The organism is Lysinibacillus parviboronicapiens, assembly GCF_003049575.1.
Classification (GTDB): Bacteria; Bacillota; Bacilli; order Bacillales_A; family Planococcaceae; genus Lysinibacillus; species Lysinibacillus parviboronicapiens.
Genome location: NZ_PYWI01000009.1, coordinates 57,672 through 158,047, shown reverse-complemented (window position 1 = coordinate 158,047; position 100,376 = coordinate 57,672). Strand labels below are relative to the sequence as shown.

The following is a 100,376-nucleotide window of genomic DNA, read 5'->3' as shown; positions in this document are numbered from 1 at the left end:
CATCCATGTTTCCACTTGTGTTTTATGCCTTATATTTAATTCAATTAAAACCTGCTTCGTAGGTATACCAGTCAATCGCATCTCAATAGCCTTCATTTTTACTTCGTATGGATAACTCACTCTTGTTCCCATAGAAAAAACACCTCCTAATTGAAGTTTAGGTATCTAAACCCGAATTCAATCGAAGATGCTTTTTTTATTTGTCTATACTTTTGGGGTCAGTTCCTTAAATCCATTTCGCACTTTTTACTATACAGTAACACACCCTAGTTTTTAAAATTGGCGTTATGATGTTTTCATTAGGGATCGAGCTGGACAAGATCATGTGTCATTGCTTTTTCAATGTCCCTGAAAAGTTTGTGCCTTCGTCATGCTCAGCTATACAATCTACTTCTGTAATTTTAAGGGCATTATTGAGTCGCTCGAATTCCAGTACGCAGCGATTGCCATTAGCGGATTTGTTCATAACGGCCTTCGAACTAGAGATAATTGTCGCGGTGCCATCTACAGTCCCTGATTCTTGTCCATCATTGGCCGTCAGTGAGATGTAGAAACTTTTACTTGTTGCATTGGAGATGATGGCATCACGGCGGTTGTAATCAGTTGCCCCCTTGCCCCATTTATAGTAATAAGTATATATGCCTTCCCAAGCACTTTTGGCAGGTGTTGTTTGTTGCATTGTTTTATCGAGCTGTTTTTGTCCATTGCTCGCAAGTGTATTTAAAGAAGCATTGCTTGCATTTAAATGAATTTCTTGCGCATCCTCAGAGATTTCATAATAATTTCTCGAAGCCATACGGTGTAATAGTGTCACGACTTGTGCACGGGTCATATTGTTGGATACACCGAAAAATTTCTGCAAGTTACGATTTTCATACTGAGGATTTTGCCCAGTTGAAATGTAAGAATCGATTAAAAATTGAATGGATGCATCTAAACTACGTTTACCATCTGCTAAATGAGTGATTGCTTGTGCGACAACGCCACGCTTTATAGCGGCTGCTCGCATAGTATTATCAAAATAACCATTAAGTGGCACACCATAGCTGGCAAGCCGATCGTAATATTCATCAGACCAGTTTGCAGATGGCGTCTGTTTTTTTAACTCATCATATGGTGTTTCTAATTCATAATAATTGGCAAGAAGCTTTGCAAATTGCTGCTCGGTAATTGTTAAATTAGGCTTGAATGTTCCATCCGCATAACCATCGATAATGTCATACTCCTGTGCCCAGATAACCGCTTCATAAGCAAAATGCTCTTCTGGCACATCATTGAAACCAGCTGCATCTACTGTATAACCGCCTCCTATAACAAGGACTGACAGCATTAACAGGCAAACTATTTGTTTCATTATCATACTTCCTCTCTAGCTATTATTATCCTTAGTTTGCAGGATGTGGGTAGAAACTGCAAATAAATATTCTCTCGTTTTAGGGTTAAAAAATTTTGCGTCAAAAGATTTATAAAAGGGGGGATCATGAAATTGGGCTATTCCATATTGAAAGAAGGGATTAAGCGTGTTGCATAGTTTTAATACACAGCTCCAAAAATGGATGCCTATTTTAACGCCGCTAAGTTTAGTAGTGGGTGTATTACTAGTAGATTTTGGGAGACAATTGCTATTTTTAGTGCCGTGGCTATTTGCCTTTATGACGTTTGCTGGCAGTTTAAGTATGAGCTTTGACGGTTTCAAAAGTCTTAAGAGGTATCCATGGGCTATTGTGATCACCATTGCATTTTTACATATATTGATGCCAATTGTGGCGTACTTTGTTCAACAGCAATCTTTCATGATCACTTGCTAACCATTGGTTTTGTTTTGGCTGTAGCTATTCCAACAGGGGTTACAAGCTTTATTTGGGTAAGTATTTGTACCTGTAATAATAGCGACTTTATTTTGTAATTTTCCCACGGAAATTACCCCCTTAGCATTAAATTTCACTTACACAACGTGCGAATCACTGTGTACTTTTATTGTAAGACGATACAATAAGGAAACAATCATTAATGTAACAGTAAGTGTCGAACTCTTAGACACTTCAATAGTATGTGTCTAAAAAGGGGGAGATTTTTTGACAAAATGGACACAAAGACAGGAACGAACGCGTAGACATTTTTTTGAAGCATTTGTTGAATTAGTAAAAAAACAAGGTTTTCAATCGATTACAGTAAAAGATATTGTGGAGCGTGCTGGCTACAATCGAAGTACGTTTTATGTTCATTTTCAAGATAAAATTGAACTTGCAAATACATTGCTAGAGACGATGCTATCTGGATTGGAAGCGGCAGTCGGAGAGCCGTATCTATATGGGGAAAAGGTCTATACAACGAAGCTCCATCCACCATCGTTTAATATCATTCATTATATTTATGAAAATCGACTGTTTTTTGAGCTGTTAAACTTCGAGGATACCATTCCTGGCTTTCATACGCGGATGCCTTTGACTATCACGAAAATTTATATGGAGCAATTTAAATTTGAAACAATTAACAATCAGCCCGTCAATATGGAGATGTTTAAACGCTATACTTCCTTTGGTTTTTATGGGCTAATGATTCAATGGATTGCCAGTAACTTTGAAAAATCAGAAGAGCAACTAATTCTTGACATTATTGAGCTGACTAAAACACATATTTATGCATTTGAATACATAGGGAAGCCCTAGTATAACTGGCACGCTATCTCATCTGGATAGTGAATAAAAATTTGCCCTATATACTTTGTGTCCCCGAATAAATGGTATAATTGTATGAAAAAAGGACGGTGGGTACATGGGCTTTTTAGATGGATTGATGGGGAATGCTTCTGAAACAAATGTAGGTGAGGTTGAAAATGAAATTAAAGATTTGTTAACGAATGCAGAACATGTGGAACACGCCTATAAATTAATTCGTGACTTATTTGTGTTCACCAATAAACGGCTAATTTTAATAGATAAACAGGGCGTTACGGGCAAGAAAGTTGAATATCATTCGATACCATATAGGAATATTGTACATTTCTCAGTTGAGACAGCCGGCAATTTTGATTTAGATGCAGAACTGAAAATTTGGCTTTCGGCTGGTGGCCTAATAGAAAAAAAATTTAATAAATCACTCAATATTTATAAAGTCCAAAGCGTTTTAGCTGAATATGTGCTGAAATAGAAAACTGTGTGCCCACTTGTTTTGAGAAAGTGGGTATTTTTGTCGAGTACTTCGAGATGCATGCAAATATTTGATAGACTAAATTTATGAAACTTGCTGTTACATATGAAGACTAAGAATATTAAGTAACGCTACATCACAATAAGGAGAAATAGTATAGTATGAGGGAGAAAAAAGCTCGTGGAATGAAACGTAAATCTAATAACATGATCAAACGAATTGAAGAAAACACAATGGTGTTTCCAACAGAGTTTTACAATGGTTATTGGCATATGCACCTACCAGTTGCTCAAGACTTTATAAACGCTAACAAGACACCTGAAAAAATTAAACGACTATGCATTCAAACACTATTGAATAGAGCAGAACACCTAATGGAACGGAAGCCAGATGACAAAGAAAAATATCGAGTAGTGGTTGCAGTTGAATTACCTGATTTGTGGGGTTCGCAGATTATTGTATTTAAAGGAGATTTCTATTTTAAAAATTTCTTTGATAGAAATGACGAATATCAAAAGTGGCTACTATTAACTGATGATAGAGACATTCAAAGTGAATGGGGACTAACTGTTACTAGTGATGGGCAAATATCAGGATTTAAAGAAGTGATTGCTGATGAAGATGGCTACCACTATGAAGGGGAAATTTGGTTTATAGGGGAATTAAAATAAGCGCTAGGGGACAACACAATATTTGTATGTCCCTTTTCTATGCGAGAAACTAACATTATTGTTTAACAGTGCCTATTGTTAAGACATAAAGACAACTGCATTGAGAATATATTGGAGTAAGAGCTTATTTTAGGGGGAGACTAACGGATGCAATGGAATGAAGAGTTACCGGACGCTCATAATCGTATTACACCATCCATGTTTGTTGCTCGTTCTTTAGAAGAAATTCGATTTTGGTCAAGGATTATGAAGGAACATTCGCTATTCCTTCGATTAGGGTTTAGATGTGAAGATACACAATTAATAAATGAAGCAAATCAATATTATTATTTGTTCGAAAAGATTGAACAGCAATCTTATAATTTGACCAACCAGACAGATCCAGAACAAATGAGAAGATTTAATACAGAAGTTCAAATAGCTGCGACAAATATATTTGCTTTTAAACGGAAAGTGTTAGGGTTAATACTCACTTGTCAGTTGCCAGGGGCAAATAATTTCCCCTTATTAGTGGATCATACTAGTCGTGAGGCCAATTATTTTAGAAAAAGACTAATTGAATTAAATGAAGGAAAACTGAAACCCCTTGCTGATGAAATCATCAAAGAGAACGTTTTTTATCTAAGAATCATGGCCGATCATGCAAAATTTATAGGCCACCTTCTTGATCCTTCTGAAAGAAAACTTGTTGATATGGCAAGAGAATTTAGCAATGATTTTGATGAATTATTGTTTCAAGCAAGAGATTTAGAAAGCATGAAACCACAATCGCAGACAGTGCCACTATTGGACCAATTCCTTGATCAAAATCGTGTTTCTGTAGTATCACTCCGTGATTTTAAGAAAACCGCGCGAGACCTGATCGAAGAATGCAAGATAAAAAGCATTATTCATCCGTTATTAGCAGACCATGTTTTCCGTGAGGCGGAACATTTTCTTGAAATTATCGACTTGTTTGAGGCTCATCTTACTGGGAAAAAGGAATTTCCGAGTTAAAGTTTTAGCATTTAATAATGTTAAAGAGATGGGACTGCTAAGTTTTTATTGAGACATAAGTAATGATAGGGTTGTATAATTATGCGTTTTGTTTTTAACTGAATGAACAATTATAAAAGGAAATTCTCTAGTCTGATTTCTCGAAATATTTACGAGAAGTTAGACTTTTTTATGTCGCCATTTCTTTGCTTGTCCTAACATGCAACATTCCCCAACCGTACTCTCGTATGCTCTTTCTTACTTCATAAGATTATTTTTTCATGTATCACTTACGCCCACCTTTTCTTATCCAGATTTGCCCGTTATGGGACAAGCCCTTACTTTTGAGCGCGACGTCATCTGGACAACACGTGAATAAAAATGTATATGAGCTAATGTTATATACGTTTATACAATACGGTTTGTATGTATATCACGATGAACATAAAAAATTAATTTTAGAAAAAGGTTGATTATTCTTTCGATTAAGCATATATTTTTCCTAAAGGAAACAAAATATCGTTCGAGAAAGAAGAGTGAGTGAATGAAAGACTTAGATGATGTCAAATCAACGTTCCTTCCGCTAGGGATACTAGTGATTTTAACGATATTGTGGAAAACGACTCATTCAGTCGGGGCTGGGATTTCTATAATGGTCTTTTGGATGAGCTGGCGCCAGCTTCTGAAGAAAGGCATTATTAAATAAATAGAGATAGAAAGAGGTAAAGCATGAAACGTTTTTTAGGTGTACTTGGTTTATCATTATTACTTTTCGGATGCAACGCACAAAGTGCTGCTACTGAAGAAGAAAAAGAAGGAGTTGTTGTTGCCACAACAGGGCAAATTGCGGATGCCATTAAAGAAATAAGCGGTGACCATTTAACAGTTTCAGCACTGATGGGGCCTGGAGTAGATCCACATTTATACAAGGCAACACAAAGTGACTTAACAAAATTAGATAAGGCCGAAGTCATTTTTTATAATGGTCTCCATTTAGAGGGGCAAATGCTCGATATTTTTGAGCAAATGGCAAAAGACAAAACGGTGCTTGCCGTTGGTGAGAAATTAGATGAGCAGCACCTACTTGCCAGTGACAATGATGCCATGCTTCATGATCCACATATTTGGTTTAACATTGAGTTATGGAAGCAAGTTGTCGCTGCGATAAGCGATACACTGGCAGAAGAATATCCAGCATACAAAGCAGACTTCGAAACCAACGAAGCAGCTTACTTAAAAAAATTAGAGGAATTACAAACTTACGCCAAAGATCGTGTCAGTGAAATTCCAGAGGATCAACGAATTTTAGTAACAGCCCATGATGCGTTCAATTATTTCGGTGCTAGTCAGGGATTTGACGTGCGTGGCTTGCAAGGACTTAGTACAGATTCTGAATATGGGGTGAAAGATGTGCAAGAAATGGTAGATTTTTTAGTAGAGAACAATATTAAGGCTATTTTTGTAGAGTCAAGTGTATCTGACAAAGCGATGAACGCTGTTATTGAGGGGGCCAAACAAAAAGGTCACAACATTGTGATTGGCGGGGAGTTATTCTCTGATGCAATGGGCGCTGAAGGTACAACAGAAGGTACATACATTGGCATGTACCATCATAACATCGACACAATTGTCGATGCACTGAAGTAGGTGATAATCATGAATGCATTAACAGTTGAAAATTTATCGGTCGCTTATGATAAGAAAACAGTTCTAGATAACGCAAATGTTACGGTACCAATAGGTCGCCTTTCAGCCATCATTGGCCCGAATGGAGCGGGGAAATCAACCTTTTTAAAGGCCATACTCAACCAATTACCAAATAAGGTTGGTAAAGTGGAAATTCTTGGGGAGATATTTGAGCCGAAAAATTTAGTGGTAGGGTATGTGCCTCAACGTAATGCAGTCGATTGGGATTTCCCAACGAATGCACTAGATATTGTGTTGATGGGACGTTACGGACATACGGGCTTGTTTAAAAGACCATCTAAACAAGATAAGTTACTCGCACAGCAAGCACTTGCCAGTGTAGGTATGCAAGATTTTGCTGAGCGTTCCATCGGTCAACTATCCGGTGGCCAGCAACAACGGGTCTTCTTAGCAAGAGCACTTGCTCAAAATGCTGATGTCTATTTTTTAGATGAGCCCTTTGCGGGAGTGGATGCGGCAACAGAGAAAACGATTATAGATATTTTGAAAAATTTAAAAGCACAGGGTAAAAGCATTTTCGTCGTACATCACGATTTACAGACTGTGAAAGAGTATTTTGATTATACAATTCTACTAAATAAAACAATTTTAGCATCAGGTGCAACTGAAGAGGTTTTCACACCACAACAACTACAAAAAACGTATGGTGGTAGGCTATTCATGATGCAAGGCATGTGAGGGGGAGAGTTATGTTAAGTGGTAACTTGCTTTGGGTACTAGTAGGTACAATGTTACTTGGAATTGCAGCAGGGATTACAGGCACCTTCTCCTTTCTTCAAAAACAAAGTTTAGTGGGCGATGCAGCAGCACATGCTGCATTGCCTGGTATTGCGCTCGCCTTTTTACTAACAGGACAAAAAGAGCTACCGATTTTGATGATCGGTGCAGCAATTACTTCTGCATTATCTGTTTATTGTATACAGTGGATTGTGTCATTTTCCAAAATGAAAGCAGATGCAGCCATTGGCTTAGTGTTAACTGTATTTTTTGGGATAGGTGTCGTATTTTTAACAATTGTCAATCGTAGCCCGATAGGAAATCAAAGTGGTCTAAATAATTTTATATTTGGTAAAGCAGCGACAATGACAAAATCTGATTTACTGTGGTTATTTTTAAGTGCCACAATTATTATACTGGTTAGCCTATTGCTCTATAAAGAATGGAAGCTCCTAATCTTTGATGCCGTCTATGCAAAAGGAATCGGACTACCGATTGAAGCGCTAAAAGCAACATTAACTGTGCTAATTGTCATGACGATTGTAACAGGCATTCAGGCTGTGGGCGTTATTTTAATGTCAGCGTTATTAATCATTCCGGCTGCTAGCGCGAAGCTGTGGACCAATAAATTGAGTTCAATGCTTATACTTAGTGCTGCTATTGGTGGTATTTCTGGGATTACAGGAACTTTTATAAGTGCCATTCGGACGGGTTTATCTACAGGGCCGATTATAGTATTAGTAGCATCCACCATCTTCTTTGTATCTTATTTCATCAGTCCAGCGGGTCAAATCAATAAATTTCGTAGAAAAATGCAGTTCCGAAAGCAAGGTGATGTAAGATGATTGAATTTTGGGTTGTATTAACAGGGCTTTTAGTCGGCATTACATGCGGCATAGCTGGCGTATTTCTAATATTGCGTAAAATGTCGATGATAGCAGATGCGATTAGTCATACCGTATTATTCGGTATTGTCATGGCATTTATCATTACACAGACATTAAATGGCTTTTGGATGCTTGTTGGCGCTGCAATAGCAGGGATATTAACAGCGTATCTCGTACAATTACTACATTCATCTGGTATCCAGGAAGACGCAGCGATTGGTGTGGTGTTCACGTCATTGTTTGCTGCTGGGGTACTACTCATCACCTTGTTTGCAGGAAATGTTCATTTAGATGTGGAGCATGTGCTAATGGGTGAAATTGCATTTGTTCCTTGGGATCGATGGACATTGTTTGCTGTAACAATGCCAAAAGCTGTTTGGATGTTGTTGCTCGTGTTACTGATAAATATCGCATTCTTGTTATTATTCTTTAAGGAAATGAAACTCGCCACCTTTGATCCGGTATATGCTGCATCTATAGGGATTCCGGTCGTATTCCTACATTATGGTTTTATGACCTCTATTTCGTTTACAACCGTTGCCGCCTTTGATAGCGTTGGAGCGATATTAGTTGTTGCGATGTTAATTGGACCTTCGGCAACCGCCTATTTATTTAGTAAAACGATTAAACAAATGTTCATTTTTAGTATGCTTTTTGGTGCTGCGGCGTCCATTGTTGGTTATTATTTAGCAAAGTATTGGGATACATCAATAGCGGGCATGATGGCGGCGACGGTCGGTCTACTATTTGTCGTCACGTTATGCAGTCAAAAAATCATCGAACATAGAAGAAAGACGCTTGTAAGTAAATTAGAAAATATGTAAAAACACGAAAAGAGGCTGAGACAAAACTTTAAATTTTAAGAAAGAGCAGCAAATGTATTATTAAATTTTTGTTATCTAAAATGAAGAAAAATTTAGAAGAGAGCACTAGTTGATGGTAGAGAAGGCGGCGACTTCTGGGGGATTAGCGTGACGCCTGAGACTACAGGCTCAGGCCACGCCCCCGGAAAGCGTCCGCCGTAGTGGACATCAACGTTCACAGCAAAAAAGTGTTAGATCGACATCAGTCAATCTAACACTTTTTCTCTTTTGTCTCAGCTTCTTTTTAATGATTAAAAATCATAAACAGTAACATGCTGCATATTCAAACTTTTGCATGATTACTATTTCCACCATGAATAGTATACTTTTAAAAAAATTAGAAAGAGGTATATCGAATGATTAAAGGTTTATATGAAGCACATTTGCCGGTAAGTGATTTACAAAAATCTATCGAGTTCTACAAAAAATTAGGACTTGAGCTTGCTTATGTCCAAGAAAAGCTGGCATTTTTGTGGATAGATAAAGGGGAAAGCTGGCTAGGTCTATGGGAAAGTGACAATGCACTCCTAGCGTACCATCCGTCTATTCGCCATATTGCTTTTAAAATGGATAAGGATGATTTTGAGCATGTGAAAGACTGGTTACAATCTATTGATATTGAAATTCGAACAGCATTTGGTTTTTCACCAGAGCAACAACCACTGGTATTGCCAAATCATCCACATGCACACGCAGCAATTTATTTTGCTGATCTGGATGGTAATTCCATTGAATTAATAACGCCTCTAAGACTAGATGAGGATGAAGTGTTTACGATGATGTCCTTAAAAAATTGGTATACGAACTAAATATATCTTGCTCATAATGCTTGTCATATGAATCTTCAAAATTTATACATAGTAAAATTGAGAGACATCTTGAATGGCTAATGTTTAACATTATGCCTGTCACTAGATGAAAAATATACAAGTATTAAGTATGTACGTATAATTAGAATTTTGATACGATGGGTGTTATTAAAATCGACTGTAGACAACAAGGAGAAATAGCATGTGGCGAAATCGCAATGTATGGATCATTTTATTAGGGGAATTTGTAGTAGGTCTTGGCTTGTGGGCTGGGATAATAGGGAATCTTGCTTTTATGCAGGAAGTTGTGCCATCTGACTTTCATAAGTCATTAATCATTTCTATCGGTGTATTAGCAGGCTTTATCGTAGGTCCACTTGCAGGACGTATTATTGACCAAACAAAGAAAAAAACAGTGATACAGTGGGCGAGTATAGGACGAATTGTCAGTGTACTCTTTATGTTTGCAGCACTTTATACGAATTCGGTCATGTGGATGGTAATTTTTCTAATCACCCTGCAAATAGCGGCGGCATTTTATATGCCTGCCTTACAATCGATTATTCCAATGGTTGTCAACAACAAAGATTTACTGACATTGAATGCATGGCAAATGAATGCTCGGACAGTTTCTAGAATTGTCGGAACGGCGGCAGCAGGATTAATGTTAAGTTACTTTGAATTGAAATGGCTCTATATCATTTCACTGATTGTCTATATCATCATGTTTTTCATTACCAATGGCTTGCAATTACATGAAACAGCCAATCAGTCTATCAAGGATAAGGAACAAGGTGGCTTTAAGGAAGTGTTGCCGATGCTAAAAGAGCACCCAGTTGTGTTAATGACACTTGTATTAATGTTAATACCCACTCTATTTTTAGGGTCCTTTAATTTAGTCATTATGAAAATATCGGAAATTCATCAGTCCACGACTATTTCTGGGTTATTGTATACAGTAGAAGGCATCGGCTTTATGTTAGGTGCGGCAGGACTGAGATTTATATCAGATCGAGTAAAAATTGCGACATTATTATTTTCGCTTGCTTTTGTGATTGGGGCAATGGAGCTAATGTTTTTATTTGCTGATGTGGCCTTCTTAGCTTTGCTGACTTTTGCCGTATTTGGTTTTTCTGTAGGCTGTTTTTTCCCAACGACAATGGTGATTTTTCAAAATCAAGTACCCAAAGAGTATCATGGACGGTTCTTTTCATTCCGCAATATGATTGATTCAGTAATCTTTCAAGTAGTTCTATTATCAACAGGGATGATGCTCGATTTAATTGGCTTAAGTGGAATGGGCCTTGTTTTCGGGATTATTAGTTTAAGTTTAACCATTTCTTTTTTACTATTTTCAAAGAAAAAGAATGTGATTATGCAAGTACAGTAAGTGATGTGTCCATAAGATTATAATAATGTTTGATTAAAAATCCTGTGTTGCGATGCAGGGTTTTTTTCTTATGCTACTATCAGGCCATTTCGTGGAAATTTATAGGGAGTTGTAGAATATTTTAATACACGCTATTGTGCTAGAAAAGACTACGATTTTAAAAAAACTTTTTAACAGATTTTTTTCTATACACGCAGGTTTGTGTTACAATAATCCCTGAATTGAACTTTACATATAATAACTTTTATGTTAGATTACTCGATAATAAATTTGGCAAATGGAGGTGCAAGCAATGTTAACCGTTTTTAGAATTCTGTTTGGTAAAAACGTAAAAATTGGAAATGTTTTAGCTGACAAAGGGAGTAGTCTGTCCTTTTTTATGCTAAACAACCGTATAAAAACAGTTATCGGCGCTTTGCCTCTACATCGTTTCATTGAAGTTTTGCACCGATAATTCTGTCGATGCTTTTTTGCGTTTATTTTTAACTTAAGGGATAGACAACTCCTTTCTATTTACTCCTATCAAACTAGAGAGTCATATGAAAGGATGAGAAAGGTGCATTTAAACCTAAACAATAAGTATAGAAGAATAAAAGAATTCTTAAGGGAACATCATTACCCTAATTTTAGAATGAAACAAATATTGAACGCCATTTTTAAAGAGAGAATAAATAAATTCAACGAAATGAATGTACTTCCAAATTCGTTAAGAGAAATTTTAGTTAAGGAATTTGGCGAGTCTATTTTAGAGGTGGCCCTTTTAAAGGAACAACATTCTGAGCAAGTCACTAAAGTTTTATTTGAAATTTCAGGAAACGAAAAAATAGAAACGGTCAATATGAAATATAAAGCTGGATGGGAATCATTTTGTATATCTTCTCAGTGCGGATGTAATTTTGGGTGTAAATTTTGTGCAACAGGGGACATTGGATTAAAAAGAAATTTGACATCAGATGAAATAACTGACCAAATCCTCCATTTTTACTTACAAGGTCACTCAATTGATAGTATTTCCTTTATGGGGATGGGTGAAGCGTTAGCTAATGTACAAGTTTTTGATGCCTTAGATGTCCTCACTGATCCTACGCTGTTTGCTTTAAGTCCCCGTAGGATATCTATTTCAACTATTGGTATTATTCCAAGTATAAAAAAAATGACTGTGAATTATCCGCAAGTCAATTTGACATTTTCGTTACATTCTCCTTTTAATGAACAACGAAGTAAGTTGATGCCGATTAATGATAGGTATCCATTATTAGATGTTATGGACACATTAGATAATCATATTCGAATAACATCCAGAAAAGTATATATTGCTTATATTATACTACCTGGTGTGAATGATTCTATTGACCATGCAAAAGAAGTCGTAAGTCTATTAAAAGGTCGATATAAAGAAGGACGTTTATATCATGTAAATTTAATTAGATATAACCCAACCGTCAGTTCTCCTTTAAGATTTGGTGAAGTTGATGAGGGTCATGTTGCTAATTTTTACAAAAAACTAAAATCATCGGGTATTAATGTGACCATTAGAAGTCAATTTGGCATTGATATAGATGCTGCTTGTGGTCAATTGTATGGTAATTATCAAATGAGCAACAAGCAGTAATTTAAGGTGAAGAGGATGCTGAATTGTATTCGAGAATAAAATTTGGTAATATAAAATTACAATTATGAGAGGACTGATGGATGGACAATGATTAACTAAACTATATTTTTATTTGAAATGAATAACTTCAAACGTCAAAATATAGGATTAGTCTGTCCATTTTTATAAATCAGTTTAAACTTTATTTGTCATGATTCCACTGGCAAAAAAAGAACTTATTTAATATAAGTGAAAGACTAATCCTTCCAATTACGAGAAATTGGGAGGATTTTTTATTCTCTCATGGTTAAGACCCATATTTTTCATTTGTAACTGTAATCTAATAAATAAAGGAGAGAGAGAAATGAGCGATTCAGACACTATTGTTACGCATGTAACACTCCGTATAAGTCGTTAATATCCATCAAACTTATACGGAGAAATTTACAATAGATGGATATGCCGACTTTGTATAAAAAGTAAAAAGCGTTGATATACAAAGGAGGAATTATCATGTCAATGATACAAGTTCAAAACTTAACTTTTTCTTATCCAGGTAGCTTTGATAATATTTTTGAAGATGTAGACTTTCAAATAGATACGGATTGGAAACTTGGATTTATCGGTAGAAATGGCCGAGGTAAAACAACATTTTTTAATTTATTATTAGGGAATTATGAGTATAGTGGGAAAATCAATTCGTCGGTAGAATTTAATTATTTCCCTTGTCCAGTTTCGGATAAAAATAAGTATACTCATGAAATCCTTGAAGAAATTTGTCCCCAAGCAGAAGATTGGGAATTTCTTCGTGAAATATCCTATCTAGATGTTGATGCCGAGGTCATGTACCGACCATTTAAAACATTATCAAATGGAGAACAAACAAAGGTGTTGCTTGCTGCACTTTTTTTGACTGAAGGTCAATTTCTTTTAATAGATGAGCCAACCAACCATCTAGACACTGATGCACGAAAGATGGTCTCTGAGTATCTAAGAAAGAAAAAAGGGTTTATTTTAATTTCACATGACAGAATCTTTTTAGATGGATGTGTTGACCATATCTTATCTATAAATAGGGCAAATATTGAAGTTCAAAGTGGAAACTATTCTTCTTGGAGGTTAAATTTTGATAGACAGCAGGAACACGAAGAGGCAACAAATCAACGTCTACAAAAAGACATAGGGAGATTAAAACAGTCTTCAAAGCGTTCAGCAAGTTGGTCTAATCAAGTGGAAGCTTCTAAAAATGGGACAACGAATTCGGGCTCTAAGTTAGACAAAGGATTTGTAGGCCATAAAGCGGCAAAGATGATGAAGAGAGCAAAGAACCTTGAATCAAGGCAACAAAAAGCTATTGAGGAAAAATCAAAACTGCTAAAAAATGTGGAAAAAGCGGAGTCATTAAAATTAGAACCATTGGATTTTCAGTCAAATGAATTGATTGTTTTGGCTGATGTGTCTGTTAAGTACGATGACCAAATAGTGAATAAACCAATAAGCTTTAAAGTTGAACAAGGTGACCGAATTGTATTGGATGGAAAGAATGGCAGCGGAAAAAGTAGTATCCTTAAACTAATTCTAGGAAGTCCGATTCAGCATACAGGCACAATGAATTTAGGTTCTGGCCTCATTATTTCCTATGTCCAACAAGATACTTCTCATTTGAAGGGACTATTATCAGACTTTATTGAAGAGCATGAGATTGATGAAACGCTATTTAAATCCATCTTACGTAAGTTGGATTTTGACCGAATTCAATTTGAGAAAGATATATCGCATTATTCTGGTGGCCAAAAGAAAAAGCTACTTATAGCCAAAAGTTTATGTGAAAAAGCTCATTTATATATTTGGGATGAACCATTAAATTTTATTGATATTTATTCGCGCATGCAGATTGAAGAGCTTATTCAAAGGTTTAATCCTACTATGGTTATTGTTGAGCATGATCAGGCATTTCAACAAACGGTTGCAACAAAAACTATATTTATGTAGTTCTATATGAAGAACTGAAATACTAGCAGTAAATCAGATATTAAACTATATGGTGCTTTAATTGAGGAACATCGCTAAAATCATCAAACTTTTTTATAAAGACTAACCATAATCTATTAGCAAAGAATCCATTTTGATTAAAAATTTTTTCAAAATGGATTCTTTTATTTATCGTAAAATACTGGTTTATGAGGGAGTCAACGGATACATATCTTTTATTTTATGTATTCCATACTTCGATAGAAGCTGTATTGTATGTCTTTTATAATAATTGTCATAGATTGTCAATGTTATAGATAGGAGCGTACAACATGAATATTTTTAAGTTTATTGCATTATTATTGTTAACAACCTTTTTAATGGGTTCTTCTTTTGCCATTGTAAAATTAGGATTACCTTATTCGTCCCCTTTGTTATTAGCAGCACTGCGCTTTATACTTGCAGGGGTTATCATGTCTATCATCGTTATACTATTAAAAAGGCCACACCCCACGACTAAAGAAAATTGGTTTAAAATTTTCACGATTGGCACATTTCAAACTGCAGGGGTAATGGGTTGTATTTTCTTGAGTTTACGAACAATTACAGCAAGTGAATCTTCTATACTGACTTTTACTAACCCATTGCTCGTAGTTGTATTGGCAACAGTGTTTTCACAAGCTCATTATCGCTTTTATCAATGGGGTGGTGTGATCTTAGGTTTAGTAGGAGTGGTCATTACTTTGGGTGCCCAAATTGAATTTAAAATTGGCATCATTTTTGGTATTCTGTCCGCAGTTTTTTGGGCAATTGCTACGCTATTAGCGAAAAAATGGGGTGTGCTGTTTGATACATGGGTGTTATCCGCCTATCAAATGCTTTTTGGCGGGTTGCTACTATTAGTTGGTAGTTTGCTACTTGAAGACCCATTTTTTATTGTTAATAGACATTCAATAATGATTTTATTATGGTTGTCCATCTTATCGTCTATCGTTCAATTTGCTGGTTGGTATTATCTTTTGCAAAAAAGCGACCCAGGAAAAACGAGTGCTTTTTTGTTTTTAGCGCCTTTTTTCGGTGTATTAACAGGTTGGTTATTATTAGATGAACCATTGAAGTTCTCATTATTAGTTGGTGGCCTCTTTATTATTGTTGGGATTTATCTCGTCAATCGTAATTTTACAACACACAAAATTATTACTAAACTCTAAACAAAATACCCTCGAATAGTCACTATGATGTCTATTCGGGGGTATTTCTTTATACATCTATATGAAAAATTTGTTTAAAGCCTTGTCTTCCTTTTTCAGTCACTTTAATCGCTCGAATTGACGGTACACGTGTAATCCATGCCAAATCAAAAAAACGTGTCAGTAGTCCCTGCCCAAGTGCACCAGCCAAATGATGACGACGCTCGCTCCAGTCTAGACATGCATGAGAAAATGAGCGGCGCTTTCTTGTGAGTGCCGTTAAATCAATACCAAATTCCGTAAAGAATAGTTGACCAGTAGGTGTTATTGTATATTGCTGTTCTTCTTTTTTTAAATAGCCGCTGCTGACCATCGATTCAGTTAACTGTACGCCTAATTTTCCAGCTAAATGATCGTAGCAAGTTCTAGCATCTTGTAGCAATTTTATTTGGCTCGATTGTTTTAATGAACGTACTTCTGGCGGAGGAGAGATTGTTAGAAAGGCTTCTAAAAACTGTGCGATTTCTACATTGGCTAGCTGAAAGTAGCGATGACGTCCTTGTTTTTCCACTTTAACGAGATTACCTTCTACTAACTTTGCGAGATGAAAACTTGCTGTTTGTGGTTTAATGGCAGCCATAAAGGCTAGTTCGCTAGCTGTATGAAAGCGCCCATCCATTAAACTGGCTAAAATGGTGGCTCTTGAAGCCTCACTAAGAAGAGAAGCGACTTCTGCCATATTTGGATTAATACTCATGTGTACCAGCCCTTTCTGCATTCCATATTTCGATTATAGTGAAAGTATGTATTGTTTACAATAGGTTCGGCATGAGCAATAGAGTTTGAGGAGGACTTATTTTTTCATTTCAAAACAACACATTGTAGTTGCCCAATTAGATCACAAAATGATATATTACTTGATGATATATCATTTTGTGATATATTGGAGGTGTAATTATGAAATCATTAGAACAGTTAACAGATTCTGTTTTTTATATACTGGCTGCATTAACAGAACCTAAGCATGGCTATGCAGTGATGAGTTTAATAGAGGAGACAACAAACAGCACTTTTGTTATTGGACCCGCATCACTTTACACAATTATTAAAAAACTAGTAGCTGAAAAGCTTATCCAGCTACATGATGAATCTGATTCTCGGCGAAAGATCTACGTCATAACTGATAAAGGGCGAGAAGTTTTACGCGCAGATATACAAAGAAGGAAAGTAATGATTAGTATGGCCGAGCATGGATTACAAAGGAGGAATAAGTAATGTTGCGAAAGAAATATATGAGTTCATATGGATTAGCCTTTTTCGAAGATCGTGATATGAAAAAACTAAGTAAAAAAGCGTCCCAAGGTTGGCATCTTAAAAAATTTCGCTTCGCTGGCTATGAGTTAGAGAAGGGCAGTAGTGACGATGTCATTTATAATATTGATTATCGTAAGTTACAACCTGATGAAGAACATGAATATTTTGAGTTATTTGCATACGGAGGTTGGACACATGTTTGTTCAAGTACAGATATGCATATTTTTAAAGCTAAACCTGGCACTACACCTATTTATAGTGATATAGATTCTTCTATCGATAAATTAGCGCGTCTAGCTAAGTCAGTGAATATGGTTTCGTCAATAGCACTCGCTGTAACACTAGTACTTTGGATGGTCATGATATTTACTACCGGATCAATACAAAAAATAGCACAAGCATGCATCGTGTATTCACTTATCATTTCTGTGCCGGCAATGATGACTTCTGGTGCTGTTTACTATCACATGTGGAAAAACATGCGCTTAAAATCAAATCATAGCTCATAATAGTTATTGACAAATTTAAAGAACAGCCGACTCATCAGCTGTTCTTTTGTTATTACTACTTAGTGGCTATGATAACACTATCTTCTCCGACTTCTTTAAAGGCACGGTGATCAATCGCACCGGCTACAGCTTCAAATGGAATAGCACGACGAATGCCCGCAGTGACAAATTTTTTAGCTTGAATTACTGCTTGTTCTACTGATAAACCTTGCGCTAAACCAGCTGTAATGGCAGCTGAATAGGAGCATCCTGCACCGTTTGTATGTATAGTATCAATTCTTGGTGCTTCAAGTGTCAGCATGCGCACACCATCGTACAAGACATCAAGTGCGGGACCATTTAAACGGCCACCTTTAACCAGTACATGTTGAGAGCCAAGTTTGTGTAAGTCATGTGCAGCATCTTGTAAATCTGTCACAGACTTCAACTGTCTGCCACCAAGTAAATACTCTGCCTCAGGCATATTCGGTGTAATGATAGTGGCTTGTGGTAACAGATAGTCTTTTAAGGAAGACATAGCCCCTTCCTCCATAAGTGCCGTTCCAACCTTACCAAACATGACAGGGTCTATGACGATGTTTTGGACATTAGCTGTAGGTAGCCAATCTGCTATTAGTTCTATAATCTCTTTTGTGAATAGCATACCTGTTTTTAAGGCATCAATACCAATTTGTGAGTGGATTGTATGAAGCTGTGCTTCAATGACTTCTAATGATTGTGTATAAATGCCTTGTTTTGTTTCAGGATGAGTCGCAACAAATGCGGTAATAGTCGATGTACCGTAAACACCTAGCTCCTGAAATGTTTTTATATCTGCTTGAATACCGGCGCCACCTCGAGCAGCAGAACCAGCAATAGTACATGCTTTCTTCATGTTAAATATACTTCCCTTCTTTTTGTGCTCTTAAAAGCACGGCTAGTGACAACAGCTAAATAACGAATAATTAATGAAACAACTAACACCTATAATGTATGACCGAGTGGCACTGTAAACCCTAGTGAAACATGATCAGGGATGCCCCCTAAAAGCTAAGCACCAAAGGAAATCTTTGTTGCATAGAGTGAGTTAAACGACGATTCGCACTTATCCTAGCTGCCAGTCATAAAATCATAGCCCCAATAACATGCCTAATCAAAAGGGCTTGCAAGTCCTTTGTCATGCTAGGTGTTGCGATTAGTGAGCCAGTTACGATTTCTGCTAAAGAAATGGAAGCACCAAACCACAGGAAAAACTGGCCGACTGTCGAAGTATTAGTATGTAGATTGCAAAATATACCTCCTGATGTAATTGAATATTTTATAATTCTAATAATAATTCTGGTTGTTTTGAAATAGTCAGAATGTGATGATTTTATAAGGTCAGTTATGAAAAGAAAGGGAATGATACAGAAAAAGATTATTTTTGTGTGAAGTATTGTTGTTGTAGTGGTTTTTCTAGCTGGCTTAATCACTACTTTACCATCAACAATTGTTGTCAAAACCCTGATTTAGTGGAGCATAAATCACTTTGATTCAGAGACACAAAGGATAAGTGAACAGTAAGATCATATGTCAGCTTTTTTGGGGTATTGCGATGTGTACGATGTTTCGCATTTTTTGTAAAGAAGAAGGTAACTACTGAAAATACACACCATATGATGCCAGGGGGGCAAAGAAATGAACATAAAAACGCTAAGAACGTGGCTACAATCATCAAAAAAGACTGTAATTTTAACTGGTGCTGGTATGTCAACTGAAAGTGGTATTCCTGATTTTCGCTCGACATCAGGCTGGTGGCAAAACATCGATCCGCGAACAGTGGCAACAGTGGAAGCACTTGAGCAAAATTATCCTTTATTTCATGCGTTTTATAAAATGCGCATTGAAAATTTAGCAAAGGTCGCACCACATGCGGGACATAAGAAGTTAGCGAAATGGGAGAAACAAGGAATGGTATCCCTTATTGCCACGCAAAATGTGGATGGCTTTCATCAGTTGGCTGGTAGTAATAAAGTGGAGGAGCTCCACGGTTCGATACGAACGATTCGGTGCCATGATTGTCAACGAGCTTCCACTATGCAAAGCTTTTTAGACAAAGAACACTGTGTCCATTGCGGGGGCAAGTTACGACCAAATGTCGTGCTTTTCGGGGAAAGTCTGCCACAAACGAGCTGGCAAACCGCAATGCGGGAAATTGAAAACGCAGAGCTTGTGCTTGTTATTGGCACAAGCCTTGAAGTTTATCCGGTAAACCAATTGCCAACGATGACACATGGAAAAACCGTGTATATTAACCTGGAAGTGACGCAAACAACAACGCAATTTGATGTAACCTTTCAAGGGAAAATAACAGAAGTGTTGCAACAGTTACAATTATAAATGAGGGCGCCTTTGACAGGGTAAAGGCGCCTAAAACATTTGTGGCAAAAACTCATTCATAAAACGCTGATTTTTACGCAACCAAACTTTCAAAATCATACGATGTGTTAAAAGTCGATGCCTTTTTTGCGGTCTAGTCTTTGCTGCAATCAAACTTTCAAGGAGAATGCGAGTTTCTGTGTCAAATGATGCAGGGTTAACAAGAACATCGAGCTTATAATCAATTAGGTGAGCGGCTTGTACCTCAGCTAAGAGCTGTGCAAAGCGTGAACTCATTTCCGAATAAGCTTCCTCTAATTCTAGTTCAATTAACATGTATAAAGTATGTTCAATTTCGGCTTCTAGTGCTTGCAGTTGTTCAATCGTTGGCTGTGTCAAAAAATCACCTCATAATTAATATCTGTATAGTTGGGATGCTCTTATGCAACTAAAAAACCAAGTGTTGCGAAGAGCAATCCAAATAAGAAGGTACTACAAATGTAGCCAATTGCTTGCAAACTTTTTTTCTTTTCTATGAGCTGTAGGGCTTCAAAGCCAAATGTTGAAAAAGTTGTGTAAGCACCTAAAAAACCGATACCACATAGTTGCCAAAGCCAATCACTTGGATGTAGAGCAAATAAAAGACCGAGGGCAAAAGCGCCTGTTATATTAATGAAAAAGGTGGCCCAGGGATATGTACTGACAATCCATTTTCCTATATAAAATCGCGTGAGGGCACCGAAAAACCCACCAATTCCTACAAGAATCATTTCATTCTTCTCCTCCTCCTTGCTAGCCAGGTCCCAATCATGGCACAAAATAAGCCACCCATAACACTCATTAAACTATAATTGATGGCTTTCATCCATTCGTTATTTTCTAAGAGTAAAAGCGTTTCGACAGAAAATGTTGAAAAGGTTGTAAATGCCCCTAAAAAGCCAGTACCTATGCCGAATACAAGAGGTGTACGATGTGCAAAAGTAGTAAAAAGCCAGGCTAAACAAAAACACCCAACTAGATTTATACTAAGTGTTGCTATTGGAAAGCTCCCTGTATTCGTTAATAAAAGACTAATACTATAACGAGAAACAGCTCCAAAAAATCCACCAATGCCAACTGCTAAAGTTGTTTTCAAAGTCAAAGTCTCCTTACAAGATTTATAAATAAGTGTATCATGCTACGAAATTTATGAATATTGTTCTAGATGTATATTTTTTCATGAATGAAGAAATGTAACTGCTACTCTAATCATTAATTATATTCTAATAACAACATAATTATAATAATAATGCGAAAAAATTATTAAAATATTACATTAAATATTTAATTTTCAGATTTTTCTATTAATTATATTGATTAGTATAAATAGGAAGGAGTAAGATGTATATATACTAATGACAAAAATTAAAGGAGGGATTTTAGTATGAAAAGAACAAAGTCAATAATAATATCATTATTTGCTGCAACGATGATATTAAATGCTTGTAACAATGATGAGAGTGGAAAAAAAGAAGCGGAAGAGAAAACAGTAGGTGCACTCGTTATAACAGGCGATACAGTAACGGAGCAAGGCGGTTGTGTATTAGCTAGTAGATTTTCACCGGGTGACAAAATTGTTTTTCGTAATAATGTGCTAGATGGAATTACGAATGAGCAAGTAGCAGATGCAAAAGTTCAGGTACATTTATCTACTGGCGAAAAACTTGATATGACATATGGCAAGCACGGTGATGATAATTTCTGGGTAGTAGCTTATCCTGTTACAGAAGATACACCAACAGGAACGCTTGGCTATACAGTAACAGCCGAATATAACGATCAAAAAGGGGAATTTAAACCATTTAACGTTGCACCGTCACTATTAACGATTGTGTCAGATGAAGTGGCGCAAGTACCAAAAGAAGAGCCCGTCTCAGCAGAAGCAGATTTATCGACTGTAGAAACGAATCAACATGTGGAAATTATTAGTAAAAATTTTGATTTTCATGGCCCTAACGGGGAGAAAACATTTTATGTAAAAGCGAGTGAGGAAGTAACACTATCTTTAAAATCTGAAGAAGGTATGCATGGGGTAAATGTGGAAGGCTTAAATGTAAATTTAGACAAGGATGGTTCAGTTAAATTCACACCTGAAAAATCAGGAGAATTTAATATAGTATGTAGTGTTTTCTGTGGTGCTGGTCATGGAGATATGACAGCTAAATTGGTTGTTGTTCAATAAAGGGGGGCACACTTTCATGAAATGGGCGATTATAAAGCCATGCCTTGCTATCCTCGCTTTAAGTGCTAGTCTTAGTTTAGCAGCTTGTTCTGAGCAAGAGGAACAAACTGCAACGGAGAAACAGCATACTACATCTAAAGCAGCTAGTGAGAAAAAAGAAACTGTAGAAGAAAAACTACTGAACAATATCACATTATCAGCACAACGTGGTTTTGTACGCGATGAAGTAACATTTAATGTGACGGATTTAAAAGGAAATGAGCCCGTAGAATTAGTGTGGAACGCTATTGATGGCGAATATATTGTCGAAGATTTATATGCCGTAATTGGTCCGAAATTTACAGAAAAAGAGATGATTTTACTTGAGGGAAAAGCAGGTGTGGATGGACAATGGTCTGGTAAGTTCAATGTACCAGAAGGGTTTGGCGGTGATTTTACATTATGGGTAAAACAAGGCGGTAAAAAAATTGGACAGGTCGGCTATACTGTAGATCCATCATTTAATATGGAGCCAAAATCTGGTCCCGTTGGTACGGAAATCACGATTAAAATGGAAGGTCTCGGTTGGAGTACATATATGCGGAATTGGCAATTAACTTATGACAATAAATATACTGGACTTGTCACGGGTATATCTACGAATGGAACAGCTGAGGCAAAAATTCGTGCTGCAGGTACTGTCGGTGACCATGCGATTCGTTTACGTACAGGCTACTTGGGTATGCAATATATTAACTATTTACAGTCACCTTATCCAGATAAGCCGGCACCAGATTTTATGTTTACGATAACAGAAGGTATCGCGCCTACAATTGCCAATCATGTGGAGAAGGCTCCTGTAGCTGCCTCTGGAGGTGTTGTGATGCCAGAGCTAAAGCAAAAGCAGGGCGTAAAAGTTGAACTAAGTGTAAAAGAGGGAATCGTAGATGCACCAGTTTCATTAACTTCATCTGGGCTACCAAAAGATACAGAAATTGAGCTTGTGTGGAACACGATGAAAGGCAGTCGTGTTAGCGGTAAAGGCTTTGGAGAGGACATATCCACGCTTGCTAAAGTCAAAACAGACAAAGAGGGTAATATAAATTATACTTTCAAAGTACCGGATGATTTAGGAGGCATTCCTCATCGAATTGATTTAGTGGACGATGGAGAGGTGTATGGCCAAACCTATCTACGCATTCTACCGTCCATCGTCGATTTTACACCGAAAGCAGGTCCAGTAGGCACGAAAATTGCCATTACAATAAAAGGTGGCGGTTGGACTGAGTACGATAACGCGTACTACTTAACATATGACAATGCTTATACGGGCTATTTATGTGCTTTTAACAGTCAAGGTAATTTAACGTTTGATGTCATCGCAACAGGGGAAGTTGGGCACCATTTAATCGACTTATACCCTGGAATTTATAAACAGCAGGAAAAGGATACTGATATGACGTTAATTCCACAATTAACATATTCAACAGATCATCCGGGTTCAGCTATGCCGGCTATTCGCTTAGCATTTGAAGTGACAAACTAATAATAGATTTAGTAACTTACCACTTTAAAGCGTTAATTATTTCCTGAAAAACATAAAAAATAACAATCAGATTGTTGACAATTATTTCAATAATATGATAATCTTCAAGAACACTATAACAAAACGAACAAAGGAGGACATGACAATGATGATTTTAACAGTACCATACAAAAGCACAGTTGCATACATTGTCCATGTCTAACATTGTAAATTTAAATTGCAATGAAAGGTATGGGTTACACCTCACCTTTTACTAGAGACACATACTCTTTTTAGGGGTATGTGTCTTTTTTTATTGCAAAAAAGTTGTAGTGAAAAAAACAAAAGGAGTGTATGTAGTATGAGAAACTCAACACGGAAAAAGATTTTCAAAAAGGATTTGCTAGATAGTGGGTAGCAAGGCTCAACAGCAACGGAAGAAAGAAGGTAATAACGTATGTTCGATGTTTTAAGTAAATTAAGTTGGTTTTTTAAGCAATACTGGAAACAATACACTGTGGCAATTGTGCTATTGATGGTTGCCAGTGGATTAGAAGTTATTCCGCCGTATTTACTAGGCTCAATTATTGATATTTTAACAGCCGGTGAAATGACGACTGCTATTTTAACAAAATATATATTGATTTTCATTGGCATTATTGTCGGAGGGTATGTGCTGAATTTTGTGTGGCAATTCCGACTATTTGAAGGTGCCATTAACTTAGAGAAAATTTTGAGACGCAATCTTATGCAACACTTTTTGCGTATGACGCCAACCTTTTATGAAAAAAATCGCACGGGTGATTTAATGGCACGTGCAACAAATGATTTAAATGCAGTGTCGCTTACAGCGGGCTTTGGTATTATGACGCTAATCGACTCGACGATTTATATGGGCTTTATTATTTTTGCGATGAGCTATATGATTTCGTGGAAACTAACGTTTTTTGCCATGTTGCCTGTACCCATTATGGCTATTCTTATTCAATATTTAGGGAAGATTGTCCATGAGCGTTATATGAAAGCACAGGATGCCTTTGGAGAGTTAAACGATAGTGTATTGGAATCGGTGGCAGGTGTTCGTGTAGTCCGTGCATATGTGCAAGAGAAAAAGGATGAAGCGGCTTTTGGCGCGATGAGTGAAATCGTTTATGAAAAAAATATGCATACAGCAAAAATAAATGCTTTATTCGGTCCAATTACAAAGATAGGAACTGGTATTAGTTATGTTGTTGCACTTGGCTATGGTGCGCACTTAGTGGCAACAGAGGCTATGACAGTTGGGCAGTTAGTGACGTTCAATGTTTATCTTGGGCTAGCGGTTTGGCCAATTTTCGCTATTGGCGAACTCATTAACGTCATGCAGCAAGGTAATGCTTCACTTGATCGAGTACAAGGCACATTAAGCTATGAAGCGGATGTGCAAAATACAGTGAATCCACAAGCAGTGACAACACCACATTCAATTGGCTTTGCTGATTTATCATTCCAGTACCCAATGAGTCAGGTGAAAAATCTTCAGCAAATTTCGCTGTCATTGAAAAAGGGCGAAACACTTGGCATTGTTGGTAAAACTGGCGCAGGGAAGACGACTTTCCTACGACAATTGCTGAGAGAGTATCCAATTGGAGAGGGACAATTGTCCATTGACGGTGTTGATATTACGGCACAAACAAAGGAACAATTACTCGATTGGATCGGCTATGTACCACAGGATCATGTGTTATTCTCACGTACGATTCGTGAAAATATATTATTTGGTAAAGAAGACGCAACAGAAGCGGAATTACAAAAAGCAATCTATGCGGCTTATTTTGAAAAAGATTTAGCGAACTTATCGATGGGTCTGGAAACGCTTGTTGGTGAAAAGGGCGTATCTCTTTCTGGTGGTCAAAAGCAACGGGTGTCCATCGCTCGTGCATTGATTAAGGACCCTGAAATTTTAATACTAGATGATTCGCTTTCTGCTGTAGACGCCAAAACAGAGGCGAAGATTATTGAAAACATTCAACGAGAACGACAAAATAAAACGACGATTATTACAACACATCGATTGTCAGGAATTCAGCACGCGGATCTTATCATTGTGCTTGATGAAGGGCAAGTTGTAGAGCAAGGTACACATGATCAACTCCTTTCACAACAAGGCTGGTATAGAGAACAATTCGATCGTCAGCAGCTTGAAGGAGGTGCCTCATGAGTACGAGTAAACGTTTAACCAACTATGCTATGTATTTTAAAAAACCAATACTGCTTGGGCTATTTTTCTTAACCATTGCCGTTTTTACTGAACTTGTTGGGCCATTTATAGCAAAGCATATAATTGATAATTATATGACAATCGGCCAACTTGAGATAAAACCTATTACTTGGTTGTTAATACTTTATTTTACATTGGCAGTAGCAACAGCTATTTTACGTTATTTTATGTATATTTACTTGCAGATGGGTGCCAACCGTGTCGTGCAAAAATTACGTAAGGACGTATTTGAACATATTCAAACATTACCAATTCAATATTTTGATAATTTGCCAGCAGGGAAAATTGTTGCCCGTGTTACGAATGATACGGAGGCCGTGCGTAATTTATATGTACAGGTGCTGTCAAATTTCGTGACAAGCTTAATATCAATTATTGGTGTGTATATTGCACTTTTCATTTTGAATTGGAAAATGGCATTAATCGCACTTATTATGGTGCCAATTATTTATGTATGGATGATTTTATATCGAAAGTTTGCTTCCAAATACAATGATGTTATTCGAACAAAAATTGCAGACATTAATGCCATGATCAATGAATCGATTCAGGGAATGACGATTATTCAAGCATTCCGCCGTGAACAGCAGATGACGAAGGAATTTGACGATATGAATAATGAGCATTATGCCTACGAGCGAAAACTGTTATTCCTTGACTCGGCGACTTCCTTTAATCTTGTTAATACGTTAAGGCTTATCATGTTCACTATTTTCATTTTCTACTTTGGCACGCAATCGATTACGACAATGGAAGTTATTTCTGCGGGTACATTGTATGCCTTTGTAGATTATTTAACAAAATTATTTAATCCGATTACGAATATCGTCAATCAATTTTCACAGCTTGAGCGCTCGCTAGTTGCAGGGAAGCGTGTGTTTGAGGTGTTGGATATTAACGGCGAGCCCGTTTCAGAAGAGCGTTTACCTAGATATAAAGGGAATGTGGTTTTTGAAGATGTTTCCTTTGCCTATAAAAATGATGAATATGTGTTGAAAAATTTATCGTTTGAGGCACATCAAGGGGAAACAATTGCCTTAGTTGGACATACGGGATCAGGTAAAAGCTCCATTATGAACCTATTATTCCGTTTCTACAATCCGTCTAAAGGCAAGATCACCATTGATGGTGTTGATATCACTGCAGTACCTCGTCAAACGATGCGTGAGCATATGGGAATCGTGCTACAGGATCCGTATTTATTCACCGGCACAATTGCTTCTAACGTGAGTTTAAACAATCCCAAAATTTCACAACAAAAAATTGAAGCTTCGTTAAATGCAGTTGGTGGAGAACGCGTATTAGCAAACTTACCAAAAGGCTACGATGAACCGGTGATTGAAAAGGGTAGTACATTATCTTCAGGGCAACGACAGTTAATTTCCTTTGCGCGTGCACTAGCCTTTGATCCTGCCATTTTAATATTAGATGAAGCTACTTCAAATATTGATACGGAAACAGAAGAAATCATTCAGCATGCCATGGATGTTTTGAAAAAAGGGCGTACCACGTTCATCATTGCGCATCGCCTTTCAACGATTAAAAATGCAGACCGCATTCTTGTGCTTAAGCGTGGAGAAATTGTTGAACGTGGCACACATGATGAACTATTAGCACATGGTGGTATTTACGAAAAAATGTATCAAATGCAAGCAAATTCATTGAATTCATAAAGAAAAGCTCCACATTGTGAGGCTTCCAGACTGAAGACAAACTCGGAACTTTAATCGGGTTTGCCTTCAGTCTTTTTCTTTCGGGTTCACAGGAGGGAGAACCGCTCTGCGACAAGCAACCATCGCTTTGGGACAAGAAAAGCTCCAACCAAACTATGTGACAAAACATTGTAAAATGCTAATTTTTTCCGTAGAATTAAAGCGTAAAAACTAGAAATTGCCGTTTACCTGCATGCTGCTATAAATAGACGAACGCAAAGGGACAGGCAAATATTTAAACTTTTAATTTAGGAGGGTTTATGAGGAAGAGAACAATTATTTTTAGCATACTTGTTATACTATGCTGCTACCAGATAACGTTTCTTGAAAAAGCATGGGCAAGTGAGCAAACAATGACCACAAAGATTAATCAAGTTATCTCAAAAAATTGGAAAACAAATGAATACAGTATTACAGTACGAGAAATGGAAAGTGGGCATGTATTATACAGTAACAACGGTGAAAAAATGATTCGTCCCGCATCCACACATAAATTATTAGTGAGTGCCGCGGCATTAGATTTACTTGGCCCTGACTACCGCTTTACAACAAGGGCCTATATAGACGGACCGATAGAAGGCGACGTATTACATGGAAATATTTACTTGCAAGGTGGAGGCGATCCTACACTATTGCCTGTCCATTTAGAATCCTTTGCCAATGGGTTAAAAAAAATGGGTATCACAAAGATTACAGGGAAGCTAATTGCAGATGATACATGGTTTGATGATGATCGTTTATCTAAGGGCATCGTGCCACAGGACGAACCTTTGTCCTACGCATCTCGTATTTCCGCATTAACGATTTCGCCAAACAGTCAATATGACATTGCCACAGTGCAAGTAAAAGTCACAGGCACAAAGGTTGGGAAGGCGGCGAGTGTTCAGCTTGCTCCGTATGCAAGTACGCTGCCCGTTGTTAATCAAACAAAAATTGTACAAAAGGGTTCAAAAAATACGCTAAAAATCACACGTGAATATGGGACAGACCGCATTATGGTCACAGGAAATTTACCAGCGGGTACAGAGAAAAGTACATATGTAACAGTTTATAATCCTACGTTGTATACCCTCGATGTATTTCGAGAAAAGTTAATGGCAAAAGGCATACAAAAGATGCCGCTCGAGGTTGGGCAGGTGCCAGATAGTGCGCAACGCGTGGGTGTTTCCTATTCAATACCATTACAAGATATTAACTTTCGATTTTTAAAACTTAGTATTAACGGTATGGGAGAAATGTTTACGAAGCAAATTGGCAGAGAAGTACTTAGCGAAGGTAGCTGGGGTGCGGGGATACAGGCTATTCGAGCATATGGCATTGACAGTGGTCTCAATATGGATCAATGGTATTTTGAAGATGGCTCTGGTTTAAACAGCCAAAACCGTGTAAGTAGTATGCAAGAAAGCTTACTATTATATAAAGTTCGTAGTAAATCATGGTACTTTTCGTATTTAGATGGGTTACCTCACGCAGGAAGAAAAGGACAGCTTGTTGGCGCTACACTAGAAAACCGTTTAAAAGGTTATAGTGTATCTGCTAAAACAGGCTATATATCAGGTACCTATGCTTTAAGTGGATATGTCCAGGGAAAGAGTGGCAAATGGTATATATTTAGTATTTTGACACAAGCCAATAAAACATCAGCGATTGTAACCATTGATGAAATTGTTAAACAAATAGCCAATGAAATGTAAAGGCATGCAAGATGATGAGCAATTTAGTTTAAGAGTAATTAGTTTATTGTTAAACTAATTACGAATCAACTAAAAGGAGATGCTTATCTAAGGGCAAATTACAAGATAAAATTGTTATTATCACTGGTGGTGCAGGTGGGATTTGGTAGTGGTATGGCAAAAGCGATGGTGAAAGAAGGAGCAATCGTTACTATTGTAGATTTGAATGAAGAAACAGGGAAAGCAATGGAACAAGAGCTTCAACAGATTTCTCCTAAATCAATGTTTTTCCAAGCAAATTTAATGGAACGTGAGGATTTACCAAAAATTGTTGATACAGTTGTAGCAAAATACGGTAAACTAGATGTATTGGTTAATAATGCTCATGCATCGAAACAAGCAACAATCGAAGACACAACACAGGCTGATTTGGACTTATCATTTAATACTGGTTTTTATCCAACATTTTATTTAATGCAAGCGGCATGGAAACGAAAGGGGATATGATTAATTTTGCATCTGGTGCGGGACTTGCTGGTCATGACACACTAGGCGCATACGCAGCTGCAAAAGAAGCAATCCGTGGCCTTTCGCGTGTAGCGGCAAATGAATGGGGACGTTTCGGTATTAATGTAAACTTAATCAGTCCAATTGCAAACTCTCCAGGAGTACAAGCATGGGCAAAAGCACAACCAGAATACTATGAAGCAGTAAAAAATAAAATTCCAATGGGACGCTTTGGCGATGTGGAACAAGATATTGGTCGTGTAGCCGTATTTTTAGCATCAGAAGACTCTCAATATATCACTGGTCAAACACTTATGGTTGACGGTGGTTCTATTATGCTTCATTAATATTCTCGGATGTTCAAGGAGGATCTTTTTTGGAACAGACAAGTATTTTTAAACTCATTCATATGATTGAACAGATGAATAATGCAAATATTATACGGTTTACGAAAGCTTTTCCGTATCCGTTAGGTATTTCGCCGATTTTAGTACTAAACGAGTTGCATTCTAATGGGCCGCAAAAACAAGCACAATTAGCGGAAACAATTGGCTATACGAAAGGCGCTATGACAAGCATTGCAGAAAAATTAGTAAAACTTGGGTTAGCAGAAAGACTGTATGATAAAGCCGATCGTCGCACGATACGTTTAATGATTACTAACGAAGGTGAAAAAGCTTTAGTAAAAGCTCAATCGATTGGTAAAGAAGTCTTTATTCAGCTTTTTGAAGTATTGAATGAGGAAGAGATTGCACAATATTTGCTGATTCAAGAAAAGTTAGTGCAAGGAATACAAGACAAACAACTATAGTTATAAACAAGTAAACCGTTTCAAATCATTTTTGAGACGGTTTCTTATTTTCCGAAAGTGAAGCAAACGATATAAACATATGTAAAGTTGTGTCGATTTTTAGAGGGCATGATCTATTAAAAATAATGGCAAGCGCAGATGGGCAGATTCTACAAGAGGACAGTTTTCTCAAAGAATCCCATCTGTTAAATTAGCTGGTGGTAGTAGTGAGGGGAGAGTATAGCAAATCTTAAACCTGACTGAGAAATTGGAACCGTCCATCAGTATTACCAAATTTGAATATGAATGAATATATTTACGTACATTTAGTAAATACTAGTGTACGTCTTTTTTTCGTCCAATATGCATATAAATAGACTAAATGAACTTTTTTCCAACCTAATACGTCAAAAAGAAGAGAGAAATTTTTTTAAAGCAAGAGAGGACTAAAGTATGGAAAAGAAAATGAAACGTTCAAAGGAAAAGAAAAGCAAGAAGAAAATTATGATATGGATTCTAGGTAGTTTACTGGCAATTTTTTTAGTTTTTCTAGGTACTGCTTATTATACCGTCCAGAAAACAATGAATAAAATTAATACACCACTTCTTGAAACGAATGCTGCAGAAAAAGAACAAAAAACAATTACGAAAAAAGAACCATTTTCTGTGTTAATGCTTGGAGTGGATGAACGTGAAAATGATAGTGGACGTTCAGATACGATGATAGTTATTACAGTAAATCCTGAAAAGCAAACAATGAAAATGCTAAGTATTCCTCGTGATACACGTACAGAGATTATCGGTCATGACTCCGTCGATAAAATTAATCATGCCTATGCATTTGGTGGTGTTCCGATGGCAATGGATACAGTTGAGAATTTTTTAGATATTCCACTCGATTATTATGTATTCATCAATATGGAGGGCTTCTTACAAATTATCGACACACTTGGAGGTGTAACGATACAAAATGATATGGATTTAACATATAACTCCTATCATTATCCAAAGGGTGAAGTAAATTTAAATGGTGATGAGGCACTTATTTTTTCACGTATACGGTATGAAGACCCCCGCGGTGATTTTGGACGACAAATTCGCCAACGACAAATTATCGAAGCGGTTATGAAGAAAGCGTCGACTCCTTCTGTACTTTTAAAGGCTACTGATATGCTTGATGTAGTAGGCGAAAATGTGCGCATGAATTTTAGTGTGAAGGACCTAATTCAACTGCAAGGTATTTATAAAAAAATGAATAGTGATATTGACCAGCTTTCATTCGAAGAGGGATCAGGCACGAAAATCAATAATATATGGTATTATATTCCAAAAGAAGCGGAATTGCAACAAATCCAAACGGAATTAAAAACGCATCTGCAATAAAATAAACTGAAAATTGTAAATAACAATAGTGTGATCTGACAATTAAAGTATGCTGTAAATTTTGTTAATGGGGGAGGGAATTTCATGAATGGGAGGACCCAGGTGCTTAGGTATACAGCTCTAAATAACTGCATGCAAAGCTATATACCTACACGTAAGGTACGAAAAAGTCCAATCAAATCAGCTATGCGAAACTTACAACTACTTTGTCTAAAACTTTTCATGTAAATCTAAAAAAATCATTCAGGTAGGATGCATGCCTAGTTGAATGATTTTTTTGTTTCGTTTGAAATATCAGAAAATTTAGTGTATACTATAAATATCAGATGGTTAAGGGAGTGATAGTAATGATGATAGGTACCATTTTATTGGCAATCGCATTGCCTATCGGTATAGTATTAGCAGTAGATTTGTTTAACGAACAGCATCACTCTGCTACACAAAGTAACCATTCTTAATATCCTAAAATAATAATATAGAATGCTCTGTAGACAAAGCTTGTTATGGCTTTGTCTATTTTTCATGAATTAGAAACATTTTGGGCTGATAAGCGTCACTATTCTTATAGAAAATGCTATACTATAAGAAAACAGTATCGGGGAATGAGCATGCAAGAAGAAAAAACGAATTTTAAAAAAGAAGTACTATCCTACATTAAAATTATTGTCATTACAGTTCTTGTCGTATTGGGGTGTAAACAATTTTTATTTGCCCCCATTAAAGTACAAGGTGCTTCAATGTATCCCACTTATGAGGATAAGGACATTATCATTGTCAGTAAAATAAGTAAAATTGAACGATTTGACCAAATTGTTTTCCAATCACCAACTGAGGATGAATTATACATTAAACGTGTAATTGGACTACCTGGGGATACTGTGGAAATGAAAGACGATGTTTTATATGTAAATGGCAAAGCTTATCAAGAAGATTATGTGAATCGCCAAACAGATGATCCGAATCAATTACGTACTACAGAAAATTTTACTTTAGAGGAACTAGTTGATCAGAAAAAAGTGCCGGAAGGTATGTACTTTGTGCTTGGTGATAATCGTTTGAAAAGCTATGATAGCCGTCATTACGGTTTAATATCTAAAGATGCAGTATATGGAGAATCTAAAATAACGCTTTACCCGTTCAAGCATTTTCATATTGGACGAGAATAATCTTAGTGATAACAACACTTTTTAACAGTCTTCATTACCTACACTTTTAATAAAAGAGGTCGACTCAGATTTTAACTTGAGTTGACCTCTTTTTAGTATTTATTTTTTAGATAATGCTGTACACACTTTATAAGTGGGGTAATGAACACAGACATGGGCATTTTCGACTGTTTCTTTTATCGGGGTTTGCTGTTTGTCCACAACGGGAAAATGAATAGTTGGTTCTTGTGCCGTAAATTCTTCTAACACTGGCTCCACGCCGTAAAACAGTCCTAAAAAATAACAAACTAAACCGACTATACGCAAACAATCACCTCCCTATGAAAACTTCTTATATACTTATGTATGGTCAAATTGTGAAAATTATAAGCAATATTAGCAAAAAGGACATTGCGGGGGGAAATTCTAGGAGAGGGAGCGGAATCATAATGAGCCTTGCGTATAAAAAATGTTGTAAGAAAAAATACAATATGCTAATATAGCTAAAGTAAAATAATTTGATATGTATAACCTCAATAATATGGATTGAGGGTCTCTACCAGGAACCATAAAAATCCTGACTACAAAAATTATGCTTTCATTTTTGTAGTCAGGATTTTTTTATCATTAACCCGTACAAGATGGAGGCAATAGAAGGGTTGATTTTCATGAATTGGAGAGTTTTTATACTGGCTGCTACTACTTTTGCAGTCGGATTAGTAGAGTTAATTGTAGGTGGGATACTACCTAATATTGCAGATGATTTAAATGTATCGTTAGCGACAGCCGGGCAGCTCATTACTATTTTTGCGTTAGTGTACGCCATTTCTGCTCCTGTACTTTTATCAATAACGGCAAAAGTGGAAAGGAAACGCTTGTATCTTCTTGCTTTATTGGTTTTCACTTTAGGCAATATTATGACATTCTTCAGTGCTACATTCCTCACAGTGATGATTGCTAGAATCATAACTGCAATGAGTACGGCATTGGTGATTGTTCTGTCACTCACAATTACAACAAAAATTGTAGAGCCAAGACATCGCGCAAAAGCACTGGGGCTTATTTTTATTGGGGTCAGTTCTTCCCTTGTAATAGGTGTTCCAATGGGGATATTTATAACAGAAGCCTTTGGTTGGCGTACTGTTTTCTTAGGGATAGGATTACTATCAACAGTTTCAATGATACTAATTTATTTACTGTTAGAAAAAATGCCAGTGGTAGAGGTTACACCTTTAAAAGTTCAAATTAAATCATTAGCAAACTTAAAAATATCGAGTGCCCATTTGACTACGTTATTTATGCTAGCTGGTCATTATATGCTTTATGCTTATTTCACACCATTTTTAGTAGAGGCATTTGATTTGAATTCATCCTGGATAAGCATTTGTTATCTTATATTTGGTATCGCGTCTGTAAGTGGCAATGCCATTGGTGGATGGTTAAGCGACAAATTAGGTTCTGGCAAAGCTATTGTAATTGTTATTTCGACATTCGCAATTGTACTATTTTCGATTCCTTATACAATCATAGCTTTCCCGCTCTTTTTAATTGTCACAGTATTGTGGGGAGCACTTAGTTGGGCCCTTACACCGCCTTTACAAAACTATTTAATACAAACGGACCCTCAAACATCGGATATTCAACAAAGTTTAAATACTGCGGCTTTACAAATCGGTATATCCATAGGATCAGCAGTTGGTGGAGCATTGTTTGCAATGACAGGTTCTGTCATGGATTTAGCAAGTTTTGGTGCTGTATTAGTTTTATGTGCATTAGCATGTGCTGTTTTTTCACTGAAACGAGCACCATTATCTCAAGAAAACCCGACTTCTAATTAAATAAAACCATTGTGCTTATTGTTTTTTTGGTTCCTCATTGCGGACTAGCGGTAAAAAAGTCTTTTGGTAATGAACAGAGATTGCCATTAACCTAGATATAGTTTAAGTACCCCCAGCTATAAAATTGCTAGGAACAGAGCAGATTTATCGTCGGTTTTAAGTAGAAAAGAAGGATTAGTTTGGCTGTGAATCGAATGTAGTGTAGAGGGAGGCTGGTAAATAAATGCAGGTAGATTTAACAGAATTTGAAGGATTGAATGTGAAAATTGTTGCGACGATTGACCAAACGCTTTATCGAAACGTTGGTGCTATTATCTTATATGAGGAGGACTCACACATTTTATCTGTACGAAAACTGAAACGAAAAATCGCTGATCAATATATACCAACAGACGAACTCCAAAACTTTACATTCGATTCAAAAGCGGATGCCATTAAATTTACACACAAGCTCACTAGAATGAGCGCGCTCGATTATTTATTAGTAACAAACAGAGATAAATAATGAAAAATAATATAACTAGAAAATGTCATAGGGCTGCCTTTAGGTAGTCTTTTTCTTTATAGAAATATCAGGTTTGCTTAATGCAATTACCCTAGGAGGAGACACGAACAACAACAAGCCGTCTCGAAAAATGAGACGACTGACAGTTCTGTATCTATGTGAGTTAGCACAAACGCTTAAGATATAGTAGTAGGGACGGGCAACCAACCTTTATCTTTACTAAGTTGTATTAACTTTGCTCCAAGTATGGCATTCTTCATATGAAATTGACCAAACAATTTAGTTAAGTTAGTCTGAGTAGACGCTTCCATCGCTTGGGTAGAAGCAATTAAAGCAGAAGCGATATTCATGGATAAGACTGCACTGATATCTGTATCGTTAACTTTTTTAACGCCCCGAATATCACGGAGTTGCATCGTGAGATTTTCACGAGGCATAGGAGGAATAGCTATGTGATTTTCTGTTAGTAACTGTTCTAATTGCTTATTGCCATCTTTCAAGACTTCAATAAACTCCACAATGATAGCCCTCAAATCTTTATCCAAAGCATGCTTATAAAACGAGTGATTCGCAGTGATATAGCCGTTATTTAAAGTGAGATGTGTCCAAATCGTAAATAACTCATTAAAACGTAATGATAGAGATGTTAAATTTCCATTGAAATATGCCATAGTTACACTTCCTAATTTCTATTATAGTTTTTTTATATGAGAATAGGATGGGCTATAAATATATATTTTATTCAACTTTTCGAAAAAAAGGGTTTTTTTGGGTGGTGTATAAAAGAATGCACGAATGAAGCTTCTTTTTATTTTTAGTTATCACCTTAGTATTTTTGTGGATTGGGTAAAAGCATTGTAGAGGTGTCATTAAATAAGTATTACATTTCAAGTGTGCTTCAATAGGATGTAAAAGATTGTCTGACGAGCGAAAATAATATCATTTATTTATGTAGTTGCTCATAAAAAAAGCTGTAGCAATAGGCGCTACAGCCAGTACATTATTGTGACCCATATGGATAACTATAGGGATATTGGTAGTGATAAGGGTTCATCGGCTGGTGATAGCCGTTTCCATAAGGATTGATGTGATTAGGAGAAGTCTGATGTTGATTGGCACCTTTGCAATGATTGGCAGGACCAATATAAGTTGTTGGTACAATCGGAGCTATTGTTTTCTTCCACTGATTTTCATCTAAACAATATGTGTGTGCCATCACATTAGCTGGCGTAAATTTCAATATATCTGAACCTAAAATGACTTCAGGTGTGGGAGCATCAAAAATGGCAAGTAAGTGCGTATTATCGGCTGTAGCAATTTCATAATGCCACCAGCCCTGTGGCACATTTGCAACTTGCCCTGGTCTAATTGGATAGTTTTGAATTTGTTTTGTCAAAGGGTTAAGTAAAGACACTGTTGCAGCCCCAGAAATACAATAGACAAGTTCCCCAGCATTTTGATGGTAATGTGGCTCAACTACATTGTTTGTACTAAGAAAAATATCTAGCAATGACACATTTTCAAGAGTGTTTAACTGTTCAACACCTAGAATATTGATGAAATTTTGACTATCCTTTTTAAAAAGTGGGCTTTTATTTACATCAAATGTGAACTGCGCTGAAGGTGAAGTGTAATCAATATTGGAACTAATATTTACATCCTTTCCTGAATGAATTTAGATGTTTGTCACTAGTACAGGATATGATTAGTGCTGTTGTAGCATTAAACGAATGCCTATTTCACGTAGAGCTGTTAAAATACCTTCTGCCTATATTGATAACTTGTAATCTTTCAGAATGTCTGATTGTGAAGAAGCCCTTAGAGAGTAACACGGTGGTGAAGGGATTAGTGAAGACTGGAAAAGTGGCGATAAAGGATAAAGTGCATTAATGGATGTAACGAAAGAACGGTCAAAATTGAAAAGGATACTGAACATAGATAGAACCAATCATGGAGATATTGGTGTAACTATGCAATGTGCTAAAAACAGGGCCAGCGACATTAGTAAAGCTGGTCTTTTTTGTCTTTTCATAAACAGACGCATTGTAATTTGTATAACTACTTCCCGTTAAGCACAAACAAAGCTTGATATTTTCGCTAGATGTCGTGCGTCTATATTAAAAAATATCACCGCTATAACAAATATTTAAATTTCTATATCGATTATTATCATACTGGAATAGAACAAGGAATAATATTGAGTTAGATAAAGTATTACGGAGTAGATAGAACACAATATTTGAGTGCTACGCGTAAGGAAGTATAGCTATCAAATAGCATGTGATCGTAATGGGTCCGATCCGCTAACTATTGGAACATGTCTAAGCCCTTACTAATCTCTTCCTTTATTTTGATTTAAATTTTGATTGCAGCAGGATGAGTCTCTATAGAAATAAGCTATAGAGTGACAGTTTCTTTTGAAGTAGCATGCTAGTCTAGTAATTACACACGGGAAGGGGAATCGAATGGCAGAATATCATCAACAATTATCAGACGAAGTCATGGAACGGTTGAATGTAACAAATCAAGGATTGAGCGATGATGACGTCAAAAAGAGACAAGAAGTATACGGATATAATAAATTAGTGGAAGGGAAAAAAACAAGCACATTCGCTGTTTTCTTTGGGCAGTTTAAAGATTTATTAGTCATTATATTAATGGTTGCCGCCGTTATTTCATTACTATTAGGTGAAGTAGAGAGTACTATTGTGATTATGATTGTTGTTTTTTTAAATGCAATCCTAGGCACAGTACAACATGTCAAAGCGGAACAGTCTTTGGATAATCTAAAAGCTTTGACTTCCTCCGTTGCCAAAGTGATGCGAAATAATCAGCTAATAGAGATTCCTTCAAAGGACATAGTGGTGGGAGATATTCTCTTTTTAGAGGCTGGCGATTATATTAATGCGGATGGGCGATTGTTAGAAAGCTATAATTTGCATATAAATGAAAGTTCATTGACTGGTGAATCATTGGCTGTAGCAAAAAGTACAGCGCCCATTAAAGTACAGCAAGTAACGATAGCTGATAAAAAAAATATGGTATTCACGGGCTGTTTTGTTACCAATGGACGTGGGACTGTAGTAGTTACTGCAATAGGTATGGAAACAGAAATAGGGAAAATTGCAAACCTGTTGGATACGGCGAAAGAGAAAAAAACACCTCTACAAATAAGTCTAGATCAATTTGGGGAAAAATTAGCATTAGGTATTACGATGATTTGTGTCGTCATTTTTACGATTGACCTTATTCGAGGACGCGAATTAGTAGAATCTTTTATGTTTGCGGTTTCGCTTGCCGTTGCAGCAATTCCGGAAGCTTTAAGTTCCATTGTTACCATTGTGCTGGCCTTTGGGACTCAAAAAATGGCAAAAGAAAATGCCATCATACGAAAGCTTTATGCTGTTGAAAGTTTGGGCAGTGTATCTGTTATTTGTTCAGATAAAACAGGGACATTAACCGAAAATAAAATGATTGTTCAACAAGTATATGTTGATCAAAAAGTTATTCCGCATGATCAACTACATACAGAAAATGCAATTGAAAAAGATCTTATTTTAAAGGCACTATTATGTAATAATGCCTTGGAAAGCGATCAAAAAGAAATAGGTGACGCAACTGAAATAGCACTCGTGAAATTAGGGAAGCAGTATGGTTTTGAGGAATTAATCGTCAGAAAGCACTATCCAAGAGTGGCAGAGCTTCCATTTGATTCAGACAGAAAGCTAATGAGTACAGTAAATCTCATCAATCAAAAAAATATTATGATTACTAAAGGTGCATTAGATGTTCTGCTATCTAAAATTGTAAAAATCCAAACTTCTAGCGGGATACTTGATATTACGGCAGAACATCGTAAAAAAATTGAAGAAGTGAATCGTAATTTTTCTATGAATGGTTTGAGAGTACTAGCAATTGCTTACAAAGAGATCATGCCCAAACAAACGATGAATGTAGAAGCTGAAAGAAATTTAATTTTCGTCGGATTGATGGCCATGATGGATCCTCCAAGAAAAGAATCGAAAGAAGCGGTTGAAAACTGCATAAAAGCTGGTATTAAACCCGTTATGATTACTGGCGATCATAAAATCACTGCAACCGCTATTGCTAAACAAATTGGTATTTTAAAAGAGCCATCAGAAGCGATTGAAGGATATGAAATTGAAGGGTTAACAGATCAACAACTACAAGAAATCGTTCCACAGCTCTCTGTCTACGCACGAGTAACACCAGAGCAAAAAATTCGTATCGTTAAAGCTTGGCAGGAAAAAGGCAATGTAGTTGCTATGACCGGGGATGGAGTTAATGATGGCCCTGCCTTAAAACAAGCTGATATCGGTGTGGCAATGGGCATTACCGGCACTGAGGTAGCAAAAGATGCTTCTTCGATGATCTTAATGGATGATAATTTTTCAACAATTGTCAAAGCTATTTCGAATGGAAGAAGTCTCTATACAAACATTAAAAATGCTATTCTATTCTTATTATCAGGTAATGCCGGTGCGATTTTTGTTGTATTATATGCAACCGTATTAGGCTTACCAGTTCCTTTTGCACCCGTACATTTATTATTTATTAACTTACTTACTGATAGTTTGCCGGCGATTGCAATCGGTTTAGAGCCACATAATAAAAAGACCATGAAGGACAAGCCTCGGAATATTCGCACACCATTATTAAATAAAACATTTACTACACAAGTAGTGCTTGAAGGACTATTAATTGCTATCTCTACAATCATTGCTTTTCGTATAGGATTGTCAACTGGAGATACACTAACGGCAACTACCATGGCCTTTACAACCTTATGTTTGTCACGACTAGTCCATGGCTTTAACTCTCGATCGAAAGAATCGCTGTTTACAATCGGCTTATTTTCTAATAAATATACGTGGCTAGCGTTTTTAATTGGTTTTTTATGTCTACATTTAGTATTATTTGTGCCATCGCTTACAGGTATGTTCGAGGTGGCTACCTTAAGTGGTGCACAATTAGGCTTAATTTATAGCTTGTCTTGTATGCCGTTTTTAGTTAATCAGTGGTATAAGCTGTTGTTCGTAAGAAGTAAGAACTAAGAAGTGAATAACGTTTCAAGTATTTTTATAACAAGTCGCTCATGAATGAGCGGCTTTTTGCCGTTTAGGACACTATGTATGGGTTTCGTTAGTAAAATGCGAGTGAGTTCTTGTCTGTTTGTGTTTTACTGTAAAAAAGCTCCGAGGATGTTTAAAAATGGCTTTTATTCTTTTAAACATGATTTTAAATTCAATTGTTGATACCCATTAAATACTGATCAATGTTATGTTACAAAAATGTCATATTGTATCGTTTTTGGTCATGTAAAACGATGGTTTCAGCAAGATTTGCTTGTTATATTTAACGATGTTATGAGTTATGTCACTAGCAGGACTTAGGCAAAATATGTAAAACCAAAGGAGATACTAAAAATGAAACCATCATTAAAAATGTACATATGTATAATTGCTATGATTTTTGCACTTAATGGATTAATGCCACAAATAGCAAAAGCAGACGCTACAGAAAAAATTCAAAAGATTGAACATTTCGTTGAAGCGCAAAGAGCAATAAGTAAAATTCCAGGGTTATCGTTAGTTATTGTAGAGAAGGGAGAGACGGTCTATCAAAAAGGCTTCGGATATGCTAATGTTGAGGATAAAATACCTGTAACTGCTCAAACATTATTTGAAATAGGCTCCACGACGAAAGCATTTACAGGGCTAGCAATTCTGCAATTGGAAAAGGAAGGCTTGTTAGAACGAACTGACGATGTCCGAAAGTATATCCCCTGGTTAGAGCTAACTTATAATGGACAAGTGCAGACGGTTACTATAAATCAGTTACTTTATCATACGAGTGGGATAGCATCTAACACCATAGTTCATATCCCTGAAAGTGAAGCGGATAACGCCATAGAATTGACTGTGAAAACATTACTAAATCAACACTTAAATCGTATACCTGGCAGTTCATTTGAATACGCAACAATTAATTACGATGTATTGGGTCTTGTTATCGAGAAAATAACAAAACAGCCCTATGAAATGTATATAAAACAGCAGATTCTTGAGCCAGTCAATATGAATGATACATTTGTTGGGCTTCAACAAGTTCATTCAGCTGAGCTAGCAACTGGTTATAAAATAGGATTGATGCGAGAACAAAAGTACAGCCCACCCATTTATCGGGGAAATGTCCCGGCTGGGTATATTGTCAGCAATACGAATGATATCGCAAAATGGTTGAACTTACAGTTAGGAATCAGCCAGATTTACCCTATCGGAAAAAAAATCATTCAAGCATCACATATTCCCGATCAATCCGTAGAGCCATTCGATAAAGATACATACTATGCAAGTGGTTGGGGAGTTATGGAAAAAGACGAAAAACAATATATACTCCATGCAGGGGAAAATCCGACATTTACCTCGTATTTCATCATGCAACCTGATGAACAATTAGGAGTAGCCATCTTGTCCAATATGAACACGAGCTATACAACAGCTATAGGACAGGGCGTAATGGATTTATGGGAAGGAAAAAATGTTAACAATAATCATGCCGATAACTATCAAAAGTTGGATAAAATTGTGACCATCGTCTGTATGACACTATTCGTTCTGGGTGCATTTTTCAGCATTTTTTCGCTACTAATTGTGAGGAAGTTATATCGAAAACAACGCATGAGAGTATCTTTCAACACAAAGAGGATATTGCTACTCTTCATACATTCGGTGATAGTAGCTGCCATTTTGACACTGATGATACTGTTCCCCAAAATTTTACTTGAGGGATTACCTTGGGGATTTATTAAAGTATGGGGACCATCTTCCATCTCGGTATTATTTTATAGTGTCATAGTGACAAGTGTTATGTATTATCTGTTTGGCTTATTGCTTATTGTTACTAAAAAAAAGATTTAAAGATGAAATAGAACAGCGTAGCATATGTTTATAAGTCACTCATTCAAAAATAATGAGTGACTTGCCTTTTTCTATTGCACATAATTTTTATAAATTGTTATCAAGTTTTCAAGCATCCTAGAAAAAAGGTGTGAGTACCCTCAAAATCACCACATAACAATACAATTAAAGACATATAAATAAAGGTAGTGAAAATATAGGCGTTGTTAAACATTACCAACATCTAAATCTATCATTTACTAAAGACAATTAAATGAAGTAAATTCTTAAGGAAATCTTAAGGTACTAGAAAGGGAAAAATTAAGAATTAAATTGTATGCTAGAAATAATAGAAAATACGAAACCAAATGAAGAGCTAATACGTATTGGTAATAGCTGAGAATATTGAAGTAGGTGAAAATATGGCATATACCATTTACATAGTGTTAACAAAAACAGGCACATTATTGTCTAAAGCTATTGGCATGTATACGGGAAAAGAGATGAATCATGCATCTGTTGCATTTGATGATGGCCTTTTTGAAATGTATAGCTTTGGGCGAAGACAACTAAATAACCCATTAAGCGGTGGATTTTTACGCGAGGATGCAGAATCAGGGCTATTCGAAGCTGCTGACTGTGTTATTTATCGCTGTAAGGTATCGCATTATCAGTATTTAGAAATGATGAAAATCGTCCAATATATGTATTGGAATCGAGATCGATATAAATACAATTTTATCGGGTTATTTGGTGTTATGGTGCAAAAGGAAGTACGAAGAGAACGTGCCTATTTTTGCTCGCAATTTGTGGCAATGCTTTTAAAAGCTGGGGGCTTAAAGGTGTATCAAAATCCAGCGTTAATGACCCCTCACTGCATCGCACAATTGCCTTATTTAGAGCAAGTGTTTGTTGGCAAGCTTGCAGACTATTTACAAGGTGTACGTGAACCAGCTATGTTGTATGGTTAATGAAAACCTTCCAAAACTTATACGGTCTATTTTCTTCTATTGCTAACAATAGCGCCTCAGCGCAATTATCAAAATCTTGGACATCAAGAGAGTCATTAATTTAACACTCTTTGATTTCTCAAGTGTGTGCCACTGACGTGGTTGGCAATGTAGCACTTTGTTTTCTGTGCACAGCATACCCTAGTAGTGTGCTGTATTTAGCCTATGTTGCTCTGACTTACGCATGCTGTTTAGCACAGATGAATGAAGATAAACTTTTAGTGTTACTTAAAGCGATTATTTACATAATAAAGCGGTATGCTTGTTTCATTAATAGAAGGAAGACATTGCATTTGAATCGCGGACTTTTCTAAATGACGTTTGGGACCAAGCACTCCGATTTAAGAGCAAAAGTAAATTAACGAACAGGCCTCCGCAGAGAAGCTATTGGAGAAAGTGTAGCTCTGTTGATAGATTCCTCTTTTCTGGTCCTACTATTGCAAACTGGCTATAGATTATCTCGCTTTCTATTGGGTAAGAACTTTGGACATGGCCTTTAAAAATTATTCCAGAGGGTTAATGGCATGGGTGCCTGGAGATAGAAAACATTGGAAAGGGATGAAGCTTTCGACGTGGTCGTTTTTTGGGACTAGATCCAATACAGTTAGACTTCAATCATTGAACATCGTCTAAAATTGTTAGTGCGAGGAAAGTACTCCCAGTCAATGATGGCTATATTCACTATGATAATCCTCGGGACTTTCACCACTTACCGCATTACTTACGCGCTAATAATGTGCCACTTTTCTTTGGGAGTCGTGTTGCGCCATATAGCCCTAGCTCACCCACCACGAAGCTCACCCTTTTTGTTATAATGAAGAATTATATAGATGGGGGAGGATAAAAATGCATTTCGTGACAATCGAGGGTGTACCATATACTTTGCTGAACCAATTGCAAAAAATTCATGCACTAGTATTTGATGATGCAAATCTGCCATGGAAAAACTTGAAAGTAAAGATGGTCTCATTTGTATATTTGCTATAGAGAACGAGGAAGTATTAGGTTTTAAAATAGGGTATACACATCCTGATGGTGTTTTTTATAGCTGGTTAGGTGGTGTTCATGAAAAAAAACGAGGGCAAGGAATTGCAAGTCAGTTAATGAAACAGCAGCATGAACATATACAGGCACTTGGCTTTAACAAAGTACGTACATATGGTAGAAATGAGCGAAAAGCTATGCTAATGACAAATATTAAGCATGATTTTGACATCGTTTCTACATTTGTCGACGACAAGGGTCGACATAAAATAATTTTCGAAAAAACATTGGTGTAAGGAGTTAATAACATGAAGGCTTATTTAGCAAATGGCTTATTTTCTTTAGGAGATCGTATAGTCAACGAACAGCTAGCGGCAGCGATAAGACAGGCTGTAGCAGGCATTGAGTTATACGTACCACAGGAGAATGATGCCATAAATGATAAAACAGCATATGCAGATAGTTTGGCGATTGCAGAGGCGGATTTAGCGATGCTGCAAAGTAGTGATGTATTAGTTGCAGTACTAGACGGTGTAGAAATAGATTCAGGGGTAGCAGCTGAAATTGGTGCTTTTTCTATGCTTAATCGTCCAATTATTGGTGTATTTACGGATGTTCGTCAGCAAGGGCGAGAAAATATGATGAAAATTGAAGCACTAGTTCGAGATGGCACCGAAAACCAGTTTGTCTACCGTAATTTATTTGTAATAGGCTTGATTAAGCGCAATGGTACGATTGCTTCTTCTATTGAAGATGCTGTTAAAGCAATTCGTAAATTGAACTTATAGGGGGAATCGCGTATGTTAATGTCTACAACGGATGTAATTATTGGCAAAGACATTGATGAAACACTAGGTTTAGTGAAGGGCAACTCAGTGCAATCTAGAAACTTGGGTCGTGATATGATGGCAGGGCTCCGTAATATTGTAGGTGGAGAGGTAAAGGAGTATGCAGAAATGCTCGCTCGCTCCCGAGAAATTGCTAGCGCGGCAATGGTAGAAGAAGCCAAACGATTAGGAGCCAATGCCATTGTCGGTGTAAGATTTTCCACATCGTCTGTCATGGATGGTACTTCCGAAGTATTAGCATACGGTACAGCTGTAAAATTAAAGAGCTAACTTATTCTTTTAGGCTTCAGTCAAATTGATTGAAGTCTTTTTTTGTAGTAATATTGTTATTTATGACAAAAAAGTGGTATGTTCAGTCTGTTTCATGATGTATTGTTGTGAAATTAGTATAGTACCAATTATACCAAAAATATAGGAATTTCATAGTTAAAAGGACTAATGATGTCCATCTCGTTTTGTATAATAAGAGTAACTATGGAGAAAGAGTGGGATATATGGTGGATTCACAACAAAATAAGGGCTATCGTGTCATTTCAATGTTTGACAGACTGATGGATGGTCAAGGAATAAACAAAAAGCAAGAAGCATTTACACATAATGTTGGTGAAAAAACCATACAACGTGATTTAGATCAAATCAGAGCGTATATTGAACAAGCTAAATTAGATTGCCATTTAGCATATGTGCGGACAGAAAATGTATACAAGTTAACGAATACTGGAAAGAAAATATTGTCGAAAGAGCAAGTGTTAGCGATTGTTAAAATATTAATCGAATCGAGAGCATTACTAAAAACGGAAATGAGTGACATTATAGATAAACTTATTTCGATTGTAGCTGCAGATAAACAGGAGTTTATTCATAATATTATTTTAAATGAAAAACACTTGTACGTGGATTTAAATCATAAAAAGTCCTTATTACATTTAATTTGGGCTATTTCAGAGGCGATTCAAAAGAAGAAGTTGATTAAAATTGACTATTTGCGAGAAGGCGAGTCAATTCCTGCTGAAAAAATCTTGAAGCCCCTTGGCGTTATTTTCTCGGAATATTATTTTTATCTAATTGCTTATGATAGTAAGCATGAGAAGGATTTGCCGATTGTATACCGCATTGATTGTATTCAACATTTCCTCGAACTTGACAAGAAATTCCAAATACCCTATTCTGAGCGTTTCCAGGAAGGCGAGTTTCGCAAACGCATTCAGTTCATGCATGCTGGTGAGCTTATGCATATGAAATTTATATTTAAAGGTGTATCACCACAAGCAGTATTAGATCGATTACCTACGGCTAAAATGTTGTCACATAAAGAAGGACAATGCTTATTTGAAGCAGAAGTTTTTGGACGTGGTATTAAAATGTGGTTACTGAGCCAAGGTGCGAATATAGAGGTGTTAGAGCCACTTGAATTAAGAGAAGAAATGATTGGCATCATTCAATCTATGCAACAAAACTATCGTTATATATAAAAGATGAACCCGTGTATTTGGTACACGGGTTTCACTGTCTATTGTCAAAACAATGCTTCGATAAATGTCAAATCTATGTCTTCTAATAGCTTGTAATCCTTCATATAGTTTTCTTCATATAAAAAAATATATAAATGCTTTGCATCATCAAGGCGCATGCCAATTGCTCGTTCGTCATTAACATGTAATGTTAGCCAATAAGCCTCTTCAAAGTCAGAGTTGGAAAAACGTACTTTTCTGAGTGGTTGGTCATTAAAATGTTGCATAATTTGATTAATCATAGCTGTATCAGTTATATTAATCGTTTTTTCGTCGGAGGCTCGAATGATTTCAATTTCTTCAATTTGTTTTATATCGAGTTGTTCCAATACTTCCTTATCAAAAGTTGAATCTCTCGTTAGTAGCATTGTTGCTACATAGAGAATAATAAGGGTTAGTAGGGTGACGAAAAGTATTTTGTATCTTTTTTTCATGTTGATCTCCTTAAATTCTAAAAATTCGCTCTTATGTATGCTGTTCCACGCTATAATTGAGCATATACTGAAATGATAAAGGAAGGCAATTAAATGACACATAATTATGAAGAAAAAGAATTTTTTTATGCAAATGGAATCGTCATGTATCGCGGTGGCGTCAAGAAAAATGATTTCGGCCATGACATTTATGATGGCAAGGGGACAATTTTTGATCAAGAGGGTGACTTATTATTTGAGGGTGAATTCGTCAATCATATGAAGCAGGGTAACGGCATTATGTATTTAAAGGGTCAAATGATCTATCAGGGTGAATTTATTCAAAATAAAAAACAAGGTAATGGCATTTTATATAAGGATGGCAAGATATTTTACGAGGGTCAATTTCGTAATGATTTAATGGATGGTTATGGCACTTTATATTATGAAGAAGACGTCATTGCCCCATTTAAAGAGCTACGTATGCAAAATTTACAGCTACATCAACCACAATATGAAGGCGATTTTGTGCACGGCATGAAAAAGGGCAAGGGCACACAATATTACCCAAGCGGTTTTCTGCAGTACAAAGGGGATTTTATGTGGAACGATATGCAAGGAGCTGGAAGGCTTTATTATGCCCCGGAAAAGCCAACTGCGGAGGAGCTGGCAACGGGTATTACTAAATTACAGTATGAAGGGTATTTTTTTGAGGACCTAAAACACGGTAAAGGAAAAGTCTATTCACGGCAAGGTGTGCTTGAAGCAGAAGGGCAATTTAAAGAGGATGCGATGACAGGTAAAGGTACACTCTATTATGCAAATGGGCAGGCTAAGTATATTGGTGAGTTGGTAAATGGAGACAAGCATGGACGCGGCGATTTTTACAATGAAGAAGGTAAGATTATTTACAGCGGTGAATTTATTGACGGTGAACGTTTGCGAATTACGCCTGAAGTCGAACGGGAGATTGAAAAGCTACAGGCGCAGTTAGATGGGTTAGTGGGACTCCTGAATGCTAAAAAAGAATTACATAATCTCATCAATCTTATTAAAATTCAAAGTTTACGTGTGGACCATGGTTTAACAAGTTTCCCTATTACCTACTATCTTGTATTTTCAGGTAACCCAGGGACAGGGAAAACGACAGTAGCTCGTATAATTGGCCAAATCTATAAGCATCTGGGCGTACTTTCAAGTGGACATTTTGTAGAAACAGACCGAGCTGGCCTAGTAGCAGGGTATGTTGGCCAAACTGCGTTGAAAGTACAAGAAGTCGTGAAAAAAGCGACTGGTGGCGTACTTTTTATAGACGAGGCCTATTCGCTGATTAATGATAAACAAGATGCATTTGGCAAAGAGGCTATTGATAGCTTGTTAAAGGCAATGGAGGATTTACGCGATGATTTAGTCATCATTGTGGCAGGGTATACAGAGCTAATGGAGCAGTTTTTACAAGCCAATCCAGGCTTTAAATCGCGCTTTAATCATTTTGTACAATTTGATAATTTTAGTACAGACGAGTTATATGACATTTTTGCTATGCTATGTCAGCAAAATGATTACCGATATGGAGAACCTTTTGCTGATCATATGAGAACACAGTTACATCAAATCCCAGTTGCAACCATTACAAATTTCTCAAATGGCCGTTATATACGAAACTTATTCGAGAAGTTGGTGACCATCCAATCCAATCGTTTAATCTTGCAGCAGCATATTACAAGACAAGAGCTGATGGAGTTTACTGAAATAGATATGATTCAAGCTATAGCAGAAAAACTTTTCGATCGTACATTTTAAAGAAGATGAAGCTGACTACTTTTTAAAATCTAGTTAAGCTAAAGACAAAGACCTCAAGGCACTAGGTTGGTCTTTGTCATCATCATATAAGCAAGTTACTTTTCGTATAGTATATAGATGATTTTATACGGTAAAGGAGAGAATGATGAAAAAACAAACCACTTTACTTTTGCTACTTGCTTGTATTTTACCAACATTTTTGCACATAAATATTTCTGTAAGCAACAATATTCATATTAATAAAGGAAACAAAGCTTAAGAATGCTCAACAATATTAAGCAACTATTAGCCCCTTGCCGTTTAGTCAGTATACGGAGCAGGGGCTTTACTTTTAAATCAATGTTTGTTGCAACAATGATAAAGTTGTATTGACAAAATTTACAATAAGGCGTAATCTGATGAAAACATACGATGCCGTATCTTAATAGGGAGATGGGTTATGCAATTAACGAGAGAAGACTGGGTAAAGGCAGGTTTACAGCAATTAGCTGAAGCAGGTATACATAAAGTTCGCATTGAAACCCTTGCGCGTTCACTGAAAATAAGCAAAGGGAGCTTTTATCACTATTTTCGTGATCATCAAGAACTATTAGAATCGATGATTGATTATTGGGAAATGCATGCAACGATGCGCATCATTCATAGTATGGAGCAAGAGGATGCTTCATTAGAACAGCTTTTACGAATAAGTTTTAGTAGTGATAAAAAAGTTGAAATTGGAATTTATGACTGGGCAAAGTATGACACACTTGTGGCAGCTCGTTTAGTAGATATTGAGGAGCAAAGAATACATTGTGTGGCAAAATTATATCAAAAAAAGGGCATAGCCGCGCCACAAGCTATCGTTCGAGCGAGACTTGCTTATTTAACATATGTAGGGTGGATGACGAGGTTTGAAGCTAATCCTAATTTTGATATAGAAATAATGCTTGAGCTATTAGTAAATAGTTAATAAAGAATGTCCCTAACAGTTCTAAATGCTGTAGGGACAAAATAAATATCTCGACATACGGTAGCGTATGTTGTTAAAACCAAATGGTATTGGAGGCAGACTAATGAAAATGATTTTGACGTTATCAGCTGTAAGTGTGCTATGTCTTATTAGTATGTTACATGTATATTGGGCTTGTGGGGGGCGTTGGGGCTCTATAGTTGCTGTACCCGTAAAGGAAGGGGGGGATGGACCTACTTTTGTTCCAAGCAAAACGGGGACATTATTGTTGGCAGTACTTATTGTAATAGCTGCTATGCTAATACTTATGCAGGGAGGTATATTTACAAAGTTTTCAAGCAAACATCATTTCTAAAATTGGCTGCATAGTATGTACTTTTGTTTTCTTTATTCGAGCGATTGGTGATTTTAAATACGTAGGGTTTTTTAAAAAAATAACACATTCTCAGTTTGCTAGAAACGATACATGGTTTTATAGCCCATTGTGTTTGTTCTTTGGCGTAGTCTATATGTTCGTACTGTTGTGATTTTTACTGTACAGTTCGATTATACGAATAGGCGACTTGCACAGGAGGAATTTTGCATGAATCAAATTATTTACTTACTTCGCCATGGAGAAACTGAATTTAATACACAAGGGCGATATCAAGGTGTACTTGATTCTTCTTTAACAGATGTTGGAATAGATCAAGTTCGACAAAATGCAAATGTATTGAAAAGTCTCATCGGAAATCCGCATGAATGGAAAGTTGTTTCAAGTCCACTAGGGAGAGCGCTAAAAAGCACAGAAATTATTTGTGATGCCATTGGATATGATGTGAACAAGGTAGAACAGGATAATCGATTAACTGAAGTGGATGTAGGTCATTGGGCAGGCTTAACAACTAGAGAAATTGAAAAATCTTGGCCTAGCCTTTTTAAAAATTCAGACGTCTATAATTGGTATTTTAATGCGCCAAATGGCGAAAGTTATGACGCTGTTGTGAACAGACTAACTCATTGGCTCGAAAGCATTCAACAGGAACAAAATATAATTGCTGTTTCTCATGGTCTGACAGGGCGGATTTTACGTGGCATTTACGCTGGGCTAGAAAAGGAAAATGCACTTAAGTTAGAAGTAGCTCAAGATGTGTTCTTCAAATTATCCAATAAAACGATCCATAGGATTTCTATAGACTTCGATGATTTTTATTAAGTTAGGATGAATTCTTTTATAAAATTAGCGTATGCGCTGTGTAGTAGATGAGGGTTTCAGATGCCTACCTTTGATGGAAGTTATTTCGTTACAACTTATACATAGGTATGTTTTTGTAGATAGACAGTATTAAAAGGGTACTTCCATAAAGGAAGAGCCCCCTTAAAATTTAGCAAAGATTTCTACGAATAGCGTCAATTTTTTGACAGTCTACAATCAGTGGTTTATAAGTTTCATCTGTTTCAAGAAAGTGTGCACAGCAATTTTTCGGATCTAAGCTTATAAAAGTAATTGCACAGAAACTAACACCACTTGATAAGAATATATCTACTAAAGTTCCGGGCTCTAATTTTCTTAATTGATCACAAATGCAATTTTTGCAATTATTGTCAAATTGATGATCGCCTTTGTCATCCTCATGGTTGAAGCATACGTCGTCTTTAGATCGTTCTATTTCAATTTCGCGACTGCGACATTTGTGATCTTCATGATAGAATTTATCTTTTTTATAATCGTGATTTTTGTCCACCTTGCATTTGTGGATATCAATTTTATAATCCCATTGGTCTTCTACATAATCCGATGGGTCATCAATTATATTGTATTTGTAGGCTTTATAACATCGTCCATTATTCCAACTCATTACGTATCGTTTCTCTTCCATTTCCAACTTCCCTTCTTGATTAAAAATGTAAAGCTGCAAGTGCCTTACATCTGTAATCTATGTTTTGAAATTGCTGTGTGATTGGTAATACGTCCATTAACCAGAAGTTTATAAATACCCTGTTAGAACATAAAAATCGTTTTGGATATTTAAAGTGCCATAAATGCTATTACATTGGAAATATAAAGGGTATGGGGAGCTAGACTTTCACCTATTGACTAAATAATTTGAGGATAAACGAGGAAAGGAGCAACGAACGCCCTTTAGTTGTGTCCTTCATTGAAACAAAGAATTATGTCTACATAATGCAAGCCCTGAAGTATTTCTTTATAATTTGCCTACAGGAATATTCAGATTTGTCCCCTATTATAATTAGAATAGGGGGCGTTTTTTATGAAGAAATTCATTTTACTTTGTTGTATATGTGCTGCAGTATTCTATTTTTATGCCAATAAGCCAGCGGAGCAAGCTGTCATTGAGCTACCTTCGTTACATAGTAAAAATGCTTTATTACTGAACGAAAAAGCTGAAGTGTTATACGAAAAAAATGCAGATGCCATTATTTATCCAGCTTCGCTAACGAAGATAATGACGGCAATCGTAGCTATTGAGGCAAGTGATAATGTACACATGCAAACTATGGTTACACCTCAAACAATAACGAAGTTTACCGCACAAAATGCTTCTATGGCTGGCTTTAAGGCAGGAGATTTAGTGACGATAGAAGATTTATTATACGGAACATTGCTGGCCTCTGGAGCTGATGCCACAGCTACGCTTGCGAATGCGATCGCAGGAAGCGAGGAGGCGTTTGTTACACGAATGAATGATAAAGCTCGTGAACTAGGCTTAGATGATACCCATTTTGTGAATGCGAGTGGGCTACATGATGCTGCACATGTATCAAGTGTTCGTGATCTTAGTAAGCTATTTCGTTATGCTATTAAAAATCCATATTTTTATGAAGTGTTGACTACAAAAAGTTATACAACCTACGCACCAAATAAGCTTACAATAGCCAATACACTTTATAGTAAGATGACAGGTGTTGCAGATGCCATTGTAGGTGGCAAAACAGGGTATACGCCTGAAGCAGGGCTTTGCTTAGCCTCTGTTATTGAAAAAAATGGTGAATTATTTATATTTGTCACTACGAATGCTACTGGTCATGTGCAGACAACACCACTTCATGTTGCAGATGCACTTGCTGCATATGCTGCGCTTTAGGAAAAAAATTAAAAAAATAGTAAACTTTTTTTATGCTTTGCATCGTCTTATTAACAAGTGCATAGTAAAAGCATCTGATAGACTTGGCCTCAACTTGGGAAAGCCTTATGTCGGTATTGATATTGGCGCTTATCTGGATGCCACTAAGAGTGCTAGCACTGTATTCTTACTAGGATACATTCGACTAATTTGTGCGTGGGGAGGAGCTGGTGGTATATATAGTTTCGTATTAATGATAAAAGGGTAGAGATGGCTAAAGAGGTATTCAGTGGGGAGCACATGTCCGTTTTTCCTATATTACGTCAAGCAGTATGTCGCTAATACGAACTATCAAAAAATATTAATTATACACTTTTCAACACTAAATCTAGTTGATTTATACTATTTTCTAGAACAATCTATTCTTCTATAATAAGAATCGGGTTGTATGTTTTCACAATATTTTACACAGGAAAATGACAGCAATGATTGTAAAAAGGCGGTGTAGAATGATGAAAAGATTTTTGCCATTTGCTATATTTATGACATTTTTGTTAAGTGTCGTGGTTGTAGGTCATGCCTCTGCAAACGCTGAACGTCCATCCGTTATCCAGCAGGTTACAAAGGATGCGACGGTTTATGGAGAAGCTTCTATGGAAAGCGCCACAATGGGGCATGTTACACAAGGAAGTTTTGTAAAAACTACACCATTTAATGAGCAATGGACACATATTCAAACGCAACAGCTGGAAGGATATGTGGCAACGACTACATTAACAACTGTTAGGCCCGACAAGTTAATAGTGGCAAAAAAGGGTGGCACGACTTTATTTACATATCCAAGTCCTAGTGCACAAAAGACAGGTCAACTATATGAAAACAGTACCATTAATGTATATGGAACAGCACCCGGTGGTTGGTCTTTTGTCCAATATGGACATGAAACAGGGTATGTCGCCACAAACACCTTAAAGAAAGCCACTATAACTAAGAAAAGGGTAAATGCTGTTAACGGTGCAGTGTTACATGTGACGGCTAGTCCAAGTGGTGAGGTTATAGGTACGATTGCTAATCAAACAATTGTACAGCACTATGCTACATTTGCCGGTTGGGCATATGTGGAAGCGGACGAACAACAAGGCTACATAAAAGCATCTGAGATGGCAGATCTGAAGATTCTTGATAACAAAGTATATAATAAAGGCGTTACCGTAGCAAAAGGTGCAAAAAAACGGGTGGCATTAACATTTGATGATGGACCTGATGTAAAAGTAACTCCTCAAATTTTAGCGATTTTAAAGAAATATGATGTTAAAGCAACTTTCTTTATGGTTGGTAAAAATGTTTCGAGAAATCCTGCAACCGTAGAAAAAGTCTATGAGTCAGGACATGAAATCGGTAACCATACTTGGAATCATCCAAAGCTAACGACTTTAACGAAAGTAAATGTTAAACAAGAGGTTGACCGTACGAGCAATGCCATTTATGCTGCCATTGGGCAGTATCCAACAGTTTTCCGACCACCATATGGGGCGACGAGCGAACAGGTGCGTTCTGTTATGACAATGCCTTCTATTTTATGGTCAGTGGATACACTAGACTGGAAGCACCGTAACGCAGACAAAATATTAGCCTACGTCAAAGCATCTGTGAAAGATGGAAGTATCATTTTAATGCATGATATCCACCAATCAACAGCAAATGGTCTTGAGAATGTCATTCTTTATTTACAACAGCAAGGCTATGAACTTGTAACTGTTAGTGAAATATTACAATAATCAAATACTATTAAGTCTAGGCTAAATGAAACGTTAAAAAGCCGTGCAACTGTCTGAAAAGACGATTGCACGGCTTTGTTGTTATTTAAATAAATTGATAGTTGTAATAATAATGGGGATACCAAAGACATCGATTAAAAATGCTCCTACAATAGGTACCACGATAAAAGCTTTTTTCGAAGGTCCAAAACGTTGAACAACTGCGGACATATTGGCCATCGCATTCGGTGTTGCACCTAAGCCATGTCCGGCAAAACCTGCAACCATTACCGCAGCATCGTAATTCTTACCGAGTAATTTGAATAATACAAATGTACTAAATACCACGATAAATAGTACTTGTACAAAAACAATAACGAATAGTGGTAGTGCTAAATCTGCAATTTCCCAAAGTCTAATGCTCATTAACGCCATCGATAAGAAAATACCTAATGTTACGTCCCCGATTAAAGAAATGCTTTTCATATTAATAGCGTCAGGTTTTACTTTGTCCAATATATTACGGACGAATACCGCTACAAACATCGCACCTACATAGCCTGGTAGAACAAAGCCTGTAGCTTCTGAGAATAATGTACCCACATACGTACCCACAGCCATACAGAACGTAATTAATAATACCTGTGTAAAGAATGAATCAGATGTAATTTGTTCTTTCTTGTTTTCATATTCAACTTCCTCAGTTTCTTGCTCATCAGGTGTTAAATTATATTTACTCACTAAATATTTAACAATCGGTCCACCGATTAGGCCTCCAGCTACTAAACCACATGTTGCCGCTGCAGCGCCGATTGTCATAGCCGATGAAATACCTAAATCTTCTAATGTTTGTCCAAATGCTGCTGCTGCACCGTGTCCACCTTCCATTGAAACAGCTCCAGCCATCATACCGATTAACGGATGAATGCCCATTAGAGAAGCAAGTGATACACCAATAACATTTTGCATGAGTGCTAAAAAGCCACATGCCAACCAATAAATGACTAATAGTTTGCCGCCTAGTTTTACGAGCTTAAAGCTTGCCCCTAAACCAATTGTCGTGAAAAACGTAATCATAAATAGACTTTGTAGGGAAGTATCAAGCGAAATTTCTAAAACGCCAGTTGTCTTTAAAATTGTTGTTAAAGCGGCAAAAAGCAAGCCGCCAACAACTGGAGCTGGAATACAAAAACGCTTTAAAAAATTTATTTTATTGATGAGTAAACTACCAAAAGCCAATAGTGCTACTGCTAAAAATATTGTTGTTATTTGATTAAATTCGATCATTAACCATTCCCCCTAAGTAAGTTATTAAGTGCTTCATAGACAAAGTAGGCACCTAATTTGACTGTTCGTCCATTCTCATCAAGTAAAGGATTTACCTCACAAATATCAAAGGAATGTGTATTTGGATGCGAAGTTACTTGTTGAATTATTGTACGTACAAATGTTGGTTCGAGTCCAAATGGTGATGGGGCACTTACGCCTGGTGCAACTGCCGCGTTTAGTACATCCATACATAAAGTTAATAAAATGTAATCATGACCATCCATAAATTGTTGCAAGTCATTGATTAATTGAGGTTTATTGTCTACTGTTAGTTTTTCTTCTAACACATATTTCACGTTTAGCTCGTGAGCCTTGTCAAATAACTCCTTGGTGTTACCGTAACGTTGGATGCCTAGTACAAAATAATCTACGTTTGAATCCTGCTCTAAAATCTGGCGGAACATTGTGCCAGAGGATGGTTGTTCATCGTATGAACGTAAATCGAAATGTGCATCGATATTTATGATGCCGATTTTGGCATCACTTTGTAATGCAGCACGAACACCTAAATAATGTCCATATAGCGTTTCGTGACCACCGCCCAGTACGATACACTTCATTTTTTTCTTTCGTAATACTTCGACAATTTCGCCAAGTTCACGCTGTGCTTCTTCCAAAGCGTGATTGAGGCAGAGGATGTTTCCGACATCGGCAATTTGCAGTTCATCGTCAAAAGTCCAAGGTAAGCTTGCTAATGATTCACGAAGAGCTTTTGGCCCATTAGCGGCACCAACACGCCCTTGATTGCGACGCACACCCTCATCACATATAAAGCCTACAATCCCTGCTTGGGGACTATCTGAAGCGCTTACATCATTGATAGGAATTCGCTTTACTTTTTGATGTAAGCGGAAACTGCTCGTATTGGTTGTTGAGTCTATTCGGCCTTTCCATTGTTTTTGATCTGTCATCGTATACATAACTTTATCAACTCCATTTGCAATATTCATGTAGTGTAAATTCATTATATATTCACACAATTATATTTACTAATATATAATTGTTATTAATATATAGTTATTAACTATAAATGTAGAGGAGTGTTGTTATGGATTTGAAACAATTGCAATATTTTATAGCAGTAGTTGAACACATGAATTACTCAAAGGCGGCTGAAAAACTACATATATCTCAGCCCTCTCTAAGTAACGCTATAAAGAAATTAGAACAAGAAATTGGTTCGCAATTACTTGAAAGAAATACGAGAAATCTTCATTTAACAGAAGCGGGACAGCTTCTTTATGAGCGAGCAAAAATGATTTTGAAAAATATGGAAATATTAAAAATTGAAATGGATGAAGTGATTGTCCATGGCACTAGTGAAATAACTATTGGGGTAATGGAATCAATCAAACATTGGTTACCAAAAGTTATTACTGTCTATAAGGAGATATATCCGCAGATGAAGATTCATTTAGTGGATATCTTGGGCAGTAAACGGGTTAAAAAATCGCTTAGAAGTTATAAAACACATTTAATTATTACGAATCAGTTAATTGACGACGAGGAGTTCGAAGTAAGGTGCTTGTATGAGGAACGACTAGTCGCAGTTTTACCATTACATCATCCATTAGCCGCAAAAGATAAACTGACAATTGCTGATTTATGTAACGAGCCTTTTATTATAAGTACAGAAGGATTTCAAACGAGACAAGATATTTTGAAGACCTTTGAAAATGCAGGCAAAGACTTAAATATTCAATTTGAAATTGAACGTTTTGAAACGGCTGTGTCACTTGTTCGAGAAAGTTTAGGTATCACAATTCTACCTGAAAATTATTTACAAGGGCCTACTGCTAAAACTATTGTACAAAAAGAAATTGATTGCCCAACTTTCCGACGAAATGTTTACTTAGTGTATTTGAAAAATCGACATCTTCCTTTTGCGATAAGTCAATTAATTGATGATATCGATCATTTTTTCAATAAGTAAAAAATCGTTTACTGTTATTTCGAAAAAAATTTACTTTGCGCTTTGTAAATTGGCGACAAGTCTCTGCATGTGTTTACGCTAATTGGAGTAAGAATTTTCTCTTTAATTGGAATTTTGTGTAATAGATGATTGATTTACGAGAAATATAGCGGTAACATTTAAGGTAAGAATAAAAATGAATACTCATTCATTTTAAAATTCGATGTTCAATCAAAGGGGGCTTTCCTATGAATTTTTCTTATAGCGAAAAAGTGGTAGCACTACAAGAGAAGCTGACAAATTTTATGGAGCAGTATATTTATCCAAATGAATCGGTGTATGCTGCACAAGTGGAAGCAATGGACAATCGCTGGGGGGCAATTCCACCGATTATGGAGCAATTGAAGGCGAAGGCTAAGGAAGCGGGCTTATGGAATTTATTTTTGCCCGATAGCGAGTACGGTGCAGGTCTAAAAAATTTAGAATATGCACCACTGTGTGAAATTATGGGGCGTTCACTTCTCGCACCTGAAGTATTTAATTGCAATGCACCTGATACAGGGAATATGGAAGTGCTCGTTCGTTACGGTTCCGAACAACAGAAGAAGCAATGGCTAGAACCGTTACTTCGAGGGGATATTCGTTCCTGCTTTGCCATGACAGAGCCAGCAGTAGCGTCTAGTGATGCAACAAATATTGAGGCAAGTATCGAACGTGATGGCGATTATTATCTATTAAATGGTCATAAGTGGTGGACAACAGGAGCTGGGGATCCGCGTTGTAAAATCGCCATTTTTATGGGCAAACATAAAGATTCTACGAAGCCAATCCATGAGCAACAGTCGATGATTTTAGTGCCGATGGATACACCAGGCGTTCAAATTGAGCGTATGTTAACAGCTTTTGGTTACGACCATGCGCCAGAAGGCCATGGTGAAGTAACATTTACGAATGTTCGTGTACCAGTAGAAAATATATTATGGGGTGAGGGCAAGGGCTTTGCCATTGCGCAAGGTCGATTGGGACCAGGCCGTATTCACCATTGTATGCGTCTAATAGGAGCTGCTGAACGCGCTTTAGAAGAAATGTGTATACGTGTAAAGGAGCGAAAAGCTTTCCATCGACCACTGGCAGATCAAGGGGTCATGCGTGAACGTATTGCAGAATCACGCATTGATATTGAACAAGCAAGACTATTAACGCTAAAGGCTGCCTATATGATGGACACGGTTGGTAATAAAGAAGCAAAGGCAGAAATTGCTATGATTAAAGTAGTAGCGCCAAATATGGCTTTACGTGTGATTGACCGTGCAATTCAAGCATTTGGTGCTGCTGGAGTGGGTCCAGATACAACCCTTGCTGCACAATGGGCAAATTCCCGTACATTGCGCTTAGCAGATGGCCCGGATGAAGTCCATCGAAATACGATTGCAAAGCTTGAACTGAAAAAACATGCTAAAAAACAAGAGGAGCTGGTGAAATGAGCGTACTTGACTTATTTAGCTTAAAGGGTAAAACAGCTATTGTGACAGGTGGCGGACGTGGACTTGGGGCACAAATTGCCCAAGGTTTTGCAGAGGCAGGAGCTAATGTCGTGCTGTGCTCTCGTAAGGTTGAGGCATGTCAAGAAGTAGCAATAACACTAGCTGCATTAGGCGTACAAACATTAGCCCTTGCATGTGATGTAACTAAACCAGAAGATATTGAGCATGTAGTGACAAAAACAAAAGAAACGTTCGGTAGTATTGATATTTTGGTAAATAACAGTGGTGCATCTTGGGGCACAACTGCTGTAGACATGCCATATGAAGCTTGGCAAAAGGTATTCGACGTCAACGTCAATGGTACGTTTTTAATGAGCCAAGCAGTTGGTAGAGTAATGCTTGAACAGCGATTTGGAAAGATTATAAACATCGCCTCAATTGCAGGGCTTGGCGGTACACTACCTGATTTCATGGATACAATTGGCTATAACGCCAGTAAAGGGGCAGTTATCACCTTAACGAAAGATTTAGCAGTGAAATGGGGACCTTACGGTGTAAATGTTAATGCCATTGCACCTGGATTTTTCCCAACGAAAATGTCGAGTATTTTAATTGAGCGTGGACAAGATTATTTAATGGGAGTCACACCGTTAAAACGCTTAGGTTCGGAAAATGATTTAAAAGGGGTTGCGCTTTTTTTAGCAGCGGCAGCTTCAGATTATGTCACAGGGGATGTTATTGTCGTGGACGGTGGCATGAGTGCAATCATTTAAAGGGGGGCTATTATGGATACGATGCAAGTAAGGGCAAGTGAACGCATTGATGCACAAAGACTTCATGCATTTTTAAAGACACAGTTTCCAGACTTACCAGAGGGCAAGCTTGAAATTACGCAATTTAGTGCAGGTCATTCAAATTTAACCTATTGTCTGAAAGTCGGGGATTTTGAAGCTGTTCTACGTCGGCCGCCTCTTGGTGTTGTTGCGAAAAAGGCACATGATATGAAGCGTGAATTTACCATTCTATCGGCACTGCACCCGTTTTTAGCCACGGTGCCAACACCTTATGTCTATGTCAATGATGAAGCTATAATCGGTAGTGATTTCTTCTTAATGGAACGCAAGAAGGGCATCGTCCTTGACACCCATTTTCCTGAAGGAACCGAAAATAAAGAAAAATTAGCACGCCAATTGTCTGAAAAGATGGTCGACTCGCTTGTTACACTGCATGCAATACCTTATGAGAAAACGGCAATGAAGGACATGGTGAAGCCACAAGGATTTATGGAAAGACAGGTGCACGGTTGGATAGAGCGCTATGATAAGGCTAAAACGTCACAGTTTGCAGAAGTAGAAGCGCTAACGACTTGGCTAAAAGAAAATGTTCCGACGAATGCTGAAGCGACAATTATTCACTATGACTATAAGTTGAATAATGCGATGTTTTCTGAGGACTATAGTGAAATGATTGGGCTTTTTGATTGGGAAATGACCACTGTAGGGGACCCATTAGCAGATCTTGGTGTGGCAATGAGCTACTGGGTGCACGCAGATGATCCGAAGATGTTGTTGTATGCACTGGGAGAGCCTCCAATTACAGTTTTACCTGGATTCTATTCACGAGAAGAATTCATTGCTCGTTATGGCCAGAAGAGTGGGCGGGATGTCTCATCAATTAATTATTATATTACTTTTGCCTACTTCAAATTAGCAGTGATTTGCCAACAAATTTATTATCGATATGTGAAAGGGCAGACGCAGGATGATCGTTTTGCACAAATGGACAAAATGGTCGCTGCACTTATTACACAAGCATCGAAAGCTATTAATTAAAGACGATTGAATAACGATTCTCATAAAATAGCCATAAAAAAGTACGGTTGCTCGTTACGGAGCAGCCGTTTTTCTATACAGTAAATACAGATTATCCGACATTAAGTTTATTAGTAATCATTAATTATTCGCACCAAATTCCTTCTTATAAACAAATCCTATCACGAAAAAGTACTAAGAGAGCACGAATGCATGTTCTTATTTTATCATGAGTTCGCCATTTTACAAGCATTTTTGGGTAAATGACCTAAGTTTGAAAGAGGGGACTTTGAAAACGCCATAACAGGCTTCTTCTTACAAGTTCGTGAAAGAAATAAGACGTTAGATAAAGTAAGATACAACAATTATTTATCGTAAAACAATAAATAATTGTTGACTTAAGATTTATTCTTGTTTATTATGACAATAGTAAGGGAAGAAGGAGGTGCTTCATGAAACAGAGAGAATTATCAAGGTGGTTAAAATTGATAATTGTGTTTTGCGGATTTTTCGGTTTACTGTTCTGTATCTATGTTGGTCCAGAAACGGGGAGAGAATTATTACTCGATGCTGAAAATTTGAAGGGAATGTACAAACCTTTTACTATTTTCATCTGGGTAACAGGTATTCCATTTTTTATAGCATTAGTTTTTGGATGGAAAATTTGTTCGGATGTAGGTTGGAATCGAGATTTTACGATTATAAATGCTGATAGGTTAAAAATAATAAGCGTTTTAGCCATGCTTGAAGGTGTTTTATATGTAGTTGCTTTACTCTTCCTCTTTGTAAGTGGCAGCTTTCACACGAATGTCTTAGCTATTTTGCTACTCATTTTATTTTTCGCAGTCGTTATTGCTGTTTTTACTTCCTTGCTTTCCTACTTAGTGAGAAAAGCTAGTGACATCAAGCAGGATAATGACCTAACGATTTGAGGTGTAGTAAACTATGGTGATTATTGTTAATCTCGATGTCATGCTGGCTAAAAGAAAAATGAGTGTGACAGAATTATCGGAAAAACTAGGCATTACAATGGCTAACGTTTCTATTTTAAAAAATGGCAAAGCAAAAGCCGTCAAATTCTCAACTTTAGAAAAAATATGCGAAGTTTTAGACTGTCAACCAGGTGACATTTTGGCATATCAAAAAAATGAAATCAATGATTAATGGAGGAAAAAATGGTATGAAAAAATATGTAATTGCTGCTACACCAATTTTTCTAGGGGTTATCTGTTTTATTTTGAGAGGGATGATTGGGGATAGTTTAGCACCAGACGGCACGTTGATTGAACCGTTCTTCTTAATTCCAGTGGGCTATCTATTTTTCTTTACCGGAATTATTTCAATATTATTTGTTGCCATCTTTTCAACGATTAAAAAAATAAACGTTGCTAAATAGCAAAACAAAAAATCAGGTTCTCGTTGGTGAGCCTGATTTTTTGATGATGAAAAGCTTATGGCCATTATGACAACCAAGTTTGATCTAGCTTATCACTATAAAATTTTATAGCTTTGCTGTATCTTTGTATGCCCTCATCCTTGGTTGTGACTATCAAACTGCTTAACAATATTTCCATCGCCTTGGAAAATTCGCCTAGATTATAAAGTGTCATGGCATGGAAGACCTTCATGTGTTCAGCTTGCGGAAATTCTTTCATTGCGTGTTTAAAAATTGTCGGGGTGGTTTTGCAATTTTAAATTGTAGCTATTTCTCCGCCATTCGACAACACAGTACCTTTTTAAAGGTATCACTCCGACAAGCTATTTTATATTTTCCATAAAGGCATCATCTGATTATGTAAGTTACAGTACAGTAAGAGATTTTTCATGGCAGGTGAAGGCATGGCAAAATAGGGCAAGCGACACCAATAGAGCAGGTTCATGCAAATACTTGATATGGGCTGTTTGGTTAGTTTGATTTAAAATATATTATAATAAGCTTTTTTTGTTTTATCTATCATCATGTATAATAAGGTTTATTAGGGATTATTTTGCCAGTGTTCGTCGATCAAATTATACTTTTATTTTTCGCCATATATTCCAAAAAGGAGGATGAAAAGAGCATGGGAACTGATGATCACAAACAAGTTGTTTTACAAGTCGGGGCAGTACTAAAAAAGCTTCGTAAAGAACAGCAATGGAGTCTTGAAGATTTATCAAAAATTTCTGGTGTGAGCAAACTCACACTTGGAAATATTGAACGTGGAGAAACGAATCCAACATTAGGCATGCTGTGGAAAATTTCGAAGAGCTTATCCGTTCCCCTTATGGAATTATTCGCTACTGAAAACCGTGTGAGTTTATCTAGAGCTGGACAAGGATTAAGTATTGCTGAAGATGGGGATAATTGGGTAATTGAGCCGATATTTCAAAATGTAAGCAATGAAAATGAGATGTTTAGAGCCTATTTACAGCCGAATAGCTCCTACTATCCTGAAAAACATCATCCTAATACAACTGAACTTGCTACAGTCATGTCAGGAAAAGTTCAAATTAATGTTAATAATGAGTCCTACATCCTGAATCAATATGATTCTATTAGTTTTCGCGCAGATGGCACGCATTCATATATAAATGATTCTAATGATGTTGTTGTCCTCCATATCCTTTTGAAATATCCGCCCAACAATTAAATTATTCATCAGCTATGCTGTGACCAGTATAATCTCTATTCAATAAAGAATAGAGATTATTTTTTGATTTCTATATAAAGGATGAATACAAAAGACAAGTTGGATTAATAAATATATTTTATTATACTTTATTTATTTTTATATATAGTTTAGTATACTTAATGTGAGTTCGAAGTATTCGCTCTAGCAATATCGACAACTCAAGATGTAAAAATAGTAGGAGGAACATCAGTCAAATGAGTGAAAATCAAGCAACAAAATCAACTATAAATATTCATAAATCATCAGTCTGGGTGATTGTTGTAGGTATTATATTTATTGCAACCAATTTACGGGCTCCCTTAACCTCAGTAGGGCCTTTAGTGGGTGTGATTAGAGACAATCTACATATTTCAAATACACTTGCAGGCATGATTACTACGTTACCTTTACTGGCTTTTGCACTTTTTTCACCTTTCGTACCTAGATTAGGACGAAGATATGGAATGGAACTACTTATTCTCATTTCAGCCATCTTTCTTACGATTGGTATTATTTTACGTTCCCTATCAGGGGTGGCTACTTTATATGTCGGCACTGCTATTCTTGGACTAGCTATTGCCATCTGTAACGTTTTATTGCCTAGTCTTATTAAACGAGAATTTCCGACACAATTGGGCTTAATGACAGGTGTATATTCCATTGCTATGAATTTATTTGGAGCAATGGCTTCTGGGATTAGTATTCCTATTGCAATTCGCTTAGGCTTTGGCTGGCAAGGTGCACTGGGAATTTGGGGCATTCTAAGCTTTATAGCAATTTTATTGTGGTTACCTCAAATGAAACATAGGAAGGGACGTACAACAGCTGAATCAGCCCAAAAGGCTGGCAGTGGTGTAAATTTATGGCGTTCATCTTTAGCATGGCAAGTGACTTTGTTTATGGGGTTACAATCCATGGTGTTTTATGTACTGATTGCATGGTTACCAGAGATTTTAAAACAACAGGGAATAAGTGCAGATCAATCTGGCTGGTTGCTTTCTATTATGCAGTTATCTTTGCTGCCATTTACATTTATAGTGCCCATCATCGCAGGACGTATGTCCAGTCAACGCTCATTAGTGACCATTGCTTCAACGCTATTGTTAAGTGGCACGCTAGGATTACTTTATGGAAGCTTGAATTTTATTGTGTTGTGGATTGTGTTATTAGGCATTGGAGGAGGTTTTGCGTTTGGATTAGCCATGATGTTTTTTGGCTTACGTACAAAAAATGCACATCAAGCGGCAGAATTATCAGGGATGGCTCAATCATTCGGCTACCTGCTTGCTGCTACGGGCCCAACACTCTTCGGGTACCTGCATGATGTAACTACTAGCTGGACTTTTCCACTGTTACTATTGGTTTGTGCGTCAGTTTTGCTCTTTATAGTTGGTCTAGGCGCAGCTAAAGACCGTCATATTGATTCTATAAAATAGTCAATTTGAGTTGGAGCATAAAATCCTTGTCACAATTGATGAATCTGAACTAAACAGTGCTTTAAATAAAAACGCTCATGTCACCTTGATGAATGTTAGTAAACAAATTTAACGGGTAGATTAACTTAATAAATATTGATGGAATCATTCGTATTACACATACTATTTATTGCACCAACAAGTTAATGAGGACCAAAAAAGACTAAGAGGCTTTGGCTTCTTAGTCTTTTAAAATAATCAAACGAAAGATCGCATCGTTTTTAGGAACCCAAACGGCATGTTTTTTACCTATTGATCGTTATGCCATTCAAGCGTTGAAATAGGTAATTTTCAACAGAATCAAGATAAGGATTGTAGTGGACTCAATCCTTAGTAGTTACATAACTAGCTTATATTTGTTGATACCTACATTTCAAATAGATAATCACGTTCTACTTTACAAACACGTAATGCAAATCGACTATACCACTCTTTTTTGCCACGTTCTTGAGCAACTTGATGTGCGGCATGCTCTTTCCATGCAGCAATATCTTCAAGTGTTTCCCAATAAGAAACGGTGATACCTAAATTTGTATCTCTTGCACTTTCCACACCTAGAAATCCTTTTTGTTTACTTGCTAATTCATCCATTTTGGTTGCCATTACTCCATAACCATTGTCGCCTACTGTTCGCTCTGAAGCAAAGACAACTGCATAATAGGGTAGTTTATATGTATGTGCTAAGTTACTCAATTCAACCAGCTCCTTACTATCCGATAATCGGGTCAATCTAATATTTATTATAATATTTTAATCAAAAAAAGCCATTATTGCTTTTGAAACCGAACCAAGCATTTCTTTTGATTGGGTACATAGAAAACGCTAGTGAAAGATAATTCAGATACGGTCTAGCAATTTGCACTTATACAAAAGCCCGCAATCTGTATTGTTTTCTGTAGATGAATGCATAACAGCTATTTAGTAAAAATTACCGCTTCTAAAAACGAACGTACGTGCGTATAATACAAGAACAAAGGTTCTTATTTTATGTAGAGAAGGAGAAGCTAGCATGAAACAGCAACTGGTAAAAGCAATGCAACGGGGACAGTTAATGAACATGATGTATGTATCTAAGTCGGGTGAAATTACAAAAAGGCGAGTGAAAATCATTAAAGTGGTTGGTGATTCTTTTACAGCATTTTGTTTTACAAGGCAGGCAAAGCGTACTTTTATTATAAATAATGTTCTCGCTATTGTTCCAGTAGTACGTAAAGAGCGTGGTGTAGTATGAATTACGAAAACATGCCAAACAAAAGTATTATGTGTATCGACATGAAGTGCTTTTACGCTAGCTGTATTGCAATGCTAGAGGGTCTAGATGTTTTGCAAGAACCTATTGCAGTTATCGGCAACTTTCATCAACCTGGCAGTATTGTTCTTGCTGCCTCATCCATGATGAAAGAAAAATTTAAAATAAAAACGGGAAATCGGCGCTATGAAATACCTAAACACCCAGACATCAAGTTGTTTGAGCCTAAAATGAGCTTCTTTTTAGAGATGTCTATGGCTATTACGCGCCTTATTGCAAGATATGTACCTGCTAAGGCAATACATGTATACAGCGTGGATGAAAGCTTTGTGGATTTGACTGGCACAGAAAAACTTTGGGGTTCACCAGAACAGGCAGCAAAGGAAATTCAAAATGCCATCTATACTCAATTTCGAATCCCCTCTGCGATTGGCATGGGACCAAATATGTTAATGGCTAAACTGGCATTAGATCTCGATGCTAAAAAATCTGGTTTTGCTAAATGGTCTTATGAGGATATTCCTCAAAAACTCTGGTCTGTTCGACCATTGTCTGAAATGTGGGGGATTGGTAAACAAATGGAGGCAAATTTAAATGCGATGGGTATTTTAACAGTGGGTGGCTTAGCGCAAGCCAATTTAAAAGAGTTAGAAAAACGTTTTGGTATTATGGGAAATCAATTATATCACCATGCATGGGGGATAGACCTGTCTACATTTGGAGAGCCTTTAGTGACAAATTCAGCTTTAAGCTTTGGCAAAGGGCAGATGTTGATGAAGGATTATCACACCCGAAAGGATATAGCCGTAGTGCTACTTGAAATGTGTGAAGATATTATGAAACGAACGCGTGAAGCTGGTTATGTTGGCCGCACGATCACTTTAGGGCTATCCTACAGTCGTAATGCGATGACGAAAGGTTTTCACCGTTCAAAAACCATTCATGTACCGACTGGTGAGACACTTGTCATGTATAACGTGTGTTTGGATTTATTAGATCAGTACTTTGCTGGTGAGCCAGCCCGTCAATTATCAGTTCGCCTAACCAATCTAGAACCAGAAAAGAGCATTCAATTGGATTTATTTGATGAACGAAAAGCGCAACGACAAGTAATAGGGCACACAATGGATGCTATACGCAATAAGTTTGGTGCTAATGCCTTATTACGTGCTGTATCTTACACAAATGTAGGTACAGCTATTAAAAGAAATCGTTTAGTAGGTGGCCATTTGGCATAGGGGAGTGTTTGAATGATACGTGATAGAGGTACGATGAAATGGACAGCAATGATGTTACCTGAGCATGTGCAGCTCATTAGAGAATGGAAACAAGAGGATTTTGCTGAGGCATCGCGTGAACTTACAGAATGGGAACTAGAAGAATTACAACAAACAATAGATTGTGCTGTATGTCAACATAAGATCATTACTTTAACGGTGTGGGAAGGCTCTAGGTATTTGCAGTGGACTGGAACAATTGCATCTTTAAACCAGGATGCTCAAGAGCTAATACTCGAAACAATCACAAAAATGAAACATATCCCCTTAGCATATATCCACGCTGCACGTTTAGAGGATGATGGTTGTGATTAACAGTGAACAAAGACAATTACTGCATCAGTTTCTGCTACTGGATTTAGCTGTAAGATCACTTCAACAAGATTATAAAACTATAGAGCACTTAAAAATGAAAACCGTCTATTTACCTTTACTGGATTCCTTACTAAAGGATTTACGGAAAGACTCATTTAGCCTGAAACGACAGCTTGCAAGTCAACAAATACGTGTAGTCGGTTGGCATCGAATAAATGAATATTTTAGCGATATTCAAGTTGCCACGGCAGGTAATGATGAATGGTTACGCTATGCCAACCAAGCTTTAAAAACAGAAGTGGAACAACTACTTTTTAGTCATATAAAAAAGCCACTCACATGAGTGGTCTTCCGCTACGAAAATAGTAGTAATATGACGCAAAAGAATAAACAATAAAAGACATATAGTATTGCATTGTATGTGAACATGAGCAACAATAGAAGTAAGGCGGGTAGTATAGATAAAATGCCTGAAAGTTAATTCATTTTTATGAACTCACTTCTAATTTGTATATAACAAAATGTTAGTTTTTTTATTTTAAATCTACTTTACAGACAAATGACTAGTCAAAAATAGCTTTCAGCGCATAATAATAGTAGTGTAAAGCTAATCTAGCCTTACAAAAACTCTCCTGTTTTGGGTCACTTTCTAAATGGAAGTGACCTTTTTAATTGTTGTTTATATAAAGAAATTGTCCTTAGTAGTACAATGTTAAAAAGACAACTGACAAAGGTTGCTTCAAATTTAGGTGATTTCCTCCATCTCGCCCAAAGGAGGCTCAACAGTTAGCAAAAACCTCACCATCTTTAAGAACACCGTAACAACAATTTAATAACAAGGCTAGCTAATACTAGACAAAGAAAATACAAATTACAGTTAACAAGGAAGAAAGAAATCATGAACACGTTTTATAATGCTGTCACTTTTATTAATAATAAAATATACGAACCGAATAACCTAATAATTGAAAATATTCAAGAAGAACAGCAAAACTCACAATATGGAGCAGGAAAGTTCCAGTTAAATTTGAAATCGATTCGCTTTAGGGTTGCCAAAATAACGCCCACTAAAATTGGCCAATTCGTAGCTTTTTGGGAGAAAAATCGCAGTCATAAAAATCAGCCCTATCAATATAGAGACTTCCCAGACTTATTAGTTATCACAACCTTTAATGGTAATAGGGTCGGTCAGTTTGTTTTTCCAAAAGAACTTCTGTTGAAAAAAGGTATTCTACAAACGGATGAAAAGAAAGGTAAGATGGCTATCAGAGTCTATCCTAGCTGGGATAAACTAACAAATAAGCAAGCAATAACTACTCAAAAATGGCAAATACCATACTTTATAGATATAACTGATAAGACTAAAGTGAATCATCAACGAGTAGTGGAACTATATTCGTAAAAAAATAACACATACAGTTAAAAAACGATTATAAGCGGAAGTGATAGTAATAGTTTGTTATCACCGAAGGGTAGAAAAAATCTAGCATTAACGACACGTAATGAGCTGTTCGTCCGAGTGAAAATATGTATAGTTAATTTCCTTTTTATTGAAAGTTTGTTATACTTTATATTGAATATAGCTTTAAGAGGTGATTTTATGGAAAAAGATACGTCATTCGATTATCAATATCCCAAACACCAGAAGCGACGTCATAACGGAGAGCATAAAGGATTATATGTCATTAAGATTACGAAGGAACAAGTAGACCGTTTAATTGAGGATATTGATAAAACATTAAAGACGTCTAAGTGATGTCTTTTTTTGTATGTCACATCAAACGAATGAGGGATAGAATAACGGTAAGATATAGCCATGCAGATGTCATAGCAACTCAGCAGCATTGACGATTGCTTACAATGAAAAAAATGATACATTAGAGCTACAAAGGTCTGTGGTGAAAAAATCCAAAAGACCGGATACTTGTGGAAATCTCAAGTATTCGGTCTTTTTATAGTTATTCTTCAATTGTTTCAGCAAATGTTTTTCGTCCAGGATTAACTTTATTTACCTTAATGTCTAGTTTACTAATTGAATCTTGGTCTAATGGTATTTTGCCGTTATTTTCTAGTTTCTTCCATGCTTTTATGTCTTTTCGATATAAATATTCTGAAAAACGATAAATGTCGACATCTAATTTTAAACCCTCTTCATAGGCTGTTTTTATGTTTTTTTTAACCTCTGCTATAATATTTTTTCTTATTTCATCTGAAGTAACTTTTCCTTTAAAGCCATTAATTGTGGCATCAAAAGTAATATCTATTTCAAACTTAACCTGATTATTTTTTACAATTGGTTCAACGTCTAGGTTTATTTTTTCTAAATCTACTGTTAAGTGATCGTCACCGTCTTCTAATTTAAAGGTTACCGCTCCTTTACTTTTTTTCTCCTGCATCCATTGCAAACCTTTCGCAGCTTCACCTTTAATAAAGCCTTTAAAACCATCTTTTGAAAGTATGCCGACACCTGTCAATGCAGTTTCTTCGGCAGACTGTTCTGTAGTCTGCCAATTTTTATTAATCGTCACTAAAGGAATACTAATTTCATGGCTTGGTTCATTCAAACCAATGATAGATTTTCGTAAATTGATGGGTTCAATAAATGACTCTTGTGCACCTGAAGTGAGTGGATTACTCAGTTTGGATGCAGTTAGTGACTTATTTATAATGGGTGTTACTAAGAGAATTTCTTCAATGGATTCCTGTGTGCAATAAGCCCAAATTTGATACCTTGTTTCCCGATGACGTAAAAAGCTATCGATAATTGGTACAGCATGCTCACTTTTCATGGCCTCCTCCGATAAAATAAGGTAGGTCATATGTCCCCAAAATACTTTTTGATCGATGGAACGATATAATTTAAAAAAAGCTTCCTCCATCGTTTTACCTTTCGCACGTCCTATCTCAGCCTGTGTTGGATTTGGATTTGGTTGCTCAGATTTAGCAACGTTTGAAAAGTCGATAATTTGCATGAATATTTCATATTCATCATCCTTGAAATCAATACCGACTCCAAGAATGTAATACATTCTTTGTGGTTCTGATACATCCCAACATCCAGAAAGAAGAAGTGTTGCTGATAAACTTATTATTAATATAATTTTTTTCTTCATTTTTTTCCCTACTTTTAGAAGTTCGTTGTATGAGGAGCGATTGCTTAATTGGTACATTTTAAGCTTAGACAAAAAATGAGAGGATTATGTGTAAATAAAAATTTCTCTAGAAAAGGGAAAAGAATAATGCCTTGTTTAAAGAAGGGGATAGTATAAATTACGGAATGAAAGAGCGGACATATAAATATATCAAAACCACAAGACATCAATGCGTACATTGCCAAACAGACAGAAGAAGGCCTTCCATTACTGAGGAAATCCGAAAATTAATAAAATCAACGATTTCTAACTTAAACCAATCCAATGTTAATAAGGAAAAAGCCATAAATGAGTACCTTTAAAGCATCCATTTGTAGCTGGGCGGGTTGAAAAGATAAAAACCAGGACTCACTTTTATAATGAGTGCCTGGTAAATGATTTTCTATTAGTAACGGATTAAAAATTTTAAAAAATCTTTGTAGATAGATTAAATCTGGATAAAACAAACCAAAGATTGAGCAGACATACATGGAGCTTAAATATTTATTTTTCTTATCGTATAATCAACTCGAACTTGCTGATTAGATTGGGAAAAGAATATAGGGAAATGTTTTCCGTTAGGGTGAAAAGTGTCAATTTCCGCCTGAGTTATGACTTGGAAATTGTGGCTCATATAATCATCCTCACTGAAAGTATCATCCTCTTCTATGTGACCACCAATGACCAATATTTCATAATCTTCAAGAACCATAGTTTGGAAATTACCAATGAGGCTTACATGATTGTCACCTTGTTCGATACCAATAATGTCATGATCTCCTATGTGCCATAATTCACGTGTTTCGCGAATATTGGTTGGTGAAAGTCCCGCCTGTGCAATAAGGGTGCCACGAATTTCTAATTCATCATTGTCTTCATCATCACCAGTATTTAGGACCACAATTGCGTGGAGTCCAACTTCAATAGCTTTACCCATAAATTTTTTCATCTCCTTAAGTAGTATATAATTGTAACATTCACTAGCTTAACCAAAATGTATTGAAATAAGTATCTCTTCTAAAAAAACTGTACAGGTAATTAAAGTTGCACTGATTATTTGTTTAACTCCGTACTATAAGTAAATACTACTGTCGCTCCTGACTCCAAAACTCTCATTGTTTTAGGAAATGATTTAGGTTGGGTAATACATAAGGAAGTGTGTATACTGTAAGATTTTTAGACTTGTATTTTTTGTTTCCTTTTCTTATAACTCGGTCTGTAACTTGAAAAAATCGTATACGTAAAAATAATTTGGATAATAATAAAGAGGAATAAAAATTCCCTAAATGAGGTGAATACATGAAAAAAATAATAATGGGTACGTTTACAGTAATACTTTCTTCAGGATTATTGTTCGGATGTGGAACAGCTGATGATGAACAAGAGCCAGATTCAACAGAAGAACCATCTGAACAGCAAGAAAATCAAAATGATAACCAAAATGATCATCAAAACGATGACCATTAATGTAGATTTTGCATTTTTAAAGTGTATTCCAAGAGCATGTTTATGGATCCAGATTGCAAATAGCGATTTTGGTTTTTTTGTTTCTCATAGTAGTATCTCTTTTGACTAACTAAGGCAACATTACCCACCCTTTGAAATAAATAAGAGCAAGTATTCAACATGTAAAAGAATATTATAATTCTTGACGATACATACTACTACCAATCAGCATGCTCAAAAAGAATTTGTAAATCGGGGTGATTAGAATTGCCAATGTTAGATGTAGAAGGTAGTAACATATACTATCAAGTAAAGGGCGAGGGGACGCCAATCGTCTTCATTCATCCTCCATTATTAACAAGCACAAATTTTGTTTATCAATTAGAACAATTATCAAAAACATTTAAAGTGATTACCTTTGATATTAGAGGTCATGGAAAAAGTGTGTATTCCAAACAAGCGATCACGTATCCACTCATTGTTAATGATATTGTTAATTTATTGGATTATTTAAAGATAGAGAAAGCGTTTATTTGTGGATATTCAACTGGTGGCTCGATTTTATTAGAGTTTTTATTGATGAATCCGAGTAGGGGATTGGGTGGTATCATAATTAGCGGAATGTCTGAAGTGAAGGATTTCTATTTAAAACAACGAATTGCTTTAGCAGTTAAACTAGCAAATAAAAAGGCTATTTCTGTTCTGACACTTGCGGTAGCATGGGGAAATTCTAACACACGACAAGTTTTTAGGAAACTATATAAAGATGCATCCTACGGAGATGCACGAAATATCCAGCAGTACTACAATTATAGTCTACGCTATAATTGTACAAGTCGACTTCCAGATATAAATTCGCCCGTTCTGCTTGTTTTTGGTACGAAAGACAAAGCATTTCATCAATATGCCCATATACTTTATGAAAAGCTACCTCATAATGAATTGGTGTTTTTTGAAAACGAAAAGCACCAAATTCCGACGAAAGCAGCAGTTAAATTAAACGAAAACATTGATGCCTTTATCCAGAAACATTCTGATACAAATGCGTTGTAAAACAAGCACTTATAGAAGTTCGCTAAGTGCTATAACTCGAGTAAAACCCGTTTGATGCAGTTTAGAAGACATAGAATGCTTTAAGCGAGAGCTTGAAACAATATATTGAATGCTAACCACAAACGAATTAAGGTAACGTTAAAAGGATTAAGTCTGGTACAAGACCGAACTCAATCCTTTACAAGCTTCTTAAAATAAAGTATCTAATTTTTGTCAGTCACTACATGATGAGTGACTTTTTGCTATTTCAATTATTAACAACGTTGTTTAATACATGCAAGCGTTTATCTACATAATACTCAAACTCAAATTTATTAGTGTCCGCCAATCCGGTTTGGGCTTTACCCCTATTACTCAATGCTACTTTACCAGTAGCAGCATATGATTTAGCGACGCTATCCTTCGTTTTCACTTTAACAAAAATGGAATCTATTATTAGGGATTCCTTTTTTGCTAACTCAGCAGTGTGTTCCACCAAGGCATTTAATTCTTCTTCGGAAGTTGAAGGTGTTAACAATGTTACATACCAAATGCTTCCGTCTATATGCTCTTCTTCTATTGTGTAGTTAGGTACAGAAGTCATTTCTTTTTTGCCAGTCTTTTGTTCTGTTTTCTTTTCTACGGGCGCCTCTTTACTCAAATCATCACCGCACCCAGCAAGACCAAGTGATAGCACAAGAGCAGTGCTTAAAAATAGTTTTTTCAATGTGTGACTGACTCCCTTTATTGTATATATTTGTATTATTTGAATTATATCATTAATACCAGTTGCTGTCAGTAGAGTTTTTTTGTATTGACCCCGCTCAGGTGCTTTTCTGTATTTTATGCTTTAATCATAACGGGGTTGTCAGGTAAAGAGAAAGAGATTAGTAGAGGAAGTTAAACAATAAAAAACCTCGAGGACAAAGTTATACTCGAGGTTTTATGGAAGGTTGTATCAATAGTATAACTATTCTGATAATTTATGTAAAGCCTATTTGAAAATTATTGTGCAGTAAATTTGTAGTTATTTTTTTGTATTATGCTTGTAATCTATTCTGAAAAAAATGAAAGAAAGAATCAATAAAATTATAGGAAAAAAGAAGAAACCTGCATCATATTTAATTGAATGTTCCATTTTTAATCCAAACAAATAAATAAATAAAGTAAAAGAAACAGATAGAGAGATTGTTCCCGCTATAGTTTTCAAATAACAACCCCCTTGTGATAATCTAATTCTATTTTCAAGCTCTTCGGTACGTTTTTCTAATTCCAACCAGTCTAATTATACTGTATCAATATTAGACATTATGTCTGTAATATTTACGTGTAGACTGATAGATAGACGATTAAGAAAATAAATTGGTATTTATATCCATGTAATTTATTTTATTGTATAATAAAAATAACAAAATTTCAAAATTCTTGTCATAAAAGTGTAATTTAAAAGAGGAGGAGCGGAAAGTGTTGCTGAAAATTTTACAACTTGTTTCTTCAATCATAGTCATATCACTCTCAGCTTACGGCTTAATCACACGGGATTATCAGCTGAATTTTTTAATGATATTCTTTTTAGGGTTATTTATGTTAATTTTAGGAATTAAAGAATTTCAGAGAGAGAGAAGTATTTATGGTTGGCTACTAATCGCTGTTTGCTTATTTGCACTATTTGTATCCATTCAAAATTTCATTTATCTCTAACATAGAAGGGCTGATTAATATGTGAGCTTAAGCCACTGTCCCAATATTTTTAAGTCAAACTTACTAAGTGCACGGAAATGTGCTAACACAATTCTTTGAGACCAAATAATCAATGAAAGTGAGTAGTATCATTGCAATCTTGTCATAGGGTAACCAGCCCCAAAAAAGTCCAGGTACTCAATGAATGTTGAGCCTGTTTTTTTATTTCCACAGAGATAACTGAACATTGTTTTATGTTAATAAAATTAATTAACCTAATGCTATTTTATTAAGAAAAATTAAGAATTTTAAACATTATTTATTAAGATTTGTCATTTATACTGAAATAACTTAGAAAGTAGCAAGTAAAAGGGAGATGAACTAACTCAACTTTTCATTCATTCATCTTAATACCATGTTCAATGATTGTAGCTCAATAAAATGGAGGGTAATTTTCATTAATAACAATTTGTGAGGAGGATTTAAACTTAAGAATCATGAACATATTTTATTATCTACTAGAATTCAACATCGTGCCAATAATGGCATTTGTTGCTTTTGAATTCATATGCATTGCTCTTTATTATTTTTGCTATTATAGAAAGCAACAATTAGAGGGAAAACCTCTAATTCAAATAAAGAAGCTTATTTGGATCGCTCTATTCATCGGATATATTGCTTTAGTCCTTAATCTAACAATTATCAGTCGGGGAAGCTCGCATTATAAGGAGATGAATCTTCATCTGTTTAGTGGCTATGTGGAAGCATGGAATAGCTATTCTTATAAAAAACTTCAGCCCAGTATTTATAATATACTCATGTTTATCCCAATGGGAATGTTGCTTCCTCTTCTTAGTCGAAAGCTTACAACATTTAAATGGCTCATAGTTGTTGTCGTATGTTTTACACTATTCATAGAAATCTACCAGTTAGTTACTGGCGCAGGGATTTTTGAGCTGGATGATTTATTTAACAATACGCTGGGAGGAGTAATTGGATACCAGTTCTATAGACTATACACGTCTATTATTCAGCACAAAAAAGTTCGCATGAAAAGTCTGTTAGGAAGTTTAGCCATACCTCTGCTCATGGTTTTCATTTTTGCGGGTATAACTATTGCTTATGCTAAGCAGGAGTTTGGAAATCTGTCGATTAATTCATATTCTAAATGGGATATGACAGACGTACATTTGACAACATCCATGCAACTAAATTCAGTACCCACAATGGCATCCGTATATAAGAAAGTAAACCATTCGGATGAAGTGGGGGATATATTGTATCGGAAGTTAGGGTTAACTGAAGTGAAGACAGCAGCTAAGGAAAGGGACCGTGGGATTCTATTAGAAGATAAATCAGGGTCTCAATATACTTTATTTCAATCGACACAAGGAAATTGGACATTAACCGACAGCAATTATACACCTCAGCAAGCTACATGGACGAAACAAGGACCAATGCGTCAAGAGGCAATGGCTATAATGGATAATCTAGATATACTTCCTCAAAAAGCTGATCTTATAACAGAAGAGGGAGACCAGTTTCAGTGGTCACTCTCAGATACACCCCATATAAATAAAGATTATTGGTCTGGGGAACTATCACTTGGGTTAAAAAAAGATGGCAGTATTTACGCAGTGTCATATGGGCTTCAAGAACATCACTTTATACGGGAAGTGGATATCTTAACCCCTAAAGATGTGTATGAACGTATAAAGAAAGGGGAATTTCCTCTCATAAAAAGGAATGCAATTTTAACCCCTGATATGATGGTTATAAAAAAGGGCGATAAACTAGAAATAACCGGGATGGAGCTTACATTCATGTATGACACAAAGGAATTCTATCAGCCTGTATATAGAGTGAGTGGAATATTTAATGGGGATTCAGATTGGTTTACATTAATTCAGGCACGCCGAAACTAGGCTTAAAGCATCTCAAGAGTTATTCTATTCGAACATCGTTTTAAGACAACTAGTTAAAGTAAAATAACGGAGCATTAAAAAGTCACTCATTTGAAAAGGAATGAGTGACTTTTTTTATTTCTATTGCTTACTTCATAATCTTGTCGACCTAATGCTTTACCACCAAATTCTTGATTTACAACTAATGTAACTGGTGTTTCTAAGTCAAACTTGTTCATCCACAACAGCATTTCTACAGTATTTTTTCAATTATGTATCTCGACGTAAAACAAGAGAAAGAAGATGATTATAAATGAAAAGCCTTATAACTGAGTATAAGGCTTTTCGATATTAACTTTAACATTAAAGAATCTGCGTTAATTCTGAGTTTACAAACCGTTGGGCAGTAATGATAACACCTGAAGCTGTTCGTCCATAAACGCTATATATTCCGCCATTTTGATTTGGGACAATTTCAACTTCATATTGAGCAGCACCTCCTACACCAGGAGTTACAAAAGTAGAACCATTAGCAATTGCGGCAAAAGGAGTTGTTGACAATAATCGTCTTGAGCCGTTTAGTCTAAAAACTCTTACTACTCCAGTTAATAAACCTCCACTAAGATTGAGAATTTTGACACGAACACTAGTTGCATTAGCTGGTTGATTTCCTGTATTTTCAATTGGACCAGTAGTTAAAGGCATTTAATTCACCTCCTTGCAAATAAAAAATTATAATCTGCAGATTACATTTTCATAATATGTAGTACACTGTTACACTCTCTAGTCTTATTAATCACAATTTTATTTATTAAAGAAATATATGGTTTAATTAGTAGAAATTTTTTCAAAAGAAAAATTGTTAACGATGGTGAATTTATATACCAAGACATAATTCCGTAGTAGAAACACCTAATACAGCGAGAGATATATTAGATAACTACCAATATTAGGATGGAAGAAGTTGTACAGTAGAAAGGGCGATAAGCATTTAAGGTGATGGTGGACATTGATTTCGAGAGCGAAAAGGACATAAAGCCTTCGTCATAATTTGATGCGTGCAGGAGTTACGGTTGAAGGACAAGAAGTACATGGCGTATCGTGGCTTTAGAGTTATTGATGAAGAAGTTGTTTGGGAGCGTGTTGAAGATTAATCGAAAGATATTGTGTAGCAGAAGAAATAAATTGGGGAAGGGAGAGCATAGTTTGAAAGCACGAAAAAAACCGCAGTGTGATCAAACGCTACAGCCTAGAGATTAACTGAACAACATGCTATTTCTTTTCATATTTTTTACTATCCCATGCCCATGTTATAAATGCATAAACAATTGTCGCAAATAAGGAATAAAAAAATTTTCTCGCAAATCCCAATTACCTTTTTTGAAATAATCTCCAACTGATAAAAGTAAAAACAATAGTACGAAGTAAAAAATATATAAGTATTTTCTGATAAATATCATTTAAATCACCTTAATATGTAATTTATGTAAATTTTAACATAAAAAAACCGCAGCGTGATCAAACGCTACAGCCTAGAATTGATTATGCCCTTTGATGTTGCATACTACAGTATTATACCACAACTTAGAAGGGCAAACAGATTTAAATTGTGTAAGTACATGAGAATGAAAGATAACTAGATTCGTTAACAGGTTTATAGTGACAGTGTAGTAACAAAACCGAACAACAGCCAAATAAATAGAAGATGCGATACTTTGAAGTAGGAGAGCTTAAGCTGTACTTAATCAATTTAAAATCTAAAAAATTTACCATTTAGGGTTTAATAAGATAAAAAGATTTTTTGTTTAGAAATCAAAAACAGTGAAAGAATAGGAATGTGGAATGAGGTGAGAAATTTATTAAAGGGGAGAAGTGAAAAATATTGTTCAATCCTTCTTAGAAATATGAAATTTAAATATAGAAAGGTCTATATAAATGGATATCTTCCTAGCAATTTTACCTGCTCTATTTTGGGGAAGCATTGTGTTATTTAATGTTAAACTTGGCGGAGGACCATATAGTCAAGTTTTAGGTACAACTTTGGGCGCCCTTATTTTCTCTATAGCCATTTATATTTTTGTAAAACCTGTTTTAACACCTTTAGTTATCGGTGTAGGAATTGTATCAGGTTTATTTTGGGCATTAGGACAAGCAAATCAATTGAAAAGTATTGATTTAATGGGTGTTTCCAAAACAATGCCTATTTCGACTGGGCTTCAATTGGTATCAACAACTTTATTCGGAGTGATTGTATTTCATGAATGGTCTACAACAATATCAGTTGTGTTAGGTATTCTTGCACTTTTTAGTATCATTGTTGGTATCATTCTCACAACGCTTCAAAATCCTGAAGAGAAAGAAAAAGAACAAGTCAATAATTTTAAAAAAGGAATTATGATTTTATTAGTTTCAACCTTTGGCTATTTAGTATATGTAGTAATTATACGTCTATTTAATGTAAGTGGATGGTCTGCTTTATTGCCGCAAGCAATCGGAATGGTTCTTGGCGGAATTTTATTAACATTTAAGCATAAACCATTTAATAAATATGCCATTCGCAATATAATTCCTGGTTTAATTTGGGCGGCTGGAAATATGTTTTTATTTATTTCTCAGCCACGTGTAGGAGTAGCAACTAGCTTTTCCCTTTCTCAAATGGGCATAGTAATCTCGACTTTGGGCGGGATTTTTATATTAGGGGAGAAAAAAACAAAACGGCAATTCATAGCAATCATTATTGGTATTGTCTTTATAGTCGCTGCTGGCATCATGTTAGGAATTGCTAAAGGATAAAAAGGAGGACTAAATTATGTATCCAGATTTAGAGGGAAAAGTAGTTGTTATTACTGGAGCTGCAACGGGATTAGGAAAAGCGATGGGAATACGCTTTGGAACAGAAAAAGCAAAAGTTGTCATTAATTATCGTTCCAATGAAGCAGAAGTAAATGAAGTGGTTAAAGAAGTTATAAAAGCTGGTGGTGAAGCCATTGCTGTTAAAGGTGATGTTACAGTGGAAATGGACGTGATAAACCTGATTCGTACAGCTGTGGATGAGTTTGGTACGCTTGATGTGATGATAAATAATGCTGGGATAGAAAACCCAGTAGCTTCACATGAAATGCCACTAAATGATTGGAATAAAGTGATAAATACAAATTTAACAGGCGCATTTTTAGGAAGTCGAGAAGCAATTAAATATTTTGTTGAGAATGATATTAAAGGAACAGTTATCAATATGTCTAGTGTTCATGAGAAAATTCCTTGGCCGTTGTTTGTTCACTATGCCGCCAGTAAAGGAGGCATTAAGTTAATGACAGAAACATTAGCGTTAGAGTATGCTCCAAAGGGAATTCGTGTAAATAATATCGGTCCTGGGGCGATCAATACGCCCATAAATGCTGAAAAATTTGCTGATCCAGAAAAACGAGCGGATGTTGAAAGTATGATACCGATGGGCTATATTGGAAAACCAGAAGAAATTGCCGCAGTAGCAGCATGGCTTGCTTCATCACAAGCTAGTTATGTAACCGGCATTACTTTATTCGCTGATGGTGGAATGACTTTATATCCTTCATTCCAAGCTGGTCGTGGATAAGTAAAAAAGACTGTGAGCAAAACTGATCTACCCCAAAAAAAGTTAGACAAATAATTTAAGCAACTTCTAAAATCTGAGTCCGGTATTGAACTAAGGACTTAGATTTTTTAATTTTGCCTATATACGTTGTGATTATAGGAATGAATATAGGCATCCAATTCTTTTCTTAGTGTTCAATTAGACATAGACATAGACACGATGTTGAAGTCATGTTCGGCGTTTTTTATCAGCACATCTGACCAACAAAGAAGTGGTTAAATAAAGATTGATTAGATTAAAATTAATTTTGTACTTGAATCTCCAGTAGCGTCACCTTTTATGATGAATGTAGTTACTAAATTAAAAGGTAACAACTAAATAATTTACGCTATTGGAGGCGCAGTTTTATGAAAAAAGAGAGTCTATTAAATAGAGGATTGGCAAGTTTAATGCATCTGTTCTCGCTATTATTAACTTTTGTGTTACCTATATTAGTATACTTGGTATCAAAGGATAGAAATAAATATTTTGCCGATCATGCAAAAGAAGGGATGAACCTTCATTTTACTTTCTTCCCAGTCTTTTTGTTATTAACTCTTATTTCTACAAAATGGAGTGCGGCTTCTGTTCTTTCATTTGCACTTATTATACTTGAAACAATATTAATTATAATTGCAACAATTTATACGTTAAAAGGGAAAAAGTTTTCTTACCCCGTTATACGTTACTTTAAAGTCTGAAAAAACAAAGGATTTTTAGGTTCAATTTAGGAACAAAAGGAGAGGTTATTTGTTGGGAAAAGGTGTATTTACAATTGGGGAACTTGTGCAAAAGTCTGGTGTGAGCATTAGAACGCTTAGATATTATGACAGTATAGACCTACTTAAACCGCGTGATTATACAGAGGGTGGACATCGACGATATTCAAAAGAGGATTTAACTATTCTACAAAACATTAAATCCTTGCAGTTTCTTGGATTATCCCTAAAGGATATTAAAATCATGCTTCAAAAAAACACTGTTGAAGGCGAGGTTATATTAAAATCTTTAAAACACCAAAAGCACTTATTTGAAGCAAAAAAGTTTGAGATTACTAATATATTATCCGATTTAAACCATCTTATGGAAACAATAGAAGATGAGGAAATCATCAATATTGAAATATTTTGTGTGATGCTTCAAAAATTAATGTTTGAAGCATATACAGAAAAATGGTTTAAAGAGCACTTTTCTAAAGATATAACTGATGAATTATTTAATATAAAAAAATCCGAAGAAATTGATTTAGATAAAAAATGGACGAAAGTTTTATCTGAAATCAAACATTTAACGTCTACTGATGCTATACCGTCTTCGAAAGAAACACAAGAAACTATTGAAACACTGCTATTGCTTATGGATGAAACTTTGAAAGGAAATTTAGATTTGGTTGAAGAAAAGCTGCCATCCACAGAATCATTGTCATTTCCAAATCCTTTTACAGCAAAGGAGCAAAAATTTTTAAAAGAGGCTATGGAGTTTTATAGAAATAATTCATACTAATTTAATTATCGTATAGGAACAGGCGATAAAAATTAAGGATAGACAGACCACGACTGACCATAAACACGTTCGAGAGCATGTGGTTACCCAGTAATAGACAACCGTGATTTCTCTGGCCAATATGGTACAACTAATGATACTGCTGCGGTTAATATTGTGGTTATAACTTCGCATGCTCAAGAGAATAAAATCCATAATTAAAGACAACGAAAAAGTGAATAAAATCCTAACACTTTTTGTTATCCAAATCCAAACAATATAAAGGAGGAGAAGAAATAGATACTAAATCAAGTATTTGAGGAGTTAGAGAAGAAAGATATCTTTAAAATAAGTAAAAAGTTTAATAATAGCTTTTTTTATTATAGTTTCTTTAATATTTATTGGGCTATAGTTATTGGTAATTCATTAATTCCTACTTTGTTCATGACGAAACATATATGCATCTAAGCTATGAAAACAATGGCTTTGCCATCGTAGCAAGAGGTTTTATGTCACTTTCTTGGACTATTACTTGTAAATAATCAACCTTTTTGTTCATTATTTGTTCAGAACGATGTAGTAATCTAATAAGGTAATCTTGTCATAGGGTAACCAACCCTCAAAAGCCCAGGTCTCAATTCATGTTGAGCTTGGGCTTTGATTATTTTTAGTTTGGGTTTTTTCCCAGATGCATAATGCATCTAATTTGTGAATTATTCACTTTTCATGTGAGCGTTTCTAGAACATTAAAGATGGTTGGACACTGAGAATGACATCGAAGCTGTTAAATATTTTTTTATACGGGACAAATTGAAGCTTTTTCTATTCATGCTATTGACATTTATCCAAATAAATTATTGCGTTTTTTCCATTGTTTCCCCATTTCCCACAAGCTATAACAATGCCGTAAATGATAATCATTTTCAATTAAGTGTAAGAAGGAAAGGGGCAACAAAGTGTGAAGAAGCATCGTGGAAAGCGAATTATAATATGGGCGGGGGTGTTCCTCCTGTTGCTAATATTATCGGCATGTAGTAATACTGGAGGCAATGCATCTGATGTGCAGGTAGAGGAAAGCGAGAAAACAATACAATATACAACGATTAAAGGTGAACAAGTTGAAATACCTGCACATCCCAAACGGGTCGTTTATATTGGTCCGACGCTTGGTGATTTCTTGGTGATGGATATTCCAATCGTTGGTAGTAATCTTATCCATGCTAATCATAGTTACTATGAAGGTAAAACGGCAGGAATAGTTGATGTTGGACATCCAGGTGATTTAGAGATGATTCTAACTTTAAAACCGGATCTGATTATAAATAGTTATTACAATGCGGATGCAGAGCAAAATGAGGCATTGTCGAAAATTGCTCCTACTATCCCATTTAACCCGGCTCTTCCTTATGCAGAACGTGTAAAGGAGATGGGAAATATCTTTGGCCAACAGAAAGAGGCAGCTCAATTGATTGCTAAGTTTGAAACACAGTCGCAAGAAATGTGGGATAAGCTTCAATTAGCAGAAGGGGAGACAGCAACAGTTTTCTACCAGTTAGGTAAAACGCTTTATGTTATGGGCAATCGTTCACTTGGTGCCATTATTTATGGAGACAACGGCTTTGCCATCCCACCAGCTGTACAGAAAAATATTATTAATCAAAAAGGGGTATCTTTCGTTGAGGTTTCAGAAGAGGTGCTTCCAGAGTTTGCTGGTGATCATTTGTTTGTACTTATACAAGATAATGATGATGAAAGTAAAACAGAATCTGACCGCCTACTACAAAGAAGCCCGCTATGGGGAACTCTGCCAGCAGTCCAAAAGGGAAATGTTTACGTTGCTTCTGCTGAATGGAATACAGATAACTTGTTAGCTTTGGAGCAATTGTTTAAAGAGCTGCCACAATGGATGCAACGGACGTAAGAAATTGTATCTGTTTAAACCGTTAGTTTTCTAAAGTAGCACATACTCGAACTATTAAAGCTGAGCTATAGTTGAAAGCGGGTCATTATATGTTATATTAAATGATAATGATAATCAATTTCGATAGTTAGGGAGTTGCTTATGAATCTAGCATCCTTGTATATTAGGCTACAACACTATGATAGGTTTCAAGTTGACCAGACGATCTCAGCGATTAGCCATAATAGGGGAATAAATAACAATGAAACAAATTTATGCACATTATTGATAGCACTTAGTCATGGCATAAGGCTGTATATAGATAAAATTGCAATCGATCTGCGACAAGGAAGTTGCATTCTAGTTTTACCAGCACAACGTTACACGGTGGAACCAAGCAATGGGGAGGGAGAGCTTGTGCGCTTTACCTTTGAAACCTTTGAAGTAGAGGGAATGACTTTGAATCCGGTTGCTCATTCACCTTTGCTTTGTGGTTATCCCTATAATCTTTTATTTTCTAGAGTCAAGCAAGTATTAGGACATGAAGCAGACAGGAAGAATCAGTTTCGCTCCTCGCTTTCCGCATCAGAAATAGCTATGATGCAAGGTAGACTTCAGCTTATTCTAGGTATGATGGCACAGTTAGACCAGCAAGCTTCCCATTTGCAAAAGAACGAAGAAAAGTTAAAAATGATCCAACATACTGTACATTATATGGAACAGCATTACGATGAAGACTTAACTGTAGAACAACTAGCTAACATGGCCGGAATGGTCAGATGGCAATATAGTCAACAGTTTAAAACATTAACTGGCCAAAAACCAACTGATTATTTGGTCCATTTACGTATAAAGCACGCAAAAAAACTTCTTTGCAATTCCACTGAGCCATTGAGCAAAATATCTCGACAAATTGGGTTCAAGGATGAATACTATTTCAGCAGATGCTTTCGTAAATTAACTGGAAACACTCCGCGTGAATATGCCAATATCCATCTACATACTCAGCAAAGAACAGTTATCGATTCACTTGGCAGAAAAGTTCATATTCCTAAAAATGCAACGCGTATTGTGACGGATGGCAAATATACACTCGGAGAATTACTAGTGCTAGGCATATCCCCTATAGGAGCGGCCATCTCTATGAAAGATAATGTGATTTATCACAATAAGTTACGAAATATTCAAAATATCGGGTACTGGGCAGATCCCGATAAAATAGCACAGTTGCAGCCTGAGATAGTGTTGCTTAGCTATCATCATCATGCGCACGATTTACAGTACTTGATGCAATTGCTCCTACTGTTGTGTTGGACAATAAGTTTAAACTATTTGAGCGATTACGGTATATCGCTAAACTATTTGAACGTAGTAAAGCGGCGGAGAAGTGGATTACTACATATGAGGACAAAGTAAGACTGGTACGTCAACAATTAGCAGATGCTTATATTGCTGGGGAGACGGCTACTGTTTATCTTAAGTTAGGTACAAAATTTTATATTATGGGCCAAAACGGATTGGCCGCCTCCTTGTATGAATCACTTGGCTTTCGCCCCTCTACCCAAGTGATGCACCTAATCGAGCAAGGGCAAGCATGGGTAGAAATTAAGCAGCATCAAATGAAACACTATGCTGGAGATCGCAATTTCATCTTGGCTTCTCGCAAAGAATTGCAAACAGTTGCTCACTGTCCACAGATCGCGGCTATAGTCGAGTTAACTCCCGGTAAGATTCATTTTATGGATGCTACATGGAATTATGAAGACCCTATCACGCGTGGACGGTTGTTAGAGGTGCTACCGTATATATTAAAGAAGAAAACTATGTGATTAGGAGTTTATCATCACACTAATAATCCTTGTTAACTCAACTTAAATGGCTTGAAAATTCAAATAAACCCTTAATGTAACTTGCAAACCCGTAAATATTTTTCATCCTTGACAGAAAAACACTTCACTAGTTTAGTAAAAATGGGCGTGACAGAAACCAATTCAAACACCGAAGGCATCCGGTGGTACAAGTGATCGGAGTATTTACAGAGTTGCAGCGACGAGTTTATGCATTGAATTATCGTATTAAGGAATACGAGCAAAAGTCTGCTGAGGTACAAAAACGCATCTCATACGTGATTGGAGATAGGGAGGTAGAAGTTCTTCACAGATTGTTAGATGGGAATAGTATGCGAGCGATTGGCAAGCACATGAAATGTACAAAAGACTGGATAGTTAAACAAATGTTAATGGGGGCGTAGGGCCCCCAATTTGGTTTTAAATTACAGAGCAATAGACTTTTGAAAAAGAAAAATATTTAAGTCAACTATATATTTTTGAAATTTCAAACAAATGAATGAGCAAAATCTAATTAAGTGGTAAAGTATAGAAAAAATGAATGGAGAACTATGTTATGGAAAAAGAAGTGAATCCTCACTTCGAAGATTTCCTTTTCGACTGGCGTTGTAAAAGCTACGGAAAAATCGATTTAATAAGAGGTTGAGTGTATGAATGACAAGAAGAATGGAAAATTACATGTATTGGTAATAGTATTAATGATATCAATATTGGCTGCGGCGTTTGTTCTATTTTTCTTAGGCCATTACAAGGTGGGGTTTGTTTTATTTGGAATTTTTATGTTGATTTTGAATTCTATTAGTAATTGGACAGGAATTAAAAATGCAGAATACGTTTATTTAAAAAATCATAAAAATAATGAGAAGTGGTAATTACTCTTAGGGTTTGTGCAATAAAAGTTTCAAACTTCGATATTTAATAAGAGTATAACATGCTCTTTTGATTTGTTCTCATATCAATTTTGTTAATCTAATTCATCTTAATTACAGTTGCACTTGGGTTTAAAAATAGCAAGAGTAGACACAATACAACTACTACGGTGAAATAAATGATAGTAACTTTTTTGATGATTTTACGCATTTACATATACTTCCTACTAATTTCCATTTTAGGAAATATAAAGTAAAATGAACATACAAAAAGTGATTCAAAAAAATATATTTCACAGTTGTTAAGGATGGTATTATTCAGGAATCACATTTGAAGGATTTGCAAAGTGGAGTAATGCTACGGACCGAATAATGGGTCTGTATATTACAATTCAGCAGAGACGAAGTTAATAAATAATAAATTGTCAAATTTAGTACAGTACTTGTAGAAAAAATACTATGTATATGTAAAAGCCCTCCAAACGGAAATTCGTTTGTTTGGAGGATTTTTTGTTTTGATCATAAGAAATTCTATTTTACCATTTTAAACTAGGATAAATATCAGAGATTTTTATGCTGTCTATTGTTGCTTTTTTAAAGAGTTCTTCATACCCATTAAATTCTTGTGTATATGAATCTCTGGTTCTTGATAAATAGGATTTACCAGGATTATGACTTATCCAATATTCATCATTTTTGTAATAAAAGTTAAGTTCATCACCCATTGCAATGGTGTTTTTGAATTCTAAGTATTCTTTTTCTGTCATGTGTGTAGCTCCTTTTTTATAACCTGGGCCTCTTTTGTCATAGTATCTTCTTTGAACAACTCTCTCGAAGAAATAATCTGTTTACTATAGTAATGACTATAAAAAATCACTCTTTTAAGAAGTAAAAAGAGTGATTTTTTATATTTAGATAGTATTGCACCTGCTCAATACTTTTGTATTTTTTATTTAAAATAATGGTACCCCAGAAAGTACCCCGATTAAAAGAGTTAATACGAGTTTATATGGTATTAAGTTATTTATATCAAAAATTAATTTTTATGTTATATATCAAATAGAGCACCTCTTCATTTTCAACGTTTCATCATTCCTAGAGCAAAAACCCCGCCAAATCAACATTTTTACGCTATAATGATATGCGAGGTGAAGAAAATGTTTGTAAGTGAAAAACAGATTGAGATTCGATATGCCGAAACGGATCAGATGGGCGTTGTGTACCACGCAAACTACATCATTTGGATGGAAATTGGACGAACACAACTAGTTAGCGATGCGGGATTTGAGTATGCCGCGTTGGAGAAAGAAGGCTATGTATCGCCAGTGATGGATTTATCCATTTCATATAAGGCAGCTATGCACTACGGCCAGGTAGCAACAGTGCGCACATGGGTGGAAAAACACGACCGTTTACGGACAACATACGGCTATGAGATTTTACATGAGGATGGCACAGTTGCTGCTACTGCCCAGTCAGTACATATTTTAGCTCATAAAGAAACGCTAAGACCTGTCTCTCTGAGTAAAATTGATGCTGTTTGGGATGCAAAATATAAAGAAATTGCTCTTGAGCAAAAATAGGTGAACAGCACATGGAAATTTTACTAGGTTTAGGCGCTATTATGGCTTGTCTTGGGGTGGCACTCGGTGCTTTCGGCGCTCATGCATTAAAAGATAAATTTTCGACGCCACGCTATGCGGCGATTTGGGAAACAGCCGTGCAATATCATATGTACCATTCATTAGGTCTACTTGTACTTGGTATGTTATCGAGTGATGTTCTTTTAGGGACATCTAGTATGCTTTCTTGGGCTGGCTATTTAATGTTTGCGGGCATTATTTTCTTCTCAGGCAGTTTATATATGCTTGCAGTTACGGGCGTTAAGAAATTAGGAGCTATAACTCCAATTGGTGGTATGTTATTTATTGTCGCTTGGATTCTTGTAGCCATCGAAGCTTTTGCTTAATCAGTGATGCTGTACACTTTGTGCAGCATCTTTTTTTATTTCATCGGAGGCTAGAAATAAACAAGAAGGGGTTTCGATTGATTGAAATTAATGAAACAAAATGTCCTTTCCTGCGTAATACAGTAGTGAGCAAATTATTTTTAATGATAAAATGAGCTTAAGTAAATTTTTGAAGGTGGGAATAAATATGGGTTTATTAAAGGCAGGCATTGGTGCATTAGCAGGCGTATTAGAGGATCAATGGCGTGAATATTTCTACTGTGAGTCGCTAACAGCAGACGTTCTCGTAACGAAGGGTGTAAAGCGTTCTTCTAAACGTGGTTCAAACAAAGGAAATGATAACATTATTAGTAATGGCTCCATTATTGCGATTAATGAAGGTCAATGCATGATGATTGTCGAGCAAGGAAAAGTGGTGGAGTTCTCTTCCGAGTCTGGGGAATATCTATATGATACATCAACAGAGCCATCAATTATGTATGGTAATGACCTTTCTACGAGCATTATGGAAACGTTTAAACAAATCGGAAAACGATTTTCATTTGGAGGTGAAACAGCAAAGGATCAACGCGTGTATTACTTTAATAAAAAGGAAATTATCGGCAATAAGTATGGTACACCCGCTCCTATTCCATTCCGTGTCATAGATAGAAACATTGGTTTAGATATTGATATCGCTATACGATGTCATGGGGAATATTCGTATAAAATTGTTGACCCATTATTATTCTATACAAATGTATGTGGGAATGTGGAACGTGAATTCACACGTGATGCCATTGACAGCCAATTAAAAACAGAACTTATGACGGCATTACAACCGGCCTTCGCGCAAATCTCAGCAAGTGGTGTACGTTACAGTGAAATACCAGCACATACAATTGCCTTAGCAGATGCATTAAATAAGGTGTTATCAGAAAAATGGTTAGCAACACGAGGGCTGGCAGTTGTATCCTTCGGAATAAGTTCTTTAAAAGCATCTGAAGAAGATGAAACAATGCTAAAACAATTACAACGGAACGCAGTGATGCGTGATCCTGGTATGGCAGCCGCTCATTTAACAGGAGCACAGGCTGAGGCAATGATTGCAGCTGCTAAAAATGAAGGTGGCGCAATGGCGGGCTTTATGGGCTTGAACATGGCGACGCAAGCTGGCGGCGTCAATGCAGGGCAACTATTCCAACTGAACGAGCAACATAAACAAGCGCAAATGACACAATCAATGCAGGCACAATCGACGGCGGCGCCCGATGCATGGACATGTGCTTGTGGGCATGAAAATACTGGCAAGTTCTGTTCAAACTGCGGGGCATCAAAACCGATGGCAGAAGGCTGGACATGTACATGTGGGACAACCAACAAAGGAAAATTCTGTAGCGAATGCGGGGCAAAAAAACCAGTTGGCGCATTACAATATGCTTGCGATAAATGTGGTTGGGAGCCAGAAAATGCGGCCAACCCACCTAAATTCTGTCCAGAGTGTGGCGATGTATTCGATGAAAATGATAGTAAGTAAGGGGATGACTAATGATGACGACACAAGAAGCAGAAAACGTCAAAGAGGCTAAGCTTGAATTCGACGCTGAATGTCCATCATGTAGTGCATCCATTGAATTTAACCCAGCAACAGGGAAGTTAACTTGCCCTTATTGTGGCTTTGAAACAGCGATTGCCATCCCAGAAAAAGAAGAAGACAAAGTTGCACAGGAAATGGATTTTGCACAAGCTGAGGAACGTGGAAATTTTAATTGGGGTGTTGAGAAAAAAACTGTTATTTGTAAAGCCTGTGCAGCAGAGACGATTTACGATGCATTACAAGTCGCCGACAGTTGCCCCTACTGTGGTTCCAACCAAGTAATGGAGGCCAGTGCAGATAATACACTTGCGCCAAATGGGGTTTGTACATTTGAGGTGACAGACAAGCAAGCAGGGGTTCATTTTCAAAAATGGATTAAAGGAAGATGGTTTACACCAAAAGCTGCGAAAATTAGTGCAAAGCCAGATTCCTTTAAAGGTGTTTATTTACCGTATTGGACGTTCGATACAAAAACTAGTTCACGCTATTCGGCTAGCTATGGTAAACATCGAACCGTGACAGATAAAGATGGCAATACGCGTACGGAGACAGATTGGTATTCGACAAGTGGCTTCTATCAGGAATTTATCGATGATCATTTAGTAAGTGCTACGACTCGATATGATCGAGAGATGATGCGTAAAATCGAACCCTTTAATTTGCTCAATAATAAATCCTATAAACCTGAGTATGTGACAGGTTTTCTATCGGAACGTTATAGCATAGGTTTACAGGATGGCTGGCATCAGGCGAAGAGGGAAATCCAAGATCAGCTAAATGCGCAAATAACAATGAAAATCCGTCGAGAAAAACACGCCGACGTTGTGTCAAATTTACGTTTCTCTACGACCCATGATGACATTACATATAAATATTTAATGTTACCAATTTGGCTATCGTCCTTCCGCTATAAAGAGAAAATTTACCGCTTTATGGTGAATGGACAAACAGGCCGTGTAGGTGGCGATGCCCCGATTTCACCGTTACGCGTAACGATTGCAGTTCTCTTATCATTCATCGTTATTGCATGTATCTGGTATTTCTTTATGTCTGAATAGTCAAGGCAATATGCCCGTAGTATCGTTAACATACTGCGGGCATATTGCTTTTTTCATTAAGAAAATTGTCGAAATAATGTCGAATGATGTAAATAAATTTAGCGAGTATGATAAATGTCACTATTCATCATGGTACTCTCTATGTATAGTTGCATAAGTTATATAGATAATAATATTTTACGATAGACGAGGAGCACAGCATTTAATGAAAAAGAAAATTGCATGGGTTACAGATACAGCAGCATTGTTAGACGAAAAATTCATACAGGACAATCAAATTCACGTATTACCACTAAACATTGTATTTGAAGAAGGGGCATTACGTGAAACTGTTGATATGACACATGATGAGTTTTACGACAAATTACGCAATGCTAAAACACATCCAAAGACGTCGCAACCTGCCATTGGTGAAGTGGTGGAATTATATCAATCATTAAAGCAACAAGGCTATGCTGGTGCAATCGCTATTCATACATCACAGCATTTATCGGGCACTTATTTAAGCGCTTTCACAGCTGCAGAGCAAGCACAATTTGAAGTGTACCCAGTCGATTCAAAAATTGGCTCTTTTCCAATGATGAAAATGATTGAACTGGGGCAGCAATTAGAAAAAGAGGGCTTTGAACCTGCCGCTATCGTAGAAAGAATTAATGAGCTTGCAGACCATAGTAAATTATCTTTTATCCCATCGAGTTTATCCCAATTGCATAAAAGTGGACGGGTAACAGGAACACAGGCCTTTTTAAGCAACCTTTTAAACATTAAAGTCGTTATTTCCTTTGATAATGGAAAAGTTGTGATGAAAGAAAAAATACGGACAGCAACTAAAGCGAAAGCATATGTAGAAAACCTGTTAAATATAGATGTAGAGTCAAGTATTATTCCCGAGGTGGCTGTTATTCACTGTAACAATGCAGAAGGTGCTAAATGTTGGCAAACTTCACTTGAAAAAGCCTACCCACTTATCACTTTTCATATTCTTCCATTGAGTGCATGTGTTGGCGTTCATGCAGGGGAAGGAACACTTGGCTTGAGCTGGGTATGTCAACCCGAGCTTGCCCCGTATAAGCAACAGGAAAAAGAATTAGTGACACAATAAATATAAAGCATATATTTTCTAAATAACGGCATGTGAAGTTGCGAATTTCCTATAAACAAATTATTATACAGTCAGAGAGCTTTTTCATTTTATGAACTGTGAATGTGATGTTATTTTTGAATAACAGTAGCTTGGTTATTCAAGTATGGAGGTTTCGACAATGGATGCAATTGAAGTGTTAACAAATTTAGATCAAATACATGGGTATTTTCAACCTATATTTAGCGCAGAAGCGCATACGGTTATTGCCTACGAAATTTCCGGACATTTACAAATTGAAGGTCAACAAATTAACTTAAATGATTTTGTGAATAATGAAGATATTCCAGAAGAATATAGAATTGATATGGAACATAAAATTTTGCACGCTGCTTTAGCAAAAATAGCGGAAGTACCAAATGAAATTGATATCTATATTCCAAGTAACCCCAATTTGTTGATGCAAGATTTCGGTGAAAGTCATTTCAATATTATTCAACAATATTTACAAGAAGAAGATTTACATCGCATTGTGTTAGTTGTGTCTGAACATCGCTTTTTAGGGGATATCAATAAATTACATCATGCACTGCGCTATTTTACAACGTACGGTGTAAAAATTGCTGTACAGGAGGTAGGAGCTGAAAGTCATTTAGAGCACATTGCTCTCCTTTCTCCACAGATTTTAAAAGTGAATATTCGTGACTTAAATTATGATTCATGGTCAGCCCAATCAGACATGATTTCAGCAATTGGCAGTTTAGCTTATAAAATTGGCGCGAACTTATTATTTGAAGGTATCGAGACTGTTTATCAACTGCAATTTGCCTGGAAAAATGGCGGACGTTTCTACCAAGGATCTTACTTGGCAAATGCAGCTATAACTTTTGTGGAAAAGGATGTGCTGAAGGAAAGATTTAAACAAGAATGTCAGCGATTCATTACCTCAGAAAAGAAAATGCTTGAGGCGCAGTATTTTGAACTAAAGAAGTTGCAGGAGGAGCTAGAGGCAATTGTCCATCGTGTCAAACCTTCTAGTGATAACATTGCCCATTTAGAACATTTAGCACAGCTGTTAGATAGCTATTCTTTCCGATTATATATTTGTAATGAGGACGGATTTCAGCTAACGCCAAACGTGATGCGTGTAGAGGGACAGTGGGAATTACAACCAAGTGCAATCAATAAAAACTGGAGTTGGCGTCCATATTTCCTGCAAACGATTATTAAAATGAGAAATGATCAAAGTGGGGAAATTTCAGAACTTTATCGAGATATTGAGACAGGCGAAATTACACGTACCTTTTCGATTGCCATCAATGAACATGAATACTTGTTTGTCGATCTTTCCTATGATTTTCTCTATGAACATAATATATTTAGATAGACTTATAAATACTGATATACCAAAGTTTGAGGGGTGCAAATGTACTTTGTACCCCTCATTGTACCCCAATTTTGTCCCCCATAATTTTTGCTACTGTTGTTACTGCAGTACCCTCAGCAATTTAAATACTCACATAAGATTGTCTTAGAATATGAGCTGAAAATCGTTCAATTTGATGCTTCGTTTTTAATGTATGAAACATTTTCACAATATAACCACTACTGATTGATTTTAAATTAGCGGTGATAAATACATAATCGATTTCTTCTAGTTCAGAACCAACAATGGAAGAGTCAAGCATAATAAAAAGAGCCTTCTCAAGACTCTTTAATTTGTTTATTAATAATTTGTTTCCATACCAAAATGACTACTGAACCTACACATATACATACGGCATATATAATATTGCTAATGAATCCCCAGTACTCAAGCCCGAAAGGTAATAGGAAAGTAGCAATACCTACTATGTAAGAGAAAATACCAAATAGTTTAGCAAGTTTATCTTTATCGCCAGTAAAACTTTCTTCTTGATAACCTGCAATAAGCCACAGTTTCTTTTTTATATGGATTTGATAACCCATAAAACTAATAATTGCAGCAAGAACTATACAAGTAATAAATCCAACAATCATTTTACGTCACCTCATGTTTTGGGTTCTAATAAGTTTACGGATGTTATTAAAAAAGGTTTCATCATTCATTACTGAACTATGTGAGGAAATAAAACTAGTCGAAGGGTCACTAAGCTGGATAGTGACCCTTTGGTCATAACAGGAGTGTATAAGGTCAGCAGATTAGCATTACACGACTATTATTACAACTTGTAAAAGGGGAGGTGACTATTGATTTAACCAAATGAAGGCGCAACCTGTCACTGAAAAGTACAAGTGAATGGTCAATTTTTAAAACAAAAAACTGGACGAGTTAATACTGACCACGCATGAAAGTAGCGCCGACAATAATTAGTAGAATGAATAATACAACGATTAGAACAAATGTTGAACCACTATAGCCATTGTCATAGCCTCTGTAATAACAATTGTTGTTGTAATTACCTACATTTCCGGAGTATCCCATAAAAATCCCCTCTTTTCTACAACCTATAGTATGTATTGCTGCTGAAAAGAGGGGGGAATTCATCTAATCAAAAGTCCCTTTTGTTTTGAAATTTAATGAAAAAATTAATGTGATTGATGTAGGGTGGGGAATAAAACACAAAAGGATCACTCGGACGAAAGTGACCCCAAGGTTTGGAGGTATATGGTTTAATTAGCTTTACACTATTAGTAATATGATGTGATAGCTGTTTTGTCTAGCCATTTGCCTGTGAAATAGATTAAATAAATTTAAAAGCTATAGTCGTGAGAAAACGCTACAGCCTCGAATTTTATGTAATGGTAATGTATTGGGTTTTGTTTGGAGGTTTATGCTAATGTCCGTTTTTTTATCGAATCGCCACTATTTCTTAAAATAGTTGTATTTGTTGTCGACAGTACCCATCGAGGTAACAGCATTGGTAAAAAACAGGACAAGTCTGTGGAATACAGCTTCACAAAAATTAAATTGCGGATCAATCGAATGAAATCAATGCCAAGTTGGATTGGTTCCACTACTTGCTAAAAGTGAGCTCTCGTAGCAAGCGAGTGTGGAAATAACACTTGAAGGGTGAAGGCATTCATGCAGAGAAATGATTTACACTATCTTCCACGAGGGTAATGCTATTGACTTGGTTCTTAAGTTTTTCTAATTCAGTGGTTAAATAGTCAATTTGTTTTTGCATGTCTTTATTATCTTTCTTATCATTTTCTTTTTCATTTTGTTGCTGAAGTTCTGCTTCTAATGCAAGTTACTGTTGAAATAGTCGATATTGTATCTCCAAGTGTGGATAATACTTCACCGACAACGGCTAGCTCAGCGGCCTGATGTGCTAAGTTACGATCACTTTGACCAAATCTTTTGTTATTTTCATGCAAACTAATTACCTCAGTCATAATGTCATAGCCAATTTATTTTATGCTATAAGTATTTTTAATGACTAAACGGATGATGCTGCAAAACATTAAATGCTTGCGCAAAAGTCAACGATGACTCTATAGACTGAGAGGGAACATATAAAATAGAAGGATTCGTAAATCTCCAGTGATTAGGAATACAACTATTTAAAATATAAACATTTATTAATGCAAAAATTAAAGCATTTTTAAGATGAATGAACAAATAATAAGAACTAAATAAATTGTGTGGGAAGTGATAACTTGAAAAGATTTTATCTATTTTTAATACCCCTATGTATTTTGGTTATCTCCATATTTTATGCAAGCGAAAGCTCATCCGCAGATAAAGGAAGAAAGTATTATGAAGAAGCAGGGCAAATTGTGTGGGAAGTAAAAACACAAAAAAAAATTATTGCCTTAACCTTCGATGATGGTCCACATAAAAAGTACACGCCTGAGATTTTAGATTTATTAGCCAAATACGATGCAAAAGCAACATTTTTTGTTGTCGGCCAAAATGCTGAAAAAAACCCTGAAGTAGTTTTACGAATGTATGAAGAAGGCCACGAAATAGCTAATCACACTTATACACATCCATTAAAAACGAACGTTCCTAACTTAATAAAGGAAATAAAACAGACACATGATACCATTTATAGTATTAGCGGGTATTCGCCGATTTTATTCAGACCAGTAGAAGGACAATATACCGATGCCATGATTGATGCAATTGTAAAGGAAGGCTATAAAGTAGTTATGTGGTCTTGGCATCTAGATACTCTGGATTGGAAAAGTCCTGGAGTTAATCAAATTGTAGATACTGTGTTAGAGGGTGTGAAGGAAGGCAATGTCGTGCTTTTTCATGACGGTGGGGGAAATCGCGAACAAACGGTAAAACCTATGAAAAAAATCCTGCCAGCACTTGAAAAGCAAGGATATAAATTTGTTACAATTCCTGAATTACTTGAGGCACAAAAGGAAAATAGTAAATGAAATGAAAATGCTGTAGCGTCGTCACTCGCTACAGCAAAATTGTTTTAAACCCTTTTAAGGTTAGTCAGTAAAAGCATTATAACATATGAAGAACAAAACCTGTTAATAAGGCCCCAAAAAATCATTAAAGAAAATTTTAACAGGTGAATTGAGAATTATCATTGAATAGCCAAAGCCACTGCGCGCTATCGATTCAATTCAGCTTAGCTAAATGACGGGATATCATTAACTTACAATCCTTGTGTTAACGCCATATCATCTTTTTGAGGCTTCCGCGATTTGAGGTATTAACTAATTTTAGTGCCATTTGGTATTTCTTGATCGGGTGTTAACAAAATAACATCGCCATCTGTAGGAACTCCACCGATTATTAGAACTTCGGATTTAAAACCTGCCACTCGACGAGGTGGGAAATTTACAATCGCTATTACTTGTTTGCCGACGATATCTGCTGGACTATATCGTTTCGTAATTTGTGCTGAAGATTGTTTGATTCCCATCACTTCACCAAAATCAATTTTCATTTTAATTGCAGGAACCTTTGCCTTAGGAAGTTCTTCAGCTTGGATAACCGTACCAATTCTCATATCTAGAGACATAAAATCTTCAATTGTTGCCATATAAGTACCTCTTCAATAGTTAATAATTATAAACATTATCATAAATTGGAATAATATTCAAAAAATACAGAAGTGAAAATCATTGTGCGCTGTTATTTCGTTTTTAATAGTGGGGGCACTGTCCCATAGGTCCCAATGCGCCATAGCCACTCTATCGGCCCAAATCTAAAGGATTTCAACCAGATTTTACTGAATAGCAATTGCGCAGTATAAATACCGATACAAATCCAGAGTGATGAAATTAAGTGAATGTTTGATATTAAATGAAAAGTATGCCCAATTATTAAAATAAGTGCAGTTTGCCCTAAATAATTTGTTAAAGCCATGCGACCATATTCTCTTAATGGGGATAATAGTAATTGAACAAAGGGATATTGCAATAATAAAACGAGAGTCCCTACATAGAATGCCGAAACAATCGGACTAATTTGCATCCCGATTAATGTAAAATTTTCTATATTAGCTATATGCTCATTTAATTTTTCCTCTGACATATTGTCAAAAGAAGCGATTATTGCATCAGGTACATAACTCCATTGATAAAGCCATCCACCCAAGCTTAGTAAAAACATAATACTTGTAAAAACAACTAACATTCTTTTATGAGCTTCTATTTTTTCAAATAGCTGATACTGTCCTGCTGCTAATCCAAGTAAAATTAACGGGAATGGCATGGCAATTTTTATACCAAAATAAGCAGTAAACGCTAAAATAATGAGCCCTAAAGCTAGATTGATATCTTTACGCACTTTATAAAACGGTAAGGCAATTAAACCAAATATAGCATAGACTGTTAACGCTTCTCCTGGTTGGAAAAATACGTGGATGATGCCAAATAAAAATAATATCGCAATTCTTCGTAAAAATAATCGATTCGCTCTTTCATTTTTAGCCGCTGCACGTGATAGAAAAATATAAAAGCCTACGCCAAATAAAAACGAAAAGATTGTAAAAAATTTGCCTTCAACAAAAAGAGCTAAAAAATGGCTATAGGCTAAATCAGCTGATGTTGATGGTGGTTCAATCCACATAAGTGCTGGGATATTAACTAAAATGATGCCCAATAGTGCAAATCCTCTTAAATAATCTAATGTATGAATTCTTTTGTTTAAATCAATTGGTTGCAATTCCTTCTCCTCCTAACTGATACAACAAAGTATACGGGAGTTTCAAATGAAGTAGTAACGAATTATGTTACGCCAATCTTACAAAATCGTCAGATAGTCAATACAGACACAAAAAGACACGATAGAGAAGGTTCCAAAAGCATGAAGACCAAAGCAATCAAAAATCAAGAATGCTGTGTATCATCAGGATACATCGTTAAAATCTCTTGTGAATGCGTACGTAAATTAGCTATTAATTCCTTTGGTTCTAAAACTCTTGCATGACTACCCAATCTGAAAAAGAGTGGGGTGATAAAACCAAGCTCCCCTTTGTCGATCATGGCATCAATGGAGCCAGTACCATCTTCTTTTATTACGACAAGCTCCTCAAAACTTGGCATACTTTTGCATTGGCGTACGCCTTCCATTGTTAATTGAACATGTAAGCGAATTGGGTTTTTTACTTCATAACTATCAAACCATTGCGCTAAATTCATAAAGCACTCTTCATCTTTGTCAGTTGCTATAATAGATAGAATACGATCCACACGATAGAGCAATACTTTTTGCTTACTAAAGTCATAGGCAGGCAAGTACCAGAGACCATCATGAGCGTATACTCCAATAGGGCGAATGTGTTTGGTTGTAGTACCAGATTTCGAGTCATATTGAATATGTAAATGACTACCTGCTATCGAAGCCTCTAAAACATCTTTTAACAGGGGTGTATGAATCATTCTTTTAGGATTCCAAAAAGCGATGTAAGAACGAATTTTGTCTACTTTTATTTTGGCATCATGTTGAAGTGAGTTATATAATTTATGACCGGCTGAGTGGATTTCAGCATCAAACGGCAGATCACGATAGTAACTGAGAGATTGAAAGGCAAAGAAGATCGAAACAACTTCGTCTTCTGTGAATAAAATAGGTGGAAGTAGTCGATTTGTTATGACGGTATAGCCTCCGTTTCTGCCTTGTTCTGCGTAGATGGGTAAACCCATATCACTTAAATCTAGGATGTATCTATGGACAGTACGGATAGATATATGAAATTCATCGGCTATTTCTTGTGCCGTAAATTTTCTATTTGAATTCACAAACATTAAAATATCTAATAAACGCTTTGCTTTTGACATTTTTCCTCACCTTTTCTTTTTGAACATGCCACTACTTGTCATGTTTTATGTTTAGTATAGGTTTTGCTGATGATTTTATCAAAAAGCAATACCCTAAAGATAAAAGGAGAAAAACATATGACAAGAGAAGTAATTTTATTTATTGCTACTAGTTTAGATGGCTTTAT

General features: G+C 36.2%; 103 protein-coding genes, 4 pseudogenes and 1 riboswitch (1 of these 108 only partly in view). Of the genes and pseudogenes, 79 read left to right on the top strand and 28 right to left on the bottom strand.

The window, feature by feature from the left end; translation table 11 throughout:
• Together C9J35_RS10310 and C9J35_RS10305 are read right to left on the bottom strand one after the other, a co-directional pair.
• A pseudogene (locus C9J35_RS10310) lies at window positions 1-132 on the bottom strand (IS3 family transposase); the annotation flags it as partial.
• Between the two features lie 196 nt (window positions 133-328).
• A complete protein-coding gene (locus tag C9J35_RS10305) occupies window positions 329-1,354 on the bottom strand; it encodes an S-layer homology domain-containing protein (protein WP_107924430.1) in 1,026 nt (341 codons plus the stop codon).
• 166 nt (window positions 1,355-1,520) lie between these two features.
• Between C9J35_RS10305 and C9J35_RS10300 the strand changes: the two genes are divergently transcribed.
• The 16 genes from C9J35_RS10300 to C9J35_RS10235 all read left to right on the top strand — a co-directional run bounded on the left by C9J35_RS10300 (window position 1,521) and on the right by C9J35_RS10235 (window position 15,942).
• Complete coding sequence (locus C9J35_RS10300; RefSeq protein WP_235616266.1) at window positions 1,521-1,808, top strand: hypothetical protein; 288 nt, start codon at window positions 1,521-1,523, stop codon at window positions 1,806-1,808.
• A gap of 267 nt (window positions 1,809-2,075) precedes the next feature.
• Window positions 2,076-2,669 carry a TetR family transcriptional regulator gene (locus C9J35_RS10295; RefSeq protein WP_107924429.1) on the top strand — a complete coding sequence of 198 codons (594 nt, stop codon included), beginning with the start codon at window positions 2,076-2,078 and terminating at the stop codon, window positions 2,667-2,669.
• Between the two features lie 106 nt (window positions 2,670-2,775).
• A complete protein-coding gene (locus C9J35_RS10290; protein WP_107924428.1) occupies window positions 2,776-3,150 on the top strand; it encodes a PH domain-containing protein in 375 nt (124 codons plus the stop codon).
• A 161-nt stretch (window positions 3,151-3,311) separates the two neighbouring features.
• Window positions 3,312-3,821 carry a DUF3916 domain-containing protein gene (locus tag C9J35_RS10285; RefSeq protein WP_107924427.1) on the top strand — a complete coding sequence of 170 codons (510 nt, stop codon included), beginning with the start codon at window positions 3,312-3,314 and terminating at the stop codon, window positions 3,819-3,821.
• Between the two features lie 147 nt (window positions 3,822-3,968).
• Window positions 3,969-4,817, top strand: coding sequence for a DUF2935 domain-containing protein (locus C9J35_RS10280; RefSeq protein ID WP_107924426.1), 849 nt, complete (start codon window positions 3,969-3,971; stop codon window positions 4,815-4,817).
• Window positions 4,818-5,340: 523 nt separating this feature from the next.
• Window positions 5,341-5,502, top strand: a complete 162-nt coding sequence (locus tag C9J35_RS23580) for a hypothetical protein (RefSeq protein WP_167395949.1) — start codon at window positions 5,341-5,343, stop codon at window positions 5,500-5,502.
• A 23-nt stretch (window positions 5,503-5,525) separates the two neighbouring features.
• On the top strand, window positions 5,526-6,443 hold the full coding sequence (locus tag C9J35_RS10275; protein WP_107924425.1) for a metal ABC transporter solute-binding protein, Zn/Mn family: 918 nt from the start codon (window positions 5,526-5,528) through the stop codon (window positions 6,441-6,443).
• A 9-nt stretch (window positions 6,444-6,452) separates the two neighbouring features.
• On the top strand, window positions 6,453-7,181 hold the full coding sequence (locus C9J35_RS10270; RefSeq protein WP_107924424.1) for a metal ABC transporter ATP-binding protein: 729 nt from the start codon (window positions 6,453-6,455) through the stop codon (window positions 7,179-7,181).
• Between the two features lie 11 nt (window positions 7,182-7,192).
• The gene (locus C9J35_RS10265; protein WP_054770050.1) at window positions 7,193-8,065 is read left to right on the top strand and encodes a metal ABC transporter permease; all 873 of its coding nucleotides are present in this window, start codon (window positions 7,193-7,195) and stop codon (window positions 8,063-8,065) included.
• The gene (locus tag C9J35_RS10260) at window positions 8,062-8,931 is read left to right on the top strand and encodes a metal ABC transporter permease (RefSeq protein WP_107924423.1); all 870 of its coding nucleotides are present in this window, start codon (window positions 8,062-8,064) and stop codon (window positions 8,929-8,931) included. The genes C9J35_RS10265 and C9J35_RS10260 overlap by 4 nt, the downstream gene beginning before the upstream one ends.
• A 395-nt stretch (window positions 8,932-9,326) precedes the next feature.
• Window positions 9,327-9,779, top strand: a complete 453-nt coding sequence (locus C9J35_RS10255; RefSeq protein ID WP_107924422.1) for a VOC family protein — start codon at window positions 9,327-9,329, stop codon at window positions 9,777-9,779.
• 202 nt (window positions 9,780-9,981) lie between these two features.
• Window positions 9,982-11,169 carry an MFS transporter gene (locus C9J35_RS10250; protein ID WP_107924421.1) on the top strand — a complete coding sequence of 396 codons (1,188 nt, stop codon included), beginning with the start codon at window positions 9,982-9,984 and terminating at the stop codon, window positions 11,167-11,169.
• 292 nt (window positions 11,170-11,461) lie between these two features.
• Window positions 11,462-11,623, top strand: coding sequence for a hypothetical protein (locus C9J35_RS23575; protein ID WP_167395942.1), 162 nt, complete (start codon window positions 11,462-11,464; stop codon window positions 11,621-11,623).
• Window positions 11,624-11,725: 102 nt separating this feature from the next.
• Window positions 11,726-12,781, top strand: a complete 1,056-nt coding sequence (locus C9J35_RS10245; protein ID WP_438941205.1) for a Cfr family 23S rRNA (adenine(2503)-C(8))-methyltransferase — start codon at window positions 11,726-11,728, stop codon at window positions 12,779-12,781.
• 492 nt (window positions 12,782-13,273) lie between these two features.
• Window positions 13,274-14,752, top strand: coding sequence for an Lsa family ABC-F type ribosomal protection protein (locus C9J35_RS10240; RefSeq protein WP_107924419.1), 1,479 nt, complete (start codon window positions 13,274-13,276; stop codon window positions 14,750-14,752).
• A gap of 311 nt (window positions 14,753-15,063) precedes the next feature.
• Complete coding sequence (locus C9J35_RS10235) at window positions 15,064-15,942, top strand: DMT family transporter (RefSeq protein WP_107924418.1); 879 nt, start codon at window positions 15,064-15,066, stop codon at window positions 15,940-15,942.
• Window positions 15,943-15,991: 49 nt separating this feature from the next.
• On the opposite strand, the gene C9J35_RS10230 is transcribed toward C9J35_RS10235, so the two are convergent.
• Window positions 15,992-16,678, bottom strand: a complete 687-nt coding sequence (locus tag C9J35_RS10230) for an ArsR/SmtB family transcription factor (protein ID WP_107924417.1) — start codon at window positions 16,676-16,678, stop codon at window positions 15,992-15,994.
• A gap of 200 nt (window positions 16,679-16,878) precedes the next feature.
• Here C9J35_RS10230 and C9J35_RS10225 point away from each other — a divergent pair, with 200 nt between their 5' ends.
• Together C9J35_RS10225 and C9J35_RS10220 are read left to right on the top strand one after the other, a co-directional pair.
• Entirely contained in the window at window positions 16,879-17,196 is a 318-nt protein-coding gene (locus C9J35_RS10225; protein WP_054768381.1) for a PadR family transcriptional regulator, read from the top strand.
• Window positions 17,196-17,744: a DUF2812 domain-containing protein gene (locus C9J35_RS10220; protein WP_235616265.1), complete on the top strand. Its 549-nt coding sequence runs from the start codon at window positions 17,196-17,198 to the stop codon at window positions 17,742-17,744. The genes C9J35_RS10225 and C9J35_RS10220 overlap by 1 nt, the downstream gene beginning before the upstream one ends.
• Before the next feature lie 55 nt (window positions 17,745-17,799).
• Here the strand turns inward: C9J35_RS10220 and thiD are convergent, their stop codons facing one another.
• On the bottom strand, window positions 17,800-18,618 hold the full coding sequence (gene thiD / locus C9J35_RS10215) for a bifunctional hydroxymethylpyrimidine kinase/phosphomethylpyrimidine kinase (RefSeq protein ID WP_107924416.1): 819 nt from the start codon (window positions 18,616-18,618) through the stop codon (window positions 17,800-17,802).
• Window positions 18,619-19,400: 782 nt separating this feature from the next.
• Between thiD and C9J35_RS10210 the strand changes: the two genes are divergently transcribed.
• Window positions 19,401-20,102, top strand: a complete 702-nt coding sequence (locus C9J35_RS10210; protein WP_107924415.1) for an SIR2 family NAD-dependent protein deacylase — start codon at window positions 19,401-19,403, stop codon at window positions 20,100-20,102.
• Window positions 20,103-20,132: 30 nt separating this feature from the next.
• Here the strand turns inward: C9J35_RS10210 and C9J35_RS10205 are convergent, their stop codons facing one another.
• From C9J35_RS10205 to crcB, 3 genes are read right to left on the bottom strand one after another with little or no spacing between them, the layout of a single operon-like run.
• The gene (locus C9J35_RS10205) at window positions 20,133-20,480 is read right to left on the bottom strand and encodes a hypothetical protein (protein WP_107924414.1); all 348 of its coding nucleotides are present in this window, start codon (window positions 20,478-20,480) and stop codon (window positions 20,133-20,135) included.
• Window positions 20,481-20,521: 41 nt separating this feature from the next.
• Complete coding sequence (locus C9J35_RS10200) at window positions 20,522-20,851, bottom strand: fluoride efflux transporter FluC (RefSeq protein WP_107924413.1); 330 nt, start codon at window positions 20,849-20,851, stop codon at window positions 20,522-20,524.
• Complete coding sequence (gene crcB, locus C9J35_RS10195; RefSeq protein WP_107924412.1) at window positions 20,848-21,216, bottom strand: fluoride efflux transporter CrcB; 369 nt, start codon at window positions 21,214-21,216, stop codon at window positions 20,848-20,850. Before crcB ends, C9J35_RS10200 begins: the two co-directional genes overlap by 4 nt.
• A 288-nt stretch (window positions 21,217-21,504) precedes the next feature.
• On the opposite strand from crcB, the gene C9J35_RS10190 reads away from it, so the two are divergent.
• The 10 genes and pseudogenes from C9J35_RS10190 to lepB all read left to right on the top strand — a co-directional run bounded on the left by C9J35_RS10190 (window position 21,505) and on the right by lepB (window position 33,297).
• Window positions 21,505-22,302 (top strand): cupredoxin domain-containing protein, encoded by a 798-nt coding sequence (locus tag C9J35_RS10190; RefSeq protein WP_107924411.1) that lies wholly within the window; start codon window positions 21,505-21,507, stop codon window positions 22,300-22,302.
• 16 nt (window positions 22,303-22,318) lie between these two features.
• Window positions 22,319-23,827: a hypothetical protein gene (locus tag C9J35_RS10185; protein WP_107924410.1), complete on the top strand. Its 1,509-nt coding sequence runs from the start codon at window positions 22,319-22,321 to the stop codon at window positions 23,825-23,827.
• Window positions 23,828-24,263: 436 nt separating this feature from the next.
• Window positions 24,264-26,006 (top strand): ABC transporter ATP-binding protein, encoded by a 1,743-nt coding sequence (locus C9J35_RS10180; RefSeq protein WP_107924409.1) that lies wholly within the window; start codon window positions 24,264-24,266, stop codon window positions 26,004-26,006.
• Complete coding sequence (locus C9J35_RS10175; RefSeq protein ID WP_107924408.1) at window positions 26,003-27,739, top strand: ABC transporter ATP-binding protein; 1,737 nt, start codon at window positions 26,003-26,005, stop codon at window positions 27,737-27,739. The genes C9J35_RS10180 and C9J35_RS10175 overlap by 4 nt, the downstream gene beginning before the upstream one ends.
• 299 nt (window positions 27,740-28,038) lie before the next feature.
• Window positions 28,039-29,472, top strand: coding sequence for a D-alanyl-D-alanine carboxypeptidase/D-alanyl-D-alanine endopeptidase (gene dacB, locus C9J35_RS10170; protein WP_107924407.1), 1,434 nt, complete (start codon window positions 28,039-28,041; stop codon window positions 29,470-29,472).
• Between the two features lie 110 nt (window positions 29,473-29,582).
• Window positions 29,583-30,305: pseudogene (locus tag C9J35_RS10165) on the top strand (SDR family NAD(P)-dependent oxidoreductase).
• Window positions 30,306-30,334: 29 nt separating this feature from the next.
• Window positions 30,335-30,769: a MarR family winged helix-turn-helix transcriptional regulator gene (locus C9J35_RS10160; RefSeq protein ID WP_054768390.1), complete on the top strand. Its 435-nt coding sequence runs from the start codon at window positions 30,335-30,337 to the stop codon at window positions 30,767-30,769.
• 432 nt (window positions 30,770-31,201) lie between these two features.
• Entirely contained in the window at window positions 31,202-32,131 is a 930-nt protein-coding gene (locus tag C9J35_RS10155; protein WP_107924406.1) for an LCP family glycopolymer transferase, read from the top strand.
• Window positions 32,132-32,478: 347 nt separating this feature from the next.
• Window positions 32,479-32,589, top strand: coding sequence for a hypothetical protein (locus C9J35_RS10150; RefSeq protein ID WP_010860854.1), 111 nt, complete (start codon window positions 32,479-32,481; stop codon window positions 32,587-32,589).
• 150 nt (window positions 32,590-32,739) lie between these two features.
• The gene (lepB, locus tag C9J35_RS10145; RefSeq protein ID WP_107924405.1) at window positions 32,740-33,297 is read left to right on the top strand and encodes a signal peptidase I; all 558 of its coding nucleotides are present in this window, start codon (window positions 32,740-32,742) and stop codon (window positions 33,295-33,297) included.
• Between the two features lie 99 nt (window positions 33,298-33,396).
• Here the strand turns inward: lepB and C9J35_RS10140 are convergent, their stop codons facing one another.
• Window positions 33,397-33,603 (bottom strand): hypothetical protein, encoded by a 207-nt coding sequence (locus C9J35_RS10140; protein ID WP_107924404.1) that lies wholly within the window; start codon window positions 33,601-33,603, stop codon window positions 33,397-33,399.
• A gap of 176 nt (window positions 33,604-33,779) precedes the next feature.
• A riboswitch (purine riboswitch) is annotated at window positions 33,780-33,880 on the top strand.
• Window positions 33,881-33,944: 64 nt separating this feature from the next.
• On the opposite strand from C9J35_RS10140, the gene C9J35_RS10135 reads away from it, so the two are divergent.
• Window positions 33,945-35,114, top strand: a complete 1,170-nt coding sequence (locus C9J35_RS10135) for an MFS transporter (RefSeq protein WP_107924440.1) — start codon at window positions 33,945-33,947, stop codon at window positions 35,112-35,114.
• A gap of 223 nt (window positions 35,115-35,337) precedes the next feature.
• On the top strand, window positions 35,338-35,619 hold the full coding sequence (locus tag C9J35_RS10130; RefSeq protein ID WP_054768391.1) for a hypothetical protein: 282 nt from the start codon (window positions 35,338-35,340) through the stop codon (window positions 35,617-35,619).
• Window positions 35,620-35,795: 176 nt separating this feature from the next.
• On the opposite strand, the gene C9J35_RS10125 is transcribed toward C9J35_RS10130, so the two are convergent.
• The gene (locus C9J35_RS10125) at window positions 35,796-36,290 is read right to left on the bottom strand and encodes a DUF3231 family protein (RefSeq protein ID WP_107924403.1); all 495 of its coding nucleotides are present in this window, start codon (window positions 36,288-36,290) and stop codon (window positions 35,796-35,798) included.
• Window positions 36,291-36,619: 329 nt separating this feature from the next.
• Window positions 36,620-37,270: a cupin domain-containing protein gene (locus tag C9J35_RS10120; RefSeq protein ID WP_054768392.1), complete on the bottom strand. Its 651-nt coding sequence runs from the start codon at window positions 37,268-37,270 to the stop codon at window positions 36,620-36,622.
• A gap of 814 nt (window positions 37,271-38,084) precedes the next feature.
• Between C9J35_RS10120 and C9J35_RS10115 the strand changes: the two genes are divergently transcribed.
• From C9J35_RS10115 to C9J35_RS10090, 7 genes are all read left to right on the top strand, one after another.
• Window positions 38,085-40,694, top strand: a complete 2,610-nt coding sequence (locus C9J35_RS10115) for a cation-translocating P-type ATPase (protein WP_107924402.1) — start codon at window positions 38,085-38,087, stop codon at window positions 40,692-40,694.
• 372 nt (window positions 40,695-41,066) lie between these two features.
• Complete coding sequence (locus C9J35_RS10110) at window positions 41,067-42,560, top strand: serine hydrolase domain-containing protein (RefSeq protein ID WP_107924401.1); 1,494 nt, start codon at window positions 41,067-41,069, stop codon at window positions 42,558-42,560.
• 401 nt (window positions 42,561-42,961) lie between these two features.
• Window positions 42,962-43,510 carry a hypothetical protein gene (locus C9J35_RS10105; RefSeq protein WP_054768406.1) on the top strand — a complete coding sequence of 183 codons (549 nt, stop codon included), beginning with the start codon at window positions 42,962-42,964 and terminating at the stop codon, window positions 43,508-43,510.
• A gap of 977 nt (window positions 43,511-44,487) precedes the next feature.
• Entirely contained in the window at window positions 44,488-44,829 is a 342-nt protein-coding gene (locus tag C9J35_RS24155) for a GNAT family N-acetyltransferase (protein WP_235616264.1), read from the top strand.
• Window positions 44,830-44,841: 12 nt separating this feature from the next.
• The gene (locus C9J35_RS24150; RefSeq protein ID WP_054768395.1) at window positions 44,842-45,321 is read left to right on the top strand and encodes a nucleoside 2-deoxyribosyltransferase; all 480 of its coding nucleotides are present in this window, start codon (window positions 44,842-44,844) and stop codon (window positions 45,319-45,321) included.
• A gap of 12 nt (window positions 45,322-45,333) precedes the next feature.
• Window positions 45,334-45,651, top strand: coding sequence for a YbjQ family protein (locus C9J35_RS10095; protein WP_054768396.1), 318 nt, complete (start codon window positions 45,334-45,336; stop codon window positions 45,649-45,651).
• 224 nt (window positions 45,652-45,875) lie between these two features.
• The gene (locus C9J35_RS10090; RefSeq protein ID WP_054768397.1) at window positions 45,876-46,853 is read left to right on the top strand and encodes a helix-turn-helix transcriptional regulator; all 978 of its coding nucleotides are present in this window, start codon (window positions 45,876-45,878) and stop codon (window positions 46,851-46,853) included.
• Between the two features lie 44 nt (window positions 46,854-46,897).
• Here C9J35_RS10090 and C9J35_RS10085 read toward each other — a convergent pair whose 3' ends face one another.
• Window positions 46,898-47,326 (bottom strand): DUF5301 domain-containing protein, encoded by a 429-nt coding sequence (locus tag C9J35_RS10085; protein ID WP_107924400.1) that lies wholly within the window; start codon window positions 47,324-47,326, stop codon window positions 46,898-46,900.
• Between the two features lie 93 nt (window positions 47,327-47,419).
• Here C9J35_RS10085 and C9J35_RS10080 point away from each other — a divergent pair, with 93 nt between their 5' ends.
• The 4 genes and pseudogenes from C9J35_RS10080 (at window position 47,420) to C9J35_RS10065 (ending at window position 51,255) form a co-directional block, all read left to right on the top strand.
• Window positions 47,420-49,108: an AAA family ATPase gene (locus C9J35_RS10080; protein WP_107924399.1), complete on the top strand. Its 1,689-nt coding sequence runs from the start codon at window positions 47,420-47,422 to the stop codon at window positions 49,106-49,108.
• A 439-nt stretch (window positions 49,109-49,547) separates the two neighbouring features.
• On the top strand, window positions 49,548-50,060 hold the full coding sequence (locus C9J35_RS10075) for a TetR/AcrR family transcriptional regulator (protein ID WP_107924398.1): 513 nt from the start codon (window positions 49,548-49,550) through the stop codon (window positions 50,058-50,060).
• A gap of 103 nt (window positions 50,061-50,163) precedes the next feature.
• A pseudogene (locus tag C9J35_RS24710) lies at window positions 50,164-50,587 on the top strand (DUF3995 domain-containing protein).
• A gap of 56 nt (window positions 50,588-50,643) precedes the next feature.
• Window positions 50,644-51,255: a histidine phosphatase family protein gene (locus tag C9J35_RS10065; RefSeq protein WP_054768398.1), complete on the top strand. Its 612-nt coding sequence runs from the start codon at window positions 50,644-50,646 to the stop codon at window positions 51,253-51,255.
• Window positions 51,256-51,424: 169 nt separating this feature from the next.
• Here C9J35_RS10065 and C9J35_RS24135 read toward each other — a convergent pair whose 3' ends face one another.
• The gene (locus C9J35_RS24135; protein ID WP_235616262.1) at window positions 51,425-51,919 is read right to left on the bottom strand and encodes a hypothetical protein; all 495 of its coding nucleotides are present in this window, start codon (window positions 51,917-51,919) and stop codon (window positions 51,425-51,427) included.
• Window positions 51,920-52,312: 393 nt separating this feature from the next.
• On the opposite strand from C9J35_RS24135, the gene C9J35_RS10055 reads away from it, so the two are divergent.
• Both C9J35_RS10055 and C9J35_RS10045 read left to right on the top strand, forming a co-directional pair.
• Window positions 52,313-53,146 carry a D-alanyl-D-alanine carboxypeptidase family protein gene (locus C9J35_RS10055; RefSeq protein WP_107924397.1) on the top strand — a complete coding sequence of 278 codons (834 nt, stop codon included), beginning with the start codon at window positions 52,313-52,315 and terminating at the stop codon, window positions 53,144-53,146.
• A gap of 488 nt (window positions 53,147-53,634) precedes the next feature.
• Complete coding sequence (locus C9J35_RS10045) at window positions 53,635-54,903, top strand: polysaccharide deacetylase family protein (protein ID WP_235616261.1); 1,269 nt, start codon at window positions 53,635-53,637, stop codon at window positions 54,901-54,903.
• An 81-nt stretch (window positions 54,904-54,984) separates the two neighbouring features.
• Here the strand turns inward: C9J35_RS10045 and gltS are convergent, their stop codons facing one another.
• Together gltS and hutG are read right to left on the bottom strand one after the other, a co-directional pair.
• A complete protein-coding gene (gene gltS, locus C9J35_RS10040; protein WP_054768399.1) occupies window positions 54,985-56,169 on the bottom strand; it encodes a sodium/glutamate symporter in 1,185 nt (394 codons plus the stop codon).
• Window positions 56,169-57,131, bottom strand: a complete 963-nt coding sequence (gene hutG, locus C9J35_RS10035) for a formimidoylglutamase (RefSeq protein WP_107924437.1) — start codon at window positions 57,129-57,131, stop codon at window positions 56,169-56,171. The genes gltS and hutG overlap by 1 nt, the downstream gene beginning before the upstream one ends.
• Before the next feature lie 128 nt (window positions 57,132-57,259).
• Between hutG and C9J35_RS10030 the strand changes: the two genes are divergently transcribed.
• From C9J35_RS10030 to C9J35_RS09990, 9 genes are all read left to right on the top strand, one after another.
• The gene (locus C9J35_RS10030) at window positions 57,260-58,144 is read left to right on the top strand and encodes a LysR family transcriptional regulator (protein ID WP_107924395.1); all 885 of its coding nucleotides are present in this window, start codon (window positions 57,260-57,262) and stop codon (window positions 58,142-58,144) included.
• A 227-nt stretch (window positions 58,145-58,371) separates the two neighbouring features.
• A complete protein-coding gene (locus C9J35_RS10025; protein ID WP_107924394.1) occupies window positions 58,372-59,607 on the top strand; it encodes an acyl-CoA dehydrogenase family protein in 1,236 nt (411 codons plus the stop codon).
• Window positions 59,604-60,380, top strand: a complete 777-nt coding sequence (locus C9J35_RS10020; protein WP_107924393.1) for an SDR family oxidoreductase — start codon at window positions 59,604-59,606, stop codon at window positions 60,378-60,380. Before C9J35_RS10025 ends, C9J35_RS10020 begins: the two co-directional genes overlap by 4 nt.
• 12 nt (window positions 60,381-60,392) lie before the next feature.
• Window positions 60,393-61,439: a phosphotransferase family protein gene (locus C9J35_RS10015; protein WP_107924392.1), complete on the top strand. Its 1,047-nt coding sequence runs from the start codon at window positions 60,393-60,395 to the stop codon at window positions 61,437-61,439.
• Window positions 61,440-61,870: 431 nt separating this feature from the next.
• Window positions 61,871-62,350, top strand: a complete 480-nt coding sequence (locus C9J35_RS10010; RefSeq protein WP_107924391.1) for a DUF2975 domain-containing protein — start codon at window positions 61,871-61,873, stop codon at window positions 62,348-62,350.
• 13 nt (window positions 62,351-62,363) lie between these two features.
• Window positions 62,364-62,582 carry a helix-turn-helix domain-containing protein gene (locus C9J35_RS10005; RefSeq protein ID WP_107924390.1) on the top strand — a complete coding sequence of 73 codons (219 nt, stop codon included), beginning with the start codon at window positions 62,364-62,366 and terminating at the stop codon, window positions 62,580-62,582.
• Between the two features lie 16 nt (window positions 62,583-62,598).
• Window positions 62,599-62,814, top strand: coding sequence for a DUF3955 domain-containing protein (locus C9J35_RS10000; protein ID WP_107924436.1), 216 nt, complete (start codon window positions 62,599-62,601; stop codon window positions 62,812-62,814).
• Window positions 62,815-63,478: 664 nt separating this feature from the next.
• Entirely contained in the window at window positions 63,479-64,048 is a 570-nt protein-coding gene (locus C9J35_RS09995) for a helix-turn-helix domain-containing protein (protein ID WP_107924389.1), read from the top strand.
• 236 nt (window positions 64,049-64,284) lie between these two features.
• Window positions 64,285-65,505 carry a CynX/NimT family MFS transporter gene (locus C9J35_RS09990; RefSeq protein ID WP_107924388.1) on the top strand — a complete coding sequence of 407 codons (1,221 nt, stop codon included), beginning with the start codon at window positions 64,285-64,287 and terminating at the stop codon, window positions 65,503-65,505.
• 405 nt (window positions 65,506-65,910) lie between these two features.
• Here C9J35_RS09990 and C9J35_RS09985 read toward each other — a convergent pair whose 3' ends face one another.
• Complete coding sequence (locus C9J35_RS09985) at window positions 65,911-66,237, bottom strand: antibiotic biosynthesis monooxygenase family protein (protein WP_107924387.1); 327 nt, start codon at window positions 66,235-66,237, stop codon at window positions 65,911-65,913.
• A gap of 316 nt (window positions 66,238-66,553) precedes the next feature.
• Between C9J35_RS09985 and C9J35_RS09980 the strand changes: the two genes are divergently transcribed.
• From C9J35_RS09980 to C9J35_RS23570, 6 genes are all read left to right on the top strand, one after another.
• Window positions 66,554-66,775 carry a hypothetical protein gene (locus C9J35_RS09980; RefSeq protein ID WP_054768401.1) on the top strand — a complete coding sequence of 74 codons (222 nt, stop codon included), beginning with the start codon at window positions 66,554-66,556 and terminating at the stop codon, window positions 66,773-66,775.
• Window positions 66,772-68,031 (top strand): Y-family DNA polymerase, encoded by a 1,260-nt coding sequence (locus C9J35_RS09975; protein WP_054768402.1) that lies wholly within the window; start codon window positions 66,772-66,774, stop codon window positions 68,029-68,031. The genes C9J35_RS09980 and C9J35_RS09975 overlap by 4 nt, the downstream gene beginning before the upstream one ends.
• Before the next feature lie 12 nt (window positions 68,032-68,043).
• Window positions 68,044-68,385, top strand: coding sequence for a YolD-like family protein (locus C9J35_RS09970; RefSeq protein WP_054768403.1), 342 nt, complete (start codon window positions 68,044-68,046; stop codon window positions 68,383-68,385).
• Window positions 68,372-68,728, top strand: a complete 357-nt coding sequence (locus C9J35_RS09965; protein ID WP_235616269.1) for a YhjD family protein — start codon at window positions 68,372-68,374, stop codon at window positions 68,726-68,728. The genes C9J35_RS09970 and C9J35_RS09965 overlap by 14 nt, the downstream gene beginning before the upstream one ends.
• 555 nt (window positions 68,729-69,283) lie before the next feature.
• Window positions 69,284-69,787 (top strand): MepB family protein, encoded by a 504-nt coding sequence (locus C9J35_RS09960; RefSeq protein WP_107924385.1) that lies wholly within the window; start codon window positions 69,284-69,286, stop codon window positions 69,785-69,787.
• Window positions 69,788-69,985: 198 nt separating this feature from the next.
• On the top strand, window positions 69,986-70,141 hold the full coding sequence (locus C9J35_RS23570) for a hypothetical protein (protein WP_167395947.1): 156 nt from the start codon (window positions 69,986-69,988) through the stop codon (window positions 70,139-70,141).
• A 202-nt stretch (window positions 70,142-70,343) separates the two neighbouring features.
• On the opposite strand, the gene C9J35_RS09955 is transcribed toward C9J35_RS23570, so the two are convergent.
• Together C9J35_RS09955 and C9J35_RS09950 are read right to left on the bottom strand one after the other, a co-directional pair.
• Window positions 70,344-71,498: a Ger(x)C family spore germination protein gene (locus tag C9J35_RS09955; RefSeq protein WP_107924384.1), complete on the bottom strand. Its 1,155-nt coding sequence runs from the start codon at window positions 71,496-71,498 to the stop codon at window positions 70,344-70,346.
• Between the two features lie 514 nt (window positions 71,499-72,012).
• Window positions 72,013-72,453: a hypothetical protein gene (locus C9J35_RS09950; protein ID WP_054768133.1), complete on the bottom strand. Its 441-nt coding sequence runs from the start codon at window positions 72,451-72,453 to the stop codon at window positions 72,013-72,015.
• 362 nt (window positions 72,454-72,815) lie between these two features.
• On the opposite strand from C9J35_RS09950, the gene C9J35_RS23565 reads away from it, so the two are divergent.
• Together C9J35_RS23565 and C9J35_RS09945 are read left to right on the top strand one after the other, a co-directional pair.
• On the top strand, window positions 72,816-72,983 hold the full coding sequence (locus C9J35_RS23565; protein ID WP_167395946.1) for a hypothetical protein: 168 nt from the start codon (window positions 72,816-72,818) through the stop codon (window positions 72,981-72,983).
• 246 nt (window positions 72,984-73,229) lie between these two features.
• Complete coding sequence (locus C9J35_RS09945; protein ID WP_107924383.1) at window positions 73,230-74,015, top strand: alpha/beta fold hydrolase; 786 nt, start codon at window positions 73,230-73,232, stop codon at window positions 74,013-74,015.
• A 247-nt stretch (window positions 74,016-74,262) separates the two neighbouring features.
• Here the strand turns inward: C9J35_RS09945 and C9J35_RS09940 are convergent, their stop codons facing one another.
• Complete coding sequence (locus C9J35_RS09940; RefSeq protein WP_107924382.1) at window positions 74,263-74,721, bottom strand: hypothetical protein; 459 nt, start codon at window positions 74,719-74,721, stop codon at window positions 74,263-74,265.
• Window positions 74,722-75,021: 300 nt separating this feature from the next.
• Window positions 75,022-75,204: a hypothetical protein gene (locus C9J35_RS24130; RefSeq protein ID WP_107924381.1), complete on the bottom strand. Its 183-nt coding sequence runs from the start codon at window positions 75,202-75,204 to the stop codon at window positions 75,022-75,024.
• A 254-nt stretch (window positions 75,205-75,458) separates the two neighbouring features.
• On the opposite strand from C9J35_RS24130, the gene C9J35_RS09930 reads away from it, so the two are divergent.
• Entirely contained in the window at window positions 75,459-75,695 is a 237-nt protein-coding gene (locus tag C9J35_RS09930; RefSeq protein ID WP_327323276.1) for a DUF3953 domain-containing protein, read from the top strand.
• A 521-nt stretch (window positions 75,696-76,216) separates the two neighbouring features.
• The gene (locus tag C9J35_RS09925; protein WP_235616268.1) at window positions 76,217-77,599 is read left to right on the top strand and encodes a VanZ family protein; all 1,383 of its coding nucleotides are present in this window, start codon (window positions 76,217-76,219) and stop codon (window positions 77,597-77,599) included.
• 342 nt (window positions 77,600-77,941) lie between these two features.
• Here C9J35_RS09925 and C9J35_RS09920 read toward each other — a convergent pair whose 3' ends face one another.
• Window positions 77,942-78,283 (bottom strand): hypothetical protein, encoded by a 342-nt coding sequence (locus C9J35_RS09920; protein ID WP_054768131.1) that lies wholly within the window; start codon window positions 78,281-78,283, stop codon window positions 77,942-77,944.
• A gap of 1,230 nt (window positions 78,284-79,513) precedes the next feature.
• Between C9J35_RS09920 and C9J35_RS09915 the strand changes: the two genes are divergently transcribed.
• The 8 genes and pseudogenes from C9J35_RS09915 (at window position 79,514) to C9J35_RS09880 (ending at window position 87,292) form a co-directional block, all read left to right on the top strand.
• Window positions 79,514-80,371: a RhaT/GlcU family sugar-proton symporter gene (locus tag C9J35_RS09915; protein ID WP_107924379.1), complete on the top strand. Its 858-nt coding sequence runs from the start codon at window positions 79,514-79,516 to the stop codon at window positions 80,369-80,371.
• 16 nt (window positions 80,372-80,387) lie between these two features.
• A complete protein-coding gene (gene gdh, locus C9J35_RS09910) occupies window positions 80,388-81,173 on the top strand; it encodes a glucose 1-dehydrogenase (RefSeq protein WP_054768130.1) in 786 nt (261 codons plus the stop codon).
• 386 nt (window positions 81,174-81,559) lie between these two features.
• Window positions 81,560-81,892 (top strand): DUF4870 domain-containing protein, encoded by a 333-nt coding sequence (locus tag C9J35_RS09905; protein WP_054768129.1) that lies wholly within the window; start codon window positions 81,560-81,562, stop codon window positions 81,890-81,892.
• Window positions 81,893-81,944: 52 nt separating this feature from the next.
• Window positions 81,945-82,694, top strand: a complete 750-nt coding sequence (locus C9J35_RS09900; protein ID WP_235616260.1) for a MerR family transcriptional regulator — start codon at window positions 81,945-81,947, stop codon at window positions 82,692-82,694.
• Between the two features lie 937 nt (window positions 82,695-83,631).
• Window positions 83,632-84,594 carry an ABC transporter substrate-binding protein gene (locus tag C9J35_RS09895; RefSeq protein WP_107924377.1) on the top strand — a complete coding sequence of 321 codons (963 nt, stop codon included), beginning with the start codon at window positions 83,632-83,634 and terminating at the stop codon, window positions 84,592-84,594.
• A 141-nt stretch (window positions 84,595-84,735) separates the two neighbouring features.
• Window positions 84,736-86,402: pseudogene (locus C9J35_RS09890) on the top strand (AraC family transcriptional regulator).
• Between the two features lie 182 nt (window positions 86,403-86,584).
• The gene (locus C9J35_RS09885) at window positions 86,585-86,824 is read left to right on the top strand and encodes a hypothetical protein (RefSeq protein WP_107924376.1); all 240 of its coding nucleotides are present in this window, start codon (window positions 86,585-86,587) and stop codon (window positions 86,822-86,824) included.
• A 246-nt stretch (window positions 86,825-87,070) separates the two neighbouring features.
• Window positions 87,071-87,292: a hypothetical protein gene (locus C9J35_RS09880; RefSeq protein WP_107924375.1), complete on the top strand. Its 222-nt coding sequence runs from the start codon at window positions 87,071-87,073 to the stop codon at window positions 87,290-87,292.
• A gap of 533 nt (window positions 87,293-87,825) precedes the next feature.
• Here the strand turns inward: C9J35_RS09880 and C9J35_RS09875 are convergent.
• On the bottom strand, window positions 87,826-88,056 hold the full coding sequence (locus C9J35_RS09875) for a hypothetical protein (protein ID WP_107924374.1): 231 nt from the start codon (window positions 88,054-88,056) through the stop codon (window positions 87,826-87,828).
• A 390-nt stretch (window positions 88,057-88,446) separates the two neighbouring features.
• Between C9J35_RS09875 and C9J35_RS09870 the strand changes: the two genes are divergently transcribed.
• From C9J35_RS09870 to C9J35_RS09845, 6 genes are all read left to right on the top strand, one after another.
• Window positions 88,447-88,872, top strand: coding sequence for an acyl-CoA thioesterase (locus C9J35_RS09870; RefSeq protein ID WP_054768127.1), 426 nt, complete (start codon window positions 88,447-88,449; stop codon window positions 88,870-88,872).
• 11 nt (window positions 88,873-88,883) lie between these two features.
• Complete coding sequence (locus tag C9J35_RS09865; protein ID WP_054768126.1) at window positions 88,884-89,258, top strand: DUF423 domain-containing protein; 375 nt, start codon at window positions 88,884-88,886, stop codon at window positions 89,256-89,258.
• A 187-nt stretch (window positions 89,259-89,445) separates the two neighbouring features.
• Window positions 89,446-90,774, top strand: coding sequence for an SPFH domain-containing protein (locus C9J35_RS09860; RefSeq protein WP_107924373.1), 1,329 nt, complete (start codon window positions 89,446-89,448; stop codon window positions 90,772-90,774).
• A gap of 14 nt (window positions 90,775-90,788) precedes the next feature.
• A complete protein-coding gene (locus C9J35_RS09855) occupies window positions 90,789-91,892 on the top strand; it encodes a TFIIB-type zinc ribbon-containing protein (protein WP_107924434.1) in 1,104 nt (367 codons plus the stop codon).
• Between the two features lie 205 nt (window positions 91,893-92,097).
• Window positions 92,098-92,994 (top strand): DegV family protein, encoded by an 897-nt coding sequence (locus C9J35_RS09850; protein WP_107924372.1) that lies wholly within the window; start codon window positions 92,098-92,100, stop codon window positions 92,992-92,994.
• A gap of 160 nt (window positions 92,995-93,154) precedes the next feature.
• A complete protein-coding gene (locus tag C9J35_RS09845; RefSeq protein WP_054768125.1) occupies window positions 93,155-94,360 on the top strand; it encodes an EAL domain-containing protein in 1,206 nt (401 codons plus the stop codon).
• Window positions 94,361-94,481: 121 nt separating this feature from the next.
• Here the strand turns inward: C9J35_RS09845 and C9J35_RS09840 are convergent, their stop codons facing one another.
• The 4 genes from C9J35_RS09840 to C9J35_RS23560 form a co-directional block, all read right to left on the bottom strand.
• A complete protein-coding gene (locus C9J35_RS09840; protein ID WP_054768124.1) occupies window positions 94,482-94,661 on the bottom strand; it encodes a hypothetical protein in 180 nt (59 codons plus the stop codon).
• Window positions 94,662-94,677: 16 nt separating this feature from the next.
• Entirely contained in the window at window positions 94,678-94,992 is a 315-nt protein-coding gene (locus C9J35_RS09835; RefSeq protein WP_107924371.1) for a DUF3784 domain-containing protein, read from the bottom strand.
• 292 nt (window positions 94,993-95,284) lie between these two features.
• Complete coding sequence (locus tag C9J35_RS09830) at window positions 95,285-95,437, bottom strand: YjcZ family sporulation protein (RefSeq protein WP_107924370.1); 153 nt, start codon at window positions 95,435-95,437, stop codon at window positions 95,285-95,287.
• A 734-nt stretch (window positions 95,438-96,171) separates the two neighbouring features.
• Window positions 96,172-96,333 carry a hypothetical protein gene (locus tag C9J35_RS23560; RefSeq protein WP_167395945.1) on the bottom strand — a complete coding sequence of 54 codons (162 nt, stop codon included), beginning with the start codon at window positions 96,331-96,333 and terminating at the stop codon, window positions 96,172-96,174.
• A gap of 282 nt (window positions 96,334-96,615) precedes the next feature.
• Between C9J35_RS23560 and C9J35_RS09825 the strand changes: the two genes are divergently transcribed.
• Entirely contained in the window at window positions 96,616-97,347 is a 732-nt protein-coding gene (locus C9J35_RS09825; RefSeq protein WP_107924369.1) for a polysaccharide deacetylase family protein, read from the top strand.
• 287 nt (window positions 97,348-97,634) lie between these two features.
• Here the strand turns inward: C9J35_RS09825 and csaA are convergent, their stop codons facing one another.
• From csaA to C9J35_RS09810, 3 genes are all read right to left on the bottom strand, one after another.
• Window positions 97,635-97,967: a chaperone CsaA gene (gene csaA, locus C9J35_RS09820; protein ID WP_054768123.1), complete on the bottom strand. Its 333-nt coding sequence runs from the start codon at window positions 97,965-97,967 to the stop codon at window positions 97,635-97,637.
• Window positions 97,968-98,059: 92 nt separating this feature from the next.
• Window positions 98,060-99,094, bottom strand: a complete 1,035-nt coding sequence (locus C9J35_RS09815) for a DUF418 domain-containing protein (RefSeq protein WP_107924368.1) — start codon at window positions 99,092-99,094, stop codon at window positions 98,060-98,062.
• Between the two features lie 164 nt (window positions 99,095-99,258).
• Window positions 99,259-100,209 carry a helix-turn-helix transcriptional regulator gene (locus C9J35_RS09810; protein ID WP_107924367.1) on the bottom strand — a complete coding sequence of 317 codons (951 nt, stop codon included), beginning with the start codon at window positions 100,207-100,209 and terminating at the stop codon, window positions 99,259-99,261.
• 117 nt (window positions 100,210-100,326) lie between these two features.
• Between C9J35_RS09810 and C9J35_RS09805 the strand changes: the two genes are divergently transcribed.
• Window positions 100,327-100,376, top strand: partial view of a dihydrofolate reductase family protein gene (locus C9J35_RS09805; protein WP_107924366.1) — the 5' end (the start) only. It continues 478 nt past the right edge of the window; only the first 50 of its 528 coding nucleotides appear in the window; it begins with the start codon at window positions 100,327-100,329; its stop codon lies off the right edge, out of view.

Coding starts and splice junctions, on each gene's coding strand:
- C9J35_RS09845 (WP_054768125.1), top strand. CDS start 93,155: ATGGATGCAATTGAAGTGTTAACAAATTTAGATCAAATACATGGGTAT.
- C9J35_RS10250 (WP_107924421.1), top strand. CDS start 9,982: ATGTGGCGAAATCGCAATGTATGGATCATTTTATTAGGGGAATTTGTA.
- C9J35_RS10095 (WP_054768396.1), top strand. CDS start 45,334: ATGTTAATGTCTACAACGGATGTAATTATTGGCAAAGACATTGATGAA.
- C9J35_RS10015 (WP_107924392.1), top strand. CDS start 60,393: ATGGATACGATGCAAGTAAGGGCAAGTGAACGCATTGATGCACAAAGA.
- hutG (WP_107924437.1), bottom strand. CDS start 57,131: ATGTATACGATGACAGATCAAAAACAATGGAAAGGCCGAATAGACTCA.
- C9J35_RS10025 (WP_107924394.1), top strand. CDS start 58,372: ATGAATTTTTCTTATAGCGAAAAAGTGGTAGCACTACAAGAGAAGCTG.
- C9J35_RS10185 (WP_107924410.1), top strand. CDS start 22,319: ATGAAATGGGCGATTATAAAGCCATGCCTTGCTATCCTCGCTTTAAGT.
- C9J35_RS09925 (WP_235616268.1), top strand. CDS start 76,217: ATGGCATTTGTTGCTTTTGAATTCATATGCATTGCTCTTTATTATTTT.
- C9J35_RS10270 (WP_107924424.1), top strand. CDS start 6,453: ATGAATGCATTAACAGTTGAAAATTTATCGGTCGCTTATGATAAGAAA.
- C9J35_RS10080 (WP_107924399.1), top strand. CDS start 47,420: ATGACACATAATTATGAAGAAAAAGAATTTTTTTATGCAAATGGAATC.
- C9J35_RS24150 (WP_054768395.1), top strand. CDS start 44,842: ATGAAGGCTTATTTAGCAAATGGCTTATTTTCTTTAGGAGATCGTATA.
- C9J35_RS10240 (WP_107924419.1), top strand. CDS start 13,274: ATGTCAATGATACAAGTTCAAAACTTAACTTTTTCTTATCCAGGTAGC.
- C9J35_RS10290 (WP_107924428.1), top strand. CDS start 2,776: ATGGGCTTTTTAGATGGATTGATGGGGAATGCTTCTGAAACAAATGTA.
- C9J35_RS10280 (WP_107924426.1), top strand. CDS start 3,969: ATGCAATGGAATGAAGAGTTACCGGACGCTCATAATCGTATTACACCA.
- C9J35_RS09965 (WP_235616269.1), top strand. CDS start 68,372: ATGGTTGTGATTAACAGTGAACAAAGACAATTACTGCATCAGTTTCTG.
- C9J35_RS10175 (WP_107924408.1), top strand. CDS start 26,003: ATGAGTACGAGTAAACGTTTAACCAACTATGCTATGTATTTTAAAAAA.
- C9J35_RS09990 (WP_107924388.1), top strand. CDS start 64,285: ATGAGTGAAAATCAAGCAACAAAATCAACTATAAATATTCATAAATCA.
- dacB (WP_107924407.1), top strand. CDS start 28,039: ATGAGGAAGAGAACAATTATTTTTAGCATACTTGTTATACTATGCTGC.
- C9J35_RS10115 (WP_107924402.1), top strand. CDS start 38,085: ATGGCAGAATATCATCAACAATTATCAGACGAAGTCATGGAACGGTTG.
- C9J35_RS10305 (WP_107924430.1), bottom strand. CDS start 1,354: ATGAAACAAATAGTTTGCCTGTTAATGCTGTCAGTCCTTGTTATAGGA.
- gdh (WP_054768130.1), top strand. CDS start 80,388: ATGTATCCAGATTTAGAGGGAAAAGTAGTTGTTATTACTGGAGCTGCA.
- C9J35_RS10220 (WP_235616265.1), top strand. CDS start 17,196: ATGTTGCGAAAGAAATATATGAGTTCATATGGATTAGCCTTTTTCGAA.
- C9J35_RS09905 (WP_054768129.1), top strand. CDS start 81,560: ATGAAAAAAGAGAGTCTATTAAATAGAGGATTGGCAAGTTTAATGCAT.
- C9J35_RS10265 (WP_054770050.1), top strand. CDS start 7,193: ATGTTAAGTGGTAACTTGCTTTGGGTACTAGTAGGTACAATGTTACTT.
- thiD (WP_107924416.1), bottom strand. CDS start 18,618: ATGAAGAAAGCATGTACTATTGCTGGTTCTGCTGCTCGAGGTGGCGCC.
- csaA (WP_054768123.1), bottom strand. CDS start 97,967: ATGGCAACAATTGAAGATTTTATGTCTCTAGATATGAGAATTGGTACG.
- C9J35_RS10155 (WP_107924406.1), top strand. CDS start 31,202: ATGGAAAAGAAAATGAAACGTTCAAAGGAAAAGAAAAGCAAGAAGAAA.
- C9J35_RS10230 (WP_107924417.1), bottom strand. CDS start 16,678: ATGAGTATTAATCCAAATATGGCAGAAGTCGCTTCTCTTCTTAGTGAG.
- C9J35_RS10065 (WP_054768398.1), top strand. CDS start 50,644: ATGAATCAAATTATTTACTTACTTCGCCATGGAGAAACTGAATTTAAT.
- C9J35_RS10210 (WP_107924415.1), top strand. CDS start 19,401: ATGAACATAAAAACGCTAAGAACGTGGCTACAATCATCAAAAAAGACT.
- C9J35_RS10225 (WP_054768381.1), top strand. CDS start 16,879: ATGAAATCATTAGAACAGTTAACAGATTCTGTTTTTTATATACTGGCT.
- C9J35_RS09980 (WP_054768401.1), top strand. CDS start 66,554: ATGAAACAGCAACTGGTAAAAGCAATGCAACGGGGACAGTTAATGAAC.
- C9J35_RS10235 (WP_107924418.1), top strand. CDS start 15,064: ATGAATATTTTTAAGTTTATTGCATTATTATTGTTAACAACCTTTTTA.
- C9J35_RS10005 (WP_107924390.1), top strand. CDS start 62,364: ATGGTGATTATTGTTAATCTCGATGTCATGCTGGCTAAAAGAAAAATG.
- C9J35_RS09950 (WP_054768133.1), bottom strand. CDS start 72,453: ATGGGTAAAGCTATTGAAGTTGGACTCCACGCAATTGTGGTCCTAAAT.
- C9J35_RS23570 (WP_167395947.1), top strand. CDS start 69,986: ATGGAAAAAGATACGTCATTCGATTATCAATATCCCAAACACCAGAAG.
- C9J35_RS23580 (WP_167395949.1), top strand. CDS start 5,341: ATGAAAGACTTAGATGATGTCAAATCAACGTTCCTTCCGCTAGGGATA.
- C9J35_RS10085 (WP_107924400.1), bottom strand. CDS start 47,326: ATGAAAAAAAGATACAAAATACTTTTCGTCACCCTACTAACCCTTATT.
- C9J35_RS09970 (WP_054768403.1), top strand. CDS start 68,044: ATGATACGTGATAGAGGTACGATGAAATGGACAGCAATGATGTTACCT.
- C9J35_RS09810 (WP_107924367.1), bottom strand. CDS start 100,209: ATGTCAAAAGCAAAGCGTTTATTAGATATTTTAATGTTTGTGAATTCA.
- C9J35_RS09865 (WP_054768126.1), top strand. CDS start 88,884: ATGGAAATTTTACTAGGTTTAGGCGCTATTATGGCTTGTCTTGGGGTG.
- C9J35_RS10075 (WP_107924398.1), top strand. CDS start 49,548: ATGCAATTAACGAGAGAAGACTGGGTAAAGGCAGGTTTACAGCAATTA.
- C9J35_RS10135 (WP_107924440.1), top strand. CDS start 33,945: ATGAATTGGAGAGTTTTTATACTGGCTGCTACTACTTTTGCAGTCGGA.
- C9J35_RS09830 (WP_107924370.1), bottom strand. CDS start 95,437: ATGGGATACTCCGGAAATGTAGGTAATTACAACAACAATTGTTATTAC.
- C9J35_RS09920 (WP_054768131.1), bottom strand. CDS start 78,283: ATGCCTTTAACTACTGGTCCAATTGAAAATACAGGAAATCAACCAGCT.
- C9J35_RS10020 (WP_107924393.1), top strand. CDS start 59,604: ATGAGCGTACTTGACTTATTTAGCTTAAAGGGTAAAACAGCTATTGTG.
- C9J35_RS09995 (WP_107924389.1), top strand. CDS start 63,479: ATGGGAACTGATGATCACAAACAAGTTGTTTTACAAGTCGGGGCAGTA.
- C9J35_RS24155 (WP_235616264.1), top strand. CDS start 44,488: ATGGAAAAACTTGAAAGTAAAGATGGTCTCATTTGTATATTTGCTATA.
- C9J35_RS09880 (WP_107924375.1), top strand. CDS start 87,071: ATGAATGACAAGAAGAATGGAAAATTACATGTATTGGTAATAGTATTA.
- C9J35_RS10105 (WP_054768406.1), top strand. CDS start 42,962: ATGGCATATACCATTTACATAGTGTTAACAAAAACAGGCACATTATTG.
- C9J35_RS09975 (WP_054768402.1), top strand. CDS start 66,772: ATGAATTACGAAAACATGCCAAACAAAAGTATTATGTGTATCGACATG.
- C9J35_RS23575 (WP_167395942.1), top strand. CDS start 11,462: ATGTTAACCGTTTTTAGAATTCTGTTTGGTAAAAACGTAAAAATTGGA.
- C9J35_RS24135 (WP_235616262.1), bottom strand. CDS start 51,919: ATGGAAGAGAAACGATACGTAATGAGTTGGAATAATGGACGATGTTAT.
- C9J35_RS10275 (WP_107924425.1), top strand. CDS start 5,526: ATGAAACGTTTTTTAGGTGTACTTGGTTTATCATTATTACTTTTCGGA.
- C9J35_RS10130 (WP_054768391.1), top strand. CDS start 35,338: ATGCAGGTAGATTTAACAGAATTTGAAGGATTGAATGTGAAAATTGTT.
- C9J35_RS10045 (WP_235616261.1), top strand. CDS start 53,635: ATGATGAAAAGATTTTTGCCATTTGCTATATTTATGACATTTTTGTTA.
- C9J35_RS10010 (WP_107924391.1), top strand. CDS start 61,871: ATGAAACAGAGAGAATTATCAAGGTGGTTAAAATTGATAATTGTGTTT.
- C9J35_RS09960 (WP_107924385.1), top strand. CDS start 69,284: ATGAACACGTTTTATAATGCTGTCACTTTTATTAATAATAAAATATAC.
- C9J35_RS10125 (WP_107924403.1), bottom strand. CDS start 36,290: ATGGCATATTTCAATGGAAATTTAACATCTCTATCATTACGTTTTAAT.
- C9J35_RS09955 (WP_107924384.1), bottom strand. CDS start 71,498: ATGAAGAAAAAAATTATATTAATAATAAGTTTATCAGCAACACTTCTT.
- C9J35_RS09860 (WP_107924373.1), top strand. CDS start 89,446: ATGGGTTTATTAAAGGCAGGCATTGGTGCATTAGCAGGCGTATTAGAG.
- C9J35_RS10055 (WP_107924397.1), top strand. CDS start 52,313: ATGAAGAAATTCATTTTACTTTGTTGTATATGTGCTGCAGTATTCTAT.
- C9J35_RS09850 (WP_107924372.1), top strand. CDS start 92,098: ATGAAAAAGAAAATTGCATGGGTTACAGATACAGCAGCATTGTTAGAC.
- C9J35_RS10110 (WP_107924401.1), top strand. CDS start 41,067: ATGAAACCATCATTAAAAATGTACATATGTATAATTGCTATGATTTTT.
- C9J35_RS09835 (WP_107924371.1), bottom strand. CDS start 94,992: ATGATTGTTGGATTTATTACTTGTATAGTTCTTGCTGCAATTATTAGT.
- lepB (WP_107924405.1), top strand. CDS start 32,740: ATGCAAGAAGAAAAAACGAATTTTAAAAAAGAAGTACTATCCTACATT.
- C9J35_RS23565 (WP_167395946.1), top strand. CDS start 72,816: ATGAAAAAAATAATAATGGGTACGTTTACAGTAATACTTTCTTCAGGA.
- C9J35_RS10090 (WP_054768397.1), top strand. CDS start 45,876: ATGGTGGATTCACAACAAAATAAGGGCTATCGTGTCATTTCAATGTTT.
- C9J35_RS10000 (WP_107924436.1), top strand. CDS start 62,599: ATGAAAAAATATGTAATTGCTGCTACACCAATTTTTCTAGGGGTTATC.
- C9J35_RS10200 (WP_107924413.1), bottom strand. CDS start 20,851: ATGATTCTTGTAGGAATTGGTGGGTTTTTCGGTGCCCTCACGCGATTT.
- C9J35_RS10190 (WP_107924411.1), top strand. CDS start 21,505: ATGAAAAGAACAAAGTCAATAATAATATCATTATTTGCTGCAACGATG.
- C9J35_RS10285 (WP_107924427.1), top strand. CDS start 3,312: ATGAGGGAGAAAAAAGCTCGTGGAATGAAACGTAAATCTAATAACATG.
- C9J35_RS10260 (WP_107924423.1), top strand. CDS start 8,062: ATGATTGAATTTTGGGTTGTATTAACAGGGCTTTTAGTCGGCATTACA.
- C9J35_RS09855 (WP_107924434.1), top strand. CDS start 90,789: ATGACGACACAAGAAGCAGAAAACGTCAAAGAGGCTAAGCTTGAATTC.
- C9J35_RS10030 (WP_107924395.1), top strand. CDS start 57,260: ATGGATTTGAAACAATTGCAATATTTTATAGCAGTAGTTGAACACATG.
- gltS (WP_054768399.1), bottom strand. CDS start 56,169: ATGATCGAATTTAATCAAATAACAACAATATTTTTAGCAGTAGCACTA.
- C9J35_RS09870 (WP_054768127.1), top strand. CDS start 88,447: ATGTTTGTAAGTGAAAAACAGATTGAGATTCGATATGCCGAAACGGAT.
- C9J35_RS09840 (WP_054768124.1), bottom strand. CDS start 94,661: ATGCTTGACTCTTCCATTGTTGGTTCTGAACTAGAAGAAATCGATTAT.
- C9J35_RS09875 (WP_107924374.1), bottom strand. CDS start 88,056: ATGACAGAAAAAGAATACTTAGAATTCAAAAACACCATTGCAATGGGT.
- C9J35_RS10255 (WP_107924422.1), top strand. CDS start 9,327: ATGATTAAAGGTTTATATGAAGCACATTTGCCGGTAAGTGATTTACAA.
- C9J35_RS09915 (WP_107924379.1), top strand. CDS start 79,514: ATGGATATCTTCCTAGCAATTTTACCTGCTCTATTTTGGGGAAGCATT.
- C9J35_RS10180 (WP_107924409.1), top strand. CDS start 24,264: ATGTTCGATGTTTTAAGTAAATTAAGTTGGTTTTTTAAGCAATACTGG.
- C9J35_RS10150 (WP_010860854.1), top strand. CDS start 32,479: ATGATGATAGGTACCATTTTATTGGCAATCGCATTGCCTATCGGTATA.